Genomic DNA, 115343 nt, shown 5'->3' with positions numbered 1-115343 from the left:
CGCTGGGCTGGATGACCACGCCCACATTCAGCCAGCGGCGTGCGCCTTTCTTGGTGAGCCCGAAAATGGCCACGGCAATCAGCAGCGCCACGCCGATGGTGTACAGCGGCACGGCAAATGTCATGAGTCGCTGCGGCGGCACCTGCGCCACCACGAACATGATGGCGCCGGCAATCAGCATGTTGCGGCCGTGGTCCATGAAACGCGTCCCGTGGTCGTACCCGGACGAATACATGATCAGCAGACCCGCGCAGGCCAGCAAAAAGACGGCGAAAGCCAGCGGGCCATCAAAGCCCTGCAGCAGCGGCAAGGTACGCTGGTAAAGCGAGGGTTTTTCAAAAGCGGCGGCCATGGGTGGATTATCCGACAGCGGGGCGCTCTTGCCGCCTGAAAACCACCTTCATTTAGCATGGCGGCATGCGCACCACCCACCTGCTTTACCTGCACGGCTTTCGCTCCTCGCCCCAGTCGGCCAAGGCGCGCAAGATGGCCGAGGTGATGCGGACGCGATTTCCGGCGGTGCACTGGTGGTGCCCGCAATTGCCGCCCTCCCCCGGCGAGGCCATGCAACAGATCATGGCCGGCGTTGCCGGGTGGCAGGCCAGCGGAGCACTGACGGACGGCTTGGCAGTGATCGGCTCCTCCCTCGGTGGGTTTTACGCCACCGCAGTCGCCGAACGCACCGGCTGCAAGGCCGTGCTGCTGAACCCGGCCGTCGAACCGGCACGCGATCTGGCCCGCTACATCGGCGAGCAGACCAGCTGGCACGACCCCGGCGAGCGCTTTTTCTTCGAGCCCCGCTACGTCGATGAACTCAAGGCCCTGCACGCCGGGCCACTGAGGGCGCCGCAAAACTACCTCGCCGTGATCGCCAAGGGCGACGAGGTGCTGGACTGGCGCGAGATGACGGCCCGCTACGCTGGGGCAAAGCTCCGCCTGCTGGAAGGTGGCGACCACGCCCTGAGCGACTTTGACGACCACCTACCGGCGATTCTGGCGTTTCTGGGCCTGGACTGAAGGGCGGGGCCGGGTTGCCCCGCCACCCGGCTGTTTACACTAGCCTCAAGTCACCACAGACCCTCAAGGGATCCCGTTTTGTTTGTATTGTTTGAAGAGACCGGCAAGTTTTTGGCCGGCCGTATCCTGTCCGAGAGCGACGCGTCGCTGCAGGTCGAGCTCGACTCCGGCAAGCGCGTCAAGGTCAAAGGCGCCAACGCGCTGCTGAAATTTGAAAAGCCATCCCCCGCCGAACTGGTGGCTGCAGGGCTCAAGCTGAGCGAAGACATCGAACTCGACCTCGCGTGGGAATTCGCCAGCGAAGACGAATTCGGTTTTGCCGATCTGGCGCGCGACTATTTCAGCTCTGATGCCAGCCAGCCGGCCAGCGTGCAGCAGCAGGCCGCTGCTCTCTTTCGCCTGTATGACGCGCCGCATTACTTCCGCCGGGCCGGCAAAGGGCGCTTCAAAAAGGCCCCAGCCGAAATCCTGCAACAGGCACTGGCCGCCATTGAAAAGAAAAAGGCTGTCGCCGCGCAGATCACCGCCTGGGCGGACGAGCTGGGTACCGGGCAATGCCCCACGCCGATTCGCGACCAGCTTTACAAAATCCTGTTCAAGCCGGACAAGAACAGCGCCGAATACAAGGCGGTGGTCGAGGCCTCGCGCGCCACGCACATGGCGCCGCTGGAGCTGCTGAAAAAGGCCGGGGCCATCAACTCGCCCTACCAGTTCCACTGGAAGCGCTTCCTGTTCGAGAATTTCCCGAAGGGCACCGCGTTTCCGGCCGTGCAGGCCCCGGCCATCAAGGACGAACTGCCGCTGGCCGAGGTGCGCGCCTTCTCCATTGACGACTCCGCCACCACCGAGATCGACGACGCGCTGTCTGTCACCGGCCTGGGCAGCGGCACCATCACGCTGGGCATTCACATTGCAGCTCCCGGCCTCGCCGTGCTGCCGGGCAGCCCGGTGGACCAGCTGGGCCGCGCACGCCTGTCCACCGTGTACATGCCAGGCTACAAGCTCACCATGCTGCCCGATGACGTGGTGCAGGCCTACACGCTCCAGGAAGGCCGCAACTGCCCGGCCGTGTCGCTGTACGTCATGCTCGACGAAGCCACGCTGGACATCCGCGCCAGCGAAACCCGGCTGGAGCAGGTGCCCATCGTCAGCAACCTGCGCCACGATGTGCTTGACAGCACTTTCACCGAAGCCTTTTTTGAGGCCGCGCAGAACAATCCGCCAGGCGACGTCGCATGGGGCACGGAGCTGAGCTTTCTGCACCGCCTGGCGAAGCACCTAAAGGCACAGCGCGAAGTGGTGCGCGGCAAGCCGGAGAACTTCAACAGGCCCGACTACAACTTCCGCCTTGACAACCCTGCTGGCGTGGAGCCGCAGGGCGAGGAGAAAGTCAGTATCAGCACCCGCCAGCGCGGCGCGCCGCTTGATCTGATCGTGGCCGAGGCGATGATTCTGGCCAACAGCACCTGGGGCCAGTGGATGGCCGAACACGGCGTGCCGGGCATTTACCGCAGCCAGGCCAGTCTGGCGCCCGGCGTCAAGGTGCGCATGGGCACCAAGGCGCTTCCGCATGCCGGCATCGGCGTGAAAAGCTATTCATGGGCCACTTCGCCCTTGCGCCGCTACACCGATCTGGTCAACCAGTGGCAGATCATTGCCTGCACGCGCCACGGCCGCACCGCAGCGCTGGCTGCGCCCTTCAAGCCGAAAGACGCCGAGCTGTTTTCCATCATCTCCGGTTTTGACGCCGCCTACAGCGCCTACAACGGATTCCAGGCTGGCATCGAGCGGTACTGGACGCTGAAGTACCTGACGCAAAACAGCATCTCGGAAATCACAGCCACCGCCTTCAAGGACAACCTGGTGCGCGCCGACGATCTGCCGCTGGTGCTGCCGGTGATGGGCGGCCAGGGCCTGCCGCGCGGTGCACGGGTGCGCGTCAAGCTGGGGGCCATCGATGAAATCACCCTCGATGTCTCGGGCAGCATCATCGAACGCCTTGACGCGCCGCTGGACGAATCGCCCGACCCGCTCGGCGAGGAAGACGGTGAGTCGGAGATGGCCGCCGGCCCGATTTCGATTGCCGTGGATGTCAACGAGCCCGCTGCGGAAACAGCCGCAGCCGCCTCGGCACCTTGAGCCTGTGGTGTGGGGTGTGGCGTGGCCGCTGCACGGGTAAGAACCGGGGCGAACACGGCCGATAAAGCCCGATAATCCGGGTCTGTGAAGTCACTCAGCACCCTGCACATTGCCCTGGGCGTCTCCATCGCGGTTCATGCGGTGCTGTTGACCGTCCGCTTTGTCGACCCGGAGCGCTTCAACCGGGTCTTCCAGGACACACCGCTGGAAGTGATTCTGGTGAACGCGAAGTCCAACACCCGGCCTGATACCGCCAAGGCAATTGCCCAGGCGTCGCTGGCCGGTGGCGGCGACGCAGAAAAAGGCCGCGCCACCTCACCCCTGCCACCGTCCGCGCTGACGTCGCTGGGCGACGCCAATGAAGACGCCCAGCGCAAGGTCGAGTCGCTGCAGGAGCAGCAGATGCAGCTGCTGGCGCAGGTCAAGAAAGCCTTGGCCACCATGCCACCGCCCGACATGCGGCTGCCCGCTGACAACCCGGCGCGGGTGGAGCAGGAAGAAAAGCGCAGGCAGCTGGTCAAGATCCTCGCCGAGATTGAAAAGCGCATCAACGAAGAAAACGCCAGACCGAAGAAGCGCTACATCAGCCCCGCAACACGCGAGGAGGTCTACGCCATCTATTACGACGAGCTGCGCCGCAAGATCGAAGACCGGGGGACGACCAATTTTCCCGAGCAGGCAGGCAAGAAGCTCTACGGCGAGCTGACCATGGTGCTGACCGTCAATTTCGACGGCAAGGTGCTCGACACCGAGGTGGTGCAGACCTCTGGCAGCCTCACGCTGGATCGCCGGGCGCAGACGATTGTGCGCAGCAGCGGCCCCTTTGGCGCGTTCAGCGATGCCATGCGGCGCAAGGCCGACCAGATTGTGGTGGTCTCCACATTCAAGTTCACCCGGGACGACACGCTGGAGACCCGGCTCACCGGTCAGTGAGATCGTCACCCCGTCGTCATCACCGTTCCCTTCTTTCGCCCTCCCTCACTCGCACTTCATGGACCAGTACTACGTTCTCGGCAACCCGGTGGCGCACAGCAAGTCGCCACAGATTCACGCCCGCTTCGCCGAGCTGACCGGACAAAGCCTGCGCTACGACCGCCTGCTGGTGCCTGTCGACACTTTTGCTGCCACGCTGGCAGAGCTGGTGGCACTTGGCACGCGCGGCTGCAACGTTACCGTGCCCTTCAAGTTCGAGGCTTTTGAAGCCGCCACCTCGCGCAGCGAACGCGCCCAGCTCGCCGAGGCCGCCAATACCCTGGTGATCCAGGGCCAATCGATTCACGCCGACAACACCGATGGCGCCGGGCTGGTCAACGACATCCAGCAGAACGCGGGCGTGTCGCTGAAGGGCCGCGACGTGCTGCTGATCGGCGCTGGCGGCGCCGCAGCGGGCGTGCTGGCGCCCTTGCTGCACGCGGCACCCCGCCGCCTCGTGCTGGCCAACCGCACGCACGCCAAGGCCGAGGCCATGGTGCAGCGCCACCGCGATCACGCCTCGCTGCAGGGCCTTTGGGCGACGACCGAGTTGCTGGCCTCCAGCCTGTCCGACATCGCCGGCCCATTTGACGTGGTCATCAACGCCAGCGCCAGCAGCCTGGCCGGTGGCGATGTGCCGGTGGCGGCCAGCGTGCTCAAGCCTGGCGCGCTCGCCTACGACATGATGTACGGCCCCGCTTCGGCCGGCTTCATGACCTGGGCTCGCGAGCACAGTGCCACGCCGCGCGACGGGCTCGGCATGCTGGTGGAGCAGGCGGCAGAGGCCTTTGCGCTGTGGCGCAACGTCCGGCCCCCTGCTGCTCAGGTGCTGGCCGAGATGCGGCTAGCAGGATGAAGGGCGTCCAATGAAAGCGCTGCTCAGGCTCATCGTGCTGATGGTGCTGGCAGGCCTCGCGCTGCAGCTTTATTTTGTGGGCCGCATCGCGATGATGGCGGTAATGGCGCCTGAATCCACTGCCTTCCAGCGCTCCGAGGTGTACCGGGTGGCAAGCAGCACCGGCACGCTGAAATGGCGTCAGCAATGGGTGCCCTACGATGCTCTTTCGGACAATCTCAAGCGCGCGGTCATCGCCTCCGAAGACGCCAGCTTTGCCGAGCACGACGGCGTGGACATCGTGGCCCTGGAAAAAGCGTGGGACAAAAACGCCAAGGCCGAACAGCTCGCCGAAAAACGCGCCGCGCAGTCCACCAGCAAGCTCGCGCCCAACAAGCCGGCCGCCGCAGCGCCCAAGCCCGCGAAGATCGTCGGTGGCTCCACCATCACGCAGCAGCTGGCCAAAAACCTGTTTCTTTCCGGCGAACGAACCCTGCTGCGCAAAGGCCAGGAGCTGGTGCTGACGCTGATGCTGGAGGCCCTGCTCAGCAAACAGCGGATTCTGGAGATTTACCTCAACAGCGTGGAGTGGGGCGAAGGCGTGTTCGGGGCTGAAGCTGCGGCTCAGCATTACTACCGCAAGCCGGCTGCACGGCTCAGCCCTTATGAAGCTGCCCGCCTGGCGGTGATGCTGCCGCGGCCGAGATACTTCGAGACCCGGCCTGGCTCCGGCTACCTGGCCTCGCGTGCCGGCACCATCACCGCCCGCATGGGCGGCGTTGAGCTGCCCTGAGCAGACACCGAACGGGCTCCATGCGCAGCGACATCTCCCCCTTTCTGGCCCGCGTCTTCGGCCTGTTGTTGCTGGGTTTTGTGCGCCTGCTCACCGGCGCGCAGGCACGCTGGCAAGGCTGCCCACCCAAGGCCGAGCAGCGCATCTACTTTGCCAACCACCAGAGCCATGCCGATCTGGTGCTGATGTGGGCGGCGCTGCCTGAAGAGTTGCGCAGCATCACCCGGCCGATTGCCGCCAAGGACTACTGGACGAAGACACCACTCAAGCAGTGGATCACCCGCGCCGTGTTCAACGCCATTTACGTGGACCGCACCAAGACCACCGATCAGGACCCGCTGGAGCCCCTCATCGAGGCACTGAACCAGGGCGACTCCATCATCCTGTTCCCCGAAGGCACGCGCGGCAACCAGGAGGAGCCGCAGGCCTTCAAGTCGGGCCTCTACAACCTGGCGCAGAAGTTTCCGCAGGTGGTGTTGGTGCCGGCGTGGATCAACAACGTGCAGCGCGTGATGCCCAAGGGCGAAGTGGTGCCGGTGCCCATCCTGTGCTCGGTGACCTTCGGCGCGCCGATCGCGCTGGGCGCGGGTGAGGACCGCAGCACCTTCCTGGCCCGCGCCCGGCAGGCGGTGATGGACTTGCGCGAATCATGAGCACCTTCTCATGAACACCTTTCTGCGTAACCTGTCGCCCAGCCATCAGGTGGGTTTGCTGTTCGTGCTGTTATTCGGCATCCTGACGCTGGTCACGGTGGCGGTCTTCATCCTGTCGCTGAAAGACCGCCACGAAGACGACCTGCACACCCAGAAGCTCAAGGACTTCAACAGCCTGCTCCGCACCTCCTGGCTGATGTCCACCGTGTTCTGGATCGGCTGGACGCTGGGCGAGACCATGGCCACCGTGTTGTTTGGTCTGGTGGCGTTTCTAGCGCTGCGCGAATTCATCACGCTCTCGCCCACGCGGCAGGGCGACCACCGCAGCCTGGTACTGGCTTTCTTCGTGGTGCTGCCAATGCAGTTTGCGTTGGTGATCACCCGGCACTTTGATCTGGTGACCGTGTTCATCCCGGTCTACGTGTTTTTGGCGATTCCAGTGGTGAGCGCGCTGGCCGATGACCCGCACCGCTTTCTCGAACGCAACGCCAAACTGCAGTGGGGCATCATGGTCTGCGTTTACGGCATGAGCCATGTGCCCGCCTTGCTGCTGCTGAAGTTTCCCAACTACGCGGGCAAGAATGCCTTTCTGGTGTTCTTCCTCGTTTTCGTGGTGCAGACCTGCATGGTCGTGCAGCATCTGGTGAGCCAGCGCCTGCGTCGCCCACCGCGCGCACCCAACGTCAGCAAGAGCTTCAACTGGACGAGCTGGCTGATCGCCGTGATCGCGGCGAGCTTCCTCGGTGGATTGATGGCGGGCCTGACGCCCTTCAAGCCCGCGCAGGCGGTGGCCATGGCCCTGATCGCCTGTGTGGCGGGCTCGCTCGGGCATCTGGTGATGAAGGCGCTCAAGCGCGACCGCGGCATCACCAACTGGGGCAGTGAAGGAAAATCCGTCACAGGCGCCAGTGGCCTGCTCGACCGGGTCGATGCGCTGTGTTTTGCGGCTCCGGTGTTCTTCCATTCGGTCCGCTGGTACTTCGGCCTCTAGTTGCAAGGCGATGAACATGCGCATTCTTGGCATTGATCCGGGCCTGCAGATCGCCGGTTTCGGCGTGATCGATGTGGATGGCCACGCGCTCAGCTACGTCGCCAGCGGCACCATCAAGACAGGCCATCTCGAAACCGGCAACCTGCCAGGTCGGCTGAAGGTGCTGTACGACGGTGTGCGGGAAGTGGTGGCACGCTACCAGCCCGACCAAACCTCCATCGAGATCGTGTTTGTCAACGTCAACCCGCAGGCCACGCTGCTGCTGGGCCAGGCCCGCGGCGCCTGCATCACGGCGCTGGTCTCGTGCGATCTGCCAGTGACGGAATACTCCGCACTGCAGATGAAAAAGGCCGTGGCAGGTTACGGCAAAGCGGGCAAGCCTGAGGTGCAGCAGATGGTGATGCGCCTCTTGAAGTTACCCGCACTGCCCGGCAAGGACGCCGCCGATGCGCTGGGGCTGGCCATCACCCATGCGCATGTGGGCGCTGCCACGGCACGACTGGTCAAGGCCGGAAGCCTGGGCAGCACGACGCACGGGAATTACAAGGACGGGCGCAGCCGCTAGGCGCGCGGCTCGAATCAGGCGATGCGCTCGAGAATCAGCACGCCGAAAAAACCGAAGGCCGCAATCAGCGTCCATTTGAGGATGATCAGCCCCCATCGCTTGAAGCGGGCTTGCCCGGTGCCGGCGTAGAACATGAACGACACCACGGCAGCCAACAGCAGCAGCAAGATGAGCCAGCGGAACAGCAGCATGAAGATCGCCCGCCCGCTTACCAGGCACGCGCCAGCGTGGCAAAGCCCTGCGGGGCCTTCTTCTCGTCTTCAAAGGTGACGACTTCCCAGGCGTCCTGATGCGCCAGCAGCTCGCGCAGCAGCTTGTTGTTCATCGCATGGCCGGAGCGGAAGGCGCTGTAGGCGGCCAGCAGCGGCTTGCCCAGCAGATACAAATCGCCCATGGCGTCGAGTATCTTGTGCTTCACGAACTCGTCGTTGTAGCGCAGGCCTTCGCTGTTGAGTACCTTGTAGTCGTCCATCACGATGGCGTTGTCCAGACCACCACCCAGTGCAAGCCCGTTGGCGCGCATCATTTCCACGTCCTTGGTGAAGCCAAAGGTGCGGGCCCGTGCGATGTCGCGGGTGTAGGCGCCTGAGCCCATATCGAACTCCACACGCTGGCCGGTCGAATCCACCGCAGGGTGGTCAAAGTCGATCTCGAAGCTGAGCTTGTAGCCGTCGTAGGGCGCCAGGCGCGCCCACTTCACGTTGGCGCCCTCGCCGTCACGCACTTCTACCGGCTTGATGACCCGAATGAAACGCTTGGGTGCCGCCTGCAAGGCAATGCCTGCCGACTGCAGCAGGAACACGAACGAAGCCGCAGAGCCATCCAGAATCGGCACCTCTTCGGCGGTGATGTCCACATACAGGTTGTCGATGCCCAAACCGGCACAGGCCGACATCAGGTGCTCTACGGTGTGCACCTTGGCATCGCCATTGGAAATGGTTGAGGCCAGCCGCGTATCGGTCACAGAGAGGGCTGAAATCAGAATGTCCACCGGCTGCGGCAGATCCACCCGCCGGAACACAATGCCCGTGTCAGGCGCCGCCGGCCGCAAGGTGAGCTCCACCCGCTGACCACTGTGCAGGCCCACGCCCACAGCTTTGGTCAGTGACTTGAGGGTTCTTTGAGCGAGCATGATGCTATTTTAAGTGGTGGGTATCCCTCCCACAGGCAGGGATACCAATGGCGCGAATAGTCAGCCCGTATGAGCGAGCGTCGATTACCAAACCGGCGATTGATGGGATGGAAAGCGTAGCGAGCGGCCCTAGCTTGCGTTGAGAAGCGCAGCCGTACACAGGTACGGCGAGCATCACAAACGCAAGATCGGGTCGCGCAGTAGCTTTACACCCATCAATCAGCTTGTTTGCGGAGGAAGGCGGGAATCTCGAAATCGTCCATGCCCCCCGAAGACAACGCATCCACCTTCGCAGCCGCCTGCGTCCGGTTGGTCCGCCACACGCTCGGTGTGGACATGTTGCCGTAGTCAGGCTGGGCCGATCCCATGCCGACCGACTGACCCCCAGCATTGCCTGCGGTGGTGCTGAGTGTCGGCACGTTGAAAGGCACGTTGTCGGTACCGGTGCGCAGCACCTGCAGCGGCGGCGCGTGGCGGCGGGTGCCCTGGCGGCTCAGGCCAGTCGCGACCACGGTCACGCGGATGTTGTCACCCAGTTCGTCGTCGTAGGCGGTGCCGTAGATGACATGCGCATCAGGCGAAGCGTAAGCGCGGATGGTGTTCATCGCCAGCTTGGATTCGCTCAGCTTGAGCGAGCCCTTGGCTGCAGTGATCAGCACCAGTACGCCCTTCGCGCCTGAGAGGTCAATGCCTTCCAGCAGCGGGCAGGCCACGGCCTGTTCAGCAGCGATGCGGGCACGGTCTGGCCCTGCAGCCACAGCGGTGCCCATCATGGCCTTGCCAGGTTCACCCATCACGGTGCGCACGTCTTCAAAGTCGACGTTCACATGGCCAGGCACATTGATGATCTCGGCAATGCCGCCCACGGCGTTCTTCAGCACGTCGTTGGCGTGCGCGAAGGCCTCGTCCTGCGTGACGTCGTCACCCAGCACTTCGAGCAGCTTCTCGTTGAGCACCACGATCAGCGAATCGACATTGGCTTCGAGCTCTGCCAGCCCGAGATCCGCATTGGTCATGCGACGACCGCCTTCAAACTCGAAGGGCTTGGTCACCACGCCCACGGTGAGGATGCCCATTTCCTTGGCGATGCGGGCAATCACCGGCGCTGCGCCGGTGCCAGTGCCGCCCCCCATGCCGGCGGTGATGAACAGCATGTGCGCGCCGTCAATCGCCGTGCGGATGTCATCCACTGCCAGTTCCGCAGCTTCGCGGCCCTTGTCGGGCTTGCTGCCGGCACCGAGGCCGCTGCCGCCGAGCTGGATGGTCTTGTGCGCGTTGCCACGGCTCAGGGCCTGTGCGTCGGTGTTGGCGCAGATGAATTCCACGCCCTGCACGCCGCACGCGATCATGTGACCGACCGCATTGCCGCCGCCGCCGCCCACGCCGATCACTTTGATCTGTGTGCCTTGGTTGAATTCTTCGATTTCGATCATTTCGATGCTCATTGGGAGCCTCCAGTTCTTGAATTGCAGTTGCCAGAAAGTTGTTGATGGTTCTTGTTGTCGATGCAGCGCTCACGCAGGGGGATCAGCGCCTCCCGAATGGATACAACGCGAGTGCCGGCTCATGAAGACAGAAAATTGGATCATCAGAAATTCCCCACAAACCAGTCTTTGACGCGACCGAAAGCGTTGTGAACACTGCCTGCTTTTTGTGCGACCTTGTAGCCGCGCATGCGTGCCGTGCGAGCCTCTTCCAGCAGACCCATCACGGTGGCAGCACGGGCCTGCGCCACCATGTCTGACAGCGCACTCGAGTAGCGCGGAATGCCGCGCCGTACCGGCTTGAGAAAAATGTCTTCGCCCAGCTCGACCATGCCGGGCATCACCGCACTGCCACCGGTGATGACGATGCCGGATGACAGCACCTCTTCGTAACCGGACTCGCGGATCACCTGCTGCACCAGAGAGAAAATTTCTTCGATGCGCGGCTCGATCACACCAGCCAGCGCCTGCCGGCTCAGCATGCGCGGGCCGCGGTCGCCGAGGCCCGGCACTTCGACCTGCGTTTCCGGGTCGGCCAGCAGCTGCTTGGCACAGCCGCTTTCGACCTTGATGTCTTCAGCATCCTTGGTGGGTGTACGCAGCGCCATCGCGATGTCGCTGGTGATCAGGTCACCGGCAATCGGAATGACGGCGGTGTGGCGAATGGCGCCACCGGTGAAGATGGCGACGTCGGTGGTGCCGGCACCGATGTCCACCATCGCCACGCCCAGTTCCTGCTCGTCCTGCGTCAGCACGGCGAGGCTGGAGGCCAGCGGGTTGAGCATCAGCTGGTCCACCTCCAGGCCGCAGCGGCGCACGCACTTGATGATGTTCTCGGCGGCGCTCTGCGCGCCGGTGACGATGTGCACCTTGGCTTCCAGGCGAATGCCGCTCATGCCAATCGGCTCGCGCACATCCTGCCCGTCGATCACAAATTCCTGTGGCTCCACCAGCAACAGACGCTGGTCGGTCGAGATGTTGATGGCCTTGGCGGTTTCAATCACACGCGCCACATCGGCCTGCGTGACTTCCTTGTCCTTGACTGCCACCATGCCGCTGGAGTTGATGCCGCGGATATGGCTGCCGGTGATGCCGGTGTAGACCCGTGCAATCTTGCAGTCGGCCATCAGCTCGGCCTCTTTCAGCGCCTGCTGGATGCTCTGCACAGTGGCATCGATGTTCACGACCACGCCACGTTTCAGTCCATTGCTGGCAGCGATGCCCAAGCCGGCCAGCTTCAGTTCGCCACCGGGCAATACCTCCGCCACCACAGCCATCACCTTGCTGGTGCCGATGTCCAGTCCGACCACGAGGTCTTTGTATTCTTTGGCCATATGTTTACCTTTTCTTCTGTCCGTCTTCTTTTTCACCCGCGACCAGCGTGGTCACCCCTCTGAGCTTGATCGCGTATCCGTTGCTGTAGCGCAGGTCTGCCGATTCGAGGTCTCGCCCGTACTTGGCCGACGCCTGGGTCAGCGTGTCGAGGAAACGGCGCACGCGCGCCTGTACTTCCGCCACCGAGCCATGACCTATTTCGATCACGGCGCCGTTGTCCAGACGGGCCCGCCAGCTGCCCTGACTGGTGAGGTGGAGCTGCTCCAGCACCGTGTCGAACTCATCGAACATCGGTGCCAGCACCTGATGGAGCTGCAACACCAGCGCAGCTTGGCCCTCGGGGCCGCTGAGCAGGGGCAGCGACTCGGCTTCTACATCGCCCGGGTTGGCCTCAAACACCTCGCCAAAACTATTGACGAGACGGGCGTCGCCCTCAGTTCCCCAATAGGCCATCGCCTGATGCTCCTGCAGCTGCACGCGTAGCCGGTTGGGAAACTCACGCTGCACGCGGGCGCTGCGCACCCAGGGCACCGCCTCGAAGGCGGCCCGCGTCCGGCTCAGGTCCACGGTGAAAAAGTTACCGGCCAGCCGCGGCGCGACATTGGCGCGCAGCGTGACGGCGTTGTTGTGCGCGACGTCGCCGATCACGTGGATGGCCGTCAGGTTGAACAGCGGTTGACGCATAAGCCACGACCCTGCCAGACCGAGCAGCATGGCGGCAAACGTCAAGCCCAGCGCACCCGAGAGGGTGTTCATGAGCTTGATATCCACCGGCACAGGCATCGGCTTGGACAAGGGCATGGTGCGCGTCACGGTGTGGCACCTCCGGGCGCGGGGTGGTCCAACGTGGCGGTCTTGAGAACTTCGAGGCACAGGTCCTCATACGACATGCCGGAAGCGCGTGCTGACATCGGCACCAGCGAGTGACCCGTCATGCCAGGCGAGGTGTTGATTTCCAGCATATAGGGCTTGCGCGTGGCGCGGTCAATCATCACGTCGGCACGGGCCCAGCCGCGGCAATTGAGCGTGCGGAAGGCCTGTAGCACCATGGCCTGGATGACGGCTTCTTCGCCGTCGGGCAGACCGCAGGGCACCAGGTACTGCGTGGTGTCGGTGAAGTACTTGTTCTGGTAGTCGTAGTTGCCGTCAGGCGCAACGATGCGGATGACGGGCAGCGCCCGCGCGCCGTCGCCAGTCCCCAGCACCGGGCAGGTCACCTCGTCGCCGCTGATGAACTGCTCGCACAGGATGTCGGCATCCAACTGGGCGGCTTGCGCCACGGCAGCAGCCATCTGCGAACGGTCTGTCACCTTGGTCAGACCAATCGAAGAGCCTTCACGGGCCGGCTTCACGATCAGCGGCAGGCCCAGGGTGTCGGGCACAGCCAGCACATCGGCCGCGCTGTAAGCGCCCTTGCGCAGCAGCGCATAGCGCGGCGTCGGAATATTTTCAGAGATCAATACCCGCTTGGTCATGACCTTGTCGATGGCCATGCTCGAAGCCATCACACCGGAGCCGGTGTAGGGAATGCCCAGCAGTTCCAGCGCGCCCTGTACCGTGCCGTCTTCACCGAAGCGGCCATGCAGGGTGATGAAGCAGCGGTCAAAGTCCTCTTTCTTCAGCTCGCTCAAGTCCCGCTCTGCCGGGTCAAAGGCATGGGCGTCCACTCCGCGCGACTGTAGTGCCTTGAGCACACCGCCACCCGACATCAGTGAGACCTCGCGCTCGGCTGAAGCACCACCCATCAGTACGGCAACTTTGCCGAATGTATTTGTGGTCATGCCTTGCCCTCCTCTGCCCAGACGATGTCCACCACCTTGGCCGGCACAGCGCCAATGGAGCCCGCACCCATACACATGACGACATCGCCGCCGCATGCGTTGTCATAAATCGCCTGCGGCATGGCATCAATGTCGTCAATAAAAACAGGCTCGACCCGTCCAGCGACACGGATGGCCCGTGTCAGGGATCGCCCGTCCGCGGCAACGATGGGCGCCTCGCCAGCGGCATAGACCTCTGAGAGCAGCACCAGATCTGCTTCACCGATGACTTTGACAAAGTCCTCAAAACAATCGCGAGTGCGGGTATAGCGGTGCGGCTGGAAAGCCAGCACCAGCCGACGCCCCGGGAATGCGCCGCGCGCGGCAGCCAGCGTGGCGGCCATCTCGACAGGATGATGGCCATAGTCTTCAATCACCGTGAACTGACCGCCATCACGCGCGCGAAGGTCGCCGTAACTCTGGAAGCGCCGGCCGACCCCCTTGAACTCGGCAAGCGCCTTCTGCACAGCCGCATCCGGCACGTTCAGCTCGACCGCTACAGCAATCGCTGACAGTGCATTGAGCACGTTGTGCTTGCCCGCCAGATTGAGCTCGATATCGAGATCCGGCAGGGTCACACCGTTGCGGCGCTGCGCGGTGAAATGCATCTGTGCCCCTACCGCGCGCACATTGACAGCGCGCACCTGAGCGTCTTCGTTCATGCCATAGCTGGTGATGGGGCAGGACATCTGCGGCACGATTTCGCGCACCGCCGCGTCGTCGGTGCACAGGATGGCCGTGCCATAGAAAGGCATGCGGTGCAGGAAGTCGACAAAGGCTTTCTTGAGGTTGCCGAAGTCATGGCCGTAGGTTTCCATGTGATCAGCGTCGATATTGGTGACCACCGCCATCACTGGCAGCAGATTCAGGAAAGACGCATCGGACTCGTCAGCCTCCACCACGATGTAGTCGCCCGAACCCAGCTTGGCGTTGGCGCCGGCGCTGTTGAGGCGGCCGCCGATCACAAAGGTCGGGTCCAGACCACCCTCGGCCAGGATGCTGGCCACCAGGCTGGTGGTGGTGGTCTTGCCGTGGGTGCCCGCAATGGCGATGCCCTGCTTGAGGCGCATCAACTCTGCGAGCATCAGCGCGCGCGGCACCACAGGGATGCGCTTCTCGCGGGCCGCCACGACCTCGGGGTTGTCCTGCTGGACGGCGGTGGACGTGACCACCGCATCAACGGACTCCAGGTTGCCCGCCTGATGACCGACAAAGGTCTTGATGCCGAGGCCTGCCAGACGGCGCAAGGTCGGGCTGTCAGACAGGTCAGAGCCCGACACCACATAGCCCAGGTTGTGCAGCACTTCGGCAATGCCGGACATGCCCGAACCACCGAGACCGATGAAGTGGATGTTCTTGATAGCGTGTTTCATGCAACAAGCTCCTCGCAGGCGGCCACCAGACGATCAGTGGCCTCCAGTTTCTGCAGGGTCTTGGCCTGCTGGGCACGCTGAATGAGTGCGGGTCGGTCAATGGTCTGGAGCATTTCGGCAAGTTTTTCCGGTGAAAGATCACCTTGGGGTATCAACCAGCCACCACCCTGATCCACCAGGAATCGGGCATTGCTGGTCTGGTGGTCATCCACTGCAGCAGGGAACGGGACAAACAGCGCGGCGGCGCCAATGGCGGCGATCTCCGTCACGGTACTGGCACCCGCGCGGCAGATGATCAGGTCAGCCTCGGCGAACGCACCGGCGGTGTCGTCAATGAAGGGCGTGAGCTCAGCCTCTACCCCTGCCGCCTGGTAATTGGCACGGAGTTCATCGAGCTGGCGAGCGCCGCTCTGGTGCAGCACCTGCGGACGCGCCTCGGGCGGCATCAAGGCCAAGGCCTTGGGCACCCGCTCATTGAGTGCCTTGGCCCCCAGGCTGCCGCCCACCACCAGCAGCTTGAGCGGACCGGTGCGCCCTGCAAAACGCTCTGCAGGCGCTGACTGGGCCGTGAAGGCGGGGCGCAGCGGGTTGCCCACCCACTGGGCGTTCTTCAGCACACCGGGGAAGGCGGTGAACACACGGTCAGCAATGCCCACCAGCAACTTGTTGACCATGCCCGCCACCGAGTTCTGTTCGTGCAGCACCAGCGGTTTGCCCAGCAACACGCCCATCATCGCGCCCGGGAAGGTGATGTAGCCACCCAGCCCCACCACCACGTCAGGGCGGACGCGACGAACCACCTGAATGCTTTGCCAGAAGGCCTTGAGCAAACGCATGGGCAGCCAGAACAGGGTGACTGCGCCCTTGCCGCGCACACCCGAAAAGTCAATGCTCTCGAAAGCGAAGCCCCGCGGGGGAACCAGCTGGCTTTCCATGCTGGGCTGGTCCGCGCTGCCGCGACCGCCCAGCCAGTGCACACGCCAGCCGCGCTCTCGCAGGGCCTCAGCGACGGCGAGACCCGGAAAGATATGGCCGCCGGTGCCGCCGGCCATGATCAGAGCGCTGCGCTGGGTGCTCATGCTCGGCCCCCTCGCATCAACAGGCGGTTCTCGTAGTCGATACGCAACACAACAGCCAGCGACACCAGATTCATCAGAATGGCAGAGCCTCCATAACTCATCAGTGGCAAGGTCAAGCCCTTGGTCGGCAGTGCGCCCAGGTTCACACCGATATTGATGAAGGTCTGAAAGCCAATCCAGATACCCACCCCCTGCGCAACCAGCCCGGCAAACAGGCGGTCGAGGGCGATGGACTGGCGACCAATGTGCATGATGCGGCGCGTCATCCACATGAAGAGACCAATCACGGTCAGCACGCCGATCAGACCGAACTCCTCGCCGATCACGGCCATCAGAAAGTCGGTGTGGGCCTCTGGCAGCCAATGCAGTTTCTCGATGCTACCGCCCAGGCCGACGCCGAAAATTTCACCGCGCCCGAAGGCAATCAGCGAGTGCGACAACTGGTAGCCCTTGCCCATCGAGTACTTCTCGCTCCACGGATCGAGGTAGGCAAAGATCCGCTCGCGCCGCCAGTCGCTGAGCATCACCATCAGCGCAAAGGCGACCACCACCACCGCCGAAATCACAAAGAACATGCGGGCATTGACGCCGCCGAGAAACAAAATGCCCATGGCAATCACCGAGATCACCATGAAGGCGCCCATGTCAGGCTCGGCCAGCAGCAGCAGCCCGACGATGGCAATCGCCAGCGCCATCGGCATCACGGCACGGAAGAAGCGCTCTTTCACGTCCATCTTGCGAACCATGTAATCCGCGGCATACAGCAGCACCGCAAACTTCGCGAGCTCAGACGGCTGGAAGTTCATCACACCCAGCGAGATCCACCGACGTGCTCCGTTCACGCCCTTGCCGATAAAGGGAATCAGTACCAGGATCAGAAGCAGCAGCGACAACACAAACAGCCACGGTGCCATCTTTTCCCATGTGGACAGAGGCACCTGGAACGCCAGCACCGCCACCACCACCGCGACGCACAGCGAGAGCACATGCCGCATCAGGAAATGCGTGTGGGCATAGCGGGCAAACTTCGGGTTGTCGGGCATGGCCACCGAGGCTGAATACACCATCACCAGGCCCCACAGCAGCAGGGCCACCGTGACCCACACCAGCGCCTGATCAAAACCCGCCATGCGCACTGCAGGAGTGGACAGCGTGCGCGAGAGGCTTTGCCCGCCCAGCCGCACCGGCAACGCGTCCGACGCCGCCTGGCCGACGCCAGAGAACCAGTCCTTCAGACGATGAGTGGCGCTCATGCAACCACCCCGTGGTCTTGCGCCAGTGTTTGCACGGCGTCACGGAACACCTGCGCCCGGTGCTCATAGTTGTCAAACATGTCAAAGCTGGCACAGGCCGGTGACATCAGCACCGCATCGCCCGCCTGCGCCTGTGCAGCAGCCAGCTTGACGGCATCTTCCATGTCGGCCGCATCCAGCAGCGGTACACCGGTGGATTGCAGGGCCGTTTTGATGAGCGGCGCATCACGGCCAATCAGCACCCCGGCACGAACGTGCCGCGCCACGGGCTCGGCCAGGGGCGAGAAGTCCTGACCCTTGCCCTCGCCGCCCAGAATCACCACCAGCTTGCGCTCAGCGCCTAGGCCTGAAAGAGCAGCTACTGTGGCACCGACGTTAGTGCCTTTGCTGTCGTCAAAGTATTCCACTTCGTTGATGATGGCCACCGGCTCGACCCGGTGCGGCTCGCCACGGTATTCACGCAAGCCGTGCAGCATGGGCGCCAGATTGCCGCCCGCCTCCACAGCCAGCGCCAGTGCAGCCAGTGCGTTGGTCGCGTTGTGCCGGCCACGGATACGCAGCGCTTGTGTGGGCATCAGGCGCTGGATGAACAGTGCCTCTTCTTCGTCCTTGCGGCGTTTGATGGTTTCGTCAGCCACGGCCGCGCGAACCAGCCAAGCCATGCCATTGACGGTTTCGATGCCGTAGTCGCCAGGCCGGCGCGGTTCATCGGCACCGAAGGTGATGTGGCTGCGAACCACCGGTTTGCCCTTGGCGGGCGTGGTCGCCGGTGGCAGCATGGCCATCACCATCGGGTCGTCGCGGTTCAGCAGCATGACCCCCGTGGTACCAAAGACCTGCGCCTTGGCCGCTGCATAGTTCTGCAGGGTTTCATGCCAGTCGAGGTGATCCTGCGTGATGTTCAGCACAGTCGCCACCGTCGGCTCGAAGTTGCGGATGCCATCCAGCTGAAAGCTCGACAGTTCCAGCACCCACACCTCGGGTAGTTCGCCGGCATCCAGCTTTTCACTGAGGGTGTCGAGCAGGGTGGGGCCAATGTTGCCAGCCACGGCTACCAACTTGCCAGAACGCTGCACCAGCTGACCGGTGAGCGATGTCACCGTGGTTTTGCCATTGGTACCGGTGATGCCGATGACCTGTGGCGCGTAGCCGGAGTCTTCCTTCAGGTCGGTCAATGCCTGGGCAAAGAGACTCAGTTCATTGCCACAGGGGATCGCCCGCGACTGCGCCTCGGCAGTGACCGCCGCGATCGACATCGGCGAAAGACCCGGGCTTTTCAGAACCATGTCGAAAGCTATACCTGCCAGCAGGCTCGCGTCCATCGCGCCATGCACAAAAGCCACGCCGGGCAGCGCTGCGCGCAGGGCATCCAGCTGTGGCGGGTGCTCGCGCGTATCAGCCACGGTGACGCTGGCGCCAGAGCGGATGCACCAGCGCGCCAGTGCCAGGCCAGAGGCACCCAGCCCCAGCACCAGAACCTGTTTGTTGGCGAGGTGTTTCATCGCAAGGTCACCGCAGTTTCAGCGTGGACAGGCCCACGAGGCAAAGCAGCATGGTGATGATCCAGAAACGCACAACGACCTGCGTTTCCTTCCAGCCGGATTTTTCGAAGTGGTGGTGCAGCGGTGCCATCTTCAGCAGACGGCGGCCTTCGCCGTAACGCTTTTTGGTGTACTTGAACCAGGTCACCTGCGCCATCACCGACAGGGCTTCCACCACGAAGATGCCGCCCATGATGGCCAGCACAATCTCCTGCCGCACGATGACGGCAATCGTGCCCAGCGCAGCGCCAAGCGCGAGCGCACCGACGTCACCCATGAAGACCTGCGCCGGATGGGTGTTGAACCACAGAAACGCCAGGCCCGCACCCGCCATGGCCGAGCAGAAAATCAGCAACTCGCCGGAGCCGGGAATGTGCGGGAAGAACAGGTACTTCGAGTACACCGCGCTGCCAGTGACGTAGGCAAACACGCCCAGTGCCGAGCCCACCATCACCACCGGCATGATGGCCAGACCGTCGAGGCCATCGGTGAGGTTCACCGCATTGCTGGAGCCGACGATCACCAGATAGGTGAGGATGACAAAGCCGAACACACCCAGCGGATAGCTCACCTCTTTCACAAAGGGAACCAGCAGGCCGGCTTTGGGTGGCAGGTTGACGTCGAAGCCCGACTGCACCCAGCTGAAGAAGAGTTCCAGCACCCGCATGTTCGAACTCTCGGAGATGCTGAAAACCAGATACAGCGCCGCCACCAGACCGATCAGCGACTGCCAGAGGTACTTCTCCCGCGAGCGCATGCCTTCCGGGTCCTTGTGCACCACCTTGCGCCAGTCATCCGCCCAGCCGATGGCACCGAAGCCCAGAGTGACGATCAGCACAATCCACACGAACCGGTTGGACAGGTCAAACCAAAGCAGCGTGGAGATGCCGATGGACAGCAGGATCAACACGCCGCCCATGGTTGGCGTTCCGCTTTTGCTCAGGTGCGTCTGCATCGCGTACTCGCGGATCGGCTGACCGATCTTGAGCGAAACCAGACGGCGAATGACGAACGGGCCGGCAATCAGGCCGATCAACAGCGCCGTCATGGCAGCCATCACCGCGCGGAAGGTGAGGTACTGGAACACACGAAAGAACCCGAACTCGGGCGACTGGGCCTGAAGCCACTGGGCCAGACTAAGCAGCATGAAACTTCTCCTCCCGGGCCGCATCAGGCCTGGCCGTCGTGCCACACACGGGCGATACAGACATCCAGAGCTGTGGGCTCATGTTTTTTCCTTCATCAGCGGCGTTGAGCCCAACGCGCCCTCACAGGCCTCGGTGACCGCCTGAACCACACGTTCCATCTTCATGAAGCGTGAACCTTTGACGAGCAGGCTGCCCACCTGTGGCAAGCGGTCGCAGACAGCCGCCGTCAGGGCACCCACATCCTGAAAATGCCGGGCCCCCTTGAACGCCGCCGCCGCACGTGCCGACTGGTCGCCAAGGGTGAACAGTGCATCAATGCCCGCGGCTTGTGCATGAAGCCCGGCTTCTGCGTGGAACTGCGGACCCTGATCACCAACTTCACCCATGTCACCCATCACCAGCAGGCGCGGCGCGGGCAGTTCAGCAAGCACATCAATCGCTGCACGCATCGAGTCGGGGTTGGCGTTGTAGGTGTCATCCACCAGCGTGAAGGCACGACCCTGCCAGCGCATGGTCATGGCACGGGAACGCCCCTTCACCGGTGCAAACGCCGAAAGACCGGCTGCAATCACGGGCAGCGGCGCACCGGCCGCAAGCGCACAGGCCGTGGCGGCCAACGCGTTCTTCACGTTGTGCTGTCCGGCAATATGCAGCGAAAAATCGACACGACCAGCTGGCGTGACCGCACGCACCTGCCAACCATCGCCCTGCCAGACCCCCCGCCCGGTGACGTCTGCCGAATCTACTGGACCGGCCAATGCAAAAGTCATGACCCGACGCGCGCCAGCCAAGGCGCGCCAGACAGGTGTGTAGGCATCGTCTGCGGGAAATACCGCCACGCCATCTGCAGGCAGTTCTGCCAGCACCGAGCCGTTCTCACGGGCGACGGCTTCCACCGTGGCCATGAACTCCAGGTGCTCACGCTGGGCGTTGTTCACCAGCGCAATCGTGGGGCGGGCCAGACGGGCCAGATAGCCGATTTCACCGGGGTGGTTCATGCCCAGTTCGACCACGCCCACTTCGTGCGAGGCGCGCAGGCGCAGCAGCGTCAGGGGGACACCAATGTCGTTGTTGAGATTGCCCTGCGTCGCAAGCGCCGCTGCGGCCTTCCACGCTTGCAGGATGGAGGCAATCATCTGCGTCACCGTGGTCTTGCCGTTGCTGCCGGTCACGGCCACCAGTGGCAGGGCAAACTGGCTGCGCCAGCCGGCGGCCAGCTGACCCAGCGCGATGCGGCTGTCAGTCACCTGCAGCCCCGGCAGCCCGGCGGCCTCCAGACCACTGTGCGCCACGGCGGCGACAGCCCCTTGCGCGCGGGCCTGTGCGAGGAAATCATGGGCATCAAAGCGCTCACCCTTGAGCGCGACAAACAGGTCACCCGGCTGTAGCGTGCGCGTGTCGGTGTGAACGCGCACGGGCGTGACGCTGCCGTCGCCCACCAGCCGGGCGCCTGGCAACCACTGCAGGGCTTGCTGCAGGCTCAGCATGCAGCACCTCCAGACGTCGGGCGGACCTGCCGCGCATGCAGCACAGACTCTGCCTCGGCGCGATCCGAGAACGGCAATTGTTCTCCGGCAATCTCCTGATGGCTCTCATGTCCTTTGCCGGCGATCAGCACCACATCCCGCGCGCCCGCAAGCTGCAGCGCATGGGCAATCGCCGCTGCGCGATCAGCCTGCACATGCACTGCGTCGCGGTGGCTCAGGCCGAGCAGGATCTGGCTGATGATGGTCAGCGGGTTCTCATGGCGGGGGTTGTCGCTGGTCACCACCACCTGATCGGCACACTTTTCAGCTACAGCGGCCATCAGGGGACGCTTGATCGGATCGCGGTCACCGCCGCAACCAAATACGCACCACAGCTCGCCACCACGGCCCTGCGCGGTCGGACGCAAGGCGGTCAGTACTTTTTCCAAGGCATCCGGGGTGTGCGCATAGTCAATCACCACCAGCGGCTGCCCATCCCAAGCCAGCGTTTCGGTGCGACCGGGAACCGGCAGCAGGTTGTTGCAGGCCGACACCGCGTCAGCCAGCGGCACACCCATGGCGCGGAGCGCAGCAATCACGCCCAGCAGGTTGGACACGTTGTAAAGCCCCACTGTCGGAACCGACAAGGGGTAAGCCTTGTCACCCTGCTCCACCACCTCAAACTGCAGCACCGCACCGTGCTGGATGTTGATGGCGCGCAGCCGCGCGGGCGACTGGCAGGACACTGTCCACAAATCCACCGCACGTTCAGCCAGCAAGCCGCTGAGCGCGAGGCCCTTCAGGTCGTCCACGTTGACCACAGCCACTTCAAGGCCTGGCCAGTCAAACAGAGCCGCCTTCGCGTCCCAATAGGCTTCCATCGACGCGTGGTAATCGAGATGGTCCTGGGTGAAGTTGGTGAAGATCGCCACCTTGATGGCCGTGCCATCCAGGCGCCGCTCCTGCAGGCCGATGGACGACGCCTCGATGGCACAGGCAGCAAAGCCCTGGTCCACAAACTGCCGCAGGTGCTGCTGTAGCAACACCGGGTCAGGCGTCGTCAGTCCGTTGGAGACCATCGCACCCGGCACGCCGATGCCCAGGGTACCCACCACGCCGCACGGCCGACCGGTCCGCGCCAGCGCCTGTGCCAGCCACCATGCGGTGGACGTCTTGCCGTTGGTGCCCGTGACAGCCATCACCGTCAAATGGCGACTGGGCTCCTCGAAGTAGGCGGCGGCAATCGGACCCGTATCGGCCTTCAGGCCGGCATAGGCAGCCACGCGCGCATCGTCAAAGCCGTAGGCGTCCACGCCGTCCTGTTCAACAAGGCAGGCGCCGGCGCCGGCCGCCAGTGCACCCTGCACGTACTGGCGCCCATCGGTGGCAGCGCCAGGCCAGGCGATGAAACCGTCTCCGGCCTGTACCTGACGGCTGTCGGCGCGCAAGGTGCCGCGCACCTGCGCGCGCAGCCACTGCGCCGCCTGTGCTGGCGACTGGAAGGACGTGAGCGCTGCGCTCAAAACGACTCCTCCACCGTCTGCGTGACGATCTGCGGCTTGACGCTCATGTCGGGCTGCACGCCCATCATGCGCAGCGTCTGCTGCACCACTTCGCTGAATACAGGCGCTGCAGCCACGCCACCGAAGTACTTGCCGTCGCTCGGCTCGTCAATCATCACGCCGACCACAATGCGTGGCGCTTCAATCGGCGCCATGCCGGTGAACCACGCGCGGTATTTGTTGCTGGCGTAGCCTTTGCCCACCTGCTTGTGGGCTGTGCCCGACTTGCCGCCGACCGAGTAGCCGACGGTCTGGGCCAGCTGCCCTGTGCCACCTGGCGCTGCAGCCATTTGCAGCATGCGGCGTATGGCCTTGGCATTTTCCGGCGAGAACACCTGCACGCCCGCGGCCGGCTCGCTGCTCCTGAGCATGGTCACCGGAATGATCTGGCCATCGTGCGCAAAGGCGGTATAGGAATGCGTCATCTGGAACAGCGACGCCGACAGGCCGTAGCCGTAAGCCATCGTGGCCTGCTCGACCGGACGCCAGCTCTTCCAGGGTCGCACCCGCCCCGTCACGGCACCCGGGAACTGGATTTGCGGCTTCTGCCCGTAGCCCAGCGCCATGTAGGTGTTCCACATTTCGTGGGGCGTCATCTTTTGCGCGATCTTGATGGAGCCGACGTTGCTCGACTTCTGGATTACGCCCTCTACTGTCAAGGTGCCGTAGTTGTGGGTATCGCTGATGGTGAAGCCGCCGATGTTGAAGCGGCCCGGCCCGGTTTCGATCATGGTCTGCGGCCGGATGCGCCCAGCCTCCATCGCCATGGCCACGGTGATTGGCTTCATCGTCGAGCCTGGCTCGAAGGTGTCGGTGATGGCCCGGTTGCGCAGCTGATCCCCGGTGAGGTTCTGCCGCTTGTCAGGCACATAGCTGGGGTAGTTGGCGAGCGCCAGCACTTCACCGGTGACGGCGTCCAGCACCACCACACTGCCAGCCTTGGCCTTGCGCGCCGTGACCGCATCGCGCAGCTTCTGGTAGGCGAAGAACTGCACCTTGCTGTCGATGCTGAGCTGGATGTCCTTGCCTTCCACCGGAGGCACCTGCTCGCCCACGCCCTCGACCACACGGCCGAGACGGTCCTTGATCACGCGGCGGGAACCAGCGCGGCCGGCCAGATCCTTGTTGAAGGCCAGCTCGATGCCTTCCTGGCCGTTGTCTTCGACATTGGTGAAACCGACCACATGCGCCGAGGCCTCTCCCTCGGGGTACTTGCGCTTGTACTCCTTGCGCTGGTAGATGCCCTTGATGCCCAGCGCCTGAATCTGCTGCGCCACCGGTTCGTCGAGCTGGCGCTTGATCCAGACAAAGGTCTTGTCCTCGTCGGCCAGTTTTTTCTTCAAGTCGGCCAGCGGCATTTCGAGCAAGCGGGCCAGTTCAGCCAGCTGCGCCTTGGTGGCATCGACGTCTTCCGGAATCGCCCAGATACTGGGAGCCGGCACGCTGGACGCGAGGATGAGGCCATTGCGATCCAGAATGCGGCCACGGTTGGCAGGCAGTTCCAGCGTGCGGGCAAAGCGCACTTCACCCTGCCGCTGAAAAAACTCGTTGCCAAACACCTGCACATAGGCCGCACGACCAGCCAGCCCGACAAACGCGATGGCAATCGCGGCCACGATGAACTTGCTGCGCCACACCGGCGTTTTGCTGGCCAGCAACGGACTGGACGAATACAACACGCTGCGGCTCATGGCTTGGTGCCTCCAGCCACAGGTGCAGCCCCGGATGCCGCAGCGGGCGCCCCTGCGCCCTCCTTGCGAGTCACGTACTGGGTGATCGCTGGCGTGGCGGTGCGCATCTGCAGGCGCTCCTTGGCGAGCTTTTCCACCCGCAGTGGCGTAGCCTGTGCGCGTTTTTCAACCTGCAGCCGCTCGCTGTCGGTCTCCAGCTTGCGCGCCTCGGCAGCAGCCTTTTCCAGCTCCACATAGAGGCGGCGGGACTCATATTGTGTTCGCACCAGATAGAGCGAACTGGCCACCACCGCCAGCAGCAGGAGCAGGCTGAGACGCGTCATGCAGCCACTCCGGTCCGCTCGGCCACCCGCATCACGGCGCTGCGCGAACGCGGGTTGGCGGCGACCTCTTCATCGCCGGGTTTGATACGGCCCAGGGCCTTGAGCTGCATGGCCTGGGGAGCGGCAAACGGCGCGCGGCGGTCGTACACCTCGCGCGAGTGGGCGCTAATGAACTGTTTGACGATACGGTCTTCAAGCGAATGAAAACTGATCACCACAAGACGGCCTCCGGGTTGCAGCACTTTCAGCGCAGCGACTAGCGCCTGTTGCAGCTCTTCAAGCTCGGCGTTGATGAAAATCCGAAGAGCCTGAAATGTACGCGTTGCAGGGTCCTTGCCCGGCTCGCGGGTTTTGACCGCGCCAGCCACGACTTCGGCCAGTTCAGCGGTGCCTCGAAGAGGGCCCCGTTCCTGTCGGCGACGATCAATCGCCTTTGCAATCTGCCCAGCAAACCGTTCTTCGCCATATTCACGAATCACCTCCGCCATGGTTTCTATCGATGCGTCTTCCAGCCACTCGGCTACGCTCTGTCCACGCGTGGTGTCCATGCGCATGTCGAGCGGGCCCTCCTGCCGGAACGAGAATCCCCGTGCGGGGTTGTCGATCTGCGGCGAGCTGATGCCCAGATCCATCAGCACACCTGCCGCGCTGGCGGGTGGAAGCTGTCCGAGGTGCATGAAGCCCTCGTGACGGATCGCAAAGCGCGGGTCGTGAATGGTCTGCGCCTCGGCAATGGCTTCCGGGTCCTTGTCGAAGGCGGTGAGCCTGCCGGCTGGCGACAGTTGCGACAGCAGCAGGCGCGAGTGGCCACCGCGGCCGAAAGTGGCGTCGATGTAGTGACCGTCCGGGTTGATGTGAAGCGCTTCGATGGCTTCGTTCAACAAGACGGTGCGGTGTGTCCATGTGGCGTTCACCGTCTACTTTCAGAAGGAGAAGTCTTTGAACACATCGGGCATCTCGCCCTTCATCTGCTCGGCTTCCTGTGCGGCATAGGTGGCCGCGTCCCACAACTCGAAGTAGCTGCCCATGCCGAGCAGCACCGTGTCCTTACTGATGCCGGCCGCAGCGCGCAGCTCTGGCGACACCAGCACACGGCCGGTGGCGTCCATGTCCACATCCATCGCATTGCCCAGGAAGATGCGCTTCCACCACTGCGCCTGCATGGGCAGCGCAGAAATGCGTTCGCGGAACTTTTCCCACTCGTTGCGGGGGAAAATCATCAGGCAGCCGTGCGGGTGCTTGGTGATGGTGAGCTGGCTGGAGGCGGTCGCGCTCAGGACGTCACGATGCCGAGTCGGCACAGACAGCCGCCCCTTGGTATCGAGAGTGAGAGATGACGCCCCTTGAAACACCGTTAGCAACCCTTGAAAAACACTTTTCACCACTAAATTGCACTTTTTCCCACTTTATCAGGAAAGCCCTTGCAAGCAAGTGGTTTGAAACAATATTTTTCAATGAAATCAAGGACTTAGACGCGAATTTCGATGCGTCTCGACGTTAAAAAGTGTTCTAAATGAAGCACTTAGAAGGGGCAGTGAAAGTAGAGCTTTAAGCGATGGCGTTGCGGCACAGACGAACAGGTCCGTCACAAGGCTCGTCAAGCAAGGGGGGACTGCGGCATCTGGCCCGTCTTGCGCTCGCAGCCGATCACGGCGGGCGGCAGGAGCAGGGGTGGGGCGTCGGAAGGAGGACCAAGGCAACGGCGTTGCCCATAAAGCCCGGCTGAGCGGGCTCAGTCCGCGCGGATGAGCACCCGTGCGTGCTCGGTGATGCCGATCACGTTAAAGAAAGACGCCACGAGGCGGTTCACATCGGAAAAATGGACAGTGCGGTGCTCGGACTGCCGCGCCGACACCCAGTTCAGCAGCGAGCCTGCAGCCGAGAAGTCCACGCGGATGAGCTTGGCGCAGGAAACCACCATCATGTCGGTGCCGACAAACTTGGCCTCCAGCTTGTCCAGCACCTCGATCGCATCGCCCTGGATTTGCCCAGACAGTTCGACCGACAGCAGGTTGCTCATTTGGGAGCTGGCGCCTTCCATGTGGGTATCGCCGTCGAAGGCACTCAGGCTGGACGGCATCGAGTCGCGGTACACGTCACTGATGATGGCCTTGCTGGCCACCACGCCGCCTTGTGCATCAATGGGGCGGTATTCGCAGCGGGCACTTTCCCAGGCGGGTGGAGACACTTCATAGGTGACGCAAAAATCAAGCGCGGCCAGCTCGAAATCATCCGCCTGATTCATCACACGCAGCATCGTGAGCCTCAGCAGCCACCAGCTCTGATCAATGTTGCGATCACCCGACGGCGTGGCATTGTTCAGCACCTTCAGCAGCTGGTCATCACCAATGAAGCGAAGCTGCACCGGCTGCGCCGCCCAACCCAACACCACCTTGTGCAGTGGCTCAATGGCGGCGGCCTCCATGGTCTTGAGGTTGGACCAGTCCAGTCGCCACGGCATCGCCGCCTTGGCCATGGCCGCTTTCAGTGCGGCCACTGTCTGGATGCCGAGTACCGATGGGCACACCCAATCCGACGCCTGACCACCGGCCGCCTTGCCCACCGGCTGACTCAGCTGCTTGACCATGTCGGGCATGGAGAACCACTGCGGTGCCGAGCGGTCGAAACGCTCCACGAACTGGATTGCTGCGGTTTCAAACTTTTCCTGCTGCGCCGTGGCGCGGTACAGGTCAAACAGGGTGAGCCAGGTGTCGGGGTGCTGGGCACGCGAGCCGCCCGGACCCAGAATTTCCAGCAAGCCGGCTTCTGCCCCGGCGTCGTCACCATTGGCAAAGCGGATGGCGGCCTCTTCGACATCCGGGTCGTGGTTGACGACCTCTGCAAAATCCACAGCCGTGAGCTTGGAGTGCGAAAAGCCCGAGGTGCTCCCCTCGTAGCCATCGAGGCTGCCGGGTCGCGTCTTGGCCGCGGGTGACTGTGGCGCAGCCGGGGGCGGTGGACGAGGCTGTGCAGAGGCGGCGCGTGCGGCCGCCAGCGCCACTGCCAAACCGTCGGGCTGGGTGGGCGCGAGAAAGTCCCGCATGGGCAGCGACTCTCCGGGTGGCGGCGCCTTGGGAAGCTCGTTCGGGGCGGTCAGCTTGTAGGCGGTCGGCAAGGCGTTGTCGAGCGGCTGCGAGGTGTCCGGAACCGAGGGGACTGGCGGCGCCTTGGCATGAAGGGGCACATGGGTGGACTGATCGGCGACGCCTGCATGCTTGGTCTTCCACCACTGCATGGACATCTGCGCTTCGATTTCGTCGATCTTCTTGAGCGTGGTGGCCCGGTCGTCCGGCTTGGAGGGCAAACTGCTCTGGAAAAAGGAGGGACGCCCGGTCTGGTCTTGCCCCACACCCACCATGGCTTCGCGCTTGCGCATCTTGCGGAGCATGTCGAACTCGCGCTTGCGCACGAAGTCATTGCGTCGTTTGCGCTCGATCATCTCCTTGAGCAGTTGCTTGCTCATGGCCTCGTCGCGGTCCGAGGCGGAACTGTCCAGCTCGGCCCAGTTGGTGGCCGGATTCCGGACGAATTTCACCATCTTGGACAACAAGCCTGAACCGGTGTCTTCCTTGGACATGAGCCGACTATAAACCCGTTGAAAAACCGGCGTACGTCAGTCGCCGAACATCTTCTGCTTGAGCTCGCGGCGCTGCTGCGCTTCGAGCGAAAGATTGGCGGTCGGACGTGCGATCAGGCGGCCCACACCGATGGGCTCACCGGTTTCATCGCAGTACCCGTAATCGCCGGAATCGATGCGGGCAATGGATTGCTCGATCTTCTTGAGCAGCTTGCGCTCGCGGTCGCGGGTGCGCAGCTCCAAGGCGTGCTCTTCCTCGATGGTGGCACGGTCTGCCGGGTCCGGCACCACGACCGTGTCTTCCCGCAGGTGCTCGGTGGTCTCGCCGGCGCTGTTGTGGATGTCCTGCTTCAGCACCGACAGCTTGTGCCGGAAGAAGGCCAGCTGTTTCTCGTTCATGTACTCGGAGTCCGGCATCGCCTTAACTTCGTCATCCGTGAGCTGCTCGGCTGGCTTGCTTTTCCAGTTGTTGGCGAGCTTGGGGTCCTTCTTGGCAGCCGCCTGCGGTGGCGGCGCGATCACGCGTTCGATCATTGTGGAATAACTGGCTTTGGCTGCGTCTGGCGCATGGGTAGGCACCATCGGTGCGGGCGGGGGTGACTGGGTGGCCACTCGGGCAGAGCTCCGGCGACCGGGTTTGAGCGGCGGGGGCGCCATCAGGGCCGAAGAGCTGACGGGTGCCGCCACCGGAGGTTTGGCAGCAGGCTGGGTAACGATGGGGGCGGCGACCTTGGCCGCTGGTTTGGCAGCCGGCGTGGCAGATGTTTTAGGCAATGGTTTGGATGCGCTTTTGGCAGGTGAAACAGAAGGTTTAGCGGGATGGCTCTTGGGGTTTGCTGTGGGGGTGGGCTTTGCGCTGGATTTTGCGCTCGCCGTTTTTGCGGGTGCCGCTTTCACGGGTGGCTTTTTCGCAGCCGGCTTGGGGGATGGCTTGGGGAGTGGTTTCGCCGCGGATTTGGTGACAGGTTTGGCGGCTGGCTTGGCCACAGGTTTTGCCGACGATTTGGCCGGACTCTTTGATACCGGTTTCCCCACTGGTTTGCCTTTGGCGACGGTCTTGGCGGCTGGCTTCGCGACCGGCTTGGCAGCCTTGGCTTTTGCAGCCACCTTGACTGCCGTCTTGGCCGGCGCTTTGGCTACCGGCTTTTTCACCGGTTTGGCAGGGGCTTTGGCGGCCGTCTTCGCACCCGACTTGGCTGCGGGTTTGGCAGCCTTCTTGGGGGCTGGCTGGGTCTTCTTCGCAAGAACTTTCACGATAGGTCTCCTCTGGAAAGCAGCCTTGGGTCACCCCTTGAACCGCCTCCTCGCCAGGCGGCTCCTCGGCAACCGGGCGATTTCTCTTTCTGTGTCCAGTTTTCCTGGTTTGTAGGCCATCCGCCAGTCGGGGAAATACGCTCCAGCTTGTCCGACAACCGCTTCATCGGTTTCCCCAGGCAACGCCGTCGGCGCGCGATTGTAGCGGCGGGGCACCGCGCCGTAACACTTTCGCAACAAACCGTTGGGGAATCGACACAAACATGGAACGCTCCGCCTGTTTCAGGCCGCTGGCGGACAGCCTAACTCAAACCAGGCACTGCTCCAGCCCTTGCAGAAAAATATCTTTGGGCAAGTCGATGCCGATGAACACCATCTTGCTGTTTTTCTTCTCGGCCTCGGCCCAGGCCGGGCCCAGATCGCTGCCCATCAGCTGGTGGACGCCCTGGAAAATCACCTTGCGGTCGGTGCCCTCCATGAACAACACACCCTTGTAGCGCAACATGCGCGGCCCGTAGATGTTGACCACCGCACCCAGGAAGTCCTCCAGCTTGGCCGGGCTGAAGGGCTTGTCAGAGCGGAACACAAAGCTCTTGACGTCGTCATCGTGGTGGTGATGGTGCCCATGGGCGTGGTCATGCGCATGTGACGGGTGGTCGCAGTGCTCGCCATGTTCGTGGTCATGGTGCTCGTGATCATGCTCATCGGCCTTGAGGAAGTCCGGGTCGATGTCGAGCTTGGCATTGAGGTTGAAGCCGCGCAGGTCAAACACATCGGCAATCGCCACGTCGCCGAAATGCACCGCCTTCTGTGGCGCGCGCGGGTTCATGTGCTTGAGCCGGTGCATCAGCGCCTGCACTTCATCGGCCGCCACCAGATCGGACTTGCTGATGAAGATCTGGTCGGCAAAGCCGACCTGGCGGCGCGCTTCCTGGCGGTCGTTGAGCTGGGTCGCGGCGTGTTTGGCGTCAACCAGCGTGAGGATGGAGTCCAGCAGGTACTGCTCGGCGATTTCCTCGTCCATGAAGAAGGTCTGCGCCACCGGGCCGGGGTCGGCCAGACCCGTGGTTTCAATCACCACCCGGTCAAAGTCCAGCATGCCCTTGCGCTTCTTGGCGGCCAGCAGCTGTAGCGTCTCGCGCAGGTCCTCGCGGATGGAGCAGCAAATGCAGCCGTTGCTCATCTGGATGATGTTTTCCTGGGTGTCGTTGACCAGGATGTCGTTGTCGATGTTCTCCTCGCCGAACTCGTTTTCAATGACGGCAATCTTCTGCCCGTGCGCTTCCGTCAGGACACGCTTGAGCAGCGTGGTCTTGCCGGATCCGAGAAAGCCGGTGAGGATCGTGACGGGAATCAAACTCATGGTGTTTACCTGCTAACAATCAATACAAAAATCAACACAAACAAAGCTGCGGCGCTGCAAAGCGGCACTGGATTCTGCACCTTCACGGACCGCCCGGGACATTTCACTGCGCAAAGCCCTGCTCTTTTCATCTTTATTGCGCCTTTATTCGCCGTGCCCTCCAACTGGCCGCAGCACCCTCAACCGACTGGCCTTTTCACCAGCACCAGCCCCTTGAGGTACTCGCCCTCGGGAAAAGCCACGGTCATCGGGTGATCAGGTGCGCCGCCCATGCGCTCCGAGATGAACGCGTCCACACCGGCGTCGGTGCCGGCAGAGGCCACGACCTTGTGGAACAGGTCGGCACTGATGCCGCCCGAGCACGAATAAGTGAACAACACGCCGCCCGGCACCAGCAGGCCCAGCGCGAGGCGGTTGATGTCCTTGTAAGCGCGGGCCGCCCGCTCGGCGTGGGCTACCGTCGGCGCCAGTTTGGGCGGATCCAGAATGATCGCGTCGAACTGGCGCCCTTCTTTCTGATATTGCCGCAGCGAGGCGTTGACATCGGCATCCAGCAGCGTGGTGCGGCTGGCATCGAAGCCGTTCAGCGCCACATTGGCCCGCGCCCGCTCAATCGCCGGGCCCGATGAGTCAATCGAGGTGACATGACCCGCACCACCGGCGAGTGCGGCCACCGTGAAGCCGCCGGTGTAGCAATAGCAGTTGAGCACCTGACCAAACTGCCGGCGCCGGGTGTACTGAGCGAATTTCTGGCGGCTGTCGCGCTGGTCAAGGTAGAAGCCGGTTTTATGGCCCTCGGCCACGTCCAGACTGAGCGACCAGTCGTGTTCGCGGATGGTCACCGCGGTATCACCCGAACCGGCTAGCCAGCCAGTGGCCTCAGGCAGCCCCTCCAGCGCCCGCACGCTGGCGTCAGAGCGCTCGTACAGGCGTGTGAGCCCGGTTTGCGCCAGCAGGGCCTGCACAATCACGCTCTTCCATTTTTCCGCACCGCAGCTGGAGAACTGCGCCACCAGGGTGTCGGCGTAGCGGTCCACCACCACGCCCGGCAAGCCATCAGACTCGCCGTGGATCAGTCGGCACCCATCGCTCTGGATGTCAAACAGGTTTCTGGCCTGAATCGCCTGGGCAATGCGGGCGCTGAAAAACGACGCGTCGATGCGCTGCGCCTCGTCAAAACTCCACACGCGGGCACGAATTTTGGAGCTGGGGCTGAACGCCGCCCAGCCGAGGAACTGGCCAGCATCGCTTTCCACGCGGACCGTCTCGCCGGCGTCACCACCGCCTTTGGCGATGGCGCCGTCAAATATCCACGGGTGCCGGCGCAGCAGGGAGCGCTCCTTGCCCTCCCGCAGTCGAATTGTTTTCATGGTGCTATTGTCGTGCGGCGCCGATCCAGACTTTCCGCCGCCAAAGTTTGCGACAATCAAAAGTTAATGATTTTTAAGTACTTTTTAGCCGGATGGGTGTTCGGCGGCCGCGTCAGGAGCGCTTCCGTGCAGCGGCCGTCTCCATGGCTGCGCAGCCGCGTGGGCCCTTGGCTGATGGCCTTCGCTGCGGCATGGATGCTGGGAGTCAGTCTGCCCTCCAGCGCCCGCACCATTCTGGACCTCGACACCCGCACACAGCCCGTCGCACTGGAGGATTGGGGCGACTACTGGATAGACAGCACGGGTCAGTTCACGCCTGAGCAGGTGTCAATCACCGACGCCATTCCGTGGAAACCGACCCGCCAGGATGCGATTTATCCGATGACTGCGGGGCAGGTGATGTGGGTGCGCTTCAGCGTGCCACCGGCGCCCGACGCGGAGCGCTGGTATGCCGAGGTCCCCTACCCTTCGGTTGATCGCGCCTCGCTTTACACGCTGGACAGCGCCGGGCAATGGAATGAACAACGCTCCGGTGATGCAGTCGCCGTGAACCAATGGCCGGTTCCGCACCGGCACCCGTTGCTGCCGATTGCCCTGTCTGCCGAGGTGCCCACCAAATACCTGCTGCGCCTTGAAAACGGCCACGCCTTCAGCGCCCCGCTGCAGTTCATCAGCGAGGGCCGGCTCAGCTACCAGGAGCAGCGGGTGTCGCTGATTCTCGGTATCTTCTTCGGCCTCACCGGTCTGGCCGCGCTGGTGTCGGGGCTGGGAGCGGTGTCACTGCGCGACAACGCCTATGGGCTCTACGCGCTTTGCGTCACTCTGATGGGTCTGACGCAGGCCACCGTCACCGGCATTGCTGGCCTGCATCTGTGGCCCACCCTGCCGATGGTCAATGACCTGTCCACCTCGGTGCTTCCCTTGCTCACGGTGTCGGCATCGTTGCTGTTCATTTCAGCCGCCGTGTCGCTTCCAGAGCGCTCGCAGCGCCTGCACTGGCTGATGATCGGCCAGGCCGCACTGGGCGCGCTTGTGGCTGTCGTGCTCACGCTGGTGCCCGCTGCATCGCGCATGGAGATTTTTGTCCCGACGGTGGTGCTGCTGCAACTGGGTGGCATGCTGGCCATGGCCTGGGCCTGGCGTCGAGGTGACCGTTTCGCACCCTGGCTGATGCTGGCTTACCTGCCGGTCATCGCAGCTGCGAGCTGGTCGCTGGCCCGCAGCGCAGATCTGGTGCCCATCGGCTTTCTGACGCAACACGGCATGCAGCTCGCGGTGGCGCTGCATTTGCCGATTGTCATGGTGGTGCTGATGCTGCGCAGCCAGCACCGGCGCGAGAACATCCGGCGGATTCAGGGCCTGGACCGGGTGGACCCGGCCACCGGCCTCATCAACGGCCATGTGTTTGCCGAGCGCCTGATTCGCATGATCGCCCGCTCCGAGCGGCTGCGTCACGAAAGCGCCGTGCTGCTGATTGACCTGATGAATTCGGATCAGATCCAGCGTGACTTTGGCCGCAAGGCAGCCGACGAACTGCCTCTGCGCGTGGCTGCGCGCCTGCTGTCGACGGCGCGTGAAATTGACAGCGCGGCGCGGCTCTCGGAACGGCGCTTTGGCATGCTGGTGGAGGGCCCCTTCGGCGCAGAAGACGCCAGCACGCTGGGCCCGCGCATCGTGGCGCGCTGCCTGATGCCTTACAAGGGCCTACATGTGGACTGTGTGGCACAGGTGCGCGTGGCCTACGCGCTGGTGCCACTGCACGGCTCCAATGCGCAAGGCCTGCTGGCCCAGCTGGAGGAACGCCTCGCCTCAACCCCCGCAGACAGCAAACGGGCGGTGTTCATGCTCAATGAGACAGCGCCCACACCGTCGCCACGGCGGCTGCGCGCGGGCCGGCGAAATGAAAAGGACGCAGTGGCCTGACGCTGCCCGGTCAGCCACTCGGTGAATGACCAATACTTGGGGAGAGTAGCTAGTGTGGCTTGACCGCGCCGGGCCCGGCAGCAGGCACCTCGTCCGCCGGCGATTTGGCATTTTTGACCACCGCACGCGGATGGGCGGCGTCATACACCCGCGCCAGATGCTGGAAATCCAGCCGCGTATAGACCTGTGTGGTGGTGATGTTGGCGTGCCCGAGCAGCTCCTGCACCGCGCGCAGGTCACCACTGGACTGCAGGACATGGCTGGCAAAGGAATGCCGCAGCATATGCGGATGCACCGGCGTCGCGAGGCCAGCGCGCAGCGAACGCTGCTTGAGCCGCACCCGGACATGCTGGGGGGTGAGCCGGTTTCCGCGCTGGTTGATGAAGAGCGGCTGTTCGTCTTCCGCAGTGATTGCCACGGCGGTCCTGGCCCAGTCAGCGCGCAGGGCCAGCCAGCGCTGCAGCGCCTGCAGGGCCGCACGGCCGACCGGCACACTGCGCCGCTTGGAGCCCTTGCCCAGCACATGTGCTTCTGCGGCATCGAGGTCAACCCAGCCCCGCGCCTGCCGGCTGGCCTGCACGTCCAGCCCCACGAGTTCGCCGATGCGCAGGCCGCATCCGTAAAGCAATTCGGTGATGCACTGGTCGCGCGCCTCCAGATGAGGGTCGGCGCCTTCGCTCCGGTCCTGGTAGTCGGCCAGTTGCACCGCCTCTTCCACGCCCAGCGCCTTGGGCAGGGGTTTGGCCGCCTTGGGGGCGCGCACGTCCTGAACCGGGTTGCCGCGAATCAGGCCCTCGCGGCCCAGCCAGGTGTAAAACCCGCGCCAGCCCGACAGTACCAGCGCAATGCCCCGGCCGCTGCGGCCTGTACTGTGCATCTGGGCGACCCACCGGCGGACATGCGTGTTCTGTACATCGACAAGGGCAACACCCGCCTGACCGGCGCTGGCCTCCAGCTTCTGCAGGTCCAGCGTGTACAGCTCCACGGTGCGCGCAGCCAGCCGCTTTTCGACCCGCACGTGTTCGAGGTAACGCTCCACCAGCGGGTGGCGCTCAACGAACTCCGGCGATGGCGCCATGGCTGTTGGTCAGGTGGCGGCCGGGTCCAGCGTGCCAGCCGGTGGCGTTGCCCCGCCGGTGTTGGGCCGTGTGGTGCCCTGCGAGCGCAGGCGCGACAGGGCCGCGCCAGCCAGCTCACCCAGGCGTTCCAGAAAGTCAGTGCCCATGCCGCTCTGGAAGCGCTCGGCATCGGGTGAGGCCAGCACCATCAGCCCGACCACCGGCTCACCGACCGCCGCGCGGATGGGAATCAGCGCCAGCGAGAGGGCCGCGTCTGGCTCGGGCAGCCAGTTCACTGCCTCGAAACCGGAGTTCACGCCGCAATAAGGCGTGGTCAGCGAGGTCGCAAAAATCTTCGCGTCTTCACTCACGCCGATGGCAAAGGCCTCGTCAGAAAAGATGCCGTTCACGCCCCAGACCTTGATGGCCGCCTGCGGGATCTGGAAGTCGCTGACGATGCCGTCGGCAATCACGCCTGGCAGATCGCGGGCATGGGCCACCTGCAGCAAGCGGCGCGTCCAGCGCTGCATCTTGTCGGCAATCAGCACGTTGTCCTGGCCGTGGCGGATCATGTCGACCACGCGCGTTTCCAGTCCCTTGATCTTCTCGCGCAGCATGCCCGCCTGGCGCTCCTGCAGGCTCACGGCGCGGGTACCGTGCCCGCTGGAGAGTTGCACCGTGGCCAGCAGCTCGGCGTGGCGCTCAAAAAAATCCGGCGTGTTCGCCAGAAAGTTCGCGATGTCGTCTTCGGTGATGGGGTGTTCGGTTGGAGTCATCCCGGCATTGTCGCCACTTTTTCAGCCTGCGCAAAGCACGCTCAGATTCCGTCAGGAACCTCGATCTCCGCCTCAAACACGGTGGTGGCAGGGCCGGTCATCATCACCGCAGCATCGAGTGCGCCGGGCCACTCGATGGTCAGTGGCCCGCCACGCGTGAGCACCTCGACACGGCTGTCGAGCCATCCCCAGCGAATGCCGGCAACCACCGCTGCACAGGCGCCAGTGCCGCAAGCCAGCGTCTCGCCCGCGCCGCGCTCGTACACCCGCAGACGAATCTGCGAGCGCGAGACCACCTGCATGAAGCCCGCGTTGACGCGCCGCGGAAAGCGCACATGGTTCTCAATCAGCGGGCCGAGCTGCAGCACAGGTGCGGTATCGACATCGTCCACCCGCTGCACCGCATGCGGATTGCCCATCGACAGCGCGCCCATCCACACGGTGGTGGTACCAGCGGGTAACTCCAGTGCCAACGGCCACTTCTGCCACGAAGCCTCTGCCTGAGGCGCCAGGCCCGCAGCGTCAAACGGAATGCGCGGCAGCTCAAACACCGGCGCTCCCATGTCCACCGTGACACGGCCATCGGCCTGCATGCGCGGCTCAATCACGCCGCTGAGCGTCTTCACCCGCACCACGTCCTTGCGGGTCAGCCTCTTTTCACGGACAAAACGCACAAAGCACCGCGCGCCATTGCCACACTGCTCCACCTCGCCGCCATCGGCGTTGTGAATAACGTACTCGAAATCAATGCCCTCTTCCGGCGACGGACGCACGGTCAGTATCTGGTCGGCGCCCACACCGAAGTGTCGGTTGGCGAGAAAGCGGTACTGCGCAGCGCTGAGGTTCAGGCGACTGCGGGTTTCGTCGAGTACAACGAAGTCGTTTCCGGCGCCTTGCATTTTGGTGAAGGGGATTCGCATAGAGGGGATTATCGGTTGGGGCGGGTTTGGGGTTGGTTGTTTGGTGAGACCTGAGGCCGGGGTGGCCCGGCAGCCAGTCACTTTCTTTTGCTTCGCCAAAAGAAAGTAACCCAAGAAAAGGCGACCCTGGTGCCTGCGTCCCCTACGCTACGCTGCGGGGCAACCTACGGTGCTCGGTCCAGTCGGGGTCTGGCTAAACTCGCCTTCGGCTCAGACAACGCCAGCCCTGATCCGCCTGAACCTGCGCTCCTCGGCGCATTCACAAGGGGGTGGAGGCAGGAAGAGAGAAGACAAACACCTAAATACCGAACCCGACAAGGACACGCCATGGCGTGTCCTTGTCTGTATTGGTTTTGGGTGTTGGGGCATCCGCACCCGCTTGCCCCGTGTGGCTGGGCCGAGCAGCGCAGATGGAGGCGGGATCAGGGCCGCAGTTGTTTGAGCCGTAGGCGAGTTCTGCGGACCCCCGCCGGAGTCGAGCAGCGCAGGTTGCCCGTAGCGCAGCGAAGGAACCCAGACTTCGGGTCGCCTTCTCTTTGCTTACTTTCTCTTGGCGAAGCAAGAGAAAGTGAGTCGCCCGCCGGGGCGAGTCCCGGCTCCGAAACCCAAATCAAACACCGAGTCTAGAACCACCCCCAAAGCCATAATCCCAAAGATGCCCCGCCCTTCCCAACTCCTCTACCCCCAACGCCCCCCCGCCCCACTCCGCCACGCAGCCACCGTCCTGCTGCTGCGCGACGCGCCACAAGGCATTGAAGTGCTGATGACGCGGCGCTCCATGACGGCGAGTTTTGCGCCGGGGGCCTATGTCTTCCCCGGTGGCGGCATCGACGCAGCCGACAGCCTGTCGCACAGCCAGTCGACCCGACGCGCAGCGCAGAGCGATCTGCACCTGACGCAGGCCATCGCCGCCATCCGCGAAAGCTTTGAGGAACTGGGTGTGCTGCTGGCGTGCCGTGCAGATGGCAGCCACGCCACCACCGCAGACATTGAGGCGCTGGACCGCCAGGCGCCGTTCACCGCGCAATGTCAGGGGCATGGCCTGACCCTGGCCGGCGCCGAGGTGTTCACGCTGGCCCACTGGATCACCGACCGCGACCTGCCGCGCCGTTTTGACGTGCCCTTCCTGGTGGCCCGCATGCCCGAAGGCCAGACGCCGGTGGCGGACGAATCGGAGCAGTTCGAGCCGCTGTGGGTGCGTCCGGCGGATGCGCTGGAGCGGCACGCCGCAGGCCAGTTCTTCATCATCTTTCCCACCATTCGTACGCTGGAGCGCCTGCGCCACTTCACCACGGTCGATGCGGTGCTGCAGGCCTGCGCTGCCACCGAGGAGCCACTGTGGACCTCCTGTCCGCGCGCCGGATGGCTGGAAGGCCGCGAAGCCCGCTACATGGAGACGGACGCGCCCTACGGTGAGCTGGCCCTGACCTGCCCGGACGGCCAGATCGTCCACACGCTGGACTGGCAGACCACGCAGCCGGTGGCGCTGCTGAAAAACCTGATGCGCCTGACCGCGCCCAACCCGGGCGTGATGACCGGACCGGGCACCAACAGCTATGTGGTGGGCGACCCGGACACTGGCTACATCGTGATCGATCCGGGCCCGGCCGACGCCGACCACCTGCAGCGCCTGCGGCGCGCCGCGGGCGGCGACATCCGCATGATTGTGTGCACCCACTCTCACCCCGACCACTCGCCCGGCGCCGGTCCGCTGCAGGCACTGTGCAACCCCACGCCGCCCATTCTGGGCCTGCCTTCCGCCGCCACGGCGCGAGCCGCCAGCGCCTTCAAGCCCGACCGCTCGCTCGCCCACGGGGAGCTGCTGACCCTGAAGAGCACTAGCCCCTCTACGGGTATCACCCACACACTGAAGGTGCTGCACACCCCCGGTCACGCCGCCAACCACCTGTGCCTGGCGCTGCTGGAGGACGGGCTGCTTTTCAGCGGTGACCACATCCTCAACGGCAGCACCACGGTGATTGACCCACCGGACGGCGACATGAATGCCTACCTGGAGTCGCTGGACCTGCTGAGCGCGGCTTGTGCCGAGCACCAGATTGAATTCATCGCGCCGGCGCATGGCCATGTGCTGGGCGATGCGCCGCTGGCGATTGCCCGGCTGAAGGCGCACCGCCTGCAGCGCGAAGCCAAAATCGTGGCGGTGATGCAGGCACAGCCCGAGGGCTCACTGGACGATTGGATTGCCCACGCCTACGACGATGTGGACCCGCGCATTTGGCCGGTGGCCAAGCGCTCGCTGCTGGCCCATGTGGAGCGGATTCGCAGCATGGGTTGAGCAGCGTGGGCTGATCGGCGGGTTATCGCGCACCAACATGGCACACCAGCCCCGGGCACGATCCTCGCTTGCCTTCGCCTGGTTGGAGCCGCCGCCCAAGAGCGAAAGCAGAGACCGGCGGTTATACTTTTTTGTTCGCGGGCGACCCGCCCAAACGATGCCGGTCACGACCCTGACCGGGACAGTTTTCCCCTTCTTCACATACCCCAAAGAGGATTTCATGCAAGCGATCACGACACGACGTTTCCTGCACACCGCCAGCGCACTGCTGGTCGGCGTGGTTCTGGCAGCCTGCAGCAAGCAGGAGCCGCCTGCACCGGCAGCCGCTGCGCCAGCCGCCCCGGCACCTGCGCCCGCTGCCAAGGTCTATGTGGTCGGTACGGACGCCGCCTACGCGCCTTTCGAGTCACAGAACGAAAAAGGCGAAATCGTCGGTTTCGACATTGACGTGGTCAAGGCTGTGGCGGCCAAGGCCGGCATTGAAGTCAAGTTCGTCAACACGCCGTGGGAAGGCATCTTCAACACGCTCAACCAGGGCGACCGTGACCTGCTGGTGTCGGCCATCACCATCACCGACGAGCGCAAGCAGACGATGGATTTTTCCACCCCTTACTTCGATGCGCAGCAGCTGATCGCCGTGAAGGCCGACTCCAAGATCGCCAAGCTGGCTGACCTGAAGAAGCTCAAGGTGGGCGTGCAGAACGGCACCACCGGCGACGAAGTCGTCACCAAGCTGCAGGGCAAGGACAGCGCCAACATCAAGCGCTTTGAGTCCACCCCGCTGGCACTGAAAGAACTCGAAAGCGGCGGCGTCGATGCCGTGGTGGCCGACAACGGCGTGGTGGTGCACTACGTCGCCAACAACAGCGGCTCCAAGTTCAAGACTGTCAGCGACTCCAGCTTCGCTGCCGAGCAGTACGGTCTGGCCGTTAAGAAGGGCAACACCGAGCTGCTGGCCAAGCTGGACAAGGGCCTGGCCGACATCAAGGCCGACGGCACCTATGACAAGATTTACGCCCAGTACTTCGGCGCGGCACCCGCAGCGGCCGCGGCTGCTGCACCAGCGCCGGCTGCACCGGCTCCAGCCAAGTAAAACCTTCGACATCGGCCTTCGATATCGCCAGCCCTCAAAGGCCGGCACAAAAAAGCCCCGCTCAGCGATGAACGGGGCTTTTTTTTGGAATAAGTGTGAAGCCTGCCGATAAGCCGGATTCTGTGCACACCCTGCCTTGCGACAGGATGCGTGACCGCCATTAATCTGGGCCGGGGGTCGCCCACCCGGCTCAATGCTACCTACCCGCCAGCTCTGCGGAGCCACATCAACACTGGCCTACTTGGTATTGCTGCGCGTAGAGATTGCCCGTTTCACCCGGACTGAACCGGCTCGTCTCTGTTGCTCTGATCCTCACCTCACGGTGGAGAGGTGTTACCTCCTACGCTGTCCTGTGCAGTCCGGACGTTCCTCCAGTGCGTGGTTTCCCACACAGCAACTTGCGTTGCTGCCTCTTGCGAGTTGCACCAGCGGCGGTCTGGCTGACTTCACCCCTGCATTATCCGCCACGCCCCCGATTTGCCACACCCTCTAAAATGCAGGCTGCTTGATCACCACGAGCCCCCATGATTCGCCTGACTGAACTGAAGCTTCCGCTCGACCATGCGGAAGACGGCCTGCTCACCCTCGCCGCGCGCACGCTGGCCATCGCGCCTGCAGCGATTGCCCACCTGCACATCCACAAACGCAGCTTCGACGCCCGCAAGGCCGAGCTGATGAAGGTGTATATCGTCGATGTCACGCTGGCCGATGGACAGGACGAAGCCGCGCTCCTAGCGCGCCACGCCGGCAATCCACACATACTCCCCACACCCGACATGGCCTACCACCCGGTCGGCCAGGCGCCAGCGCATCTGCCGCTGCGCCCGGTGGTGGTCGGCTTTGGCCCCTGCGGCATTTTTGCGGCGCTGGTGCTGGCGCAAATGGGCTTCAAGCCCATCGTGCTGGAACGCGGCAAAACCGTGCGCCAGCGCACCAAGGACACCTGGGGTCTGTGGCGCAAGAATGTGCTGAACCCGGAATCGAACGTGCAGTTCGGCGAAGGCGGCGCGGGCACGTTTTCTGACGGCAAGCTCTACAGCCAGATCAAGGACCCGCGCCACTTGGGCCGCAAGGTAATGAACGAGTTCGTCAAGGCCGGGGCCCCGGCAGACATCCTTTACGAAGCGCATCCCCACATTGGCACCTTCAAGCTGGTGAAGGTGGTGGAGAACATGCGCGAGCAGATCGTCGCACTGGGCGGCGAGATCCGCTTCGAGCAGCGCGTGACGGATGTACTGATCGAGCGCGGACACAGAGGCCAGCACCTGCGCGGCCTCACCGTGCTGGACCAGGCGACCGGCCAGAGCCATGAGCTGCGCGCTGACCATGTGGTGATGGCGCTGGGCCACAGCTCGCGGGACACCTTTGCCATGCTGCATGCGCGTGGCGTGCACATCGAAGCCAAACCGTTTTCCATCGGTTTTCGCATCGAGCACCCTCAAGGCCTGATTGACCGCGCCCGCTGGGGGCGCCACGCCGGCCACCCGGCCCTGGGCGCTGCCGAATACAAACTGGTCCACCACGCCAGCAATGGCCGCTCGGTCTACAGCTTCTGCATGTGCCCCGGTGGCACCGTGGTGGCTGCGACGTCTGAACCCGGCCGCGTGGTCACCAACGGCATGAGCCAGTACTCGCGCAACGAGCGCAACGCCAACGCAGGCATCGTGGTGGGCATTGACCCGAGCGATTACCCCACAGGCAACTCCGGCGATGGCCGCGCGAACCCGCTGGCCGGCATTGACCTGCAGCGCCAACTGGAATCACACGCCTATGTGCTGGGCGGCAGCACTTACGAGGCACCTGGCCAGCTGGTCGGTGATTTCGTGGCGGGGCGGCCATCCACCGCGCTGGGCAGCGTCATCCCCTCTTACAAACCCGGCGTGGCCATCGGCGACCTGTCGTCCGCGCTGCCCGGCTACGCCATAGAAGCCATGCGTGAAGCCTTACCGGTCTTCGGCAAGAAGATCAAGGGCTTTGACATGCACGACGCCGTGCTGACCGGCGTGGAAACGCGCACCTCCTCGCCCATCAAGATCACGCGTGGCGACGATCTGCAGAGCGTGAACGTCAGCGGTCTCTACCCGGCTGGCGAAGGCGCGAGCTACGCTGGCGGCATCCTGTCGGCTGGCGTGGATGGCATCAAGGTGGCCGAAGCCGTGGCGCGGCAGATACTCGGTGCATCAGTGCAGCAACGGGCTGCGGCCTGATTGCCACTGCTCGCCGTCCTCTCCGATACGACCGAAAGACACACCGTGCCCCATGACTTCCACTATTACGAGCCAGCGCAAGGGCACGGGCTGCCGCATGACCCGTTCAATGCCATCGTCGGGCCCCGGCCCATCGGATGGATCTCGTCGCAGAACGCCGCAGGCCACCTCAACCTCGCGCCCTACAGCTTTTTCAACGCCTTCAACTACACGCCACCACTGATCGGCTTTTCCAGTATCGGCGCCAAGGACAGCCTGCACAACATCCGCGAAACTGGGGAATTCTGCTGGAACCTCACCACCCGGCCCTTGGCAGAAGCCATGAACCAGTCCTGTGCCAGCGTGGCGCCAGAGGTCGATGAGTTTCAACTTTCAGGCATGACGCCGGTCGCATCCACCCGCGTTGCGCCGCCCCGCGTGCTGGAAAGCCCCGTGTCGTTCGAGTGCAAGCTCACGCAGATCCTGCAACTGCAGGGCGTCGACGGCGTGCCAGTGCCGACCTGGATGGTGTTTGGCGAGGTGGTGGCCGTGCACATTGCGCGGCACCTGCTCAAAAATGGTATTTACGACACTGCTGCGGCCCAGCCTGTGCTGCGCGGCGGCGGGCCCGCTGATTATTTCGAGGTGAAAGCCGAGAGCCTATTCCACATGTTCAGGCCCCGCTGAACCCACCGCGTTTCATCGCATCTCACCCCGGATACACCCACCTCATGACAGAACCCACTTCAACCGCTGAAACCACTGCTCCGGCCGACAGTTCACCCACTCGTCCACCCAAAGGCAATGACAGGCGCCAACGCAGGGGGCAACCCACCGTAAAAGCCGCATCAGCGAAGCGCCCGCCGCGCGAGGTGCATCCCGTGCTGCAAAAGCTGTTCGAGCTGTACCCCGGCCTCTTCGGCGCACGCTTTCTGCCGCTCAAGCTGGGCGTGTTCCAGGAGCTGCTGGCCCTGCACCCCGACGCCTTCAAGCGCGACGATCTCAAGGTCGCGCTCGGGCTGCACGCACGATCCACCCGCTACCTCGAAAGCGTGGCAGCCGGCCACCCACGGCATGACCTGCAGGGTCAGCCCGTCGAGCCCGTGGCACCAGAGCACGTGCACCACGCCATCGTGGAGCTGTTCCGCCGCCGCCAGGGCCGCACCAAAGACGATCTGCGCCCCGAGTTCTGCGCCCGCATTGTCAAGGCCATCGAAGCCTCAGGCCTCGGCAAGGAAGACTACGCCGAACGGGTACGCACGCAGGACGACACCGCCAACGCCCTGCTCGACGCAGCCCTAACCGAACTTGCCGCCCAAACCGCCAAGCGCGAAGCCCTGATGCGCGCATTCGAAGCCAGTGGGAAAACCGAGGCCGAGTTTGCCGACATGTACGGCATGAGCTTCAATGAAGTCAGCCATGCGCTGGCGCGGGTTCGGGCGAGTCGCGAGCAGTTAACGCCCACACACTGAATGGCGTTCTCAAAAGGATACGACCAGCTTGCGCAATTGAAAACGCCCCAGGTCTTGCGTGGGGCGCCCTTGATGGACCACGCAAGATTCGCCACGACCGTGTCGTCGGTGTCAACCCTCTACGAAGATTGCAAGGACGGTTGACCTGCAGGCGCCCTCAAAGCTTGAACGGCACCACCACCTGCTGCTGCTCACCCAAGCCTTCGATACCGACGGTCATCCTGTCGCCCTTTTTCAGGTAGAGCGGCGGCTTCATGCCCATGCCCACGCCCGGTGGGGTGCCGGTGGTGATCACATCGCCTGGCTCCAGCGTCATGAACTGGCTCACGTAGCTGATGATTTTGGCGACGCCGAAAATCATGGTCTTGGTGGAGCCCTTCTGCACGCGCTGGCCATTGAGGTCCAGCCACATCTGCAGCTTCTGGGGGTTGGGCACTTCGTCGCGCGTCACCAGCCAGGGGCCGATGGGGCCAAACGTGTCGCAGCCCTTGCCCTTGTCCCAGGTGCCGCCGCGCTCGATCTGGTATTCGCGTTCGCTGACGTCGTTGATAGTGCAGTAGCCAGCGACATGGTTCAGCGCGTCTTTCTGCGACACATAGCGTGCACGCGTGCCGATCACCACACCCAGTTCCACCTCCCAGTCGGTCTTGACCGAGCCTTTGGGCAGCATGACCGGGTCATTCGGTCCCTGGATACAGGTGGTGGCCTTGAGGAAGACGATGGGCTCTTTGGGAATCGGTAGGCCGGACTCGGCCGCATGGTCTGCAAAATTGAGACCAATGGCGATGAATTTGCCCACGCCGGTGACCGGGCAACCCATGCGGGGCGAACCTTTGACCAGCGGCAGCTTGTCGGTCTTGAGCTTGCGCAGCTTGGCCAGCGCGGCATCACCCAGCTGGCCGGGGCCGATGTCGGCAATCACGCCGCTCAGGTCGCGCAGTTTGCCGTCTGCGTCAATGAGGCCCGGCTTTTCCTTGCCGGGGTTGCCATAGCGAACGAGTTTCATGGAGTCTCCTTTTTTCAGTTCGAAATCAGTGAATGTGACGTAACCAAAGTGTCGTTGAAAAAGCGGGGTCGATCAGTGACCGAAAGCGACAAGCTGGTTTTCAGTTTTTCAGTAAGTGGCGCGGCCGCCCGAGAGGTCAAACACCGCGCCGGTAGAAAAGGCGCACTCCTCGCTGCACAGCCAGGCCACCATCGCGGCAATCTCGTCGGGTTCGCCAAAACGCCCCATCGGAATTTTCGACAGCATGAACTGGATGTGCTCAGGCGTCATCTGGTCGAACATCGCCGTCTTCACTGCAGCTGGTGTGACGCAGTTCACCCGGATGCCGGTTGCCGCCAGCTCCTTACCCAGCGACTTGGTGAGTGCAATCACCGCCGCCTTGCTGGCGCTGTAGGCGCTGGCATTGGGGTTGCCCTCTTTGCCGGCCACCGAGGCGATGTTGACCACACGGCCGTAGTTGTTCTGCTGCATCACAGGCACCACCTCGCGGCAGACATGGAAGGTGCCGTTGAGGTTGACCTGCATCACCTGCTCCCACGCAGGCACCGGGTAGGTGGCGAGCGGGCCGTTGGGGCCGGTGATGCCGGCGGAGTTGACGAGCACATCGACCACAGGCCGCGCCGCCACGGTCTGCTGGACCGCAGCCACCACGCTGGCATGCACGGCCACGTCGACCAGCACGCCGCGCACGGCGGTACCCAGGGATTTGATGACCGCAGTCATGGCCTGCTCATCGCGGTCCCAGACCGTCACGGTGGCGCCCGATGCGATCAGGCGCTGGGTGATGGCCAGGCCCAGGCCCGAGGCGCCGCCGGTCACCACGGCATGCTGGCTGGCAAGATCGAGCTGGTTCATGACGTAGCCTTCAGCCACAACGATCTGCTGCAGCCGCGCGTCATATGGTCATGCCCCCGTCGATACTGTAAGCCTGCCCAGTGACGAAGGCCGCCTCGTCGCTGGCCAGAAACACCACCAGCGGTGCGATCTCGTGCGCCTGCGCCAGCCGGCCCATGGGCTGGCGGGCGATGAAATTCTTGCGGGCCTCCACCGGATCGGCATTGGCATTGATGCGGTCGGCCAGTGAAGGTGTGTCTACCGTGCCGGGGCAGATGGCGTTGCAGCGTACGCCCTGCCCCACGTAATCGGCCGCCACGCTTTTGGTGAGGCCAATCACTGCCGCCTTGGTAGTGCCATAGACAAAACGGTTGGGCAGCCCCTTCAGGCTGCTGCAGACACTGGCCATGTTGATGATGCTGCCGCCCTGGTTCTTCAACATGCCCGGCAGCACCGCCTGAATGGCCCAGAACTGGGCCCGCACATTGAGCTGAAAGGCAAACTCCAGATCGGCATCGCTAGCCTGCAGCAGGCTGCCGTTGTGGACCACACCGGCGCAGTTGAACAGGATGTCGATGCGGGGAATGCCCGCCACCACGCGGTTGATGGCGGCCTTGTCGAGCACGTCCAGCGGCACCGCACGGACGCCCGGCACGCCGTCGTAGCCGTCCAGCAGCTTCGGATTGACGTCGGTTGCCCAGACTTCAGCGCCTTCCGCGGCGAGCGCCAGCGCCGTGGCACGGCCAATGCCCTGGCCGGCCGCCGTGACCAGGGCCACCTTTCCTTTGAGTCTCATTTCAGCTCCACAGGGTTTTGCTTAACAGGGTTTTGCCGGATGTCATCGCCCGGCTTTCATGGAATTATGAATTGGTCTGACCACTTGTCCAATTCAGGCTAACCCTTAACACTGTTTCCGCTCGCTCCGCCTGCCTCAAACGCCTTCCATGCCCCTTCAGACCGTCGAACCCCAGCGCCTCTACCGGCAGATTGCCGAGCAGCTGCGCACGCTGATTGCCTCGGGTGAATTCCCCGAGGGCACGCGCCTGCCGGCCGAGCGGGACCTGGCCAAGCAGCTGGGCGTGAGCCGCCCTTCGGTGCGCGAAGCGCTGATTGCGCTGGAGGTCGAGGGCGCCATCGACGTGCGTACCGGCTCCGGCATCTACGTGATGAAGCCGCGCCGCAAAAGCGCGTCGGCCACACCCGCCTATGAGCCCGCCGAATGGGGACCGCTGGAGCTGATGCGCGCCCGCGAGCTGGTCGAGGGCGAAGTGGCCGCCCTCGCCGCCCGTCACGCCAAGCGTGCGCACATCAACGCCATGGCCAGCGCGATCGAACAGATGAAGGACGAGGCCGCCAGCGGCATCGCACCGCGCGAAGGCGACGAGGCCTTTCACCAGGCGATTGCGCTGGGCTGCGGCAACGAAGTGCTGCGCGACACCGTCCAGGGCTACTGGCAGGCGCGCCGCGGCACGCTGTTCGAGCGCCTCGGCGACTATTTCGAAAACCCTCCCTCATGGAAGGCTGCGCTCGTTGAGCACGCCGCCGTGCTGGAGGCCATCCGCGCCCACGACCCGGTCGCTGCTCGCAGTGCGATGCACGAGCACCTGAAGAAAGCCTGCAACCGTTACAGCGCGAGCTGGCGCCGCGCCAACAGTTCCTGATCCCGCCAGCAATTGACAACCAACCACCCAAGGAGACATCACCATGAAAAAGCGTTCCTCTTTACGTCTGATCGCCGCCTGCGCGCTGCTCGCCAGCAGCCTGGGCCATTTCGGCCTGGCGCAGGCACAGACCAAGCTCAAGTGGGCCCACGTGTACGAGGTTTCCGAGCCGTACCACAAGTGGTCGGTCTGGGCCGGTGAAGAGATCAAGAAACGCACCAGCGGCCGCTACGACATCCAGGTGTTTCCAGCCTCCACGCTGGGCAAGGAAAGCGACATCAACCAGGGCCTGCAGCTGGGCACGGTGGACATCATCATTTCGGGCGCCTCGTTTGCCGCACGCAGCTTTCCGCGCATCGGCGTGGGCTACTACCCCTACACCTTCCGCGACTCCGACCACCTGCTGAAGTACGCCAAGAGCGACGTGTTCAAGGAGCTGGCCGACGGCTACAAGCAGAAGACCGGCATCCAGACCGTGGCCGTCACTTACTACGGCGCACGGCATTCCACCAGCAACAAGGCCTTCAAGAACTGCGACGAGATGAAGGGCCTGAAGATGCGGGTGCCTGATGTACCTGCATACATGGCGCTGCCGCGCGCCTGCGGTGCCAACCCCACACCGATCGCGTTTGCCGAGGTCTATCTGGCACTGCAGAACGGCACTGTCGACGCCCAGGAGAACCCGCTGCCAACCATTGAGGCCAAGAAATTCTTCGAGGTGCAGAAGAACATCATCCTGACCGGCCACATCCTCGACTCGCTGGTCACACAAGTGGGTCCTCACGTGTGGAACAAGCTCAGTGACGCCGACAAGAAAACCTTCACCGACGTGATGCAGGAGGCGGCCGCCAACGCCACCGCCGACATCAAGAAGCGCGAAGGCGAACTGGTCGATGAGTTCAAGAAGAAGGGTATCAACATGATCACCGTGAACCGCGACGAGTTCCGTGAGCGCATCGTCAAGGCCGTGGACATGGCCTCGATGGGCTATGACAAGAAGGACTGGGACCGTATCCAGGCCATCAAGTGATGCCCGGCAGGCGTTTCGGCACCTGAGCCGGATCGCCTGCAGCCACTCACCCGCCCCTGCCCGCAAGGGGCGGGCCTTCCAGCCGACTGCCCTTACCTCCCATCACCATGACTCCGATTCCTGACATTGACGCCCTGCCCAAGGTCATGGGCGAAGACGGCGAGTTCCACGCAACCGACGAAGCGGTCGACCTGTCGGGTACACCTGTCGAGGCATGGGCAGCGCTGCTGTTTTTCTGGGCCCTGGGCCTGACGGTTTTCTACCAGTTCTTCACCCGCTATGTGATGAACGACTCCGCCGCATGGACGGAAGAGATCGCGCGCTACCTGCTGATCGCCACCGTGTTTGTCGGTGCGGCGATTGGCGTGGCCAAGAACAACCACATCCAGGTGGATTTTTTCTACCGCTTCATGCCGCCCTGGCTGGGCCGGGCCATGGCCCTGCTCACTGACGTGCTGCGCATCGCCTTTCTGGCAGGGGCCGTCGGGCTTACGTGGCAAATGATGGACAAGATGGGCAACTACAAGATGACCATCGTCGACCTGCCGATGAACCTGGTGTACGGCGTCTGCCTGGTGGGTTTTGCCGCGATGTGCGTGCGCTCCATCTGGGTCATGCGGGTGCATGTCAAGCGCGGCTACAGCGTGCTCGAACGCCCTGAATCCACCATCGAGGACCGCTAAATGCTGAAGATTGTTTTCCTGTTCCTGATGAGCGGCGGCCTGCCGGTGGCCATGGCCATGGCGGGCGCCTCGCTGCTGTACATCCTGTTCACGCAGAGCTCGCCGCCGTTTGTGGTGATTCACCGCATGGTCAGCGGCATCGACAGCTTTCCGTTGCTGGCTGTCCCCTTCTTCATCCTCGCCGGCAACCTGATGAACAACGCCGGCATCACCAACCGCATCTACAACTACGCGCTGGCGCTGGTGGGCTGGATGAAAGGCGGGCTGGGCCATGTCAATGTGGTCGGCTCGGTGGTGTTTGCGGGCATGAGCGGCACCGCCATTGCCGACGCGGCGGGCCTCGGCACCATCGAGATCAAGGCCATGAAGGACCATGGCTACAGCACGGAGTTTGCAGTTGGCGTGACGGCCGCGTCGGCCACGCTGGGGCCCATCATTCCGCCCAGCCTGCCCTTTGTGATTTACGGCATGATGGCCAACGTCAGCGTTGGCGCGCTCTTTCTGGCGGGCATTCTGCCGGGCGTCATGATGGCGCTGCTGATGATGCTGACAGTCGCCTACTTCGCCCACAAGAACGGCTGGGGCGCAGACGTCAAGTTCGACTGGCGCCGCCTGAGCAAGGCACTGATCGAAACCGCTGTGGTCATCGGCTGGCCGCTGCTGCTGTGGGTGCTGATCAGCAAGCTGGGTTTTCCGCCACAGATCACCGTGGCGGTTGCACTGGTGGTGCTGTTCGCTGCTGACAAGGCCTTCAACTTCCAGGCCGTGCTGCCCATCATGACGCCGGTGCTGCTGATCGGCGGCATGACCACTGGCATCTTCACGCCCACCGAGGGCGCGATCGCGGCCTGCGTCTGGTCGCTGATTCTCGGCTTCGCGTGGTACCGCACGCTGACCTTCCGCAGTTTCGTCAAGGTCTGCCTCGACACCGTGGAAACCACCGCCACCGTGCTGTTCATTGTGGCTGCTGCATCGATCTTCGGCTGGATGCTCACCGCTACTGGCGTGACCACCGACATTGCCAACTGGGTCCTGGGCTTCACCAAGGAGGCATGGGTCTTCCTGCTTTTGGCCAACCTGCTGATGCTGTTTGTCGGCTGCTTTCTGGAGCCGACCGCCGCCATCACGATTCTGGTGCCCATCCTGGTGCCGATTGCGGTTCAGCTGGGCGTGGATCCGGTCCACTTCGGACTGGTCATGGTGCTCAATTTGATGATCGGCCTGCTGCACCCGCCCATGGGTATGGTGCTGTTTGTTCTGGCGCGCGTGGCCAAGCTGTCGGTCGAGCGCACCACGATTGCCATCCTGCCCTGGCTGTTCCCGCTGCTGGGCAGTCTGATCGTCATCACCTACTTCCCCAAGCTGGTGCTGTGGCTGCCCAAGATGTTTTATTGAAATGTTCCCGTGAACTGCTGACCGAAGAGAAATCCAGATGACGCCATTCATTCGCCTGCACCCCCTTGACGATGTCCTGATTGCCCGCCAGCAGCTGGTGGGCGGCACCGTCGTCGACGGTGTGACCGTCAAAGGCCTGATCCCTGCGGGCCACAAGGTCGCCACCCATGCCATTGCGGCGGGTGAGGCGGTCCGCCGCTACAACCAGATCATCGGCTTTGCCAGCAAGGCCATTGCCGCGGGTGAGCACATCCATGTCCACAACCTCGACATGGGGCCGGACAAGGGCAGCTTTGAGCGCGACTACGCCTTTGGCGCCGACGTGAAGCCCGCCGCGCCAAAGCGCGAGGCCACCTTCATGGGCATCAAGCGGGCCGACGGGCGGGTGGCCACGCGCAATTACATCGGTATCCTGTCCAGCGTCAACTGCTCGGCCACGGCCGCGCGGGCGATTGCCGACCACTTCTCGCGCCAGACCCATCCCGAGGCGCTGAGCGATTTCCCGAACGTCGATGGCGTGGTGGCGCTGACGCATGGCACCGGCTGCGGCATGGACACCGAAGGGATGGGCATGCAGATTCTGGAGCGTACGCTCGCTGGCTACGCCACCCATGCCAACTTCGCTGGTGTGCTGGTTGTGGGCCTGGGCTGCGAGGCCAACCAGATCAACGCCTGGCTCGCACACAGCGCGCTGCGCGAGGGTGACAACTTCCGCGTCTTCAACATCCAGGACACCGGCGGCACGCGCAAGACAGTGGACAAGGGCATCGCCCTGATCCGCGAGATGCTGCCGCGCGCCAACGCCGTCAAGCGCGAACCCTGCAGTGCCTCGCACATCACCATCGGCCTGCAGTGCGGCGGCTCTGACGGTTACTCGGGCATCAGCGCCAACCCGGCACTCGGCGCCGCGGTGGACATGCTGGTGGCGCACGGCGGTACCGCCATCCTCAGCGAAACGCCCGAGATCTATGGCGCCGAGCACCTGCTGACACGCCGCGCCGTGCAGCCCGCCATCGCAGAAAAACTGATTTCCCGCATCAAGTGGTGGGAGCACTACACCGCCATCAACGGCGGCGAGATGAACAACAACCCCTCGCCCGGCAACAAGGCGGGCGGGTTGACGACCATTCTTGAAAAGTCACTCGGCGCCGTCGCCAAAGGTGGCACGAGCAATCTGGAAGCGGTGTACGAATACGCCGAACCGGTGACGGCACACGGCTTTGTCTACATGGACACGCCGGGCTACGACCCGGTCAGCGCCACCGGCCAGGTCGCAGGCGGTGCCAACCTGATCTGCTTCACCACCGGCCGCGGCAGTGCCTACGGCTGTGCGCCCTCGCCGTCGCTCAAGCTGTCCACCAACTCGGCGCTGTGGCGCAAGCAGGAAGACGACATGGACATCAACTGCGGCGAGATCATCGACGGCAGTGCCTCGGTGCAGGAGATGGGGCAACGGATCTTTGATCTGGTGCTGGCCACCGCCTCCGGCGAGCAGAGCAAGAGTGAGAAACACGGCTACGGGCAGAACGAGTTTGTGCCCTGGCAGGTCGGCGCAGTCATGTAGGCCCTGCAGCGATTGCATTCATGAGCCACACCGTTCCCGCCGCGCACTTGCGCGCTCACGTCGCTGCCGTCCTGCGGGCTGCTGGCAGTGCCGCCGACGAAGCTGAAACTGTCGCCACCAATCTGGTCCTTGCCAATCTCAGCGGCCATGACTCACATGGCGTGGGCATGCTGCCGCGCTATGTCGATGCGGTGCTGGAGGGCGGCCTCCAACCCAACACAGGCGTGACGGTGGTGCTCGACACTGGCGTACTGCTCACGCTTGACGGCCAGCGCGGCTACGGCCAAGTGGTGGGCAAGCAGGCCATGGCGCTGGGCATCGCGCGCGCCAAGGCGCATGGCAGCTGCATCATGACGCTGGCCAACGCGCACCACTTGGGCCGCATCGGCCACTTTGCCGAGATGGCTGTGGCCGAAGGACTGGTGTCACTGCATTTCGTGAATGTGCTGTCGCGGCCGGTGGTGGCGCCCTTTGGTGGCGCCGATGGACGCTATGGCACCAACCCCTGCTGCATTGGCATTCCACTAGCGGGAAGTGGTGATTTCATTTTGGACTTCGCCACCAGCCTGGCGGCACAGGGAAAAATGCGTGTCGCCCACAACGAAGGGCGGCGTGTGGCGCCGGGCATCCTGATTGACGAGCAGGGGCAGCCGACCACCGACCCGGGCGTGGTGGTGGTCCCCCAAGGCAACGGCCTGTTCGGCGCGCTGCTGGCGTTTGGCGAGCACAAGGGCTACGGCCTGGCGGTGGCCTGCGAGCTGCTGGGCGGCGCCCTGACCGGCAGCGGCACCTGGCACAGGCCGACCGACCCGAACGTTCGCGCGGTCGTCAACGGCATGCTGACCATCCTGATTTCGCCGGCGCACCTCGGCACCCAGGCCTCGTCGTTCGAAGCGGAAGCCGTTGCATTCGTCGACTGGCTCAAAGCCGGGCCTGTCGCTTCGGGCTTTGACGCCGTGCAGATCGCCGGCGACCCGGAGCGTGCCGCACGCGTGCAGCGTGAGGCGGACGGCATCACGCTGGACGAACGGACCTGGCAGGAAATCGTCGCCAGCGGCCACAAGGTCGGCGTGAGCCTGCCTGACCAGTGACCACTACGTCATCAGTCAAGTTGCACCAAAACACTTCAGCCGAATACCTCATCGAACCACCTCATCGAGCCCAATTCACATGGCCTTCAACACCCTGCATCCTCCCATCCGCGACCAGGTTGCACTCGTCACTGGTGCCAACGCCGGCATGGGTCTGGCCACCACACGCGCCCTGCTCGAAGCCGGCTACCGCGTGGCTGCCACAGACCTGCAAACCACGCAGGTCGCCAACGCACTGGCATCGTACGGTGACCGGCTGGCCTGCTTCACGATGGATGTGAGCGACCAGGCCCAGGTGCATGCCGCCTGCGATGCCATAGAAGCACGCTTTGGCCGCATCGACGTGTGTGTGAACAATGCCGGCTTTCTGCAGTACGCCAATTGCGAGCAGACCACGCCCGAGCTGTGGCACAAGACGCTGCGCATCAACCTCGACGGGGTGTTCTACGTGAGCCAGCGCGTCGCCCCGGGCATGAAGTCGCGCGGTTTTGGCCGCATCGTCAATGTGTCGTCCTACGGCGCGAAGACCGGCGGCCTCTCTCCCCTTCCAGCCTATGCCGCCAGCAAGGGCGGCGTGACCTCGCTGACCTTCAGCTTTGCGCGCGAGTACGCCCCTTTCGGTGTGACCTGCAACGCGGTGGCACCCACCTTCGTCAAGACCCAGATGCTGACCGAGCAGGTCAGCGCCGAGCGGCAGGCCGAGCTGCGCCTGAAGATTCCGGTGGGCCGCTTCTGCGAGCTGGAAGAGTTCGCCCACTGCGTGCTGTTTCTCGCGCACCCGATGAGTGGCTTCATCACCGGCGAGGTGCTGGACCTCAACGGAGGCCTGCAGTTTGACTGACCCCACCCTGCTCACCCCGCACGTACTGCCCGCCCTTGCGGCGCGCGGCATCACCGTGCCCGGCTATCTGCGTACCAGCTCGCCCGGTGTGGTGCACCTGGGCCTGGGCGCCTTCCATCGGGCCCACCAGGCGCTGGTGTTCGACACCCTGCTGCAGCGCGGCGATGCGCGCTGGGGTGTGCTCGGCGTGGCCATGCGCAGCACGCAGTTGGCCGATACCCTGGCCGCACAGGATGGTCTTTACGCGGTACAGATCGCCAGCCATGCGGGCGTGCACTGGCAGGTTGGCGGCGCCCTGTGGCACACCTGCGTGGCCGCCCGTGAGCCCGGGCAGGTGGTCGAGGCGCTGGCAGCACCCACCACCCGCTGGGTCACGCTGACCGTCACCGAGAAAGGCTATGGCCCTGCGCTGGCCAGTTTGCTGGTGCAAGGCCTGGCGGCGCGCCATTCAGCCGGACTGCCGGGGCTGACCATCGCCTCCTGCGACAACCTGTCGCACAACGGGCGCAAGCTGCAGGCACTGTGTGCCGATACGGCAGAAGCCGAAAGCCCTGCGCTGGCCCAGTGGATTCGCAGCGCCTGTGCGTTTCCCAACAGCATGGTGGACCGCATCGTTCCCGCTGCAACAGACAAGCGCCTTGCCGCCGCCACGCAGGCACTGGGCGTGGCCGACCACGCCGCACTGGGCACCGAGGCCTTCTGGGAATGGGTCATCGAGCGGCGCTTTGTCGACCCTTCCGATGGCGAGGTGCTGGCCGCTGCCGGCGTCACAGTGGTGGATGACATCGCGCCGTTTGAAGAAGCCAAGCTGCGCATGCTCAACGGCAGCCACACCGCCATGGCCTGCATCGGTGCCGTGGCCGGCTTGCCAGTGATCAGCGACTGCATCGCGCAGCCAGCGGTGCACCACTTTGTTCATGGCCTGATGACACACGAGGTCGGCCCGCAACTGAGCCGCCCCGACTGGGCCAGCTACCGCGATGCGCTGCTGGCCCGATTTGCCAACCCCGAGCTGCAGCACAGCGTGCACCAGATCGCCACCGACAGCTCACAAAAAATCCCGCAGCGCTGGCCACCGTCGGTAGCGGGTGCGCTGCGTGCCGGCCACACCGTGGAGCGGCTGGCCTTTGCGGCTGCAGCCTGGATGCGCTACCTGCGCGGCAGCGACGAGCAGGGACGCCCTTACGCGATGAACGACCCGATGTCTAGCACGCTGCATGCGCTGGCCATCGCACATGCCGGTGATGCGGCGGCGACGGTGCAGACTCTGGGAACGCTGCCAGCGATCTGGGGCGAAGCGCTGCCGCACAACGACCCGTGGCTGGCACGCGTCAGTCATTGGCTGGCACAGATCAACCAGCACGGCATGCTGGCCGCGCTCGAACTCCTTTCCACCCACAAGGTCTGACTCCCATGAAAATCACCAGCGCCCGCGTCATCGTCTGCAGCCCTGGCCGCAATTTCGTCACCCTCAAGATCGAGACCGATGAGGGCCTCACCGGCATCGGCGACGCCACGCTCAACGGTCGCGAACTCGCGGTGGTGAGCTACCTCACCGAGCATGTGATTCCCTGCCTGATCGGGCGCGACGCCCACCAGATCGAGGACATCTGGCAGTACCTTTACAAGGGCGCTTACTGGCGGCGCGGACCGGTCACCATGAGCGCCATTGCGGCGGTGGACACGGCGCTGTGGGACATCAAGGCCAAGGCAGCCAATCTGCCGCTGTACCAGCTGCTCGGCGGGCGCAGCCGCACTGGCGTGATGGTGTACGGCCACGCCAACGGCAAGGACATCGCGCAGACGGTGGACGAGGTGCTGCGCTACAAGGAAATGGGCTACCAGGCGATACGCGCGCAGAGCGGCATCCCCGGGCTGGACAAGGTCTACGGCGTGGGCAAGGGCACGCTGTTTTATGAACCCGCCGATGCCGACCTGCCCAGCGAGCACGATTGGAGCTCTGAAAAATACCTGCTGCACACGCCCCGACTGTTCGACGCGGTGCGGCAGGCCGTGGGCTCGGATATCCACCTGCTGCACGACGTGCACCACCGGCTCACCCCGATTGAAGCCGCCCGGCTGGGCAAATCACTGGAGCCCTACCACCTGTTCTGGATCGAAGATGCCACGCCGGCAGAAAACCAGGAGGCCTTCCGGCTGATCCGCCAGCACACCACCACGCCGCTAGCAGTGGGAGAGATCTTCAATACGCTGTGGGACTGCAAGGACCTGATCCAGAACCAGCTGATCGACTACATCCGCGCCACAGTCGTGCACGCTGGCGGCATCACGCACCTGCGGCGCATTGCCGACTTTGCCGCGATGTACCAGGTGCGCACCGGTTGCCACGGCGCCACCGATCTTTCGCCGGTGTGCATGGGCGCGGCACTGCACTTCGACACCTGGGTGCCCAACTTCGGCGTGCAGGAGTACATGCGCCACACCGAAGCCACCGACGAGGTCTTCCCCCACGCCTACAGCTTCAACAAAGGCTTCATGTACTGCGGTGACGCTGTGGGCCACGGGGTGGACATCGACGAAAAGCTGGCCGCCAAGTACCCGTACCAGCGCGCGTACCTGCCGGTGAACCGGCTGGCGCATGACGGTACCTTGTGGAACTGGTGAGGAGGTTCACTCCTATCGGACGCGCACTTCGTGTCGCGCCTTTTCCCCTTCCAGTGGACGCTACACGCAGTGAGCGTCAGCAGGGGTCAACACAAGATATTCAGACTGGCTTCCAGGTGCTCTGAGGGCATGCGCTTGAAGCCCGAGCGGGCAAAGCGCTGCAGGCGGCCGACCATGAAGGCGACGATGACTGAGGCGCGCACCTGGGCATCGACTGTGGGTGTGGCGGCACCGCCGGCGGCCGCTGCATCGCGCAGGCTTTGCTTGAGGCTGGACTCCAGTTTGTCGAAGAACTGGTTCATGCGCTCCTGCAGGCGGTCGTTCTCGAACACCAGCGCGTCGCCGACCATCACGCGTGTCATGCCGGGGTTTTTCTCGGCGAACTGCAGCACCATCACCACCAGCTTGCGGGTGCGCTGCAGGTGATCCGTCTCGCGCTCGCCAATCTGGTTGACGAGAGTGAACACGCTCTGCTCAATGAACTCAATCAGGCCCTCGAACATCTGCGCCTTGCTGGCGAAGTGGCGGTAGAGGGCGGCTTCGCTCACTTCCAGCCGCGCCGCCAGCGCCGAAGTGGTGATGCGCTCGGCGCCGGGCTGCTCCAGCATGGTGGCCAGCGCCTGCAGGATCTGCACCCGGCGCTCGCCCGGCTTGGGGCGTTTGCGCGTGGCCGGCTCGGCGGCTGCGGGCGAGGTCAGTTCAGATTCAGACGCTGGATCGGACATAGGCGCAAAGGTCCTTGAAGGGAAAGAACTCAGGCAGGACGGGCAGAAGAAACCAAACGGAACACTGTTTCAAAAAGCCGATCCTCGTTGCAAATGATTCTCTCACAGCCCGGCGACGGCCCGAGAGGCGGCAGCATGGGGTTTACGGCGATGGCGCTCGCCGTAAAAGGCCCTCAGACCAGCTGCAAACGCACCTTCAGACCGGAACGCCGGGCGGTCTGCTCGCCCTCTGTGGCCGGTCGGGCGTCGCCCAGTTCCAGCTGCGAGCGGTGCAGGCGCGCAATCTCGTCGGCAATGGCCAGCCCCAGGCCATTGCCCTCCTCTTGCGTACCCTTGACCCGGTAGAAGCGCTGCACCGCGAGGCTGCGCTCATGCGGGGCGATGCCAGGGCCGTCGTCTTCCACTTCCAGATAGGCGCCAGACTGCTCCACCCCCTGCGCATCAGGACGACTGCAAGGCCCGCAGCGAATGGTGACCGTACCGCCAGTCGGCGTGTATTTGATGGCGTTGTCCACCAGGTTGGAAAGCAGCTCGCGCAGCAGCCATTCGTGGCCTGTGACCTGCGCTGGCTGTGTCTCCAGCCCCAGATCAATGCCCTTCTTCATGGCGGCGTCGAGCTGCGTCGGCAGCACGGATTCACACAGCTCCCGCAAATCCACCCGCTGCATGGGCTGGGCCGAGGTGACCGAGGCATCGGCGCGCGAGAGCGCCAGCAACTGGTTGGCCAGCTGGGAGGTGCGGCGCGTGGCACTGCGCAGCCGCAGCACCTTGTCGGCCGAGAGCGTGACCGCCCCCTCTTTGCCAGAAGCGCGCGCCGCCTGCGCCCATGCCTCCACCTGCGCCTGCAAGCCGGCAAGCGGCGTGCGCAGCTGGTGCGCGGCATCGGCCACAAAGCGACGTTGCCCTTCGGCCTGGTCGTTGACCAGATCGAACAGGCGGTTGAGCGCGGTGACCAGCGGCTGCACCTCGGCCGGCGTGGCGAGCGGATCGATTGCACTCAGGTCGCGCGGGCTGCGGCGCTCGACCGCCTCCTTCAGCTCGATCAGCGGCCGCAATGCCCGGGTCACGGCCCAGTTGAAAGCAAAGCCGGCAGCGATCACCAGAACCAGGTTGGGCAGCAGCACCGTGAGCAGCATGGAGCGCACCCATTGCTGTCGCGGATCGGCGCCATCGGCCAGTTGCAGGATCAGTTCACCCGCGGTCGTCTTGGCGCGCTGGACCACGATGCGGTAGCTAATGCCCCTGTCTTCCACGCTGTGGAACTCCGCATCGAAAGTGGGAGGGAGCACCACCGGTATCCAGGCCTCGCCGGCCACGAAGTTGCCAGCCGCATCCGACACACGAAAGCCGCCGGCATTGGCACGGCCCTTGACGAACTCTTCAATGGCTGGCGCGAGCAGCAGTATCGGCGGAGTCCCCTGCTCGGTCCCCGGGCCCACCACCGAGTCGGCCAGCAGCGGGATCAGGCGCAGCAACTGCTGGTCCTGCTGCAGGGCCACATTGCCAGCGGTCCGGTAATCGAAGTAAGCGCCAAGCACAGCCAGCACACCCATCGGCGCGAGCAGCAGCAGCAGCAATCGGCGCTGGAGGCCGGACTTCATGGCGGCAGGCACCAGCCGGCTGCGGGTGAAACTGTAGGTAAAACGACTGGCGGCAAGCCCTGCGAGGCCCCGCACCGGATCAAGAAGCCCTGAGGCTGCGGACCGTGATGGCCTGCTCATGCCGCCCACTCAGTCAGCGGACGACGTGCCAGGAGAAGCCAGGTTGGCAGCGGCTGCCCCATCGCCACCCGTGCTGACAAGCTCGAGGCGATAGCCAAATCCGCGGATGGAACGAACCGCCACCCCATGGCCTTCCAGCTTGCCACGCAGCCGGGAGATGTAGACCTCGATGGCATTGGGCGTGATTTCCTTGTCCCACCCGGTCATGGCCTGGAGCAGCTTGTCTTTGCTGGCGGGTTTGGGGGCATGCATCAGCAGGTATTCCATCACCGTCCATTCGCGCGGACCCAGCTCGATCAGCTGGCCGTTGGCGCGCGCCTCGCGGTTCGCGGTATCGAGCTCCAGCGCACCAAAGCTCAGGATGGCGCTGGTCGCCGCCTGGGACCGCCGCAGCAAGGCACGCAGACGCGCCAGCAGCTCAGGCAGCTCGAACGGCTTGACCATGTAGTCGTCAGCGCCCAGGTCCAGACCCTGTACCCGGTCCTGCAGCGCGTCGCGTGCAGTGAGGATCAGCACCGGCATGGCGAGGCCGTTGCGGCGCAGACGACGGGTCAGCTCCAGTCCGTCCACCCGGGGCAGACCGATGTCGATGATGGCGGCGTCAAACGCCTCTCCCTTGAGCACCTCTTCAGCACGCTCGGCGCTGCCGACCCAGTCGACCGCGTAGCCGGCGTCACTCAGCCCCAGCTTGATGCCGCTGGCCACCATCACATCGTCTTCAACCAGCAGTAGTCTCATAGGGTTTGAGCATACGGGGTGAGATGAACCGCGTTCATGCGGGATAACACCAGCGCAGGGGCGCCTCAGTCAGCTCAACGACAGCCTGCGAAGTGCTCTTCCCTGCCAGCCACGGCCGCGGAACCGGTTTTTTGCCGGGCCGCCGGTGTAGCTCCCCCCGGGGGACCCAGACCGCGAAGGCTTAATGTGATCGGATCATGGTGCCGTAGGCCTGATCGGTCAGGATCTCCAGCAGCATGGCATGCGGCACCCGACCGTCAATGATATGCACCGAGTTGACGCCACTCTTGGCCGCGTCCAGCGCGCCTTCAATCTTCGGCAGCATGCCGCCCGAGATGGTGCCGTCGGCAAACAGCTCGTCAATCTCGCGGGCGCTGAGGTCGGTGAGCAACTCGCCCTTCTTGTTCAGCACGCCGGGGGTGTTGGTCAGCAGCACCAGCTTTTCCGCCTTGAGCACCGTGGCCAGCTTGCCGGCCACCACGTCGGCGTTGATGTTGTAGCTTTCGTTTTCCGCGCCAAAGCCGATCGGGCTGATGACGGGGATGAAAGCGTCATCCTGCAGCGCCTTGACCACGCTCGGGTCGATGCTGACGATGTCGCCGACAAAGCCGATGTCGTGCTCCTTGGTCGGGTCGTCCTTGTCCAGCATCTTGAGCTTTTGCGCACGGATCAGGCCACCGTCGCGCCCGGTCAGGCCCACCGCCTTGCCGCCAGCCTGGTTGATCAAGCCCACGATGTCCTGCTGCACCTGGCCGGCCAACACCCACTCGACGACCTCCATGGTCTCCTCGTCAGTGACACGCATGCCCTGGATGAAGTGACCCTTCTTGCCCAGCCGGTTCAGCGCCGTCTCGATCTGCGGCCCCCCGCCATGCACCACCACCGGGTTCATGCCAACCAGCTTAAGCAACACCACATCCTCAGCAAAGTCCGCCTGCAAAGCCGGGTCCGTCATGGCGTTGCCGCCATATTTAATGACCATGGTCTTGCCGTGGAACTTGCGGATGTAGGGCAACGCCTGCGCAAGGATCTCGGCCTTGTCGCGGGGGCCTACGTGGGAGAGGTCTGGGTCAGGTATGGGGTGAGTCATCGGGACGGCCTCGCAAAGGTCAACGGACTAGCAATTTTGTTGAATTGTGCCGCAGGAGAAAGTCCGCCTGCAGCTTGTTAATGACGAAGCTCCAAAACCTGTTGCGAGGGCAGTCAAGCTGGCTGGTATCCGTGCACTAACTTCTTAAGCAACGATTTGACTTGCTCAATGTCGTTGTATTCGGCCGCCGTACGGAGTTCTTCCAGCTCATGACAGAGCTCACTCCATGGTAAACACGGCTCACGCGCTTTCATGATACGGGGATGGGCGGTTGATTCGGGGTTGTCCCCAATCAGCAATTCCTCGTAGAGCTTTTCGCCAGGTCGCAGTCCTGTGATCTTGATCTGGATGTCTCCTGTATCTGTCTCATCATCACGTACAGAAAGACCTGACAGTTCAATCATTCGCCTGGCCAAATCAAGTATCTTTACCGGCTCGCCCATATCGAGTACGAATACATCCCCCCCGACGGCCATGGCACCAGCTTGCAACACCAGCTGAGCGGCCTCGGGGATCGTCATGAAGTAACGCGTAACCTCCGGGTGGGTGACTGTCAATGGCCCACCCTCTATCAATTGGCGGCGAAACAGCGGTACAACGCTTCCACTGGAATCCAGCACATTACCGAAGCGAACCATGGTGAAGCAGGTCTTATGTGCCGTTGAAACCGCAGTCGCTTCTGCGGAACCTTCGAATCTAGGCGACCCTTCTGCAGCCAGGCCCTGCAGTACCAGCTCAGCTATCCGTTTACTTGCCCCCATGATGTTGGTAGGACGTACCGCCTTATCCGTTGAGATAAGGACAAATCTGACCACCGACGATTCAAGGGCCGCCCTCGCCATGCACAGAGTACCGTACACGTTATTGATCACGCCTTCACCGGCATTGTTCTCAACCATCGGTACATGCTTGTACGCTGCAGCGTGATACACAATAGAAGGCTGATACTTCCTGCAAATCGCCGCCATTCGCGAATAGTTGACAACGCTGCCGAGCAATGCGACAAGCCGCACCTCGAGATCGCGCGCCTGGCAAAGGGCGGAAAGCTCGTTGTGAATCGCATAAAGAGCGAACTCACTGTGCTCCACCAAAAGCACCTGTCGTGGACGTTGGAGCACAATTTGACGACAAAGCTCGCTGCCAATACTACCACCCGCACCTGTGATCATGACAACACCGCCGGTCAGATCACGCGCGATTAGATCCACGTCAGGCGCGACGGGCGCGCGCCCCAATAAATCTTCTACATCAAGTTCGCGAAAGTCGCGAACTGTTACGCGACCGCTCGCGAGGTCTTCCCATGCAGGTAATGTGCGCACATGAACGGGCAGTCCATGCAGACTCTTGATAATGGCATTACGGCGCTCTCGGGTCGCACTGGGCAAGGCCAAAAGAATGTCACTTACCTGCAGGCGGTCCACGACAGCAGAAACGTCGCTCGCGCTGAAAACAGGGGTTCCGTTGATACTCCGCCCCCTCTTCTTGGCGTCATCATCGATAAAACCAATGATGCGGTATTGCCCAGTGATGCCAATTGCAGTGGCTGATTGCACACCAGCTGCGCCCGCGCCGTAAATCAGAAGTGTACCTGCCGAATTTCGCCCGCTTCTGCCAGAGCTTGATAGCCAGAACCTTGCCAGTGCACGACTACCACCGATGAGAATCAAGAATAGCAGCGGCTGAAGCAGCCCAATTGTTCGAGGCACACCAGGCCACTGATGCCACAGGAGCAAAATACACAGAAGCAATCCATAGACCATCACAGCTTGCGAAGTAATCAACAATGCCGTGAGCCCCGTGTATCTGAAAATTGCACGGTAAAGCCCGAATTTGATGAAAACAGGAATTGCCAAGATAGGGGCTACGCCATACACCATCCACTGCATTTCGACCGGCGAATGTAGTACGTCAAGTCGCAATGAAAATGCGACCCATACAGCGCTGACAGCCATGCAAGCATCAAGCAGCATAACCAGCAGCAACTTGACCGCGCGCGGCCAATTGAGGACGCGACTACGCAACGGCATCGATGCTCCTGGTCATGAAGCCCTCACCAAAATCGCCGAGGCTGAAAGAACGGTGACTCATAACACTGTGTTTGCCCACGGGGTTATCGGTTCTCAGGTTGCACGCTCAAAGACCGCACCGACCTGCTGTGGATGCCGTACGTGAGAAGGATACCTAAGCTTAAGCAAAAAAAGTCTCCGATATAAGCATCGTACAAAGACGAATTGAAGAGGCAGGACAACGCCAATGCCATCACCACGGAAAAGCCTGCGTTGAACACAGGCTCAGGTAATTTTTGCAGGTCCCGGCACGCGGCAAGCAGAAAGGCCGACAGCAGCAAGATCCCGCCCAGCCCCAATTGAACACCCCACATCAAAAACTCTTGATGTGGATTGCTCCCCACCTGCAAGACCTCGCGTTGACTTGTCTTCTGGTCTTGAATGGTGTTGTACTCGGTGGCCCAGCTCCCCACTCCTGAGCCTTTCAGCGGTTCCCGTGCGATGAGCTCTACCGAAGTCTTCCAGAAACTCAACCTCACACCGGTGGAGGTAACAGCCTCAGGCTTCACTGCGTAGGCAGAAAGTTCATTTTTTGCACCTGAAAACCGTTGTGCTACGTTATCAAAGGTGAAAAAAGCTGCCGCGAATATCATTGGCGGCAGCAACAGGGACGGCAAGCGATATCGCTTCGGTAAAGACCACACAATCGCTAGCGAAATCATCGCAACCCCTACCAGGTGCCCCGTGCGTCCAGTAAAGAGGAGAAATACATTTCCAAGGGCAACCAGAGACAACGCCAACGCTGCGTAGTACAGCCCGCGACTCGGTGCGAGTGATTTCAGGTGCCAGAAGACCGCCGCAACGACAGCACTCATGATGCCTTGATCTAGATAGCTCGAAAAAACTGCGTAAGAAGTCATTGCTGCCCGTGAAGTTGCCCACGGCACAGGAACCTGGAAATACAAAAGCCAAGAACTCAGGAGCAGGACCGCTTGAGCGCCCGCGTATACAACCAGTGCCCACGATGCTTCTGTTCGATTACGAACGACTACCAGAAGAGCGGGAATCGTCAAAAATTTACCGTACTTCCCCAATACACCCAGCGCATGATCCATAGGTGCAGATGTCCACCAGAGACTGCAGGCGAACGCCATCAGGATCAGGACAACCAACCGTGGGGTCCACCCAGTAGCCAGCGCCGAGTTGGTTGGTGGCCTTCGCTGACCCTTTGTTAGAAGAACAACCAAAGCCGTCGCGACCAGCAATACCTTAGCAATGCTGATAAGTGCTACAGACAAGCCTGCAGACGCTGCAGCAAACAGCACCACTCCCAGCCGAAAACTAAATCGGTCGGATGCCATCTCTACCTAGTATGTACTTATTCGCAGTGCGGGAGGACAGCACGTTAGGCAAAAGGGTTTCCATCACGTGACGTAACAACACGGTCCCCCCCAGGAGGCGGACGAGGTATCAGCGGCAGTCGCCGAGATGCCAGGACGCACACGTCGTCAGGGGCACTGATGCTTCTGAGAATGCTCTGCACCCCTGCAAGTGCTCTCTCGCGTGAAAACACAGCGATCACAGTGAGAAAACATAATTTGATGTCTAACAATAACGACTGGTTATCAATATAAAGCAGACCGAGCGTACTTTTTCCCGGGCGAATAAGTTGGTTATAGGCGATATCAGGATCAACCTGATCTTTCAGAATATCTCCTTCGTCGGAAAAAACGATCGAGGAAATGTCAGTGATGCCAGGCTTGACTGTCAACAATTTACGCTCAACGGGTGTGTACAAGTCTGTTTCCCGCTTGACGTTGGGACGCGGGCCGACGAGGCTCATGTCACCCTTGAAGACGTTCCATAACTGTGTGAGTTCATCAAGCTTGTAGCGGCGAATAAACTGCCCTACCGCGGTAATACGGTTATCGTTTGCGCTGGTTGAATCGACGCCGGATTTATCCGCATTGATTACCATCGAACGGAGCTTGACCATCTTAAATGGTCTGTCATTTTTTCCGACGCGCGGCGCGATGTAAAAAGGTGAATGGCGATCCTGGCGCCACACCAGAAACATGACAGGCAACAGCACCGGACTGGCGACAATCAGCCCGAATCCTGACGCAACGAGATCAAACAATCTTTTCAACATAACTAGTCCATCAATTTTTCGGCGTGGGCCACAACCATTTCAGCAGATGGGTAATAAGCCTGCTCCAGTACACGCGATGTGGGTGCCGGCGCGAACGGCAAAGTCATGCGCGCTGGTGATTTTTTCAAGTCGCCCGGATTCATAGTTTCTGCAACGCGAGCGATGACTTCACCAGCCATGCCACACGGACCCCAACCGCCGTCTACAGCCAGCAGGCGTCCGGTCTTCCGAACTGACTCGACTATCGCGCTGACATCAAACGGATTGAGTACACGCAAGTCGATGACCTCAGCCGAGACACCCAACTGACTCAGCGAATCGGCGGCTTGTAATGCCAAACGAGTGGAGTAGCTCGAGGCCACCAGCGTCACATCGCTGCCAACTCTGACGCAGCGCGGGCCCTCAACATGCAACGGCCTCTCTACGACGGGCGGAAGGTCGTCTTCAAGGTCATAAAGCCATCGATCATCGATGAAAATCACAGGATCCGGGCACAACACAGAGGCAATCAGGAGGTCACGGGCATCAGCCACGCTGGCCGGCATCACCACACGTAAACCGGGCACATGGGCAAACCAGGCGTGCAAGGCCTGAGAATGCTGAGCACCTTGCTCGCCCCCACGATTGATGATGCTGCGGATGGTCAATCCTGGCGCCGCTTGCCCACCCACCATATGTGACCATTTCGCAGCCTGGTTCACGACTGCATCCATCGCATACAGCATGAAGTCCATGCGTGGATGCACGACGATGGGTTTCATCCCGGCCAGTGCCGCACCCACGGCCGCACCGGTACAGGCCGACTCGGAAACAGGGGTATCTATCACGCGATGCGCACCGAACTTCTTGTCGAGATCGGTCATGGAATTACCCACGTACCACGGACTCCACAGCCCTTGTCCAATGATGAATACTTCCGGATACTTTTCCAGAAGATACTCAAACGCCGCGAGCATGGCCGTCCCGTAGTTGTAGCGGACACCCGTCATGTTGAGCTACCTGCATCAGCAAAAACCCGGGAGGCAGTGGCCGAAAGGGGTGGGTACGGGTCGTTTTGCGCTAATTGCCAAGCAGTCGCAACTTCAGCCGCCAATACTGCCTCCATTTCCTTCAAGGAGGCGTTATCCATGAGACCCGCCGATTGCAGCCCCGCCATAAGTCGTGCGACCGGATCACGCTTGCGCCAGGCATCTACATACTCCGCACTGCGGTTGACGCCCACGTCAATGTCCTCGCGCCAATCCACATGGCCATACCAGCGATATGTCACCGCCTCGAGGAAACCAGGTCCTCCGCCAGCACGCGCGCGGTCTATAAATCGGGCAGCTGCAGCGCGCACTTGAACCACATCGTTACCGTCCACAATTTCGTAAGGAATGTCATTGGCTGCGGCAAATCTGGCGGTGGCCTCCCGCGGCTGCCTTAGCGAGATATGCATATGACTGGCAAACAAGTTGTTTTCCACCACAAAGAGGGCCGGTGCGTTGAGCATGCGGGCAAGATTGAGCGATTCATGCACCACTCCCTCCTCTACCGCGCCGTCGCCCAGGTAGGCAACGCCAATGTCACCACCGCCCTGCATCTTGGCGGCGAGTGCTGCACCGACAGCCAAGGGAACTGTCCCGGACACAATGGGCACTGAGCCGTAAAAGCCGTTGGGTTGATCCCACAAATGCATCGAACCGCCCATGCCCCGAGACAACCCGGTGTCCTTGCCGAGAACCTCGGCGAACAGGCGGCGCAAACTGGAGCCCATGGACAGAACATGAGAATGTGACCGATGAGCGCCAAACACACGGTCCGTCTTGCGCAACTCTGCAGCCACACCGACAGCCACGGCTTCCTGCCCAACGCCCAAGTGCACCGGTCCCCCAATAAGGCGCTCACGGCGCCCGTCGGCCAGACACCGCTCTGCAAGACGGATGAGCAGCATCATGCGCAGTTGCTCGATCAACGCATCGGTATCCTGCCCCCTCACATCGATAGGCTGCTGATTCCGGTTGGGGTCGGCCAGATGCCCAAGAGACCAATCGCTCATGGCTTACTTGCCATAAAAGCCGCGTATGGTCTTGACGATGTAGTCCACCTCTTCATCGGTAACGGCAGAGTTCATGGGCAACATAAGGCAGCGCTTGAAAAAGGCATCCGTTTTCGGCAAATCAACAGTAAATCCGAGATCCTTGAACTGATGTACCGGTGTTCCAGCCCATTGGATGATTGTCTTCACACCGTTTTTATCCAGGTGCGCGCGCAAATCGTCCCGACGATCTGCCTCCAGTTCATAGTTCTGGTACACGTCGAAATGACGCGCATCCGCATCGGGGCCAGGGGGCAGTGCCAGTTCTGCCATATCACCCAAACCTGCCTGGTAGCGAGCAGCAACTGCGCGACGACGCTCGATTTCCTGCGGGTAGGACTTGAGTTTGTAGTCCAGCACAGCGGCTTGCATGTTATCCAAACGCGAGTTGTAGCCCCACGCAACAACGCGCCCGTCAGCATTTCTGCCATGGTCTTTGAGCAAGGCAATTTTGACCGCCACCTCATCGTCATTGGTGACAATCGCTCCACCATCACCAAAGCACCCGAGTAGTTTGGCGGGGTAGAAACTGATGGTTCCAAATTTTCCGAAGGTGCCAGCACACTGCCCCTTGAACTTAGAGCCCAGACCCTGAGCAGCGTCTTCTACGATCATCAGTCCATGATTTTCTGCCACCGCCCTGAGTGCATCCATGTCACAGGTGCGCCCGTTTACCTGGACAGGCATGATGGCTTTCGTTTTGGAAGTAATGCGCTTTTCGACGTCGGCGGCATCCAGCATATGGTCGGCACCGCACTCTGCGAGTACCGGAACAGCACCCACAAGGTGCACTGACGCAGCAGTTGCAATATACGTGTGAGACGGAAGAATCACCTCGTCGCCCAGGCCAATACCCACTGCTTTCAAGCCAATGATGATGGCATCAGTCCCGTTTGCAACACCAAATGCGTGCTTGACGCCCATGAACTTTGCGAGGTTGGCGTCAAAGTCACGGCATTCTTGCTGAAGTATGTATGCGCCACGCCTGCAGACACCCATCATGATGTCAGTCAACGCGGCTTCGTCGCGCTTGAACAAGTCGGCGTAGGGGAAGAACGGAATGGTTTTCATGAAGTCTCCTCGAAATAGACTGGAAAATTAATCAGGGTTGTTGATTGAAGGCAAATAGTTCAGCAAAGTCCGGATTTCTCAAGATTCTTCGCAACAAATACAAATTTGAAACCCGAGCGCTTGACGCCAATCAATCGATCTAGCCGATCTGAGATCGCGGCAGCCGTATTCTCCCCTGACAAACGGCCCAAAACCGGCATTAAGTAGCTAAAAGCACCGAAATATTGAACTTCGACGGACTCAAATCCCTGCCCTAAGGCCTCGATACGACCCAAATCAGGCATTCTTTTCAAAGTACTGAGCGAGCGGTTGCCCCGTCGATAGTGTAGCCAGCGATTCAGTCGATACAAAGGATTGTGATTGAGCGAATCCACACACATCAGCATCCCGCCCGGACGTAATACACGCCTGATTTCCGCGTCGACCAATTGGGGCTCCCCGTAGCTGAGGCTTCCCGCGCTGACGACCGCATCAAATTTTGCGTTGGCAAACGGCAGGCACTCCATATCCGCGACAGCCGTATCCAGTCGCCCAGGGGTATGAAGAAAACGCTGCCGCAAAAGGCTCAGGGAGTGCGGTGAAATGTCGCTGGCCGTAACCTGGGCACCGCTGTCAAGCAAGACGCGAGTATGTAGTCCGGCACCAGCTCCCAATTCAAGTACGCGGCAACCGGGCCCCAGAAAACTGAGTATTTTCTGCTCGTAAACCAAATAGGGGGCTTGCAAGTAGGCAGCCATTGTTTTAGAGCCCAATGTCACTTCCGTGGCCCCATCGACACCGCAGAACTGAGAGCGTGCCCGTGCATCGTAGCGCTCGCGTTCGACCAATTTGTCATTGGAAGTCATTGCTTGAGCTCGCCTGAAGCCATCATCTCAAGATGTCGAACCAATCCCCCGTACACGACATCAAACGAAAACCGAGTTTTAAACAAGTCCAGCGAATTGACTGAGAGCTGGTCGCGCAGACCCGAATCCCATAGCAGGCGAGTCATACTGTCCATAAGTGCTTGCCCCGAACCCTCTACGTAGCTAAGGCCGACTTGGGAACAGGTTATCAATTGCATGACTTCTCCGCGAAGCGGGGTCAGTACCGGTAGTCCGAGCGCCAAAGCGTCAATGACCTTATTAGGAATACTCATGACGAAGTCATCGCTGTTGCGATACGGTGCCAATGCCGCCGTAGAGCGAAGCGCGAGAGACTCGATTTTCGCGCGGTCGATCCAACCGGGGAAACACACGTTGGACAAATCTGCAGCTTTACGTCGCCAATCGGACGAACTCGGGCCATCACCACAAAGAACGAACTGCCAAGGTTGTCCCGTAGCGTGGGCAAGGCGGGCCGCGTCCAGAACAGGATCAATATCGAATGCCGGCGAATGACTACCAATAAAGCAGAGTCGGGGCCTGGCGTCGTCCAGCACACCTTGGTTGTCCCACCAGAGTCCGGCTTGATTAAGCTCCCCAGCCGACACATCAGCCGGCGGAACTGTCAGTGGGATAACCCGGTCAAGGGAGTGAATAGATCGACCTGCGAAGCGGGCGGCCCACTGCAAAAATCCGTCAGCCATGGCAGCAAGGGCGGTCGCGTCCCGGAGGGCGCGCCCTCCAAGGTGAAAATAAGGCGCCAGCGCCAGTCGCCCTATCGGTCGTAGAAAACCCGGCAGGGGATCAGTGAAAATCGTTGGCCACTGGTCCTTGACGTCCACCATGCAAGGAACACCCCGCTTCGCAAGCCAACGCGTCATTACCGCAGCCGTCTCGATTGGAGGGTAGCCCACAAAGGCTACGTCAGGACAAGTTTTTTCCACAGAAAGCTCTCGGGCTAAATTTCGCCCTAATATCATGTGGTCCCAAAGGCGACCAAGACCGATATTGCGCCGATAGCCTGGGCTATCAATCAGGCGAATTTCCAAAAGTGGAGATACCTCCAGATTTCTGTTGCCAATATATCGATGGCGTTTCTCCTGATGATAAAAAGTAGTGCTCCATAGAATTACTTTGTGACCTGCACTAACGAGTGCATTTGCGAGGTTCATGGCTCGCATTGGTCTAGGCTGACCAGAGTCACAATGTAACGGCTCACCTGTCTGCAACAACCAAACAGTCAAAAAATTTTTCATTTTTACTATGCGACTAAATTCGAAATATCTTTATAATAAAGTATTAGTAAATTAAGGCTGAAATTTATTGGGCTTTATGACTATCTTCTATAATTAAAGGCACTTCAAACGGTTGAGCCTAGATCTGTCGTGCTGCTAAGCGTTTCGTCGTTGACTACTTATAGTAATAGCTTATCGTCATTGAGCAGACTTTGCGTCAACCAGCAATTAAGTTATATCCCCACCCTCACCCTCTCGCATTCAAGTCAATCCGGTCAACCAGCCTTTGTACGTCTCGCGGCAACAGTGATACTGCGTCGATTGCATAACAGCGACGAAGAGCCGCGTGATAGCCCCCTACGAGCTCAGGTTCTTCCGTGTTATGAAAACTACCGGGATGATAAAGAATACTCAAAGCGCCACCAATCTTGCGTAAGTGTTCAAGCATGGGGTCGAAGCTACCGCTCATTTCAATTGTCCGATCCATGAATGTCATTGGCAACTCAAGAACATCATATTCAGTGCCAGTAACAGGATTAAGCGGCTTGAATATGCCCGCGATGCCGCACCGGTATCCCGCGTACTCGGCATACCCTAGGCTCTCATCGAACCTGATACCAGCCAACTGCAGGCAGCTGAACGATTGCAGGGGATCGAATCGCAGGTAGTGAGCCCTACCACTCATTACTCGCCGTGCATTGAATCGCTCAATTTCAACCTTTTGCTGGCGGAATCTCGTGTTGTTCCTAAACGTGTCGTAGTTGTAGTGCATTCCAACTTCCCATTGGTCAGGGATGGAACGGACTAGCTCGCCAGCAATTTCCGAACCGCCGCGCGCACCAAAACGCCCGCCCGTGCCATTTAAAATATAAAATACGGAGCGATATCCATATTGTCGTTCGAGTTCGAGCATGCCAATGGCGTTATCGAAGTAATGGCGCCGCGGCGCCACGATGTTCACGGGAATATGCCAGAGCTTGCGCAGATTCGGGATACGTGCACGCGTGAGCGGTCTAATGACGTTGAGCAGTCGGATTGACTGGGTTATGAAATCCCCGCCGCTAAGAATATCGCAGTCGTGCGAAAGGACAATCTTTAACGGTACGAGGAGGTCATCGATATTCGGCTCTGCAACGCCAATGCATCGCCCGTGTACTGCAGCGACGAGAAACGCTAGCGCTTCATTAAATGCAGGAACCCGCAAGAGACCGGCTTTATAGCGAGGACTGCTTTCTAGAGGGAACCGGCCATGCCTGTCGCGATTAGGAAACTCATACTCTTCGCGAAACAAAAGCATGTCGCATAGGTTGGCGAAAATATTCCATGCTGGCAGAATCGTACCGCTTTCGTGGCGATGGAACAGCGGCGAATCTGGTCCTGGATAAGTGGACCATCCGAGGCCTTCGGGACGGGGAATCCGGTTCCACAAAGTGAACGAAGTACCGTTAAAAGGCACACTCCAAGCACCGGCCGCTTCAATTGGTGCGGGCATATCAGTAGGAATGCAGACTATGGATTCCCTGAGCGCCACCGCCTCAGCGTACGGCAGGAAGCGAATCCCGGCCGCCCCGAACCGCGAGAAGCATTTCTCCGAATAACTCAATGCTGCGTTATATCGAAACTGCGCATACAACCACGCTGCCAGCCGAACAGGCTCAACCATCGGTTCCCTCGGAATACAGGCGCGTGACATACCACTGGTGGATATTGTTTAGGGGTCCAGCGTCGTTAGTAGCATCGCGCGTGTAACGTACGACGCCATGCCCACGTTGCAGATGGAAAAACCCCTGTTTCTTTGCCACATCTCGCACTAGCCGATCAAAAGGATGATCGGAGACGGACCAAGCCCTTACACAGCTAGCGCCCATTACTCTCATGCGCCTAGAGGCTTCGCAAAGGAGCATGCTAACGATGATTTGGTCAAGCTCTGCGTGCGCAACTCCCAGCTCGCTACACGCAATAATGTCTACAATAAATCCTATCCCCGTATGGTTTAGGGCGAACGCCACGATTCCAACAAGTTTATTGCCTGTGTACGCGCCGATAAGGCAGGCCGGAGTATAAGGGTTGTCATGTAAGCGCCAACGGTAGTACGCCGCATCACGGTAAATAGTCATCCCTGACCAACGGGCTACAAAGCGATGCGAAAGGTCGGAAACTTCCTCAGGTACGGTATCCAGTGCGGCGATATTGATCCCTGCCGCCAATCCGTCACGATTTAGCTTGTCGCCTCCCTGCAATAATTTGTAGGTACCGAACCCAGCGACTGCAGTAAAGCCAGTCACCTCATAAAAAAGTTGCTTCAACTTTGACAACGAAGTACCTTGCTGTTTGAAATTATCCAGCAAGAAGCTGCTCGATAACGGAAGCAGTAGTTGGGAGGTGTCGGACGGGAAATCGAAGCCCACCCTGGTAAATGCACCCCGCGCCGGCGTAAAACCCCAGATGCACTGGATTTTCCCTTCGCGCGCAACGCGAAATAAGAGTTCGTACATGCTGTCAAAAAGATTCTTCCCCCGGTACTGCGGGTCAATAAGTGTATCTTCCGACTTTGCAGTTAGAAAAACTCCATTCCTATCAATGAAGCGAATTGGAATCAATGCCTGTGTACCCACGAGCTTGCCAGCATCGCGCACGATCGCGTAAGGAATCGAACCGTCCGGGAGCCGCCATTTCGCAAACTCCCAGCGCCATTGGTCAACTGTTCGATTTTTACCATAGTAAGCGTTGTGCATGGCGTTACATGCTTCAATCTCGCTTTCGTGGATCAGCCTAACTTCCATTTTTTATCCTGCAAAGTTTTGTCGTATGCGCTATTTTCTCAATTCAAGCGGAAACGAAAATCCGCCCTGAATAACAGCGCTACGCCCGACAACGGAAAGCGCTTGGTCAGAACTTTAATTTCCACCGAATTTACGCTTAAGTGAATCATTATGCAGCACACGAATGACTACCAATCCCAACAAAATTAGGAATAGCCCCTGAGCTCCAAATATAGCCTGAAGCGACGCTGAGGCGGGAAGTATCGCCAAGCCACACAACAGCACACCATAACCCGCAAAAGCGATGGCGCTCGAAGTAACCAGAAAGCAGGCCCCTATTCTCGCCCCCATCAGTAGCAATGTCGCAATAAAAACACCTAAAGTGCCACCGCGTGCGAACGCGTCTGCGTCAAATGAAGCGTACGCATTGACCGTATTCGAATACTTATCTGGAAATCTTGCTGTATAGGCCCAAATACCCACCTCCCGGCTGGGCGAAACCATCATCGTATCCCGGAGCGGAATCAACCCACGAAATCCCATGGGCTTTTCCTTAACGTAGGTAAAATATTGATACCACCTGTTTGAAACATCTACTGGAGTCAACCATATCCTATACAAAAGATAAACCGCTGCACTCAGTATAGTAGACCGCTGTAGATCGGCATCATTCGATTGAAGTCGAAGATTATCGCCGTACGACAAGGCTTGCCGAGGATCATCTGGCTTCATTTGTGCAAACGCAGCTACCTCAACATTTCCTGGACGGACTCTCATAAAATCCACCGAACTTGAAGAAACAAATACCGCCACCAATACCATGCCGATCAATATCGCAGCGGTTAGCACCAGAGATAGAACTCGCCTGTACCGCGTAGGCATTACGCTTAGTGCAAACAAACAAGTTATTAGCAACATAATAAGAGGAAATTTAGCAAGCGTAGCTGCCCCATAAAAACTTGCCACAAACAATCCAGATATTGCGCGAAACCAGTGCCCAGCAAAGACTGCGATCACAATGTAGATTGGCGCAAAAACTACAAGTATCCAATTAAAAAGATATTTGACGAATGGTGATATATCTAGTAGCTTTGCTGAATTATGCCGCAACAACACGAGTGAGCTTTGTGTAGCATTTTCATCAACCACCAAAGCCAGAAGTGGAATTTTCGGCATCAAATATAAATGTAGCGCGACCAAAAATATGAAAAGCAATCCGACTAAATCTAAAAAACCTCTCACCGATCTTTGATCGTCAAAAAAGGTTCTTTGTTTTGCCTTAATAAAACATAGCCAATCAGCCAATAAAAGAATTATTGCAATTACAGTAACCGACGCGAACTGAATGAACCTTCCAGTGGGATGAAATTCAGTATATTGAAACGCCAAAGGCAGCCACATCAAGCAAAACCAACCTGCTGATGGGGCAAATTCGATGATTGAGTCAAAGTAAGCACGATTCCGCATTGGAAATTGGAGACTAATCATATAGTTTCAATTCGCTACCAATCCACCCACTCTTGGCAAGAGCATCATGCAAAAAAGAAAACCAATCCACACCAATCTAAAATCCATATAATCGCCACCGAACAAAGATCCAATAGCAACTGAAAAAATGAAAGCGAGCATTGGTAAACCCGGCATTATCGAATTTCTCGCCTGCAATACGATCCATAGCAAAATAAAAATAATTCCAAAAATAAACAATGTGCCCAGCACACCCACGGAATATAGAAGCTCAACCGCAATGTTATGGGGATGAGAATAGAGCTCTGGCTGCTTGGTATAAAGATTAATCGCCACAGCATTGAAGCCGCCAAACCCATTACCCATCCACGGCGCCTTAGCAATTCCACTAAAACCCTGCATTAAGAGTCGAATACGGAATGAAAAATCTGGAAGATAAACCCGAAAGCGTAACATAGTATCTGCAATATCCTGCTCCCAACGATGGACTTTAAATGAACATGGATACTTACCAGCGGTACACGCTATAACTTCAGCCAACCTTTTTTGAGCTGCAAATTCAATCGCAACTAAACTGGCATTTTTAATATTGTAATAAACTTCGTCAGATTTTATAATGGTACTGCCTTCTAATTTAGTCGCCTCCTCCATAACTGGAGGCATTACCGCGTCCGTGCTAAGCGCATAACCTGTGCCCAGCAATCCTTCTGCCGACCTGGCTGCAAACATACTTCCAGCAGTAATTACAAACAAAATTACAGCGGCTGTAGAAATACCAAAGACAATACTAGCCCGAATCTTACTAAACCATGTCACATAAATGGCAGCCAGAACTAACATACTTGCAGCACCAGCCAAGAGAGCGGCCTTTGAAAGCGTTATGTAGCTGGCAGCAAGGCATATTGTGGCACAAAGCCCCAACAATCCTGCCCTGAAAATTTTATTACTTTCAAATAAAATCACTAGCGCAGCAAAACAGCCAAATATCTGAATTCGGTAGAAGGTGAAGGTAGTGGCAAGTGCTCTGCCATTTTCTGTTTTATTGCCTATGATAATTACTATAAACATCCATAAAGCAATGAATAGTGCAAAAAACAAGGCCAGCCACATTGCAGCGATCACAAACTGTCGCCCCCAAACTTGAAATGCAAAACCTAAAATACACACACTCAATATAATCGTCATCAGCTCCCAAATAAAATATAAAGAGCTATTTTCGGATACATAAAGAATTGCATGAAATATCAGGAAAAGTTGACCTGCGACAACCAAACTCACACAGACCCAAACCCACCGCAAATGGGTACGGCTAATATCGACTGCACGACACTTACGTGAACCGATGAAGACCAACACTGCAGACAAAAGAATTGCCCATGTCCTTAGCTCCCCCAAAACAGACCAATCATGAGAAATTGTGCTGAATATCCTTGAAACAGAGAATCTTCCCGAAAAGACAGCGAGGTATATGAAAAGCGCGCTTCCGAAAAGCAGATACTCTTTGGACTGCCAGCTACTTAATTTATTATCTTGGGACTGGGTCGTCACATGGAGGATTGACATTTTAGAATAAGCTCTTTTCTAGGGATTTTTTTGAAGATATAAGACCGCTCCATAGTGGAGGGTGGCTGCGGAAAATGGAATAAGAAAAATTGCTAACTTAAGCGGAAGAAACAGCGATACGACAACAATTAAACCCGCCGCTATTACCAGCAGCTTCCATCCTTCACTTAATTTCATTTTCCCTTTGAGCGATACCAGTACAATCGCACCTATAGTTAGCACTTGATATAAATACATAGCAAACCTGATAGCTATGGAAATTTCATATCCAAAAATCTCGCCTTGCTTTGCTGTCTGTATCAGAGCCCAGTACGTTATCGAAAAAGTTGTAACATTGGTTAAAATAACACTTCGAAGAAGCTTTTCCATCTCTCCTCTAGTAGGAAAACTTGACGGCAATGAATCTGGTAATTTCAGACTGCTTTTGAAGCAAATAAGCCATGAAAATAATGCTCCACAGGCAGAGGCAAGTAAAAATCCAAGCTCGACGCCTAATCCCCAGAAGACAAAGATTGTGAACACTATAGACGCAATACCCTCACGAACTCGCCCGGAAAATACCCAACCCCGCTCCACTAGCAGACGAGACCACTGCGCGCCTGCAATCCACATCAGTAATATAGAACTAAGCAAAGCTACGGTGAAAAGGGTTCTTTGCGAAGTGGGTACCATTACCAAAATAACGAGTAGTCCAACCAGGAAAAGAACCACTAGACCCGGCCGTCTAAGCAAACTACTTCCCCCCGCAATAGCATTGACACCAAAGCCAGCAGCCATCGAGGCTATATAAAGAAGTTGGAAAAAATGTTTACTTTCTTGAGTGAAATTAATCACTACGTAATCTCGAAGCAAAGTAGCGAGGAAAGACACTCCAGCTGCGCCATATGCTGCTAATAGAAACTTCAGCCTCATAGATGACGCTCGTCCAAGGAATTCAAAACTTTATTGATGGAAAACGGCTCATTTGCTATCGCTACAACGAACATCTAGTTAGGAAAGAAAACTAAAAGAGCAATCCACGCCATCAGACCACTAACGTCGACCGGTTATTGCCGTACTCACTCAAGATCTTTTTGAAAGCTTCCACAACTCGCATTTGGTCATCCGCAGTCAAATACGCACTAAATGGCAAACTCATAACCTGCTGCGCCGCTTCATCTCCCACTGGCAGTTTAGCTAATGGATCAGCTACAGCGGGTTGCTTGTTAAGTGGCGTCGGGTAATGTACGGCAGTAGGGATACCGGCGACTTTTAGCCTTTCCTGCAATACCCCACGCTCCCTCACGCGAACAGTGTATTGCGCATATATACTCATATTGTGCGGTTCGATGTAGGGCGGCTGGATTACCACACCGCCTTCAACCCCAAAAAATAACGAAAAAAGTCGAGCATAATTAGCGGCAACATGCTGGCGCAGCTCAACTTCTTTTTCGAATAATGCCAGCTTAGGCAACAGAACTGCTGCTTGAATAGTATCGAGACGGCTGTTAACGCCCAGACAAATGTGGTTATAACGCGTTTCTTGACCATGACGGGCAATCTGGCGAATCACTTTAGCTAGTTCGTTGTCATTGGTAAAAATGGCGCCACCGTCGCCATAACCGCCTAACGGCTTGCTGGGAAAAAAGCTTGTGCAGGCAATGGTCGAAAGGTTACAGCTCTTACGCCCTTTATAGGTGGCACCAAAACTCTGAGCCGCATCTTCAATGACCGGAATACCATGCTTAGCAGCGACAACGTTGATTGCGTCAAAATCTGCGCACTGACCATAAAGGCTGACCGGGATGATAGCCTTGGTACGTGTAGTAATAGCTGCCTCTAGGAGAGCTGGATTCAGGTTGTACGTGCGCGGGTCAACATCGACATAAACTGGTTTGGCGCCTAGCAGAACCGCAGTTTCAGCAGTAGCAATGTACGAGAAACCAGGGGTAATCACTTCGTCCCCAGGGCCAATATTCAGCGCCATCTGGGCAATTTGCAGCGCATCAGTGCCGTTAGCTACGCTGATGCAGTGCTTGGCGCCGGTGTAGGCAGCTAATTTCTCTTCCAGTTCGGCCACTTCGGGCCCCAGAATGTACTGGCCGTGGTCAAGCACACGCTGGATACCAGCATCAATGTCGGCTTTGAGCCGGAGGTATTGGCTTTTGAGGTCGCAGAATTCCATTTTTTTCCGATCTTCACTCTTCCAGGATACAACTGCCATTCCGAAGCAAGTAGGTCAACCCCGTTTGGCAGCAGCGTGTCTGGGCATCGCCTCTCAACGGCAGTTCCAGTCGCTCGCCAAACTGGCTCATCCAGCCGATCTGCCGGGCCGGTACACCTGCCATCAAAGCATAGGGTTTCACATCGCGGTTGACGACGGCGCCGGCGCCGATAAACGCATATTCACCGACAGTAATTCCGCACACGATGGTTGAGTTGGCCCCCAGCGTAGCGCCGCGCTTGATCAACGTTCGACGGTATTCATCCTTACGTGCCACAGCAGACCGGGGGTTGTAGACGTTGGTAAAAACCATGCTCGGCCCACAAAAAACGTCATCTTCCAGAGTCACGGCATCATAGACAGAGACATTGTTCTGTATCTTGACGTTATTGCCGATGAGAACGTCGTTTCCCACATAGACGTTCTGACCCAGCGAACAACGCTCGCCGATTCTGGCACCGGCACTGACGTGAACCCAATGCCAGATGCGTGTACCAGCACCTATTTCAGCACCAGCATCGACGATGGAGGATGGGTGAGCGGTGTAGCTCATTCAAGTGCCCCGTGTCAGCAAATGAAGTCAGAGCTCAAGGGGCAAGCCGACGCGCACCCCGTCCCTGGCAGACCGATAAGCCGCGATCAGCACCTCCAGCGACTTCAGCCCTTCCCGACCGTTGACGTCGGGTTCGGCCTCGCCTTTGAGCACCTTGATCACGTTTTCGTAGTAGAGAGGATGCCCAAAACCATAGACCGAGGTGGTGGCGTAGCTTGCCTCCTTGATCTTTTCGTCTTCCGGATCGACATCGGCAAACTGCCATTCCTTGATCTCGTTGACAGCCACCCCCCCCACGCGAACAGTTCCTTTTTCCCCCAAAATGGTGATAGAGCCCTCCAGATTCTTGGGGTAGGTCAGCATCGTGCAACTAAGGGAACCCAGGGCGCCATTGCGCCATTTGACGCTCATGACGCCGGTGTCTTCAGCCTCAATATCTCGCGCCAGCGTTGCTGTGTAGGCATGCAGGGACTCGATGGGGCCGATGATCCACTCCAGAAGGTCGACGTAGTGGCTGGCCTGGTTCATAAAAGCGCCGCCATCCATCTCCCAGGTGCCCCGCCACTTCGCTTGGTCGTAGTAGCCTTGCTGCGGACGTTGCCAGAACACATTCAAGTTCACCATGTAGATCTGACCGAAGCGCCTTTTCTCTACAGCCCGCTTCAGAAGCTGCAGCGTGGCGTTACGCCGATTCTGTTTGACTACGAAAAGGTGCACGCCCGCTTCCTCACATGCGCGGACCATATTCACACCATCTTCCCATTTGGTAGCCATGGGCTTTTCAGACAGCACGTGGAGACCGGCCTTGGCAATTTCGATAGCCTGCCGAGGGTGCAGGCCGGACGGAGTCGTCACCACCACGCAATCGGCTGTGGTCGCCGCCAGCATGTCGGTCAAATTGGTGTGGCCCCCGGCACCGGTCGCCTTCACGGCGCCCTCGAGTGCTACCGGATCGATATCGCATACATCCACCAGTTCGGCGAATTCACTGTGCTGCGCAATTGAATCAAAGTGGTTCTTGGAAATTCGGCCGCAGCCGACGAGCGCAAAGCGAACTTTGCGCCCTTGAACTATTTTTCTCATCATCAAATGCCTTGTCAAAGACGCCAAACACTGAATCCGACCGCTTCAAGAGAAGCCCGGGGCTGAATACTTTTGACATCAATTAAAACGGGATGGTCACCCCGAGTCATCGCCTTGAGTGCTGAGGGTGTGAGCGCCTTGAACTCCGAGTGCGCTACCGCCATGATCAGTGCATCAACCGGGTGCTCAGCGTCGACCAATCCGAGCGAAAGCCCGTACTCTTCATGGACCTCAGACGCCTCGGCATGCGGATCGCACACCACAACCTCTACGCCGTAATCCTCAAGCTCGCGAACAATATCCACGACTTTGGAGTTGCGCGTGTCAGGACAATTTTCTTTGAATGTAATCCCGAGGATGCCAATACGCGCACGCGCGACGTCGATACCCTCCGAAATCATCTGCTTGACGGTGTTGCGCGCAACGAATCGGCCCATGTTGTCGTTAATGCGGCGGCCGGCAAGAATGACCTGCGGTATGTAGCCCAGCTTTTCAGCCTTGTGGGTAAGGTAATACGGATCCACCCCAATGCAGTGCCCGCCCACAAGGCCTGGACGGAATGGCAGGAAATTCCATTTGCTTCCAGCAGCTTCAAGAACTTCTTGCGTATCAATGTCCATGCGTTTGAACACGACTGCCAGTTCGTTCATCAAAGCGATATTCAGGTCGCGCTGGGTGTTCTCGATGACTTTAGCCGCCTCGGCAACCTTGATGGAACTGGCGCGGTGTACGCCCGCCGTCACAACCGAACTGTAGACATCGGCAACGATGTCCAGTGTGGCCGCATCGGACCCGGAGACGATTTTCTTGATTTTAGTGAAGGTGTGCTCCCTATCGCCCGGGTTGATGCGCTCAGGGCTGTACCCAACAGTGAAATCAACGCCGAATTTCAAACCCGATGTCGCTTCAAGGACGGGAATACATTCCTCTTCGGTGGCACCGGGATAGACCGTGGACTCATAGACGACTATGTCGCCCTTCTTCAAGGCCTTGCCTACGGACCGGGAGGCTCCGATCAGCGGCGAGAAGTCGGGCTTGTTACCCGTATCCACCGGCGTAGGTACCGCAATGATGAAGAAATCACAGCCCTTCAGATCGTCGGTCTTATCGGTGTAATGAATGCGCGCCTGAGCCAGATCGACGGGCTCGACCTCCTCGGTACTGTCTTTCCCTGCTTTCAACTCTGCGATGCGGGCTGCCTTGATATCAAAACCAACAACGGGATGGGTCTTTCCGAATGCCACCGCGACAGGCAGACCAACATAACCTAACCCCACCAGTGCTATTTTTCTATTCATTCTTTTATATATGAGATTCTGCTCAGCCAACGGCTTCCAGACTCGTAACATTACCCGCAATATCGAAGGCGCTTAAAATCCCGCAATACGATCTCGCCACGGCTACGTCCGCTAGATTCGGTACGCGATCACCTCTCACCGATTGTAAGGGGAAGTGCGTGAATAACCCGTCAAGGGTCAATTGGGAAAATCGCAGTCGATTAGCGATGGAGCTGTACTGTCTCTGTCAGACAGAACAGGCGAAGAGCTCAAAGGCCAGTCGATAGCAATACTAGGGTCGTCCCATCTGATGTAACCTTGGTCGCTTGGGTCGTAATATGCGGTACTTTTATAAAGGCACTCTGCATGGTCGCCCAACACAACAAACCCGTGGGCGAAGCCAGGTGGAATCCATAACTGCCTGTAATTCTGAGCAGTAAGTTCAACCCCCACCCAATGCTTGTAAGTTGGAGACGACCTGCGAATATCGACTGCCACATCAAAAATAGCCCCCGAAATAACCCGAATGAGCTTGCCTTGAGGCTGCTTGATCTGAAAATGAAGCCCTCTAAGAACGCTCCTCGTAGATCGTGAATGGTTATCCTGTACGAAAGCCAGATCGGTGGCAGTTAGCTCATTGAATTCCCGCTGATTAAAGCTTTCAAAGAAAAGCCCACGTGAGTCGTTGAAGACTCTCGGCTCGACAATCAGAACCTCTGGCAAGACTGTTGTTGGTAGGACTCTCACTGTACCCCACCGTCCTTCAAAAGGCGCAACAGGTAAGGACCATAGTTGCTGGCCAACATGGAATGGGCCAATTCTCGAAGCTGTGAATCGCCTATGAAGCCGTTGCGCCACGCAATCTCTTCGACACAGGCAATCTTGAGCCCCTGCCGCCGCTCGAGCGTGGCAATGAACTGGCTGGCCTCAAGCAGGCTGTCGTGCGTTCCGGTATCCAACCAGGCGTATCCACGCTGCATGATTTGCACCGACAGTTGACCGCGCTCTAGGTACGCCTGATTGATCGCCGTGATCTCGAGTTCACCGCGCGCACTTGGCTTGATGGACTTGGCAATCTCCACCACTTGCGAGTCATAAAAATAGAGGCCAGTGACTGCGTAATTGCTGCGTGGGGAAGCGGGCTTCTCTACAATGCTGCTCGCTTTGCCTGCTCCATCAAAAGCCACCACGCCATATCGCTCCGGGTCCTGCACATGGTATGCAAAAACGGTGGCCCCCGCCTCCTGCTGGTTAGCAGCCATCAGCAGCCTGTAAAGATCGTGCCCGTAGAAAATATTGTCCCCAAGCACCAGTGCACTTGGCGTGCCAGCCAGGAACGCTTCTCCAATGATGAAAGCCTGCGCCAATCCGTCCGGACTGGGCTGTACTGCGTACTGCAAATTCATACCCCACTGGGACCCGTCGCCCAGCAGCTGCTCGAAGCGTGGCGTATCCTGCGGCGTGCTGATGATGAGCACTTCGCGGATGCCGGCGATCATCAGCGTGCTGAGCGGGTAATAGACCATCGGCTTGTCGTACACAGGCAGCAGCTGCTTGCTGATGGCCAGTGTGGCCGGATGAAGCCGGGTGCCGGAGCCACCGGCCAGGATGATGCCTTTGCGTGGGGTCATGAAGGGTGTCAGTGGATTTCTGCAAGCATGCGGGCGACCCCTTGCTGCCATGCCGGAAGGTGCAGGCCGAAGCGGTTCCGCAGTTTAGCGGTGTTCAGGCGGGAGTTGTGCGGGCGTACTGCGGGCGTGGGGAAGGCGGTGGTCGGAACGGCCACCACCGTGTCAGGTGATGCCCTGAGCGACTTGCTGGCAAGGGCTGCCTGCTCCAGCACAAAACACGCATAGCTGTGCCAGGAGGTTTCTCCTGCAGCGGCCAGGTGATAGATCCCTCCGCTGCCATCTCCGCCAGAAGTGATACTGCGGACCATGTGCGAGGTCACATCGGCCAGCAAATCAGCTCCTGTGGGAGCGCCGAACTGGTCATCAATGACCGTGAGACGATCCCGTTCCGTAGCCAGGCGCAGCATGGTTTTGGCGAAGTTGCCGCCTCGTGACGAGTAGACCCAGCTGGTGCGAAGCACGAGATGCTTTGGGCAGGTCGCCGCGATGCGTTGCTCGCCGTCCAGTTTGGTCCGTCCGTACACGCTAAGCGGGCCGGTCGCATCGTCTTCGTGCCAGGGGCGATTGCCGCTGCCATCGAAGACATAGTCGGTCGAATAGTGCACCAGCCAAGCGCCAACCGAATGGGCAGCTGCCGCCAGCGCACCCGGCGCCTCTGCGTTGACAAGGCGGGCAGCAGCCGTATCGCTTTCGGCCTTGTCCACGGCGGTGTAGGCAGCGGCATTGACGATGACATCAGGTCGAATCTGCCGCACAGCAGCCGCGATCCCTTCCAGATTGGACAGGTCACCGCACAAGTCGATACTGCGTCGATCCAGCGCGATCAGCTCGCCCAGCGGCGCCAGACTGCGCTGCAGTTCCCAGCCCACCTGACCGTTCTTACCGAACAGAAGAATCTTCATGTGATACTTGCCTCGGCGTAGTGGGTATCGATCCACTTTCGATAGGCACCGCTCTGGACATTCGCCACCCACTCGAAGTTGGCAAGATACCACTGCACCGTTTTGCGGATGCCGGTATCAAAGGTTTCAGCGGGCTTCCAGCCCAGTTCTCGCTGGATCTTGCTCGCGTCGATTGCATAACGGCGGTCGTGGCCCGGGCGGTCTTTGACGTAGTTGATCTGGGCGCTGTAGGGCTTTCCGTCGTCCCTGGGGCGCAATTCATCCAGCAAGCCACATACGGTCTTGACAATCTCGATGTTGGGCTTCTCGTTCCAGCCCCCCACGTTGTAAACCTCACCCACGCGGCCGTGCGCCAGCACCTCCCGTATGGCGCCGCAGTGGTCCTTGACATATAACCAGTCGCGCATCTGCATACCGTCGCCGTATACCGGCAACGGCTTGCCCGCCAACGCGTTGACGATCATCAGCGGGATGAGCTTCTCGGGGAAATGGTAGGGACCGTAATTGTTGCTGCAGTTCGTCCTCAGCACCGGCAGGCCGTAGGTATGGTAGTAAGCGCGCACTAAGTGGTCGCTGGCAGCCTTACTGGCCGAGTAAGGGCTGTTGGGCTCGTAGCAATGACTCTCTGTAAAGGCAGGATCGCTGGGCGCCAGTGAACCGTAAACCTCATCGGTAGACACGTGGAGAAAACGAAACGCTGACTTTGCATCGCATTCCAACCCAGCCCAATAAGACCTCACAGTATCCAGAAGTCGGAATGTCCCGACGATATTTGTCTGGATGAAGGCTTCGGGCCCATGAATGGAACGATCTACGTGCGACTCGGCCGCGAAGTTAATGATGGCTCTGGGCTGATGGGAATTTAGCAAGCCCGCCACCAGTGCTTGATCGGCAATATCACCATGGACAAACAGATGCCGGTCATCGCCAATCAGGGAAATCAGATTCTCGCGATTGCCAGCATAGGTGAGACTGTCAAGGTTGATGACAGGTTCATCGAAATCGGCAAGCCAATCCAGCACAAAATTGGAGCCGATAAAGCCAGCGCCACCTGTCACCAAGATCATTCGATATATCCTGCGGATTAAATCTGTTATAAAACTGCCATGGCGAGTATGCCAAAATAAAATCGCCAGTGAATCAATCAACAAAAAAATATTACATTTACTAATAAATTTAAATCAAGCAGCATGCGCAACCGACTCAATTAATCAAGACAGATAATTTCCGTTTATATTCAGCAATATTTTTATTGAAAGCACCAGCAATATGTCGTCTCTCTCCGAACTGCAGCAGCAAATCGCGCAAGCAGAAGCCAAAGTCAATGAATTGCGCGAAAAGCTGGCGCAACAGAAAAACAGCGAGCGCACTCAGGCCATTGCCTCGGCAAAAGAGCTGATCCAGAACTTCCAGCTCTCAGCAACAGAGCTGGGATTGAGTCAAAAGCCTGTAGCTACCCGCAAAGCGAAGGCCCCGCAGGACAAACGCAGCGCAGTGGCTGCGAAGTATAGAGACCCAATCAGCGGGAAAACGTGGACTGGCCGTGGGAAAACGCCAGCTTGGCTCGCAGCAAACATTGCCGCCGGCCACAGCAAGCAGGATTACCTGATCAAATGACCCTGTAGAAAAGCGGCTAGGCGAGGTGGTCGAGTGACGAGCCTGACCATCAGAAATGAATCCCCCGCATCATCTGCTGCATGGCCACGGCCTCGGCAGACAGCTGCGATTTGCCCCCTTTGTCGCCCTTGGCGGCAGACGAGTCCGGGAACATGCGGAAGCTGGTGTTCATGGCGATCTGCGCCACACGGGGCACCAGTGCATGCATCAGCTGGCCGGTAATGCCCAAACGCGTCGCGATACGGACTGGCTTGAAGATGCAGGCTTGGGCGATCATGTCGGCCGCTTCTTCGGGTGACAGCGTCGGCACGTTGTTGTACAGATTGGTCGGCGCGATCATGGGGGTGCGCACCAGCGGCATGTTGATGGTGGTGAAGCTGATGCCCACATCGGCAAACTCGCTGGAGGCGCAGCGCGTCCAGGCGTCCAGTGCCGCCTTGGAGGCCACGTAAGCAGAAAACCGCGGCGCATTGGTCAGCACGCCAATCGAGCTGATGTTGACCACATGGCCCTTGCGCTTGGCCGCCATGCCGGGCAGCAGGCCCATCGTGACCCGCAGGCAGCCGAAGTAGTTGAGCTGCATGGTGCGCTCGTAATCGTGAAAGCGGTCGTAGCTCGACTCGATGGCGCGGCGGATGGATCGGCCGGCGTTGTTGATGAGGAAGTCCACGCCGCCGTGATTCTCGATCAGCAGCTGGATGAATCGGTCGCAATCGGCCATGTCGGCGATATCAGCGGCATAGGCCACGAAGTTGTAGCCCTTGGCCTTGGCTTCCTTGCAGGCCTCGTCAAGCTTGTCCTGGTCACGGCCGCAGATGATGGTGATGGCGCCCGCCTCGGCAAACTTGTGGGCTGCCGCCAGGCCAATACCGGATGAGCCGCCGGTGACCAGCACCACCTTGCCGTTGACCGTGCCCTTGAGGGTGCGGTCGATGTGCAGGTCAGGGTCGAGGTGGCGCTCCCAGTAATCCCACAGACGCCAGGCGTAGTCTTTCAGGTTGGGGCATTCGATGCCAGAGCCTTTGAGCGCAGCCACGGTGTCGCGGCAGTCAAAGCGCGTGGGGTAGTTGACGAAAGTCAGCATGTCCTCGGGCAGCCCGAGATCGGCCATCACCGCGTTGCGGATGCGGCGCACAGGCGCCAGCGCCATCAGGCTCTTTTTGACGCCACGCGGGATAAAGCCGAGCAGTGCCGCATTGATGAACAGGTTCATCTTGGGCGCGTGGGCTGCCTTGCTGAAAATGTCGAGCACGTCGCCGACGCGGTAGCCCACCGGGTCCACCAGATGGAAACACTTTTTGGTGATGGCGGTCTGGTGGCTGAGGTGGTCGAGTGCGTCGACCACAAAATCAACCGGCACGATGTTGACGCGGCCACCTTCCAGCCCCACCGCCGGCATCCAGGGCGGCAGCAGCTGGCGCATGCGCTGGATCAGCTTGAAGAAGTAGTAGGGCCCGTCGATCTTGTCCATCTCGCCAGTCTGGCTGTCGCCGACCACCATCGCGGGGCGGAACACCGTCCACGGCACCTTGCATTCCTTGCGCACGATTTTTTCGCTCTCGTGCTTGGTTCGGAAGTAAGGGTGGTCGTAATTCTCGGCTTCCTCGAACATGTCTTCGCGGAAAACACCTTCATAAAGGCCAGCGGCTGCAATTGAGCTCACATGGTGGAAGTGCCCGGCATCAATCGCCTTGGCAAACTCCACGGTGTTGCGCGTGCCGTCGATGTTGACGGCAATCTGGCTTTCCTCGTCGGCACCCAGGTCATACACCGCCGCCAGATGGTAGAAATGGTTGACTTGGCCCTTGAGCTTCTTGATGTCTTCGCTGCTCACACCCAGCTTCTTGCCCGTGAGGTCGCCATGAATGGCCACTGCGCGGCTGGCGCTGACGCCCCAGTACTCACGCAGGGCTGCGGCCTTGCCGGCACTTTCGGCGCGAAGCAGGTAGTACACCGTACTCCCCTTGCGCTGCAACAGTTTCTTGACGAGTCGCTTGCCGATGAAACCGGTGGCTCCCGTGACGAAATAGGTCATTGTCATTGTGTGTCTCCGCTGAACAGTCAGGCAAAAATGGATTCTTGCCGAAACCCCTGTCCTGCCCATTCAGCACAAACCCGTGCAAACCCACAGCGCATGGGCTTTTCCGTAGAGCCGGCTCCCTAGGCTTCTAGAAGCTGGCACCTACACGCCGCCCTGCGATGGGCTTATATTTCAAACCTGTGCAGTACCACTCAGGCATCAGCCGCCGGTTCTGCGTCCGTCATCCACTTCGCCCGTCAGGAGCACACCATGGTCAAGAAACTGCAGAAAATGAGCGCTGAGAAGAAATCGGCTCCCCATCTTTCCGGTGCCGTCAAGGACTCGGCCCAACAGATCTGGCTCGCGGGCCTCGGCGCTTTCTCCAAGGCGCAGGAAGAAGGCGGCAAAGTCTTCGAAACCCTGGTGAAGGAAGGCCTGTCGATCCAGCGCAAGACACAGGCGGCCGCCGAAGAGAAGATTTCTGAGGCCACCAGCAAGATGGCCAACATGGCCACCGACATCCAATCCAAGGCTGGCCACCAGTGGGACAAGCTGGAAACGATTTTTGAAGACCGCGTGTCCAAGGCGCTGAACAAGCTGGGCGTACCTTCTGCCAAGGACATGGCCGCACTTTCGGCACGTGTCGACGCGCTGAGCAAGCAGCGCTCCGCCGGTGCCGCCAAGCCAGCCACAAAGGCTGCCACCAAGGCAGCCGCCCGGCCAGCGGCCAAGAAGGCAGCAGCCAAGCGCCCTGCAGCGCGCAAATCGGCCTGAGCCTCCTCACCGATCTCCTGGCCACGGCCATGACTGAAAAAGGGCAATTCGATTTGCCCTTTTTTTCGTCTGTTGCAGGGTTGGCAGTTTTGAGCGACTGCAACGAGGGCCGTGCTGGACATCCCTGATACGCGGCCTACGTCCTGTGGGGTAGAGTGTCCAGAGGGGCAAATGCCTGTTTCGCTTCATCACACAAGGCAAGACAACCATGGCGAAAAAAGCGCCGCGTCGCACGGCGGAGCGGATTCTCGAGGTCACGCTGGACCTGTTCAACCGCTTTGGTGAACCCAACGTCTCGACCACGCTGATTTCAGCCGAGCTGGGCATCAGCCCCGGCAACCTCTACTACCACTACCCGGCCAAAGACGAGCTGATCAACTCGCTGTTTGACCGCTATGAGGCGTCGCTCGGCGAACTGCTCAACGCCAGCGACGGCGTGCGCGATGTCGAAGACGCCTGGTTTTTCATGCATACCCTGTTTGAGCTGATCTGGCAGTACCGCTTTCTGTACCGCGACCTCAACGATCTGCTGAGCAAGAACCGCCGGCTGGAAACGCATTTCCAGTGGGTTCTGAAGAACAAGACGCGGTCGGTGAAGTCGCTGCTCGACGGCATGAGCCGTGCCGGCAGCCTGCAGATTGACTCCCGCGAGGTCGAAGCCACAGCCACCAGCATGGTGGTGGTGCTCACCTACTGGCTGAGCTTCGAATATGTCCGCGATCCGCGCAACGCACTGGAGCCGGCCAACGCCCAGGCGGCCTTGCTGCGGGGTGCCCACCATGTGCTGAACCTGCTGATTCCCTATTTGGAGCCGGGCCAGCGCAGCCACCTGCAAGGACTGGTGAGCGCCTACGGCTCGGCTGGCCGCGACCCGGCATGAACGCAGAGACCACCAAGACATCACACCGAGATCTGGACTTTTTCACCTTTCAAAGCACCCTCACGACCCTGTCAAGACCTTTGGTCAACCGATAAGATTCATCTCACCAACACAACAACAAACGACGGAGACAACGCATGGCCAAGTGGACCCCTTTCCCGCACAGCGGGGACTACACCTTCGACACCACCAGCCTGAAGAAAAACTGGGCCCGTCTGCACCAGGGCGACTGCGAGCCCCTGCCCAAGGACGCCGCCGTCCTGCAGGCGTGGGTGCTGTTTCACAACGGCGAATTCCAGAAGGCAGCCGAAGCTGGCATCAAGGCCGGTGGCGACGGCATCACGGTGGCCAACAAGGCCACCAGTCTCTACGCGACCTACCTTGAAACCAAGGAAAAGACCAAGCTCGACCTGTTCATGGAAGTCGCTGCCCGCGCCGAGGCCCAGCAGGCCGTGGACCCCAAGAACGCCAACGCCTGGTACTGGCAGGCCTACGCCCTGGGCCGCTACAGCCAGGGCATCAGCGTGGCCAAGGCGCTGGCACAGGGACTGGGCAGCAAGGTCAAGACGGCACTGGAAAAAGCCATCCAGCTGTCACCCAAGCATGCCGACGCGCACATCGCGCTCGCGGCCTTCCATGCCGAAGTGATTGACAAGGTCGGCGCGCTCATCGGTGGCATGACCTACGGCGCCAAGAAAGACACCGGACTGTCCCTCTACAAGGACGCGCTCAAGCTGAACCCGGGTTCAGCGATTGGCATGATCGAATACGCCAACGGGCTGGTGATGCTCGAAGGCGACAAGAAAATGAAAGAGGCCACCAAGCTTTACGAGCAGGCCGCCTCCAGCAAGGCCATGGATGCCGCCGAACGGCTGGATGTGGAAATGGCCAAGGCCGAGCTGGAAGACTGAAGGCCCGGCAGTGCCATCCCGCTCAGGGCCGCGGTTCCCACGGCTCTCCGCGGTACCACGCATGGCTGGCCATGCGTAGCATGGGATAGTCACCACGCGTATCACCATAGGCATACAGTGTGATGTGCTCGCGCGCTGCGGCGCCAAACCGATCTATCAGCCATGCGTTCAGGCGAAGCACTTTCTGCTCGCCATAACAGTTGGGTGTGCGCATGTGGCCGGTGAGACGGTCGGTGAGGTGGCCGGTGAGAAGGTCACCCCGCCATTCCATTTCGGTGCAGATCAGCGCTTCGAAACCCAGCTGCGCGGTAACTGCGGGCAAATACAGATCGGGTGAGGCGCTTACCATCACGCAGTGGTGCCCTTGGCTGTGGTGCCAGGCCATGCGCTCCGCCACCCAGGGCCGGACCTGACCCGGAAAGTCCTGCGCCAGCCAACGGCGCGTCCACTCTTCCATCTCGGCTGACGTGCGACCTGTCAACGTTGCCCGCATCAGGCACGCCTTGGCCACGTCGTTGCGAACCAGCCGAAGCGCGTAACCCACCAGCCACGGCACGCACCGCACCACCGCCCACAGAAACCGGGGCCAGCCCAGTCCGCGGATGAGGAAGGGGACGAAGGTGTCGCGCCAAGTGATGGTGCCGTCGAAGTCAAAGGCAGCCACCGCGATGGGCTGCGCCTCGTTCGCGGGACCGCTTACAGTACCGTTTACAGGACTATTTACCGGGGGCATCGCACCTGCCCACAGTAACGCTCGCAGAAGGGGCAGCCTGTCATCGGCAGCCACTGCGGGATGTTGTAGTAGCGCTGGTAGATCTGCCCCAGCACGCCTTCGCGATAGGCCTGGTAGTTGAAACCTATGCCTTCGAGCGCGTAAAAGCGCACACCGCTTTCTTCAAACCTCAGTGTCTGTACCGATTCAAAGTAAGGCTTGTAGGCATCCAGCTGCGGCGGGTCGGCCAGAATGATGCGGATGGTCTTGCCCTGATAGACCGAGAAGTCCACCAGCTGATCGTCCTGCCGCGCATGGAACTTGCCCACGCCAAACACCGGCATGTACTCGCGCCGCTCAAAACCGAAAATCGACGCGGGCGTGTAGGCCTCACCCATCAGCACCACGCCGGGTGCCTCGACCTTTTTCAGCATCTCTGCAGTGCGGTAACTGCGCACCACCTGCGGGTAGTACTTCGACAGCACGGGCGTGGTTTGCCAGGTCTCCAGCGTCGTGCTGTAGAGCGCAGCCACCACCAGCACATGCAGGCCGGCAAACACCGCCAGCCCGCGTGCGCAGCGCTTGAGCTGGTCGGCGGGCAGGGCAAACGCCAAGAAGGCAAAACCGAACGGGTAAAACGACAGCACCCAGTGCAGGCCAATCACCTTCTTGCCCGAGAGAAGCGCAAAAAATACCAGCGGCACCAGCACCAGACAGGCCAGCAGGCGATGGCGCCGCGCCGCATCGACCACGGCCGCGCGGTGCCGCAGCACCATCCACACCGCTACCGGTGTGACGAGATACACCATCATGCCGAGGTAGGTCAGCGGCTTGCGCCACGCGAACACCGCGTCTTCATTGCGGTTGTAAACGTTGAACATGATGTTCGACCAGCCGTGGGACATGTTGTAGGCGATGTTGATCGCCGGCCCTGGCAAGGCGCACCCCACCAGCACAGCCAGACCGGCCAGGCGTTCGCGCCGGTACAGCGCAAAGTACACCAGGTAAGCCAACCCCAGCACCACCGAAAAGTACTTGGACAAAAACGCGCAGCCGATGAACACTCCCGACAGCGCATAGAGGCCATAGGCGGCGCCATCGAGCCGCTCGCGCCGTTCTGCACGGAACAGCGCCGCCACCGACAGCGCCGACCAGAAAATCAGCGGGGTGTCGGTGGTGATCAGCGTGTTGAGCCAGTTCAGCGGCGCCAGCCAGAAGAACAGCACCGCCCACGCCGCCCGCACCTTGTCCAGCGAATGCAGCGCCCACCACAGCGCCGCACCCAGCGCCAGCGGCAGCAACACAATCGGCAAGCGGATGGAGCCCAGGCTGTCGCCCAGCGTGGCACGCATGAAGGCGATCAGCCAGCCCACCATGGGCGGGTGGTCGGAGTAGCCCCAGGCGGGGTATACCCCCCACCAGTAGAAGAAGGCCTCATCGCCGGTGACGGGAAAGGTCAGCGCAATCCACGTACGCAGCAACAGCGAAAACACGCCGACACCCAGCAGCCAGCGAATCAGTGAAGGGGGAACAGGTGCAAAAGAGGGATTCTGGGACATGAAAACAGCGTCAGACGCGTGAGCGCGGCAGCATCAACGAAAGCTGATGTCCCGACGGATGGCCGCACTATAAAGCAAGGCTGCGAGCCCCAATGCCACTGCCAGCCAGAGCGTCAGCAGACGCACCACCACCGTCACCGTGAGCGCATTGCCCGGCGAGGCGCCGTGCGCAACCAACAGCCCCACCAGCACCGCTTCCATGCCGCCCAGCCCGGCCGGCAGAGCCGACAGCGCCCCGGCCACCATGGCCACCGCATAAAAGCCGACAGCGGTTGCGAGCGACAGGTCCACCTGCAGCTCCCGGCAGACCATCCACAGGGCCAGGCCCTGCGCAGCCCAAGCCACCAGCGTCAGCGAAAACCAGATTGCCGGCTGCAAGCGCAGGCAGCGCGCAGCGTCTTCCAGCCACGCAAGGCGCTGCACCAGCGCCACGCGAAATCGCCACAGCAGGACCAGCGCCACTGTGGCCAACAGCACGCCAGCGATCAGCAGTCCGTAAACTAAGGCAGGAATCGCCTGAACTGCACCGTGAGTGAACGCCCACCACAGCGCAGGCAAGCAGAGCAGCGCCAGGCAGAACAAATCGGCCAGACGCTCGGCGCCAAAGATGGCCAGACTCTGCGCTGTACTCAGGGGGCGGTGCGCCAGCATCAAGCCACGTACCGCCTCGCCCACATTGCCCGGCGTGGGCGTGAACGCATAGCCCGCCACATAGAGGCGCAGCCCCTGCCACCAGCCAAGCGGCCGGCCGTAATGCGCCATCCACAGGCGCCAGCGGATGCCGCGCAGCAGGTAATTGAGCAGGCACAGCAGCGCGGCCTGAAACCCAGTCCATGACCACAGCACCGACAGCGACGCGCTGCGGCTGTCGCCCCAGATCAGCAGCGCCGCCGCGTAGGCCGTGGCCACTGCGCCCAGCACCAGCAGCAGGCGCTTGAGCGGAAAACCGCCAGCCGGCGCTCGGCCCGGGTTCACAGCCGGTGGCTCAGGAAAATCACCACCCACAGCAGACCGGCGCCGACCAGCCAAGGGTCGCGCAGCAGGTCACGCGCCACGTCCTCCCCGTGCCCGCGGTGCACCTGGTAGGTGTAGCGCAGCATGCCGAAGATCACCACTGGTACCGTGTACAGCAGCCGCTCGCCGTGCTGCAGCAAGGCCTCGGGGCTGGTGGCGAACAGGCTGTAGGTCGTCAGCGTGGCCGTCATGGTGACCGCAATGAAGGTGTCCAGCAGGGCCGACGGGTAATGCGCCAGCACCGCCCGCTGGCTGGTCTCGGCCTGAAAGGTCTCGGCCTTGCGCTTGCAAAAGCCGAGGAACAGCGCGACAAAAATCCCGGTCAGCAGCAGCCAGCGCGAAGGCGGAATACCGACCGCCACAGTACCCGCCAAAAGCCGGAGCATGAAGCCCGACGCGATGATGGACACATCCACCACCGGCACCTGCTTGAGCCGCCACGAGTAGGCGATGTTGAACAACGCATACACCGCCAGCAAGAGCAGCAGCACGCGGTTGTCATGGGCCAGCAGCCCGCCGCCCGCCAGCAGCAGCGCCGCCAGCACCAGCGCCGGGGTGGCACCCACCGCACCACTGGCCAGTGGCCGGTTTTTCTTCACGGGGTGCAGCGCATCACTGGCGCGGTCGTGCCAGTCGTTCAGGATGTAGATCAGGCTGGAGATGCAGCAGAAGGCGGCAAAGGCCGACAGCACGCGCAGATCGAGCGCGGTGTCACGCCAGCCGCCACTGAACAGCAGACCCGCAAACACAAAGGCGTTTTTCAGCCACTGGTGTGGCCTCATCAGGCGAATCAGGGCCAGGGCAGAGGAGTTCGATGAGGACATGAGAACGATTGGCGGGGGGCAAGCACCGGCATGGCCTGCAGGCTCCAGCAGGAGCGCCTGCGGCTCCGCCAAGCATAACTGAGAGGGGCGCCGGTGAAGCCGGCTGGCGTGCAGGGACCCGCCCGAATCACCGTGGGCCATAGTCCTGCCCGCTCCTTAGCACCCCCTATAGCCCCTTAGCGCTGCTTGCCGGGAGGGCTACCCGGGGTCGCAGAAACTCAGGTGCGCACGCGGCCGTCGCCGGTGAGCATCGAGAGCTCGACAAAGCTCGATGCCACGTGGTCGGTCGGCGAGAAAGACACCGGAAAGCCTCTCACCTGCTGGCTGCCCATGCCCTCCAGCCCGGCAATCAGCGATTCACGTGTCAGCTTGGCGCCGGCGCGTCGTACGCCGTCAGTGAACAGCTTGGCGGCCATGTAGCCTTCCATGCTGGAGAAGTTGACCTGCGCATCCTTGCCGGCCGCCTTCACGGCGTCAACGAATTCACGGGTGATGGGCCGCGCCGCGCTGTAGGGCGATGGCATCACCTGCGAAACCACCACACCGGCACCCTCCTTGCCCAACTCGTCGGCCAGTGCCTGGGTACCGACGAACGACACGTTGTAGTACGTGCCGCCATAGCCGGCCTTCCGGGCCTCACGGATGAAAGCGGCGCAAGCCTTGTACGCACCGATCTGCACCACCGCGTCCGGGCCTGCAGCGGTCAGCGTCTTGACGGCACCAGCCACGTCCACCGAATTGCGCTCCACAGTGGCTTCTGCCACGGTCTTCAGACCCAGGGCACCGAGAGCCAGCGTCACACCGCTGAGGCCCGCCTTGCCATAGGCGTCGTTCTGGTAGAACACCGCGATTTTCTTGAGCCCCAGGCTGGTGAGCTGCTTGACGATCAGCGCGGTCTCGTCGTTGTACGAGGCACGCACATGAAAGGCGTAGCGGTTGAACGGCTCGCGCAATGCCATGGCACCGGTGAATGGCCCGAAAAACGGCACCTTCTCCTTGGTCGCCTGTGGCAGGGCCACCACGCTGGTCGGCGTGCCGATGTAGCCGAACAGGGCAAACACGTCGTCGGCCAACAGCTTGCGTGTGTTTTCGGCGCAGCGGTCCGGCTCGTAGCCGTCGTCCAGCTGACGGATTTCAATTTGCCGCTTGCCAATGCCGCCCTGGGCATTCACCTGGTCGAAATAGACCTTGGCCCCCTGATAGAACTGGATGCCCAGTTGCGCAGCAGGGCCGGTAAAGGCGGCCGACTGACCCAGAATGATCTTGTTGTCTGACTGCGCACGCGCGAGGTTGAAACCTGCCAGCGTGGTGGCGCCAGCGACGATGGAAAATTGACGGCGATTGATATGCATGCACATATTTTCGCGACATCACTTACCTTTGGTAGCAGTCGCGGCACGCCTGTCGGTAACAGAACGAAACCAGCTTCACCCGGTTAGATACTTAGGTATTGATTCCGTCTTGAACTGCTGCGCGCAGAAATCCTAAAGACCTCACCCCGGCCATGACACGCGTGGCGCCGTTCCAACAGGGCGAGGTGGCGCCAGCGATGCGGTGTAGTCTGCCGGCCCTACAAGGCAAAGGGTTTCTCGGCCCTGAAACCCGACTCGTGGGAGCCCGTCTTGAGAGCTACTCCCGCACACGTCCCGTGGCGTCGACCAGACTCAGCTCGACCAGCTTGGAACCCACGCGGTCACCCTCGAAGTGAATACGAAAGCCCCCAAGGTTGAATTCCTGCATGGTATCGAGCGCCTTGCGCAGCTTGGCGCGCGTCAGGTCCTTGCCAGCCCGGCGCAGGGCTTCGACGTATACGCCCGCAGCGATGTAACCCTCCAGCATGTACACATTGGGCTTGCCCACCTTGGCGACGGCCGCGTCAGCAAGAAACTCACGCACCAGCGGGCTTTTGGCGTTGTCTGACTTGGGTGTCACGCGCACCACAACCACCCCGGCCCCTGCCGCACCCAGTTGGTCGGCCAGCAGGCTTTCGCCGGTGTTCGAGAAGCCGTAAATCGGCCCGCGATAGCCCTTCGCACGCAGCTCTCGGATGGCTGCCGCGGCGATGCCCGACTCGCTGATCACCAACACCGACTCAGGCCGCTTGCCCAGCACATCGGCCACGGCTGCGGGCACAGTGGCTGCGGCGACGGCCGACTTCCCAACCATGTTGGCGCCCAGTCCGCCCAAGGTCCGCTCGGCGGAGTCCAGCGCTGCAACCGACTCGCTGTCCCTCGCATGCAGGATGGCCAGCTTGCGCATGCCCAGCGCTTCCGCATGCCGCGTGACCACAGCCGCCTCTTCGGAGTAACCCGGGCGCACCGAAAACACATTCGGATAGAGCGAGCCACGCAGCTCGTCCGCACCAGCCATCGGCCCGAACAGCACGATGTCGGTGTCTTTCAGCAAGGGGTTAGAAGCCGTCACCTGTGAAGAACCGTAGTAACCAAACAGCGAAAACATTCGCAGATCAATCAGCTTGCGGGTGTTTGCGGCAGCCGTCTCGGGAACGCCGCTGTCGTCCATCGTCACCACTTCGATCTTGCGCCCGTTCACGCCACCAGCGGCGTTGGTGCGCTCGAAGTAAAGCCTGGCGCCTTGCGTGAACGGTATCGCCAGCGTGGCCACCGGCCCGGTCATCGCCACCGACTGGCCGATGGTGATGGTGGTGCGGCCAACCCCTTCCTGCGCGTGGGCTGAAAGACCCGGCAACGCAAGGGCCGCTAACATGGTGAATCGCGCGACCGGCGCACTGAGCTCTCTCAAAGAGCCGGTCAACCGGTCCATGGCCTCGCGCAGGAAAATGCTTTTTGCACGTACGCTTCTTGTTGTCGTGGTCATCTTGCCTCCTTGCCGAGGACTGCCCGGCTGAAGGTCACTATAAATTTGAACCATGAGCAACACCATCCATCCCATCCACGTTGCCCCTATCGCTAACCCTGAGACCGTTGCCGTTCAGGGCACAGTCCAGGTGCGCGGCGCGTGCCCGCACGACTGCCCCGACACCTGCTCGCTGCTGACCACCGTCGAGAACGGCGTGGCCACGCGGGTGCAGGGCAACCCCGATCATCCGCAGACCGGTGGCGTGCTGTGCAACAAGGTCTCGCGCTACACCGAGCGCACCTACCACCCCGAGCGTCTGCTGCAACCCATGCGCCGCATTGGACCAAAAGGTCATGGGGGCAGCGGACAGTTCGAACCCGTGAGCTGGGACACGGCCCTGGCCGACATTGCCACGCGCCTGAAAGCGATCGCCGCGCGCAACCCCGAAGCCATCGTGCCCTACAGCTACGCCGGCACCATGGGCCAGGTGCAAAGCGAAAGCATGGCCGGCCGCTTCTTCAACCGGCTGGGCGCGTCCTTGCTGGACCGCACCATCTGCGCGGCGGCTGGCGGCGAGGGCATGACACAAACTCTGGGTGCCAAGGTGGGCATGCGGGTCGAGTTTTTTGCGGAGGCCAAACTCATCATCATCTGGGGCAGCAACTCGATTGGCAGCAACATGCATTTCTGGCGCTATGCGCAGCAGGCCAAGCGCGACGGCGCCAAGCTGGTCTGCATTGACCCGCGCAAAAGCGAAACAGCCGAAAAATGCCATGAACACATCGCGCTGCTGCCGGGCACCGACGCCGCGCTGGCCCTGGCGTTGATGCATGAACTCATCACCCACGACTGGCTGGACCACGACTACATCGCGCAGCACACGCTGGGCTGGGAGGCGCTGCGCGAGCGGGCCTTGCAATGGCCGCCAGAGCGTGCCGCACAGGTGTGCGGCATTCCAGTCGAACAGATCCAGCAACTGGCCCGCGACTACGGGCAATGTTTCGTCACCGGGCAGCCCGCCGCCATCCGGCTGAACTACGGCATGCAGCGGGTGCACGGCGGCGGCAATGCAGCGCGTGCCGTGGCCTGCCTGCCGGCACTGATTGGCGCCTGGCGCCACCATGCGGGCGGCGTGCTGCTTAGCACCTCCGGCCTCTTCCCGGTCGACAAGGCCGCGTTGCAGCGCCCTGAGCTGCTGGCAGGTCGCACACCCCGCACCATCAACATGAGCACCATCGGCAACGAGTTACTGAAGGACAGCTCTCCTGAGTTCGGCCCGAAGATCGAGGCGCTCATTGTCTATAACAGCAACCCGGTGGCAGTGGCACCCGAGTCCGGCAAGGTGGTGCAGGGCTTCGCGCGCGAAGATCTCTTCACAGTGGTGCTGGAACATTTCCAGACCGATACCGCCGACTACGCCGACTACCTGCTCCCCGCCACCACGCAGCTGGAGCACTGGGATGTGCACAGCGCCTACGGCCACACCGACGCGCTGCTCAACCGGCCCGCCATCGCACCGCTCGGCCAGGCCAAACCCAACACGCAGATCTTTCGCGAACTGGCCGCCCACATGGGCTTCACCGAGCCCTGCTTCGCCGATGACGATCTCACGCTGTGCCGTACGGTGTATGGCGACAAGGTGAACTTCCAGACCCTGCTGGACACAGGCTTCGCCACACTGGCCCTGCCCGATGCCCCGTACGCCAACGGCGGCTTTCCGACACCGTCCGGGCGCTGCGAGTTCTTCAGCCAGCGGCTGGCCGACATGGGCTTGGACGGCCTGCCCGACCATGTGCCCAACCACGAGCCCAGCGGCAGCTCCGAGGCCTATCCGCTGGCCATGATCTCGCCACCGGCGCGCAACTTCCTCAACTCCAGTTTTGTCAATGTCAAAAGCCTGCGCGACATCGAAGGCGAGCCGGTGCTGGAGATGCATGCCGACGACGCCGCTGCGCGGGGCATCACCTCAGGCGCGGTAGTCAAGGTGTTCAACCAGCGCGGTGAGTACCGGGTGAAGGCCGAAATCTCCTCGCGCGCGCGGCCCGGCGTGGTCAATGGCCTTGGTATCTGGTGGCGCAAGCTCGGGCTGGACGGCACCAACGTGAACCAGCTGACCAGCCAGCACCTGACCGATCTCGGCCGGGGCCCGGTGTTTTACGACTGCCTGGTGCAGGTGCAGCCGGACGCCAAAGCGTCGGTTCCCGCCACCGCCTGAGCGGCCAGAGCCCATGTGGATCGCCACCCTCCGCCGCACCCTGCTGACCAGTGGCGTCGGCGTGTTGCTGGCGGGTTGTACGGGCCCGGCCTATTACTGGCAATCGGTCAGTGGCCACCTGCAGATGCTGAATGCCGCCAAGCCAGTGGACGAGTGGCTGTCCGATACCAGCGCATCGGCCTCGCTCAAAACACGGCTGGCGCTGTCGCAGCGCATCCGAAGCTTTGCAGTGAGCGAGCTTTCCCTGCCCGACAACCCGAGCTACCGGCGCTACGCCGACCTGCGCCGCAGCGCGGTGGTCTGGAATGTGGTGGCGGCACCGGAGCTGTCGCTCAAGCTCAAGACCTGGTGCTTTCCGGTCACCGGCTGCGTGGGCTACCGCGGCTATTTCGACGAAGGCGAGGCGCGTGCGGAAGCCGCAAAGCTCAAAGCCGATGGCTTTGAAACCGCCGTATACGGTGTACCTGCCTACTCGACCCTCGGCTGGATGAACTGGGCCGGCGGCGACCCGTTACTCAACACCTTCATCAACTACCCGGAGGGCGAGCTGGCCCGACTGCTGTTCCACGAACTGGCGCACCAGGTGGTGTTTGCCTCGGGCGACACCACGTTCAACGAGTCGTTCGCCACGGCCGTCGAACGGCTGGGCGGCCAGCGTTGGCTGGACACCCATGCCAGCCCGGAGGCACGGCAGGCCTATGCGCAGTTCAACGGGCGCCGCCAGCAGTTCCGCGCGCTGGCGCAGCGCACACGGCAGGAGCTCAGGCAGATTTACGCAGAGCAAGACCGTGACCGTCCCGGCGACGAGGCCACCGATAGTGCCAAAGAGATCGCGCCCCGCCCTGTTTCAGCAGAGCAGAAAGCGGAGCGGTTGGCACTCAAGACGGCGGCCCTGGAGAAGTTCCGCCGTGAGTACGAAACGCTCAAAAACAACTGGGGCGGCTTCGCAGGCTACGACCCGTGGGTGCTGCAGGCCAACAACGCGTCCTTCGGTGTACAGGCCGCATACGATGAACTGGTGCCAGGCTTCGAAGCCCTGTTTGTGCAGCAGGGCCGGGACTGGCCACGGTTTTATGATGCGGTGAAACAGCTGGCGAAGCTGACCAAGGCAGAGCGGCACCGGGCCCTGAAGGCGCTGGCGTCTTCCGCCCCACCACCGCCTGCGGCGCAAACACACACCACAAACAACCCCCTTTTGCAGGAGACACCCCATGGCTGACATCCAGATCCGGCGTGAGCATTCGCTGGGCTTTGCCGAAGCGCGCAAGATTGCCTTCAAGTGGGCCGAGCAGGCCGAAGAGAAATTCGATATGGCCTGCACCTATGAAGAAGGCAAGGCGGAAGACCTGGTCAGCTTCACCCGCTCCGGTGTGAACGGCACGCTGGTCGTGACCGCCAGCAGCTTCCAGCTCGACGCGAAGCTGGGCTTTCTGCTCGGCGCCTTCAAGGACCGCATCGAGGAGGAGATCGTGAAAAACCTCGACAGCCTGCTGGCGAAGAAGCCGGCAGCGCGCAAAACAGCCGCCAAAAAGAAGACTGCGGATTGACGGTCCATGCCCGTGTCCTCCACCGCGTCATCCACCGCCAACGCCGGCCCGCTCGCTGGTCTCAAAGTCGTCGAGCTGGGCCAGCTGATCGCCGGGCCGTTCGCCGCCAAGACCCTGTCGGACTTTGGTGCAGACGTCATCAAGATTGAAGCGCCGGGTGCGGGCGACCCCTTGCGGCGCTGGCGCCTGCTGAAGGACGGCACCTCGGTGTGGTGGCAGGTGCAGTCACGCAACAAGCGCTCGGTCGCGCTCGACCTGCGGCAGCCCGATGCCCAGGACATCGTGCGCCAGCTGGCGTCGCAAGCCGATGTGCTGATTGAGAACTTCCGCCCTGGCGCCATGGAAGAGTGGGGACTGGGCCCCGAGGTGCTGCAGGCGCTGAACCCCCGGCTCGTCATGCTGCGCATCAGCGGCTACGGCCAGACCGGGCCGTACAAGGACCGGCCCGGCTTTGGCGTCGTGGCCGAGGCCATGAGCGGCCTGCGCCACCTCACCGGCGAACCAGGCCGTGTGCCGGTGCGCGTGGGCGTGAGCATTGGCGACACACTGGCCGCGCTGCACGGTGTGATCGGCATCCTGATGGCGCTGCACCACCGCAACCAGCACGGCGTGGGTCAGGTGATCGATGTGGCGCTGTATGAGGCGGTGTTCAACTGCATGGAAAGCCTGTTGCCTGAATACAGCGCTTTTGGCGCGGTGCGCGGCCCGGCTGGAAGCGCCCTGCCCGGCATTGCACCCACCAACGCCTACCGCTGCAGCGATGCCGGTTATGCACTCATTGCCGGCAATGGCGACAGCATTTTCAAACGCCTCATGCAGTGCATCGGCCGGCCTGATCTTGCCGCCGATGCGGGGCTGACAGACAACACGGGCCGCGTGGCGCGGGTCGCGGAACTCGACGAAGCCATTGGTCAGTGGGCAGCCACCCTGACCGTCGAGCAAGCGCTCGCGGCGCTTGCAAAAGCCGAAGTGCCCTCAGGCCGTATCTACACCGTGGCCGACATCGCGGCCGACCCGCACTATGCCGCACGCGGCATGCTGCAGACCGTGCAGATGCAGGACGGCAGCGAGCTGGCGGTACCCGGGTTCGTGCCCAAGCTGTCGCTCACGCCAGGCGGTCACCGCAGCAATGCACCCACGCTGGGGCAGGACACCGATGCCGTGCTTCGCGAGGTGGGCCTGAGCGAGGCTCAGATCGCAGCTCTGCGGCAGCGGGGTATCGTCGCGTGATGGCCTGAGCTCAGCCGCCAGTGCGCGGCCGGGACAAATCAGCTTAACGATTCAATCAGGTCAATGTACTGCTGCATGGCATCGTCCTTCGACGTGCCCTTGAGGCTGTTCCATGCATCCCACTTGGCGCGGGCCACCATGTCGCCAAAGCCGGGTTTCTTGTCGGCGTTGTCGCCGCTGCTGCCCTGTTTGTAGAGGGCATAGATTTTCAGCAGCGTGGCGTTGTCCGGGCGCTCGGACAGGTTTTTTGAATCGGCCATGGCTTTTTCAAAAGCGGCTTTCAGGTCGGACATGGAGGTCTCCGTCAGGAACAATCGGTGGTGGAAGAAGGGCTGTCGGTCGGCGGGTGAGCCGCACCAGACAACCCGGGTAACTGCCCGGTATCTTAGCCACCGCCTTCCCTGCAAAATAGGGAACTTACCCCATCCGGGGCCGATTTTCAGGGGAAGCGTTCATGGTCACACGTGTCGGGGCGGCGGTTGCCGGTCAGAAAGCCACCGTCGAAAAGACAACGAAGACAGCCCGCAAGGTGGCTGGCAAGGTGCAGAAGAACATCACCCGCGCGGTGTCTGGCACGCTGGGCCTGTCGGGCGAGCGCATGAGCAAGGTCGACACCGCCTGGCTGCGCATGGACAGCGCCGCCAACCTGATGATGATCGTCGGCGTGTGGCAGCTCGCCCCCGGCGTGAGCCACGCCGCCGTGTGCGAGCGCATTGAAAACAGTTTGCTCAAGTACGACCGCTTCCGCCAGCGCGTGATGGAAGACGCCGCCGGCGCCACCTGGGTCACCGACCGCAAGTTCGATCTGGCGCACCACATCGTGCCCATCACGCTGCCGCCCGCCGACAACCAGGAGCCCGCGCTGCAGGCCCGCGTGGCCGAGCTGGCCATGCAGCCGCTGGACCGCAGGCGACCACTGTGGCAAATCCACCTGATTGAGGATTACACCGGTCCCGATGGCGTGAAGGGCAGCGCGCTGATCGTGCGCATTCACCACTGCATCGCCGACGGTATTGCGCTGATCTCGGTCACCATGTCGCTGGTCGATGGCGGCACGCCGCCACCTGAGCGGCGTCGCAAGGCCGGCCTGAACGAAGCACCGGAAGACTGGATCACCGACACGCTGCTCAAGCCCTTCACCGACATCACCGTCAAGGCGCTGGGCGCGGTGGGCGAAAGCGCCGCGCGCTCGCTGGGCATGCTGGGTGACCCCGAGCGCCTGCAGCGCGGCATGGAAAAAGGCCTGGGGCGCTCGGTTGACGCCACCAAGGTGCTGCTGCAGCTGCTGTCCGATTCCGCCGCGCTGGCGCTGATGCCCGACGACTCCAAAACGCGCCTGAAGGGCCAGCCGGCGGGCATCAAAAAAGTGGCCTGGTGCCAGCCGATTCCGCTCGATGAGGTCAAGGCTGTCGGCAAGGCCCTGAACTGCTCGGTCAACGATGTGCTGCTCAGCTGTGTGGCCGGTGCGCTGGGCGAGTACCTGCAGTCCATGGGCGACGACGTCACCGGTCAGGAGATCCGCGCCATGGTGCCTGTGAACCTGCGGCCGCTGGACCAGGCTCACAAGCTGGGCAACCGCTTTGGTCTGGTGCCGTTGGTGCTGCCGATCGGCGTGGCGAATCCGATCGAGCGGGTGTACGAAGTGCGGCGCCGCATGATGGCACTCAAGGGCAGCTACCAGCCGCTGCTGGCCTTCAGCCTGCTGGCGGTGGCGGGCCTTTTGATCAAACCGGCACAGGACATGATGCTCAACCTGTTTGCCAAGAAAACCACGGCCGTGATGACCAATGTGCCGGGTCCGCGCGAGAAGCTCAAGTTCTGTGGATCCACGCTGGAGCAAAGCCTGTTCTGGGTGCCGCAGTCGGGCGATGTCGGGCTGGGCGTGTCCATCCTCAGCTACGGTGGCGGGGTGCAGTTCGGCGTCATCACCGACACCGCGCTGTGCCCTGAGCCGCAGCGCATCATTGACGAGTTCGTGCCCGAATTTGCCAAGCTGTCCATCGTCACGTTGATGCTGCCCTGGGGCGAGTGAGCGACAGTCCCCATCAACGCGGCCTTGTCGGCGCATCCTCTTTCCCTAGAAAGTTTTCAAGTGGTCAAGGTCCAGGTCTGGTCTGATTTTGTGTGTCCGTTCTGCATGATTGCCGAGCAACCGCTGCTGGAGGCCGTGGAGGCATTCGGCCAGCCGGTGGACATCGAGTGGATGCCCTTCGAGCTGCGGCCCTACCCGACGCCGACCTTGCGGCCGGAAGACAGCTACCTGCAAACGGTGTGGCCACAGTCGGTTTATCCCGTCGCTGAGCGGTTCGGGGTTCAGCTGCGTCTGCCCAGCGTGTCACCGCAGCCCTACACGGCCATGGCCTGGCAGGGTTACCAGTTCGCCCGCGCCGAGGGAAAGGGACATGTCTACAACGACGCGGTGCTGCGTGCGTTTTTTCAGGAAGACCGGGACATCGGGCGCGTGGACGTGCTGGTGGACATCGCACGCGAAGTGGGTCTCGATCCCGTGGGGTTTGAGGCGGCGCTGCGGGATGGGCGCTTCCGTGAAATCCACGAGCAGGCGCTGGCGATGGCCCGAGCACAGGGCGTGAGCGGCGTTCCTGCCTTTCGCATCGGCCCGCACTGGCTTCCGGGCGTGCAACCCGCCCGCACGCTGGAACTGGCACTTCGCAACGCCGCACAAACCAGCTGAGGCAACGCCAGCCCCTGCCGCAGCGAACGCGCCGGCATGTCAGCCGGCAGCTCAACCGGCGAAGCGCCGGAGCCCGATCTCCAGCAGGCCGTCAAAGATCAGGCTGTCCACCAGTTCGAACTTCACCGACATGCTGGGCGCCATTTTCCAGCCGGCACCGCCGGTCATGATGCACTCGGGCGCCTCGCCGCAATGGCGGGTGACGTTTTCCACCATGCGCTGCACCGCACCGGCAATCGCGAAGGTGCCGCCGCTGGTCAGCGCATCGCTGGTGTTGGTCGGGAAATCACAGACCTCGCCGGTGGGCACATGCAGGCCGGCGGTGCCTGATTCGAGCGCACGCAGCATGATGCCGTGGCCGGGCAGGATGATGCCGCCGAGGAACTTGCCGGACGCATCGATGGCCTCTACCGTCACGGCCGTGCCGACCATCACCACCACGCAGGGTTTGACCACACCGCGTGCCAGCAAGCGGTGCCGGGCGCCGATCATGGCCACCCAGCGGTCAGCGCCCAGCCGTGCCGGATGGTCGTAGCCGTTGGTGAGCCCCGCCTCCTGCGCACTGGAAACCACCCAGCGCGGCGCGACTTCCCACATTTCCATCTGCTCGGCCACGCGGCGCTTGATGGCGTCGCCTGCCACGATGCAGCCCAGAATGCGCGAAGGCGCGGGAATCTCGCGCCAGTTCTCTTCGGCCAGTTTGTCGATGTTTTCGAGGAACACGGCGCCGTGCGCCAGCAGCCGCGCACCCGGCGCGGGCGCTTCGTACTGCGCCCACTTCAGGCGCGTGTTCCCCACGTCAAGAGCCAGAAAAGTCATTGCGATGGATTATGAGCAGATTTGCAGCAGCGTCTGCCGCCCGCTGCGTCGGGATTTCTCAAGGTTTTCCAGTACGCGGGCACGAACGACTTTGCATCAGCCCTGCCGCCACGGCAGACCTGCGCGGCGCCAGCCACCGAGCTGCCCGCGGTGACCCTCGGCGTCCGGGTCGCCCTCAAAGCCTTCGAGGATGTTGTAGGCCTCCAGCCCCAGCTCGGTCGCACGCTTGGCGGCAGCCACCGAACGCACCCCGCTGCGGCACAGCAGCACGACTTTCTTGCCCGCAGGCACCGCCGCCTTCAGCGCAGCGTCGAACGAGGGGTTCATCGCCATGCCCGGCCACTGCTTCCACACCACCGACACCGCACCGGGTACAAAGCCCACCCATTCGCGTTCGGCATCGGTGCGCACATCGACCAGCACCGCGTCGCCCGAGCTCATCCACTGGTGGGCCATCGCGGGCGGAATGTCGCCGGCATAACCGGCTGCAGGCTGAACCGCCATCGCAGTGGGCAACGCCGCAGGGGGGGTGGACATGGGGCTGTTCATCGCAGGGCCTCTCTGGTCGTGGTTTGCTGGTGCCGGGCCGGTGTCGGGCCAGGCGAAGTTCAGGGCCGCACAGTGTAGTCCTGACCATGGCCTGTCGGTAATGCAAACCCGCGATAGCGCGATCACAGCCAGCCATGCAGAATGGTCGCTCACGCCCAGGCAGTCATCCTGGACCACCGAGCCTGCCGAACATCACCCCCGCGAGGTCAGCCCATGCCATCCTCCCCCGCCGCCCGATCCGCCAGGACTTCAGGGAAATCCTCCACGAAATCCCCCACAAAAGCCCCCAAGAAAACATCTGCCAAGGCGCCAGTCAAGGGCTCCGCATCGCCAGGCAAGGCGGGTGAAGTCACTGCCAAACAGCTCGCACCCTGGCAGCCCACCATCCAGAAGCCCTGCAAACTCGCGAGGCTCGACCCGGCTGCCAAACCGTTCTCGAGCGGCGACAAGGCCGCTGACAAAGTGGCCATTGACGCACTGGCGGCAGAACTCGACGAGCTGCAGAACCTCTTTTATGCCGACAGGCGCTTCAAGCTGCTGGTGGTCTTGCAGGGCACCGACACCTCGGGCAAGGACGGCACGCTGCGCGGCGTATTCAGTCGCATCAGCCCGCTCGGTGTGCACACGGCGGCGTGGAAAGCGCCCACCGAAAACGAGCGCGCCCACGATTTCCTCTGGCGCATTCACCAGCAGGTGCCGGGCGCCGGCGAGCTGATGCTGTTCAACCGCAGCCATTACGAAGACGTGCTGGTGCCGGCAGTGAACGGCTGGATCACGCCGGCACAAACAGCGCAGCGATTCGCGCACATCAACGACTTCGAGCGCATGCTGACGGACACCGGCACCATCATCCTCAAGTTCATGCTGCACATCAGCTTTGAGGAGCAGCGCCAGCGCCTGCAGGAGCGGCTGGACGACCCCACCAAGCACTGGAAATTCAGCCTCGGTGACCTGGAGGTGCGCAAGCAATGGTCCGACTACCAGAAGGCCTATGAAAACCTGCTCAACGCGACCAGCACGCCCTGGGCCCCGTGGACGGTGGTGCCCGCCGACTCCAAAACCCACCGCAACCTGATGATCGCCACTTTGGTGCGCGACACGCTCAAGGCGTTGCCGCTGCGCTACCCGCCCGGAGACAGCGCCTTGCAGAGCTTGCAGGTGACCTGAGCGCACCGCCCGCGTGCGGCAACCTTGCGTGCCGTGCCTTTGCAGATTACCCACTGGAGGCATGCATCACTTTCAACCGATTCCCACGTAATGCACAGTGGCTTTGTTGGTGGAAACCCTCTTGGTCATTAGAGCGCCTTGCCCAATGATCTGGAGGTTGTTTTTTTACACAGGAGACTGGTGATGACCGAGAGCAAAAATACCCGTAGACGCAGCCTTTTGAAGGGTGCAGCTGTTGCCGCTGGCGCCATGACGGCACCGATGGTCGCCAAGGCCCAGGCCGGCCCGATCACGATGCGCTGGCAGAGCACCTGGCCCGCCAAGGACATCTTCCACGAGTACGCCACCGACTACGCCAAGAAGGTCAACGACATGACCGGCGGCGACCTGAAGATCGAAGTGCTGCCTGCTGGCGCAGTGGTGCCTGCTTTCGGCCTGTTCGAAGCCGTGTCCAAAGGCACGCTCGACGGCGGCCACGGCGTGCTCGGTTATCACTACGGCAAGCAGAACGCGCTGGCCCTGTGGAACTCTGGCCCCGCCTTCGGCATGGACGCCAACATGGTGCTGGCATGGCACAAGTACGGCGGTGGCGCTGAGCTGCTGTCCAAGCTGTACGCCTCCATCGGCGGCAACGTGCAGTCTTTTCTGTATGGCCCGATGTCCACCCAGCCACTGGGCTGGTTCAAGAAGCCCATCACCAAGTCGTCTGACTTCAAAGGCCTGAAATTCCGTACCAACGGTCTGGCCATTGACCTGTTCACCGCCATGGGCGCAGCTGTGAATGCACTGCCCGGTGGCGAGATTGTTCCGGCCATGGACCGCGGCCTGCTGGATGGCGCCGAGTTCAACAACGCCACCTCTGACCGTATCCTCGGCTTCCCTGATGTGTCCAAGGTCTGCATGCTGCAGAGCTACCACCAGTGCGCCGAGACCTTCGAGATCATGTTCAACAAGACCAAGTACGACGCGCTGCCAGCCAAGATGAAGGCCGTGATCGCTGGTGCCACCGAGGCTGCATCGGCCGATATGTCCTGGAAAGCCATCGACCGCTACTCCAAGGATTACATCGAGCTTCAGACCAAGGACAAGGTCCGCTTCTACAAGACGCCTGACGCGATCCTGCAGGACCAGCTCAAGATCTGGGACGACATCCTGGTCAAGAAATCTGCAGAGAACCCACTGTTCAAGGAAATCGTCGCCTCGCAGCGCGCGTTTGCCGAGCGTGCTGTCAAGTGGGATCAGGACACCAACGTGAGCCGCCGTATGGCCGTGGGCCACTTCTTCGGCGGGAAGGCCGCACCCAAGAAAGCCTGATTCTTAGGTAGATAATAATCAGCCACCCGGATTTTGTCCGGGTGGCTGATTTCTTTTATGTAGGCAAAAAATGCAACAGCTCCTTCTCACCATCGACAAAATAAGCACATGGGTGGGCCAAGTCTTCGCCTGGCTCATCGTGGCACTGACACTCCTGATTTCGTGGGAAGTTTTCTCGCGCTACATTCTCGACAACCCGCACCCGTGGGCCTTTGACGTGATGAGCATGCTGTATGGCACGATGTTCATGATGGCCGGCGCTTACACGTTGTCCAAAAACGGGCACGTCCGCGGCGACGTGCTGTACGGCTTCTTCCCGCCCCGCCTGCAGGCCGGGCTGGATCTGGCGCTCTACATCCTGTTCTTCATTCCCGGCGTCGTGGCGCTGGCATGGGCCGGCTACAACTTTGCCGCCGAGTCATGGGCCATCAACGAACACTCCAACATCACCGCTGACGGGCCGCCGGTGTACCCGTTCAAGACCATCATCCCGATTGCTGGCGCCATTTTGCTGGCCCAGGGTCTGGTGGAAATCGTGCGTTGCATCGTCTGCCTGAAGCAGGGTGAATGGCCCTCGAGAGGCGACGACGTGGAAGAGGTCGATGTCGAAAAACTCAAGGAAATGGTTCACGTGAAAGACGAAGATATTGCGAAGCTGGACGCATTGGTGGTCAAACCGAACGGGGCCCACAAATGAGAAAAGAAGTCTGGTTTGGCCTGACCATCATGGCAGGCGTGGTGTTGGCGGCGTTCATTCTGCTGCCATCGCCTTCCGAAATGACCAACGGCCACCTGGGCCTGTTGATGCTGGCACTGGTGGTGGTAGCCATCATGCTGGGTTTCCCGACCGCCTTCACCCTGATGGGCATGGGCATGGTCTTCGCCTGGATTGCCTACCGAAGTCAGAACCCGGACCTGGCCGTGCAACAAACGCTGGACCTGATGGTGCAGCGAACGTATTCAGTCATGTCCAACGACGTGCTGATCTCGATTCCACTGTTCGTGTTCATGGGTTACCTGATTGAACGCGCCAACCTGATCGAAAAGCTCTTCAAGAGCATGCACCTGGCGTCGGCCAGGCTGCCCGGCTCGCTGGCTGTTGCGACCATCGTCACTTGCGCCATCTTTGCCACGGCGACCGGTATCGTCGGCGCCGTGGTCACGCTGATGGGTCTGCTGGCACTGCCCGCGATGCTGCGCGCCGGTTACAGCGTGCAGTTGTCTGCCGGTGCCATCACGGCAGGGGGTTGCCTGGGTATCCTGATCCCGCCTTCGGTGATGCTGATTGTTTATGGCGCCACTGCAGGCGTCTCCGTCGTCAAGCTCTACGCTGGCGCGTTCTTCCCCGGCATCATGCTGGCCACGTTGTACATCTTGTACGTCATCGTGCTGGCCAAGTGGAAGCCCCACATGGCACCGCCAATGTCGGCCGAGGACCGCAAGGTACCACTGCCGCCGTTCGCTGATGTGGTTTCCGCCAACATCAGCAACAAGGTGCTGCCCGGACTGATTGGCGCCATCAAGGGCAAGCGCAACGCCGATGTGCCGATGCGCGACCTCATCAACCACCTGATAGTGGCCTTGCTGCCAGCGTTGGCCGTGATTGTCCTCATGAGCTTCATCTACCTCAAGGTGACAGCGCCTGTGATCGAGGAACAACTCGACGGCGTGGTGGCGATGGGCGGTTCATCTTTCGACTCCGCCGAAGAGAGCAGCAGCCTGGCTGAACCGGAAGAAGGTGGCCTGCAGCCTCCTCCCGAAGAAGGCGGTCTGCAGCCTCCGCCTGCAGAAGTCGGCGCGGCAGCCCAAGCACCCGCCGCCGCACCCGAAGCAGCAGCGCCCCCAGCCGTTGCAGCGGTGGCAGAGCCTTCCGCACCCGCGACCCCGGCTCCAGCCGAGCGTGTGCCGGCACCGATGACGTTCTGGATTGCGCTTGCCAGCTGCGCGGTGGCTTTGTCGCTGTTCTACGCCTACTTCAACTTCGTCAGGCTGGAAATCTTCAAGATGCTGCTGGGGTCTTTCTTCCCGTTGGCGATCATGATTCTGGCGGTGCTGGGCACCATTGTGTTTGGTATTGCCACGCCAACTGAGGCAGCCGCCATGGGCTCGATGGGCGGTTTGCTGCTCGCAGCGGCGTACCGGCGCCTGAATATGACGGTGATGAAGGAGTCGGTCTACCTCACCGCCAAGACCAGCGCCATGGTGTGCTGGCTGTTTGTGGGCTCCAGCATTTTCTCGGCGGCATTTGCGTTACTGGGCGGCCAGGAGCTGATCAACCAGTGGGTGTTGTCCATGGACCTGACGCCGCTGCAGTTCATGATCATGGCGCAGGTGATCATTTTCCTGCTGGGCTGGCCACTGGAATGGACCGAGATCATCGTGATCTTCATGCCCATCTTCATCCCGCTGCTGCCGCACTTCAACATCGATCCGCTGTTCTTCGGCCTGCTCGTGGCTCTGAACCTGCAGACGGCCTTCCTGAGCCCTCCAGTGGCGATGGCAGCGTTCTACCTGAAGGGCGTGAGCCCGCCGCACGTCACCTTGGGCCAGATCTTCTCTGGCATGCTGCCCTTCATGGCGATTCAGGTGGTGGCAATCATCCTGCTGTACGTATTCCCGGCCATTGGCATGTGGCTACCGAGTGTGCTGTACAAATAACAGGTAGCACACGGGCCTGGCCCACTACCCCAAGGGCGCTTCGGCGCCCTTTTTTCTTGCCAAAACACGGGGGGCGGATAGAATTGACGTTTACGTAAACGTAAAGACTGGTATCCACCAGTATCCCGTTTGAATAGCGGCAACCGCACACCGTGGGCGACACGCGCCCAGCCGAGCGCGGTCAGCCTGCCTGCCGCCCGCACCAGTGACCCGGAGACACCATGACCGACCTGTCCGCAGAGTACCAAGCCCTCGCCAACTACCGGCCCAAGCACAAGGTGCGCTTTGTCACCGCCGCCAGCCTGTTTGACGGCCACGATGCCGCCATCAACATCATGCGGCGCATCCTGCAGGGCATGGGCGCCGAGGTCATTCACCTCGGCCACAACCGCAGCGTGGACGAAGTGGTCACCGCCGCGCTACAGGAAGACGTACAGGGCATTGCCATCAGTTCCTATCAGGGCGGGCATGTGGAGTATTTCAAGTACATGGTCGACCTGCTCAAGGCCCGTGGCGGCGAACACATCCAGGTGTTTGGTGGCGGCGGCGGCGTGATCGTGCCACCGGAAATCCGCGAGCTGCATGCCTATGGCGTCACGCGCATCTACAGCCCTGAAGACGGCCAGAAAATGGGTCTGGCCGGGATGATCGGCGAGATGGTGATGCGCTGCGACAAGGACCTCACCGGCTACGCGCCCAAAAGCATCAACGCGATTGAAGGCCACAGCGAGGCGGCGTGGCGCGCGCTGGCACAGTTCATCAGCGCGCTTGAGAATGGAAAAGCGGACGCCAAAACCGTAGAGGCCCTGCGCGCTGCCGCCGCCAGCCACAAGACACCGGTGCTGGGCATCACCGGCACGGGCGGTGCGGGCAAGTCATCGCTTACCGATGAACTCATTCGCCGCCTGCGGCTGGACCAGAACGACCAGCTGCGCATTGCGGTGATCAGCATTGATCCTTCGCGCCGGAAAAGCGGCGGTGCGCTGCTGGGCGACCGCATCCGAATGAATGCCATCAGTCCTTGGGCAGGGACCTCCGCGCCAGACACAGGGGCTCGCGTTTTCATGCGGTCGCTCGCCACGCGCGACTTCGGCAGCGAAATCTCGGCGGCACTTCCCGACGTGATCGCCGCCTGCAAGGTCGCCGGCTTTGACCTCATCGTGGTCGAGACCTCCGGCATCGGCCAGGGAGACGCCGCCATCGTGCCGCATGTCGATGTACCGCTGTATGTGATGACGCCCGAATTCGGCGCTGCCAGCCAGCTCGAGAAAATCGACATGCTGGATTTCGCCGAGTTCATCGCCATCAACAAGTTCGACCGCAAGGGCTCGCTCGACGCGCTGCGCGATGTCTCCAAGCAGGTGCAGCGCAACAAGGAAGCCTGGACCACCCCCGCCGACCAGATGCCGGTGTTCGGCACCATGGCCGCGCGCTTCAACGACGACGGCGTGACGGCGCTCTACCAGGCGCTCAAGCCCCGGCTGGCTGCCCTGGGCCTGAAGCTGTCAGATGGCGTGTTGCCGGCCGTAGCGGTGCGCCACAGCACCAACCAGACCCCAGTGGTGCCGCCCGCCCGCACCCGCTACCTGGCGGAGATCGCCGACACCGTGCGCGCCTACAAGAAGCGGGCCCGCGCGCAGGCGCAACTGGCCCGCGAAATCCAGCAGCTGCAGGCCTCGGCTGCCATGCTGAAGATCGGCAAGCCCCAGCGCGCACCTGCCGCCGAGGCGGTGCTCGACCTGGCAGGCCAGCGCAAGGCCCTGCTGGACGCCGATGCACGCAAGCTGCTGGGTCAGTGGCCCGAGATGCAGCAGGCCTACAGCGGCGAAGAGTACGTGGTGAAAATCCGCGACAAGGAAATCCGCACCGCACTGGTCACCAAGTCGCTGTCAGGCACGCCGATCCGCAAAGTCAGTCTGCCGACTTATGAAGATCATGGCGAGATTCTCAAGTGGTTGATGCTGGACAACGTGCCCGGTAGCTACCCCTACACCGCTGGCACCTTCGCCTTCAAGCGCGAGGGCGAAGACCCGACGCGTATGTTTGCCGGCGAAGGCGATCCCTTCCGCACCAACCGCCGCTTCAAGCTGCTCAGCGAGGGCATGGCGGCCAAGCGCCTGTCCACCGCCTTCGACTCGGTCACGCTCTACGGCAACGACCCGGCGGTGCGGCCCGACATCTACGGCAAGGTCGGCAACAGCGGCGTGAGCATTGCCACGCTCGACGACATGAAGGTGCTGTACGACGGCTTTGACCTGTGCAACCCGAGCACCTCGGTATCGATGACCATCAACGGCCCGGCGCCCAGCATCCTGGCGATGTTCATGAACACCGCCATCGACCAGAACCTGGAGAAGTTCAAGGCCCCTCCTCCCCTTGGAAACGGCCGCGAACCCACCGACACCGAAGCCGCCAAGATCCGCGAATGGGTGCTGGCCAATGTGCGCGGCACGGTGCAGGCCGACATCCTGAAGGAAGACCAGGGCCAGAACACCTGCATCTTCTCGACCGAGTTCAGCCTGAAGGTGATGGGCGACATCGCCCAGTACTTCGTTCACCACAACGTGCGCAACTTTTACTCGGTCTCCATCAGCGGCTATCACATCGCCGAGGCAGGAGCCAACCCGATCAGCCAGTTGGCCTTCACGCTTTCCAACGGCTTCACGTTTGTCGAGGCCTATCTGGCGCGCGGCATGCACATCGACGATTTCGCACCCAACCTGAGCTTCTTCTTCAGCAACGGCATGGACCCGGAATACACCGTGATGGGTCGCGTGGCGCGCCGCATCTGGGCGGTGGCGATGAAGGAAAAGTATGGCGCCAACGAACGCAGCCAGAAGCTCAAGTACCACATCCAGACCAGCGGACGCAGCCTGCACGCGCAGGAAATCCAGTTCAACGACATCCGTACCACGCTGCAGGCACTGATCGCGATTTACGACAACTGCAACAGCCTGCACACCAACGCATTTGACGAAGCCATCACCACCCCCACCGAAGAATCGGTGCGCCGCGCGATGGCGATCCAGCTCATCATCAACCGCGAATGGGGTCTGGCCAAGAACGAGAATCCCTCACAGGGCGCCTTCATCATCGAAGAGCTGACCGAGCTGCTGGAAGAAGCGGTACTCAGCGAGTTCGAGCGCATCGCCGAGCGCGGCGGCGTGCTGGGTGCGATGGAGACGGGCTACCAGCGTGGCCGCATCCAGGACGAGTCGATGCACTACGAGATGCTCAAGCACACCGGCGAGCTGCCCATCATCGGTGTCAACACCTTCCGCAACCCGCATGGCGACGCTGTGCAGGACAAGCTGGAACTGGCCCGCTCCACCGAAGAGGAAAAGCAGAGTCAGCTGCAGCGCCTGGCCGACTTCCACGCCCGCCATGCCAGCGAGTCACCCGCGATGCTCAAACGCCTGCAACAGGCCGTGATCGAAAACCACAATGTGTTCGAGGTGCTGATGGACGCGGTCCGCGTCTGCTCGCTCGGCCAGATAACCACCGCGCTGTTTGAGGTGGGCGGCCAATACCGGCGGAACATGTAAAGGGCGCTGTTACGAGTTTGCTTCGCATCGTGGGCTTTTCGAATTGATATGGCCTACTGGCAGGCCCACTCTAGACCTGCCCGTCGCTCACCATCGCGGCGCATGCGCTGCGGTAATAACCTTCACACGATTTGGCATTGGTCATGCGGGCCAGTGAACGCTACATT

Annotated in this window: 102 protein-coding genes and 1 other RNA gene (1 of these 103 cut by a window edge); 39 read left to right on the top strand and 64 right to left on the bottom strand. The window is 61.2% G+C overall.

The genetic code is table 11. The features are described from left to right. On the bottom strand, nucleotides 1-352 hold the start of the coding sequence (gene rodA, locus AAG793_RS11295) for a rod shape-determining protein RodA (RefSeq protein ID WP_341908263.1). The gene continues 803 nt to the left of window position 1, outside the view; the window shows 352 of its 1155 coding nt (coding positions 1-352); it begins with the start codon at nucleotides 350-352; its stop codon lies off the left edge, out of view. Between the two features lie 65 nt (nucleotides 353-417). Between rodA and AAG793_RS11290 the strand changes: the two genes are divergently transcribed. The 8 genes from AAG793_RS11290 to ruvC all read left to right on the top strand — a co-directional run bounded on the left by AAG793_RS11290 (nucleotide 418) and on the right by ruvC (nucleotide 7965). Beyond that, the gene (locus AAG793_RS11290; protein WP_341908260.1) at nucleotides 418-1017 is read left to right on the top strand and encodes a YqiA/YcfP family alpha/beta fold hydrolase; all 600 of its coding nucleotides are present in this window, start codon (nucleotides 418-420) and stop codon (nucleotides 1015-1017) included. Between the two features lie 78 nt (nucleotides 1018-1095). After that, nucleotides 1096-3156 (top strand): RNB domain-containing ribonuclease, encoded by a 2061-nt coding sequence (locus tag AAG793_RS11285; protein ID WP_341908258.1) that lies wholly within the window; start codon nucleotides 1096-1098, stop codon nucleotides 3154-3156. 84 nt (nucleotides 3157-3240) lie between these two features. Beyond that, entirely contained in the window at nucleotides 3241-4089 is an 849-nt protein-coding gene (locus tag AAG793_RS11280) for a TonB C-terminal domain-containing protein (RefSeq protein ID WP_341908256.1), read from the top strand. 58 nt (nucleotides 4090-4147) lie between these two features. Continuing rightward, a complete protein-coding gene (aroE, locus tag AAG793_RS11275) occupies nucleotides 4148-4984 on the top strand; it encodes a shikimate dehydrogenase (RefSeq protein WP_341908255.1) in 837 nt (278 codons plus the stop codon). A 10-nt stretch (nucleotides 4985-4994) separates the two neighbouring features. Continuing rightward, complete coding sequence (locus AAG793_RS11270; protein ID WP_341908253.1) at nucleotides 4995-5756, top strand: transglycosylase domain-containing protein; 762 nt, start codon at nucleotides 4995-4997, stop codon at nucleotides 5754-5756. Between the two features lie 20 nt (nucleotides 5757-5776). After that, entirely contained in the window at nucleotides 5777-6409 is a 633-nt protein-coding gene (locus AAG793_RS11265; RefSeq protein WP_341908250.1) for a lysophospholipid acyltransferase family protein, read from the top strand. A gap of 10 nt (nucleotides 6410-6419) precedes the next feature. Beyond that, a complete protein-coding gene (locus AAG793_RS11260) occupies nucleotides 6420-7400 on the top strand; it encodes a phosphatidate cytidylyltransferase (protein WP_341908248.1) in 981 nt (326 codons plus the stop codon). 16 nt (nucleotides 7401-7416) lie between these two features. After that, nucleotides 7417-7965: a crossover junction endodeoxyribonuclease RuvC gene (ruvC, locus tag AAG793_RS11255; protein ID WP_341908247.1), complete on the top strand. Its 549-nt coding sequence runs from the start codon at nucleotides 7417-7419 to the stop codon at nucleotides 7963-7965. Nucleotides 7966-7979: 14 nt separating this feature from the next. Here the strand turns inward: ruvC and AAG793_RS11250 are convergent, their stop codons facing one another. The 19 genes from AAG793_RS11250 to dksA form a co-directional block, all read right to left on the bottom strand. After that, complete coding sequence (locus tag AAG793_RS11250) at nucleotides 7980-8156, bottom strand: hypothetical protein (RefSeq protein WP_341908245.1); 177 nt, start codon at nucleotides 8154-8156, stop codon at nucleotides 7980-7982. A gap of 17 nt (nucleotides 8157-8173) precedes the next feature. Continuing rightward, on the bottom strand, nucleotides 8174-9097 hold the full coding sequence (gene lpxC, locus AAG793_RS11245) for a UDP-3-O-acyl-N-acetylglucosamine deacetylase (protein WP_341908243.1): 924 nt from the start codon (nucleotides 9095-9097) through the stop codon (nucleotides 8174-8176). A 215-nt stretch (nucleotides 9098-9312) separates the two neighbouring features. Next, nucleotides 9313-10542, bottom strand: coding sequence for a cell division protein FtsZ (ftsZ, locus tag AAG793_RS11240; RefSeq protein WP_341908241.1), 1230 nt, complete (start codon nucleotides 10540-10542; stop codon nucleotides 9313-9315). 143 nt (nucleotides 10543-10685) lie between these two features. After that, a complete protein-coding gene (gene ftsA / locus AAG793_RS11235) occupies nucleotides 10686-11915 on the bottom strand; it encodes a cell division protein FtsA (RefSeq protein WP_341908239.1) in 1230 nt (409 codons plus the stop codon). Between the two features lie 4 nt (nucleotides 11916-11919). Next, the gene (locus tag AAG793_RS11230; protein WP_341908424.1) at nucleotides 11920-12717 is read right to left on the bottom strand and encodes a cell division protein FtsQ/DivIB; all 798 of its coding nucleotides are present in this window, start codon (nucleotides 12715-12717) and stop codon (nucleotides 11920-11922) included. Nucleotides 12718-12725: 8 nt separating this feature from the next. Then, nucleotides 12726-13697 carry a D-alanine--D-alanine ligase gene (locus AAG793_RS11225; protein ID WP_341908238.1) on the bottom strand — a complete coding sequence of 324 codons (972 nt, stop codon included), beginning with the start codon at nucleotides 13695-13697 and terminating at the stop codon, nucleotides 12726-12728. Further along, nucleotides 13694-15109: a UDP-N-acetylmuramate--L-alanine ligase gene (gene murC, locus AAG793_RS11220; protein ID WP_341908236.1), complete on the bottom strand. Its 1416-nt coding sequence runs from the start codon at nucleotides 15107-15109 to the stop codon at nucleotides 13694-13696. Before murC ends, AAG793_RS11225 begins: the two co-directional genes overlap by 4 nt. Beyond that, nucleotides 15106-16188 (bottom strand): undecaprenyldiphospho-muramoylpentapeptide beta-N-acetylglucosaminyltransferase, encoded by a 1083-nt coding sequence (murG, locus tag AAG793_RS11215; protein WP_341908234.1) that lies wholly within the window; start codon nucleotides 16186-16188, stop codon nucleotides 15106-15108. Before murG ends, murC begins: the two co-directional genes overlap by 4 nt. Continuing rightward, nucleotides 16185-17441 carry a putative lipid II flippase FtsW gene (gene ftsW, locus AAG793_RS11210; RefSeq protein ID WP_341908232.1) on the bottom strand — a complete coding sequence of 419 codons (1257 nt, stop codon included), beginning with the start codon at nucleotides 17439-17441 and terminating at the stop codon, nucleotides 16185-16187. The genes murG and ftsW overlap by 4 nt, the downstream gene beginning before the upstream one ends. Continuing rightward, complete coding sequence (gene murD, locus AAG793_RS11205) at nucleotides 17438-18943, bottom strand: UDP-N-acetylmuramoyl-L-alanine--D-glutamate ligase (RefSeq protein ID WP_341908229.1); 1506 nt, start codon at nucleotides 18941-18943, stop codon at nucleotides 17438-17440. Before murD ends, ftsW begins: the two co-directional genes overlap by 4 nt. A 7-nt stretch (nucleotides 18944-18950) precedes the next feature. After that, on the bottom strand, nucleotides 18951-20129 hold the full coding sequence (gene mraY, locus AAG793_RS11200) for a phospho-N-acetylmuramoyl-pentapeptide-transferase (protein ID WP_341908227.1): 1179 nt from the start codon (nucleotides 20127-20129) through the stop codon (nucleotides 18951-18953). Nucleotides 20130-20207: 78 nt separating this feature from the next. Then, the gene (gene murF / locus AAG793_RS11195) at nucleotides 20208-21617 is read right to left on the bottom strand and encodes a UDP-N-acetylmuramoyl-tripeptide--D-alanyl-D-alanine ligase (RefSeq protein WP_341908225.1); all 1410 of its coding nucleotides are present in this window, start codon (nucleotides 21615-21617) and stop codon (nucleotides 20208-20210) included. After that, the gene (locus AAG793_RS11190; RefSeq protein WP_341908223.1) at nucleotides 21611-23119 is read right to left on the bottom strand and encodes a UDP-N-acetylmuramoyl-L-alanyl-D-glutamate--2,6-diaminopimelate ligase; all 1509 of its coding nucleotides are present in this window, start codon (nucleotides 23117-23119) and stop codon (nucleotides 21611-21613) included. Before AAG793_RS11190 ends, murF begins: the two co-directional genes overlap by 7 nt. After that, nucleotides 23116-24849, bottom strand: coding sequence for a penicillin-binding protein 2 (locus tag AAG793_RS11185; RefSeq protein WP_341908221.1), 1734 nt, complete (start codon nucleotides 24847-24849; stop codon nucleotides 23116-23118). Before AAG793_RS11185 ends, AAG793_RS11190 begins: the two co-directional genes overlap by 4 nt. Then, nucleotides 24846-25172 (bottom strand): cell division protein FtsL, encoded by a 327-nt coding sequence (gene ftsL, locus AAG793_RS11180; protein ID WP_341908219.1) that lies wholly within the window; start codon nucleotides 25170-25172, stop codon nucleotides 24846-24848. Before ftsL ends, AAG793_RS11185 begins: the two co-directional genes overlap by 4 nt. Beyond that, a complete protein-coding gene (gene rsmH / locus AAG793_RS11175) occupies nucleotides 25169-26086 on the bottom strand; it encodes a 16S rRNA (cytosine(1402)-N(4))-methyltransferase RsmH (protein WP_341908217.1) in 918 nt (305 codons plus the stop codon). The genes ftsL and rsmH overlap by 4 nt, the downstream gene beginning before the upstream one ends. 9 nt (nucleotides 26087-26095) lie before the next feature. Further along, nucleotides 26096-26524 (bottom strand): division/cell wall cluster transcriptional repressor MraZ, encoded by a 429-nt coding sequence (gene mraZ, locus AAG793_RS11170; RefSeq protein WP_341908215.1) that lies wholly within the window; start codon nucleotides 26522-26524, stop codon nucleotides 26096-26098. A 380-nt stretch (nucleotides 26525-26904) separates the two neighbouring features. Further along, a complete protein-coding gene (locus tag AAG793_RS11165) occupies nucleotides 26905-28749 on the bottom strand; it encodes an STAS domain-containing protein (protein ID WP_341908213.1) in 1845 nt (614 codons plus the stop codon). Nucleotides 28750-28785: 36 nt separating this feature from the next. Next, the gene (gene dksA, locus AAG793_RS11160; protein WP_341908211.1) at nucleotides 28786-29523 is read right to left on the bottom strand and encodes an RNA polymerase-binding protein DksA; all 738 of its coding nucleotides are present in this window, start codon (nucleotides 29521-29523) and stop codon (nucleotides 28786-28788) included. On the opposite strand from dksA, the gene AAG793_RS11155 reads away from it, so the two are divergent. Continuing rightward, nucleotides 29480-30118: a hypothetical protein gene (locus AAG793_RS11155; RefSeq protein WP_341908434.1), complete on the top strand. Its 639-nt coding sequence runs from the start codon at nucleotides 29480-29482 to the stop codon at nucleotides 30116-30118. The genes dksA and AAG793_RS11155 overlap by 44 nt on opposite strands. Nucleotides 30119-30310: 192 nt before the next feature. On the opposite strand, the gene AAG793_RS11150 is transcribed toward AAG793_RS11155, so the two are convergent. Both AAG793_RS11150 and AAG793_RS11145 read right to left on the bottom strand, forming a co-directional pair. Next, on the bottom strand, nucleotides 30311-31366 hold the full coding sequence (locus tag AAG793_RS11150) for a GTP-binding protein (RefSeq protein WP_341908209.1): 1056 nt from the start codon (nucleotides 31364-31366) through the stop codon (nucleotides 30311-30313). A gap of 179 nt (nucleotides 31367-31545) precedes the next feature. After that, the gene (locus tag AAG793_RS11145) at nucleotides 31546-32736 is read right to left on the bottom strand and encodes a class I SAM-dependent methyltransferase (protein ID WP_341908206.1); all 1191 of its coding nucleotides are present in this window, start codon (nucleotides 32734-32736) and stop codon (nucleotides 31546-31548) included. A 126-nt stretch (nucleotides 32737-32862) separates the two neighbouring features. On the opposite strand from AAG793_RS11145, the gene AAG793_RS11140 reads away from it, so the two are divergent. Beyond that, nucleotides 32863-34659, top strand: a complete 1797-nt coding sequence (locus tag AAG793_RS11140; protein WP_341908204.1) for a 7TM diverse intracellular signaling domain-containing protein — start codon at nucleotides 32863-32865, stop codon at nucleotides 34657-34659. 49 nt (nucleotides 34660-34708) lie between these two features. On the opposite strand, the gene AAG793_RS11135 is transcribed toward AAG793_RS11140, so the two are convergent. From AAG793_RS11135 to dapF, 3 genes are read right to left on the bottom strand one after another with little or no spacing between them, the layout of a single operon-like run. Beyond that, entirely contained in the window at nucleotides 34709-35737 is a 1029-nt protein-coding gene (locus AAG793_RS11135) for a tyrosine recombinase XerC (protein WP_341908202.1), read from the bottom strand. A 9-nt stretch (nucleotides 35738-35746) separates the two neighbouring features. Continuing rightward, entirely contained in the window at nucleotides 35747-36493 is a 747-nt protein-coding gene (locus AAG793_RS11130; RefSeq protein WP_341908200.1) for a DUF484 family protein, read from the bottom strand. 41 nt (nucleotides 36494-36534) lie between these two features. Further along, a complete protein-coding gene (dapF, locus tag AAG793_RS11125; RefSeq protein ID WP_341908198.1) occupies nucleotides 36535-37413 on the bottom strand; it encodes a diaminopimelate epimerase in 879 nt (292 codons plus the stop codon). Nucleotides 37414-38068: 655 nt separating this feature from the next. Between dapF and AAG793_RS11120 the strand changes: the two genes are divergently transcribed. Next, complete coding sequence (locus AAG793_RS11120) at nucleotides 38069-39709, top strand: MBL fold metallo-hydrolase (RefSeq protein ID WP_341908195.1); 1641 nt, start codon at nucleotides 38069-38071, stop codon at nucleotides 39707-39709. A gap of 220 nt (nucleotides 39710-39929) precedes the next feature. Further along, on the top strand, nucleotides 39930-40802 hold the full coding sequence (locus AAG793_RS11115) for a basic amino acid ABC transporter substrate-binding protein (protein WP_341908192.1): 873 nt from the start codon (nucleotides 39930-39932) through the stop codon (nucleotides 40800-40802). A 93-nt stretch (nucleotides 40803-40895) separates the two neighbouring features. Here the strand turns inward: AAG793_RS11115 and rnpB are convergent. Then, nucleotides 40896-41250: RNase P RNA component class A (rnpB, locus tag AAG793_RS11110), an RNA gene on the bottom strand. A gap of 76 nt (nucleotides 41251-41326) precedes the next feature. On the opposite strand from rnpB, the gene AAG793_RS11105 reads away from it, so the two are divergent. The 3 genes from AAG793_RS11105 to AAG793_RS11095 are packed head-to-tail and all read left to right on the top strand — an operon-like array spanning nucleotide 41327 to nucleotide 44460. Then, nucleotides 41327-43009: an NAD(P)/FAD-dependent oxidoreductase gene (locus AAG793_RS11105; RefSeq protein WP_341908189.1), complete on the top strand. Its 1683-nt coding sequence runs from the start codon at nucleotides 41327-41329 to the stop codon at nucleotides 43007-43009. Between the two features lie 45 nt (nucleotides 43010-43054). Continuing rightward, nucleotides 43055-43675: a flavin reductase family protein gene (locus tag AAG793_RS11100; protein WP_341908186.1), complete on the top strand. Its 621-nt coding sequence runs from the start codon at nucleotides 43055-43057 to the stop codon at nucleotides 43673-43675. 44 nt (nucleotides 43676-43719) lie between these two features. Continuing rightward, entirely contained in the window at nucleotides 43720-44460 is a 741-nt protein-coding gene (locus AAG793_RS11095; protein WP_341908183.1) for a ProQ/FINO family protein, read from the top strand. A gap of 157 nt (nucleotides 44461-44617) precedes the next feature. Here the strand turns inward: AAG793_RS11095 and AAG793_RS11090 are convergent, their stop codons facing one another. The 3 genes from AAG793_RS11090 to AAG793_RS11080 form a co-directional block, all read right to left on the bottom strand. Then, nucleotides 44618-45466, bottom strand: a complete 849-nt coding sequence (locus AAG793_RS11090) for a fumarylacetoacetate hydrolase family protein (RefSeq protein WP_341908179.1) — start codon at nucleotides 45464-45466, stop codon at nucleotides 44618-44620. 108 nt (nucleotides 45467-45574) lie between these two features. Then, nucleotides 45575-46321 carry an SDR family NAD(P)-dependent oxidoreductase gene (locus AAG793_RS11085; RefSeq protein WP_341908176.1) on the bottom strand — a complete coding sequence of 249 codons (747 nt, stop codon included), beginning with the start codon at nucleotides 46319-46321 and terminating at the stop codon, nucleotides 45575-45577. Between the two features lie 40 nt (nucleotides 46322-46361). After that, nucleotides 46362-47096 (bottom strand): SDR family oxidoreductase, encoded by a 735-nt coding sequence (locus tag AAG793_RS11080; protein ID WP_341908173.1) that lies wholly within the window; start codon nucleotides 47094-47096, stop codon nucleotides 46362-46364. Nucleotides 47097-47244: 148 nt separating this feature from the next. Here AAG793_RS11080 and AAG793_RS11075 point away from each other — a divergent pair, with 148 nt between their 5' ends. The 9 genes from AAG793_RS11075 to manD all read left to right on the top strand — a co-directional run bounded on the left by AAG793_RS11075 (nucleotide 47245) and on the right by manD (nucleotide 57190). Beyond that, complete coding sequence (locus tag AAG793_RS11075; RefSeq protein WP_341908169.1) at nucleotides 47245-47961, top strand: FadR/GntR family transcriptional regulator; 717 nt, start codon at nucleotides 47245-47247, stop codon at nucleotides 47959-47961. A gap of 43 nt (nucleotides 47962-48004) precedes the next feature. Then, on the top strand, nucleotides 48005-48991 hold the full coding sequence (locus AAG793_RS11070; RefSeq protein ID WP_341908166.1) for a sialic acid TRAP transporter substrate-binding protein SiaP: 987 nt from the start codon (nucleotides 48005-48007) through the stop codon (nucleotides 48989-48991). 107 nt (nucleotides 48992-49098) lie between these two features. Further along, nucleotides 49099-49674, top strand: a complete 576-nt coding sequence (locus tag AAG793_RS11065; protein ID WP_341908163.1) for a TRAP transporter small permease — start codon at nucleotides 49099-49101, stop codon at nucleotides 49672-49674. Further along, nucleotides 49675-51069 carry a TRAP transporter large permease gene (locus AAG793_RS11060; RefSeq protein WP_341908160.1) on the top strand — a complete coding sequence of 465 codons (1395 nt, stop codon included), beginning with the start codon at nucleotides 49675-49677 and terminating at the stop codon, nucleotides 51067-51069. A 37-nt stretch (nucleotides 51070-51106) separates the two neighbouring features. After that, on the top strand, nucleotides 51107-52633 hold the full coding sequence (locus AAG793_RS11055) for an altronate dehydratase family protein (RefSeq protein ID WP_341908157.1): 1527 nt from the start codon (nucleotides 51107-51109) through the stop codon (nucleotides 52631-52633). Nucleotides 52634-52653: 20 nt separating this feature from the next. Next, nucleotides 52654-53724, top strand: coding sequence for a malate/lactate/ureidoglycolate dehydrogenase (locus AAG793_RS11050; RefSeq protein ID WP_341908155.1), 1071 nt, complete (start codon nucleotides 52654-52656; stop codon nucleotides 53722-53724). A gap of 79 nt (nucleotides 53725-53803) precedes the next feature. Continuing rightward, nucleotides 53804-54565, top strand: a complete 762-nt coding sequence (locus tag AAG793_RS11045; RefSeq protein ID WP_341908152.1) for an SDR family oxidoreductase — start codon at nucleotides 53804-53806, stop codon at nucleotides 54563-54565. Further along, nucleotides 54558-55973 carry a mannitol dehydrogenase family protein gene (locus AAG793_RS11040; protein WP_341908150.1) on the top strand — a complete coding sequence of 472 codons (1416 nt, stop codon included), beginning with the start codon at nucleotides 54558-54560 and terminating at the stop codon, nucleotides 55971-55973. Before AAG793_RS11045 ends, AAG793_RS11040 begins: the two co-directional genes overlap by 8 nt. A gap of 5 nt (nucleotides 55974-55978) precedes the next feature. Then, nucleotides 55979-57190: a D-mannonate dehydratase ManD gene (gene manD / locus AAG793_RS11035; RefSeq protein ID WP_341908147.1), complete on the top strand. Its 1212-nt coding sequence runs from the start codon at nucleotides 55979-55981 to the stop codon at nucleotides 57188-57190. Nucleotides 57191-57276: 86 nt separating this feature from the next. Here the strand turns inward: manD and slmA are convergent, their stop codons facing one another. The 25 genes from slmA to rfbB all read right to left on the bottom strand — a co-directional run bounded on the left by slmA (nucleotide 57277) and on the right by rfbB (nucleotide 85376). Beyond that, nucleotides 57277-57915, bottom strand: coding sequence for a nucleoid occlusion factor SlmA (gene slmA, locus AAG793_RS11030; protein WP_341908145.1), 639 nt, complete (start codon nucleotides 57913-57915; stop codon nucleotides 57277-57279). Nucleotides 57916-58088: 173 nt separating this feature from the next. Next, nucleotides 58089-59516: an ATP-binding protein gene (locus AAG793_RS11025; protein ID WP_341908139.1), complete on the bottom strand. Its 1428-nt coding sequence runs from the start codon at nucleotides 59514-59516 to the stop codon at nucleotides 58089-58091. Nucleotides 59517-59645: 129 nt separating this feature from the next. Beyond that, complete coding sequence (locus tag AAG793_RS11020) at nucleotides 59646-60374, bottom strand: response regulator transcription factor (protein ID WP_341908137.1); 729 nt, start codon at nucleotides 60372-60374, stop codon at nucleotides 59646-59648. Nucleotides 60375-60555: 181 nt separating this feature from the next. Further along, nucleotides 60556-61464: an acetylglutamate kinase gene (gene argB, locus AAG793_RS11015; RefSeq protein WP_341908134.1), complete on the bottom strand. Its 909-nt coding sequence runs from the start codon at nucleotides 61462-61464 to the stop codon at nucleotides 60556-60558. A gap of 113 nt (nucleotides 61465-61577) precedes the next feature. After that, nucleotides 61578-63491, bottom strand: coding sequence for a nucleoside-diphosphate sugar epimerase/dehydratase (locus tag AAG793_RS11010; RefSeq protein WP_341908131.1), 1914 nt, complete (start codon nucleotides 63489-63491; stop codon nucleotides 61578-61580). Between the two features lie 83 nt (nucleotides 63492-63574). Then, nucleotides 63575-64831 carry an O-antigen ligase family protein gene (locus tag AAG793_RS11005; protein ID WP_341908129.1) on the bottom strand — a complete coding sequence of 419 codons (1257 nt, stop codon included), beginning with the start codon at nucleotides 64829-64831 and terminating at the stop codon, nucleotides 63575-63577. Between the two features lie 44 nt (nucleotides 64832-64875). After that, nucleotides 64876-65622 (bottom strand): sugar transferase, encoded by a 747-nt coding sequence (locus AAG793_RS11000; RefSeq protein WP_341908126.1) that lies wholly within the window; start codon nucleotides 65620-65622, stop codon nucleotides 64876-64878. A 2-nt stretch (nucleotides 65623-65624) separates the two neighbouring features. After that, on the bottom strand, nucleotides 65625-66611 hold the full coding sequence (locus AAG793_RS10995) for a transketolase C-terminal domain-containing protein (protein WP_341908121.1): 987 nt from the start codon (nucleotides 66609-66611) through the stop codon (nucleotides 65625-65627). Beyond that, the gene (locus AAG793_RS10990) at nucleotides 66608-67660 is read right to left on the bottom strand and encodes a thiamine pyrophosphate-dependent dehydrogenase E1 component subunit alpha (protein ID WP_341908118.1); all 1053 of its coding nucleotides are present in this window, start codon (nucleotides 67658-67660) and stop codon (nucleotides 66608-66610) included. Before AAG793_RS10990 ends, AAG793_RS10995 begins: the two co-directional genes overlap by 4 nt. A gap of 3 nt (nucleotides 67661-67663) precedes the next feature. After that, nucleotides 67664-68770, bottom strand: coding sequence for a DegT/DnrJ/EryC1/StrS family aminotransferase (locus tag AAG793_RS10985; RefSeq protein WP_341908115.1), 1107 nt, complete (start codon nucleotides 68768-68770; stop codon nucleotides 67664-67666). A gap of 59 nt (nucleotides 68771-68829) precedes the next feature. After that, nucleotides 68830-69615 (bottom strand): methyltransferase domain-containing protein, encoded by a 786-nt coding sequence (locus AAG793_RS10980; protein WP_341908112.1) that lies wholly within the window; start codon nucleotides 69613-69615, stop codon nucleotides 68830-68832. Beyond that, a complete protein-coding gene (locus AAG793_RS10975; protein ID WP_341908109.1) occupies nucleotides 69612-70805 on the bottom strand; it encodes a glycosyltransferase in 1194 nt (397 codons plus the stop codon). The genes AAG793_RS10980 and AAG793_RS10975 overlap by 4 nt, the downstream gene beginning before the upstream one ends. A gap of 310 nt (nucleotides 70806-71115) precedes the next feature. After that, complete coding sequence (locus tag AAG793_RS10970) at nucleotides 71116-72531, bottom strand: hypothetical protein (RefSeq protein ID WP_341908106.1); 1416 nt, start codon at nucleotides 72529-72531, stop codon at nucleotides 71116-71118. Further along, the gene (locus AAG793_RS10965; protein ID WP_341908103.1) at nucleotides 72524-73651 is read right to left on the bottom strand and encodes a GNAT family N-acetyltransferase; all 1128 of its coding nucleotides are present in this window, start codon (nucleotides 73649-73651) and stop codon (nucleotides 72524-72526) included. Before AAG793_RS10965 ends, AAG793_RS10970 begins: the two co-directional genes overlap by 8 nt. 114 nt (nucleotides 73652-73765) lie before the next feature. Continuing rightward, a complete protein-coding gene (locus AAG793_RS10960; protein WP_341908100.1) occupies nucleotides 73766-75118 on the bottom strand; it encodes a hypothetical protein in 1353 nt (450 codons plus the stop codon). 6 nt (nucleotides 75119-75124) lie between these two features. After that, nucleotides 75125-76660: an O-antigen ligase family protein gene (locus AAG793_RS10955; protein WP_341908097.1), complete on the bottom strand. Its 1536-nt coding sequence runs from the start codon at nucleotides 76658-76660 to the stop codon at nucleotides 75125-75127. An 18-nt stretch (nucleotides 76661-76678) separates the two neighbouring features. Next, nucleotides 76679-77572: a hypothetical protein gene (locus tag AAG793_RS10950; RefSeq protein ID WP_341908095.1), complete on the bottom strand. Its 894-nt coding sequence runs from the start codon at nucleotides 77570-77572 to the stop codon at nucleotides 76679-76681. A gap of 112 nt (nucleotides 77573-77684) precedes the next feature. After that, nucleotides 77685-78824 carry a DegT/DnrJ/EryC1/StrS family aminotransferase gene (locus tag AAG793_RS10945; protein WP_341908422.1) on the bottom strand — a complete coding sequence of 380 codons (1140 nt, stop codon included), beginning with the start codon at nucleotides 78822-78824 and terminating at the stop codon, nucleotides 77685-77687. Nucleotides 78825-78837: 13 nt separating this feature from the next. Further along, the gene (locus AAG793_RS10940) at nucleotides 78838-79416 is read right to left on the bottom strand and encodes an acyltransferase (protein ID WP_341908090.1); all 579 of its coding nucleotides are present in this window, start codon (nucleotides 79414-79416) and stop codon (nucleotides 78838-78840) included. 27 nt (nucleotides 79417-79443) lie between these two features. Beyond that, nucleotides 79444-80499, bottom strand: a complete 1056-nt coding sequence (locus AAG793_RS10935; protein WP_341908087.1) for a Gfo/Idh/MocA family oxidoreductase — start codon at nucleotides 80497-80499, stop codon at nucleotides 79444-79446. 14 nt (nucleotides 80500-80513) lie between these two features. Then, nucleotides 80514-81797 (bottom strand): nucleotide sugar dehydrogenase, encoded by a 1284-nt coding sequence (locus AAG793_RS10930; RefSeq protein WP_341908421.1) that lies wholly within the window; start codon nucleotides 81795-81797, stop codon nucleotides 80514-80516. A gap of 177 nt (nucleotides 81798-81974) precedes the next feature. Next, the gene (rfbC, locus tag AAG793_RS10925; RefSeq protein WP_341908084.1) at nucleotides 81975-82523 is read right to left on the bottom strand and encodes a dTDP-4-dehydrorhamnose 3,5-epimerase; all 549 of its coding nucleotides are present in this window, start codon (nucleotides 82521-82523) and stop codon (nucleotides 81975-81977) included. Next, on the bottom strand, nucleotides 82520-83407 hold the full coding sequence (rfbA, locus tag AAG793_RS10920) for a glucose-1-phosphate thymidylyltransferase RfbA (protein ID WP_341908082.1): 888 nt from the start codon (nucleotides 83405-83407) through the stop codon (nucleotides 82520-82522). Before rfbA ends, rfbC begins: the two co-directional genes overlap by 4 nt. A gap of 8 nt (nucleotides 83408-83415) precedes the next feature. Further along, complete coding sequence (gene rfbD, locus AAG793_RS10915) at nucleotides 83416-84309, bottom strand: dTDP-4-dehydrorhamnose reductase (RefSeq protein ID WP_341908079.1); 894 nt, start codon at nucleotides 84307-84309, stop codon at nucleotides 83416-83418. Beyond that, nucleotides 84306-85376, bottom strand: a complete 1071-nt coding sequence (gene rfbB, locus AAG793_RS10910) for a dTDP-glucose 4,6-dehydratase (RefSeq protein WP_341908076.1) — start codon at nucleotides 85374-85376, stop codon at nucleotides 84306-84308. Before rfbB ends, rfbD begins: the two co-directional genes overlap by 4 nt. A 202-nt stretch (nucleotides 85377-85578) precedes the next feature. Between rfbB and AAG793_RS10905 the strand changes: the two genes are divergently transcribed. After that, nucleotides 85579-85926: an H-NS histone family protein gene (locus tag AAG793_RS10905; protein ID WP_341908074.1), complete on the top strand. Its 348-nt coding sequence runs from the start codon at nucleotides 85579-85581 to the stop codon at nucleotides 85924-85926. A 49-nt stretch (nucleotides 85927-85975) separates the two neighbouring features. Here AAG793_RS10905 and AAG793_RS10900 read toward each other — a convergent pair whose 3' ends face one another. Then, entirely contained in the window at nucleotides 85976-87961 is a 1986-nt protein-coding gene (locus AAG793_RS10900; protein WP_341908419.1) for an SDR family oxidoreductase, read from the bottom strand. Nucleotides 87962-88216: 255 nt separating this feature from the next. Here AAG793_RS10900 and AAG793_RS10895 point away from each other — a divergent pair, with 255 nt between their 5' ends. From AAG793_RS10895 to AAG793_RS10885, 3 genes are all read left to right on the top strand, one after another. Continuing rightward, on the top strand, nucleotides 88217-88720 hold the full coding sequence (locus AAG793_RS10895; RefSeq protein WP_341908070.1) for a phasin family protein: 504 nt from the start codon (nucleotides 88217-88219) through the stop codon (nucleotides 88718-88720). Between the two features lie 208 nt (nucleotides 88721-88928). Beyond that, a complete protein-coding gene (locus AAG793_RS10890; protein ID WP_341908067.1) occupies nucleotides 88929-89600 on the top strand; it encodes a TetR/AcrR family transcriptional regulator in 672 nt (223 codons plus the stop codon). A 137-nt stretch (nucleotides 89601-89737) separates the two neighbouring features. Then, a complete protein-coding gene (locus AAG793_RS10885) occupies nucleotides 89738-90511 on the top strand; it encodes a hypothetical protein (protein ID WP_341908062.1) in 774 nt (257 codons plus the stop codon). 22 nt (nucleotides 90512-90533) lie between these two features. Here AAG793_RS10885 and AAG793_RS10880 read toward each other — a convergent pair whose 3' ends face one another. From AAG793_RS10880 to AAG793_RS10855, 6 genes are all read right to left on the bottom strand, one after another. Then, nucleotides 90534-91175, bottom strand: a complete 642-nt coding sequence (locus AAG793_RS10880; RefSeq protein WP_341908060.1) for an HAD family hydrolase — start codon at nucleotides 91173-91175, stop codon at nucleotides 90534-90536. Nucleotides 91176-91231: 56 nt separating this feature from the next. Continuing rightward, nucleotides 91232-92782 (bottom strand): glycosyltransferase family 39 protein, encoded by a 1551-nt coding sequence (locus tag AAG793_RS10875; protein ID WP_341908057.1) that lies wholly within the window; start codon nucleotides 92780-92782, stop codon nucleotides 91232-91234. A 33-nt stretch (nucleotides 92783-92815) separates the two neighbouring features. Then, nucleotides 92816-93757, bottom strand: a complete 942-nt coding sequence (locus tag AAG793_RS10870) for a lysylphosphatidylglycerol synthase transmembrane domain-containing protein (RefSeq protein ID WP_341908055.1) — start codon at nucleotides 93755-93757, stop codon at nucleotides 92816-92818. After that, nucleotides 93754-94620, bottom strand: a complete 867-nt coding sequence (locus AAG793_RS10865) for a decaprenyl-phosphate phosphoribosyltransferase (protein ID WP_341908051.1) — start codon at nucleotides 94618-94620, stop codon at nucleotides 93754-93756. Before AAG793_RS10865 ends, AAG793_RS10870 begins: the two co-directional genes overlap by 4 nt. Before the next feature lie 218 nt (nucleotides 94621-94838). Further along, nucleotides 94839-95972, bottom strand: coding sequence for an ABC transporter substrate-binding protein (locus tag AAG793_RS10860; protein ID WP_341908048.1), 1134 nt, complete (start codon nucleotides 95970-95972; stop codon nucleotides 94839-94841). Nucleotides 95973-96249: 277 nt separating this feature from the next. Next, nucleotides 96250-97347 (bottom strand): ABC transporter substrate-binding protein, encoded by a 1098-nt coding sequence (locus AAG793_RS10855; RefSeq protein WP_341908045.1) that lies wholly within the window; start codon nucleotides 97345-97347, stop codon nucleotides 96250-96252. Between the two features lie 163 nt (nucleotides 97348-97510). Between AAG793_RS10855 and AAG793_RS10850 the strand changes: the two genes are divergently transcribed. From AAG793_RS10850 to AAG793_RS10835, 4 genes are read left to right on the top strand one after another with little or no spacing between them, the layout of a single operon-like run. Continuing rightward, on the top strand, nucleotides 97511-99655 hold the full coding sequence (locus AAG793_RS10850) for a molybdopterin oxidoreductase family protein (RefSeq protein WP_341908042.1): 2145 nt from the start codon (nucleotides 97511-97513) through the stop codon (nucleotides 99653-99655). A 13-nt stretch (nucleotides 99656-99668) separates the two neighbouring features. Next, nucleotides 99669-100874 carry an aminopeptidase gene (locus tag AAG793_RS10845; protein WP_341908039.1) on the top strand — a complete coding sequence of 402 codons (1206 nt, stop codon included), beginning with the start codon at nucleotides 99669-99671 and terminating at the stop codon, nucleotides 100872-100874. Next, a complete protein-coding gene (locus tag AAG793_RS10840) occupies nucleotides 100867-101202 on the top strand; it encodes a polyhydroxyalkanoic acid system family protein (RefSeq protein ID WP_341908036.1) in 336 nt (111 codons plus the stop codon). The genes AAG793_RS10845 and AAG793_RS10840 overlap by 8 nt, the downstream gene beginning before the upstream one ends. A gap of 6 nt (nucleotides 101203-101208) precedes the next feature. Further along, a complete protein-coding gene (locus AAG793_RS10835; RefSeq protein ID WP_341908033.1) occupies nucleotides 101209-102432 on the top strand; it encodes a CaiB/BaiF CoA-transferase family protein in 1224 nt (407 codons plus the stop codon). Nucleotides 102433-102470: 38 nt separating this feature from the next. Here AAG793_RS10835 and AAG793_RS10830 read toward each other — a convergent pair whose 3' ends face one another. Next, on the bottom strand, nucleotides 102471-102725 hold the full coding sequence (locus AAG793_RS10830) for an acyl-CoA-binding protein (protein ID WP_341908031.1): 255 nt from the start codon (nucleotides 102723-102725) through the stop codon (nucleotides 102471-102473). Between the two features lie 161 nt (nucleotides 102726-102886). Here AAG793_RS10830 and AAG793_RS10825 point away from each other — a divergent pair, with 161 nt between their 5' ends. Together AAG793_RS10825 and AAG793_RS10820 are read left to right on the top strand one after the other, a co-directional pair. Then, nucleotides 102887-104464 carry a wax ester/triacylglycerol synthase family O-acyltransferase gene (locus tag AAG793_RS10825; RefSeq protein WP_341908028.1) on the top strand — a complete coding sequence of 526 codons (1578 nt, stop codon included), beginning with the start codon at nucleotides 102887-102889 and terminating at the stop codon, nucleotides 104462-104464. 60 nt (nucleotides 104465-104524) lie between these two features. Beyond that, on the top strand, nucleotides 104525-105124 hold the full coding sequence (locus tag AAG793_RS10820; protein WP_341908025.1) for a DsbA family oxidoreductase: 600 nt from the start codon (nucleotides 104525-104527) through the stop codon (nucleotides 105122-105124). 51 nt (nucleotides 105125-105175) lie between these two features. Here AAG793_RS10820 and AAG793_RS10815 read toward each other — a convergent pair whose 3' ends face one another. Both AAG793_RS10815 and AAG793_RS10810 read right to left on the bottom strand, forming a co-directional pair. Beyond that, nucleotides 105176-105943 (bottom strand): type III pantothenate kinase, encoded by a 768-nt coding sequence (locus AAG793_RS10815; RefSeq protein WP_341908022.1) that lies wholly within the window; start codon nucleotides 105941-105943, stop codon nucleotides 105176-105178. A 96-nt stretch (nucleotides 105944-106039) separates the two neighbouring features. Further along, nucleotides 106040-106480 (bottom strand): rhodanese-like domain-containing protein, encoded by a 441-nt coding sequence (locus tag AAG793_RS10810; RefSeq protein WP_341908019.1) that lies wholly within the window; start codon nucleotides 106478-106480, stop codon nucleotides 106040-106042. Nucleotides 106481-106705: 225 nt separating this feature from the next. Between AAG793_RS10810 and AAG793_RS10805 the strand changes: the two genes are divergently transcribed. The 5 genes from AAG793_RS10805 to icmF all read left to right on the top strand — a co-directional run bounded on the left by AAG793_RS10805 (nucleotide 106706) and on the right by icmF (nucleotide 115176). Continuing rightward, the gene (locus AAG793_RS10805) at nucleotides 106706-107659 is read left to right on the top strand and encodes a PPK2 family polyphosphate kinase (protein WP_341908016.1); all 954 of its coding nucleotides are present in this window, start codon (nucleotides 106706-106708) and stop codon (nucleotides 107657-107659) included. Between the two features lie 183 nt (nucleotides 107660-107842). Then, nucleotides 107843-108973 (top strand): C4-dicarboxylate ABC transporter, encoded by a 1131-nt coding sequence (locus tag AAG793_RS10800; RefSeq protein ID WP_341908013.1) that lies wholly within the window; start codon nucleotides 107843-107845, stop codon nucleotides 108971-108973. Between the two features lie 70 nt (nucleotides 108974-109043). Continuing rightward, nucleotides 109044-109670 (top strand): TRAP transporter small permease subunit, encoded by a 627-nt coding sequence (locus AAG793_RS10795; protein ID WP_341908011.1) that lies wholly within the window; start codon nucleotides 109044-109046, stop codon nucleotides 109668-109670. Beyond that, the gene (locus tag AAG793_RS10790; protein WP_341908008.1) at nucleotides 109667-111631 is read left to right on the top strand and encodes a TRAP transporter large permease subunit; all 1965 of its coding nucleotides are present in this window, start codon (nucleotides 109667-109669) and stop codon (nucleotides 111629-111631) included. Before AAG793_RS10795 ends, AAG793_RS10790 begins: the two co-directional genes overlap by 4 nt. Before the next feature lie 221 nt (nucleotides 111632-111852). Then, complete coding sequence (gene icmF / locus AAG793_RS10785; RefSeq protein WP_341908004.1) at nucleotides 111853-115176, top strand: fused isobutyryl-CoA mutase/GTPase IcmF; 3324 nt, start codon at nucleotides 111853-111855, stop codon at nucleotides 115174-115176. Nucleotides 115177-115343 lie beyond the last annotated feature (167 nt).

Origin of the sequence: Polaromonas sp. YR568 (genome assembly GCF_943372955.1) — a bacterium.
Lineage (GTDB): Bacteria > Pseudomonadota > Gammaproteobacteria > Burkholderiales > Burkholderiaceae_C > Polaromonas.
This window is presented reverse-complemented; position numbering and strand designations above follow the sequence as displayed.

What these genes read in the sequence shown, in the direction of transcription:
- AAG793_RS10940 (WP_341908090.1), bottom strand. Translation starts at nt 79,416, where the DNA reads ATGAGCTACACCGCTCACCCATCCTCCATCGTCGATGCTGGTGCTGAA.
- AAG793_RS10950 (WP_341908095.1), bottom strand. Translation starts at nt 77,572, where the DNA reads ATGAGGCTGAAGTTTCTATTAGCAGCATATGGCGCAGCTGGAGTGTCT.
- AAG793_RS11090 (WP_341908179.1), bottom strand. Translation starts at nt 45,466, where the DNA reads ATGAAACTCGTTCGCTATGGCAACCCCGGCAAGGAAAAGCCGGGCCTC.
- AAG793_RS11080 (WP_341908173.1), bottom strand. Translation starts at nt 47,096, where the DNA reads ATGAGACTCAAAGGAAAGGTGGCCCTGGTCACGGCGGCCGGCCAGGGC.
- murC (WP_341908236.1), bottom strand. Translation starts at nt 15,109, where the DNA reads ATGAAACACGCTATCAAGAACATCCACTTCATCGGTCTCGGTGGTTCG.
- AAG793_RS10875 (WP_341908057.1), bottom strand. Translation starts at nt 92,782, where the DNA reads ATGTCCCAGAATCCCTCTTTTGCACCTGTTCCCCCTTCACTGATTCGC.
- AAG793_RS10815 (WP_341908022.1), bottom strand. Translation starts at nt 105,943, where the DNA reads ATGACTTTTCTGGCTCTTGACGTGGGGAACACGCGCCTGAAGTGGGCG.
- AAG793_RS10800 (WP_341908013.1), top strand. Translation starts at nt 107,843, where the DNA reads ATGACCGAGAGCAAAAATACCCGTAGACGCAGCCTTTTGAAGGGTGCA.
- ftsZ (WP_341908241.1), bottom strand. Translation starts at nt 10,542, where the DNA reads ATGAGCATCGAAATGATCGAAATCGAAGAATTCAACCAAGGCACACAG.
- murD (WP_341908229.1), bottom strand. Translation starts at nt 18,943, where the DNA reads ATGAAACACCTCGCCAACAAACAGGTTCTGGTGCTGGGGCTGGGTGCC.
- AAG793_RS10860 (WP_341908048.1), bottom strand. Translation starts at nt 95,972, where the DNA reads ATGCATATCAATCGCCGTCAATTTTCCATCGTCGCTGGCGCCACCACG.
- AAG793_RS10895 (WP_341908070.1), top strand. Translation starts at nt 88,217, where the DNA reads ATGGTCAAGAAACTGCAGAAAATGAGCGCTGAGAAGAAATCGGCTCCC.
- AAG793_RS11145 (WP_341908206.1), bottom strand. Translation starts at nt 32,736, where the DNA reads ATGAAAACAATTCGACTGCGGGAGGGCAAGGAGCGCTCCCTGCTGCGC.
- AAG793_RS11000 (WP_341908126.1), bottom strand. Translation starts at nt 65,622, where the DNA reads ATGTTGAAAAGATTGTTTGATCTCGTTGCGTCAGGATTCGGGCTGATT.
- AAG793_RS10840 (WP_341908036.1), top strand. Translation starts at nt 100,867, where the DNA reads ATGGCTGACATCCAGATCCGGCGTGAGCATTCGCTGGGCTTTGCCGAA.
- AAG793_RS11105 (WP_341908189.1), top strand. Translation starts at nt 41,327, where the DNA reads ATGATTCGCCTGACTGAACTGAAGCTTCCGCTCGACCATGCGGAAGAC.
- rfbA (WP_341908082.1), bottom strand. Translation starts at nt 83,407, where the DNA reads ATGACCCCACGCAAAGGCATCATCCTGGCCGGTGGCTCCGGCACCCGG.
- AAG793_RS11165 (WP_341908213.1), bottom strand. Translation starts at nt 28,749, where the DNA reads ATGTCCAAGGAAGACACCGGTTCAGGCTTGTTGTCCAAGATGGTGAAA.
- AAG793_RS10795 (WP_341908011.1), top strand. Translation starts at nt 109,044, where the DNA reads ATGCAACAGCTCCTTCTCACCATCGACAAAATAAGCACATGGGTGGGC.
- AAG793_RS10850 (WP_341908042.1), top strand. Translation starts at nt 97,511, where the DNA reads ATGAGCAACACCATCCATCCCATCCACGTTGCCCCTATCGCTAACCCT.
- AAG793_RS11115 (WP_341908192.1), top strand. Translation starts at nt 39,930, where the DNA reads ATGCAAGCGATCACGACACGACGTTTCCTGCACACCGCCAGCGCACTG.
- AAG793_RS11260 (WP_341908248.1), top strand. Translation starts at nt 6,420, where the DNA reads ATGAACACCTTTCTGCGTAACCTGTCGCCCAGCCATCAGGTGGGTTTG.
- dapF (WP_341908198.1), bottom strand. Translation starts at nt 37,413, where the DNA reads ATGCGAATCCCCTTCACCAAAATGCAAGGCGCCGGAAACGACTTCGTT.
- AAG793_RS10855 (WP_341908045.1), bottom strand. Translation starts at nt 97,347, where the DNA reads ATGTTAGCGGCCCTTGCGTTGCCGGGTCTTTCAGCCCACGCGCAGGAA.
- AAG793_RS11060 (WP_341908160.1), top strand. Translation starts at nt 49,675, where the DNA reads ATGCTGAAGATTGTTTTCCTGTTCCTGATGAGCGGCGGCCTGCCGGTG.
- AAG793_RS10955 (WP_341908097.1), bottom strand. Translation starts at nt 76,660, where the DNA reads ATGTCAATCCTCCATGTGACGACCCAGTCCCAAGATAATAAATTAAGT.
- AAG793_RS10970 (WP_341908106.1), bottom strand. Translation starts at nt 72,531, where the DNA reads ATGGTTGAGCCTGTTCGGCTGGCAGCGTGGTTGTATGCGCAGTTTCGA.
- AAG793_RS10835 (WP_341908033.1), top strand. Translation starts at nt 101,209, where the DNA reads ATGCCCGTGTCCTCCACCGCGTCATCCACCGCCAACGCCGGCCCGCTC.
- mraY (WP_341908227.1), bottom strand. Translation starts at nt 20,129, where the DNA reads ATGCTGCTTAGTCTGGCCCAGTGGCTTCAGGCCCAGTCGCCCGAGTTC.
- AAG793_RS10990 (WP_341908118.1), bottom strand. Translation starts at nt 67,660, where the DNA reads ATGAGCGATTGGTCTCTTGGGCATCTGGCCGACCCCAACCGGAATCAG.
- AAG793_RS10930 (WP_341908421.1), bottom strand. Translation starts at nt 81,797, where the DNA reads ATGAATAGAAAAATAGCACTGGTGGGGTTAGGTTATGTTGGTCTGCCT.
- ruvC (WP_341908247.1), top strand. Translation starts at nt 7,417, where the DNA reads ATGCGCATTCTTGGCATTGATCCGGGCCTGCAGATCGCCGGTTTCGGC.
- AAG793_RS11150 (WP_341908209.1), bottom strand. Translation starts at nt 31,366, where the DNA reads ATGAGTTTGATTCCCGTCACGATCCTCACCGGCTTTCTCGGATCCGGC.
- ftsA (WP_341908239.1), bottom strand. Translation starts at nt 11,915, where the DNA reads ATGGCCAAAGAATACAAAGACCTCGTGGTCGGACTGGACATCGGCACC.
- rfbD (WP_341908079.1), bottom strand. Translation starts at nt 84,309, where the DNA reads ATGAAGATTCTTCTGTTCGGTAAGAACGGTCAGGTGGGCTGGGAACTG.
- AAG793_RS11085 (WP_341908176.1), bottom strand. Translation starts at nt 46,321, where the DNA reads ATGAACCAGCTCGATCTTGCCAGCCAGCATGCCGTGGTGACCGGCGGC.
- AAG793_RS11185 (WP_341908221.1), bottom strand. Translation starts at nt 24,849, where the DNA reads ATGAGCCGCAGCGTGTTGTATTCGTCCAGTCCGTTGCTGGCCAGCAAA.
- aroE (WP_341908255.1), top strand. Translation starts at nt 4,148, where the DNA reads ATGGACCAGTACTACGTTCTCGGCAACCCGGTGGCGCACAGCAAGTCG.
- ftsW (WP_341908232.1), bottom strand. Translation starts at nt 17,441, where the DNA reads ATGAGCGCCACTCATCGTCTGAAGGACTGGTTCTCTGGCGTCGGCCAG.
- ftsL (WP_341908219.1), bottom strand. Translation starts at nt 25,172, where the DNA reads ATGACGCGTCTCAGCCTGCTCCTGCTGCTGGCGGTGGTGGCCAGTTCG.
- AAG793_RS11130 (WP_341908200.1), bottom strand. Translation starts at nt 36,493, where the DNA reads ATGACTCCAACCGAACACCCCATCACCGAAGACGACATCGCGAACTTT.
- AAG793_RS10825 (WP_341908028.1), top strand. Translation starts at nt 102,887, where the DNA reads ATGGTCACACGTGTCGGGGCGGCGGTTGCCGGTCAGAAAGCCACCGTC.
- AAG793_RS11120 (WP_341908195.1), top strand. Translation starts at nt 38,069, where the DNA reads ATGCCCCGCCCTTCCCAACTCCTCTACCCCCAACGCCCCCCCGCCCCA.
- AAG793_RS10885 (WP_341908062.1), top strand. Translation starts at nt 89,738, where the DNA reads ATGGCCAAGTGGACCCCTTTCCCGCACAGCGGGGACTACACCTTCGAC.
- argB (WP_341908134.1), bottom strand. Translation starts at nt 61,464, where the DNA reads ATGACTCACCCCATACCTGACCCAGACCTCTCCCACGTAGGCCCCCGC.
- AAG793_RS10965 (WP_341908103.1), bottom strand. Translation starts at nt 73,651, where the DNA reads ATGGAAGTTAGGCTGATCCACGAAAGCGAGATTGAAGCATGTAACGCC.
- AAG793_RS10905 (WP_341908074.1), top strand. Translation starts at nt 85,579, where the DNA reads ATGTCGTCTCTCTCCGAACTGCAGCAGCAAATCGCGCAAGCAGAAGCC.
- AAG793_RS11005 (WP_341908129.1), bottom strand. Translation starts at nt 64,831, where the DNA reads ATGGCATCCGACCGATTTAGTTTTCGGCTGGGAGTGGTGCTGTTTGCT.
- AAG793_RS10980 (WP_341908112.1), bottom strand. Translation starts at nt 69,615, where the DNA reads ATGACTTCCAATGACAAATTGGTCGAACGCGAGCGCTACGATGCACGG.
- AAG793_RS11010 (WP_341908131.1), bottom strand. Translation starts at nt 63,491, where the DNA reads ATGCCGTTGCGTAGTCGCGTCCTCAATTGGCCGCGCGCGGTCAAGTTG.
- AAG793_RS10890 (WP_341908067.1), top strand. Translation starts at nt 88,929, where the DNA reads ATGGCGAAAAAAGCGCCGCGTCGCACGGCGGAGCGGATTCTCGAGGTC.
- AAG793_RS11020 (WP_341908137.1), bottom strand. Translation starts at nt 60,374, where the DNA reads ATGAGACTACTGCTGGTTGAAGACGATGTGATGGTGGCCAGCGGCATC.
- AAG793_RS10865 (WP_341908051.1), bottom strand. Translation starts at nt 94,620, where the DNA reads ATGTCCTCATCGAACTCCTCTGCCCTGGCCCTGATTCGCCTGATGAGG.
- AAG793_RS11270 (WP_341908253.1), top strand. Translation starts at nt 4,995, where the DNA reads ATGAAAGCGCTGCTCAGGCTCATCGTGCTGATGGTGCTGGCAGGCCTC.
- murF (WP_341908225.1), bottom strand. Translation starts at nt 21,617, where the DNA reads ATGCTGAGCCTGCAGCAAGCCCTGCAGTGGTTGCCAGGCGCCCGGCTG.
- AAG793_RS11230 (WP_341908424.1), bottom strand. Translation starts at nt 12,717, where the DNA reads ATGCCCTTGTCCAAGCCGATGCCTGTGCCGGTGGATATCAAGCTCATG.
- AAG793_RS11045 (WP_341908152.1), top strand. Translation starts at nt 53,804, where the DNA reads ATGGCCTTCAACACCCTGCATCCTCCCATCCGCGACCAGGTTGCACTC.
- rfbB (WP_341908076.1), bottom strand. Translation starts at nt 85,376, where the DNA reads ATGATCTTGGTGACAGGTGGCGCTGGCTTTATCGGCTCCAATTTTGTG.
- icmF (WP_341908004.1), top strand. Translation starts at nt 111,853, where the DNA reads ATGACCGACCTGTCCGCAGAGTACCAAGCCCTCGCCAACTACCGGCCC.
- AAG793_RS10845 (WP_341908039.1), top strand. Translation starts at nt 99,669, where the DNA reads ATGTGGATCGCCACCCTCCGCCGCACCCTGCTGACCAGTGGCGTCGGC.
- AAG793_RS10810 (WP_341908019.1), bottom strand. Translation starts at nt 106,480, where the DNA reads ATGTCCACCCCCCCTGCGGCGTTGCCCACTGCGATGGCGGTTCAGCCT.
- AAG793_RS11225 (WP_341908238.1), bottom strand. Translation starts at nt 13,697, where the DNA reads ATGACCACAAATACATTCGGCAAAGTTGCCGTACTGATGGGTGGTGCT.
- AAG793_RS11250 (WP_341908245.1), bottom strand. Translation starts at nt 8,156, where the DNA reads ATGCTGCTGTTCCGCTGGCTCATCTTGCTGCTGCTGTTGGCTGCCGTG.
- AAG793_RS10995 (WP_341908121.1), bottom strand. Translation starts at nt 66,611, where the DNA reads ATGACGGGTGTCCGCTACAACTACGGGACGGCCATGCTCGCGGCGTTT.
- AAG793_RS10935 (WP_341908087.1), bottom strand. Translation starts at nt 80,499, where the DNA reads ATGAGAAAAATAGTTCAAGGGCGCAAAGTTCGCTTTGCGCTCGTCGGC.
- AAG793_RS11050 (WP_341908155.1), top strand. Translation starts at nt 52,654, where the DNA reads ATGAGCCACACCGTTCCCGCCGCGCACTTGCGCGCTCACGTCGCTGCC.
- AAG793_RS11065 (WP_341908163.1), top strand. Translation starts at nt 49,099, where the DNA reads ATGACTCCGATTCCTGACATTGACGCCCTGCCCAAGGTCATGGGCGAA.
- AAG793_RS10960 (WP_341908100.1), bottom strand. Translation starts at nt 75,118, where the DNA reads ATGATTAGTCTCCAATTTCCAATGCGGAATCGTGCTTACTTTGACTCA.
- lpxC (WP_341908243.1), bottom strand. Translation starts at nt 9,097, where the DNA reads ATGCTCGCTCAAAGAACCCTCAAGTCACTGACCAAAGCTGTGGGCGTG.
- AAG793_RS10805 (WP_341908016.1), top strand. Translation starts at nt 106,706, where the DNA reads ATGCCATCCTCCCCCGCCGCCCGATCCGCCAGGACTTCAGGGAAATCC.
- AAG793_RS11265 (WP_341908250.1), top strand. Translation starts at nt 5,777, where the DNA reads ATGCGCAGCGACATCTCCCCCTTTCTGGCCCGCGTCTTCGGCCTGTTG.
- AAG793_RS10945 (WP_341908422.1), bottom strand. Translation starts at nt 78,824, where the DNA reads ATGGAATTCTGCGACCTCAAAAGCCAATACCTCCGGCTCAAAGCCGAC.
- slmA (WP_341908145.1), bottom strand. Translation starts at nt 57,915, where the DNA reads ATGTCCGATCCAGCGTCTGAATCTGAACTGACCTCGCCCGCAGCCGCC.
- AAG793_RS11135 (WP_341908202.1), bottom strand. Translation starts at nt 35,737, where the DNA reads ATGGCGCCATCGCCGGAGTTCGTTGAGCGCCACCCGCTGGTGGAGCGT.
- AAG793_RS10790 (WP_341908008.1), top strand. Translation starts at nt 109,667, where the DNA reads ATGAGAAAAGAAGTCTGGTTTGGCCTGACCATCATGGCAGGCGTGGTG.
- AAG793_RS10975 (WP_341908109.1), bottom strand. Translation starts at nt 70,805, where the DNA reads ATGAACCTCGCAAATGCACTCGTTAGTGCAGGTCACAAAGTAATTCTA.
- AAG793_RS11075 (WP_341908169.1), top strand. Translation starts at nt 47,245, where the DNA reads ATGCCCCTTCAGACCGTCGAACCCCAGCGCCTCTACCGGCAGATTGCC.
- AAG793_RS10900 (WP_341908419.1), bottom strand. Translation starts at nt 87,961, where the DNA reads ATGACCTATTTCGTCACGGGAGCCACCGGTTTCATCGGCAAGCGACTC.
- AAG793_RS11290 (WP_341908260.1), top strand. Translation starts at nt 418, where the DNA reads ATGCGCACCACCCACCTGCTTTACCTGCACGGCTTTCGCTCCTCGCCC.
- AAG793_RS11055 (WP_341908157.1), top strand. Translation starts at nt 51,107, where the DNA reads ATGACGCCATTCATTCGCCTGCACCCCCTTGACGATGTCCTGATTGCC.
- AAG793_RS11025 (WP_341908139.1), bottom strand. Translation starts at nt 59,516, where the DNA reads ATGAAGTCCGGCCTCCAGCGCCGATTGCTGCTGCTGCTGCTCGCGCCG.
- AAG793_RS10830 (WP_341908031.1), bottom strand. Translation starts at nt 102,725, where the DNA reads ATGTCCGACCTGAAAGCCGCTTTTGAAAAAGCCATGGCCGATTCAAAA.
- AAG793_RS11095 (WP_341908183.1), top strand. Translation starts at nt 43,720, where the DNA reads ATGACAGAACCCACTTCAACCGCTGAAACCACTGCTCCGGCCGACAGT.
- AAG793_RS10985 (WP_341908115.1), bottom strand. Translation starts at nt 68,770, where the DNA reads ATGAAAACCATTCCGTTCTTCCCCTACGCCGACTTGTTCAAGCGCGAC.
- murG (WP_341908234.1), bottom strand. Translation starts at nt 16,188, where the DNA reads ATGAGCACCCAGCGCAGCGCTCTGATCATGGCCGGCGGCACCGGCGGC.
- manD (WP_341908147.1), top strand. Translation starts at nt 55,979, where the DNA reads ATGAAAATCACCAGCGCCCGCGTCATCGTCTGCAGCCCTGGCCGCAAT.
- AAG793_RS11070 (WP_341908166.1), top strand. Translation starts at nt 48,005, where the DNA reads ATGAAAAAGCGTTCCTCTTTACGTCTGATCGCCGCCTGCGCGCTGCTC.